Raw genomic sequence first — 93,321 nt, 5'->3', positions numbered from 1 at the left:
CGACTGGAGGCCGAAGGACTCCCGGCGGCGTTGCCAAGGCTAGCAACACCGCCAACGTGGCAGCCTCCGCCGAGGCACCTGGCGGCGCCAGTCGCGATGCGGAGCAGCGCTCCAACAAGGTAGGTGGCTCCTGCAGAACAGAACCACCAAAGACGCACCGCCCACGAAGCACTACCCTGCTTCGAAGACGAACAGCAAGGATCTTTCCATGAGTATCCTGAACACCCAGATCAATCCACGCAGCGATGTCTTCCAGGCCAACGAGGCGTCGATGCGCCACGAGGTCATGAAACTCCGCGAGCTGACCTCGGCGATCAGCCAGGGCGGCGGCGAGAAGGCCCGTACCCGCCACGAGTCACGCGGCAAGCTGTTCGTGCGCAACCGCATCGACCATCTGCTCGACGAAGGCTCGCCCTTTCTTGAGTTCTCGGCGCTGGCGGCCCACGAAACCTATGACAGTCCGATTCCCGCCGCCGGGGTGGTCACCGGCATCGGCCGCGTTTCCGGCGTGGAGTGCGTGATCGTCGCCAACGACGCCACGGTCAAGGGCGGCACTTATTTCCCGATGACGGTGAAGAAGCACATCCGCGCCCAGGAGATCGCCCGCAAGCACCGCCTGCCGTGCATCTACCTGGTCGACTCCGGCGGCGCCCACCTGCCCAGCCAGGACGAGGTGTTCCCCGACCGCGACCACTTCGGCCGCATCTTCTACAACCAGGCCACCCTCTCTGCCGAAGGCATCCCTCAGATCGCCGTGGTGATGGGCTCATGCACCGCCGGCGGCGCCTACGTGCCGGCCATGGCCGACGAGTCGATCATCGTCAAGGAGCAGGGCACCATCTTCCTGGGTGGGCCGCCGCTGGTGAAGGCCGCTACCGGCGAGAGCATCAGCGCCGAGGATCTGGGCGGCGCCGACGTGCACTGCAAGGTGAGTGGCGTGGCCGACCACTACGCCGAGAACGACGCCCACGCCCTACAGCTGGCGCGTGGCTGCATTTCACGACTCAACTGGCAGAAGCGCGGCCAGCTCGCCATGCAGGCGCCCAAGCCGCCGCGGCTCGACCCGGCAGAGCTCTACGGCATCGTCGGCACCGACCTCAAGAAGCCCTACGACGTGCGCGAGGTGATTGCCCGCATCGTCGACGATTCCGACTTCGACGAGTTCAAGCGCTACTACGGCGACACCCTGGTAACCGGCTTCGCCCACATCCATGGCTACCCGGTGGGCATCGTTGCCAACAACGGCGTGCTGTTCTCCGAATCCGCGGTCAAGGGCGCGCACTTCATCGAGCTATGCGCCCAGCGCAAGATCCCGCTGATTTTCCTGCAGAACATCACCGGCTTCATGGTTGGTTCGAAGTACGAGCACGAAGGCATCGCCAAGCACGGCGCCAAGCTTGTTACCGCCGTGGCCTGCGCCAAGGTACCCAAGTTCACCGTGCTGATCGGCGGCAGCTTCGGCGCCGGCAACTACGGCATGTGCGGCCGCGCCTACGACCCCAACCTGCTGTTCATGTGGCCCAATGCGCGCATCTCGGTGATGGGCGGCGAACAGGCCGCCGGTGTGCTGGCCCAGGTCAAGCGCGACCAGCACGAGCGCGAAGGTCGCGAGTGGTCGGCCGAGGACGAAGAAGCTTTCAAGGCACCCACCCGTGACCAGTACGAGCACCAGGGTCACCCCTACTACGCCAGTGCCCGGCTGTGGGACGACGGTGTGATCGATCCTGCCCAGACCCGCGACGTGCTGGGCCTGTCGCTGGCCGCGGCGATGAACGCGGAAGTACAAGAAACTCGCTTCGGCGTGTTCCGGATGTAGGTTTTCTGTAGGAGCCGCTTTTGCTCGCGACGGCGGCACCAGTGCGAATCGAATCAAATCGAAAGCAGGACAACCGCCGTCGCGCAGCAGAGCCGGAATACCGAACCGTCCCCTACAGAGACGAATCAAGGGTACTGACATGTCATCAAACGACACCTATTCCCAGTTGAAGATCGACGAACGCGGCGTCGCCCGGCTGACGCTGAACCGTCCCGAGGTGCATAACGCCTTCGACGACAACCTGATCGCCGAGCTCAATGCGCATCTCGACAGGCTCCACGACGACGCCCACCATGGCCACGTACGCGTGGTGGTGCTGGGCTCCGAGGGCAAGAACTTCTCCGCAGGCGCCGACCTGAACTGGATGAAGCGCATGGTCGAGTACGACTTCGAGGGCAACCTGGCCGATTCGCGCAAGCTCTCGCAACTGATGCACCGCCTCGACACCCTGCCCTGCCCCACCCTCTGCCGCGTGCAGGGTGCGGCCTTCGGCGGCGCCGTGGGCCTGGCCGCCTGCTGCGACATCGTCATCGCCTCCGACAAGGCCAAGTTCTGCCTCTCCGAGGTCAAGATCGGCCTGTCGCCCGCGGTGATCAGCCCCTACGTGCAGCGTGCCATCGGGCCGCGCCAGATGCGCCGCTTCGCGCTGTCCGCCGAAGTGGTCGATGCCGCCACCAGCCTATCGCTCGGCCTTAGCCACCAGGTGGTTGGTCTTGACGAGCTGGACGCGGCCGTCGAAGCCATGATCGATACCCTGCTCGGCGGCTCGCCCCAGGCCCAGCGCGCCACCAAGGCGCTGCTCTTCGAGGTAGCCCGCGAGCCCGACAGCAAGGCCACCCGCGAGCACACCTGTGGCGTGATCAGCGAGCTGCGCGTAAGCCGGGAGGGTCAGGAAGGACTCGCCAGTTTCTTCGAGAAGCGCCGCCCCGCCTGGGTCGACGACACCGCCGCTTCAACCAAGACGTCAGCCGACACGGAGCGACGCTCATGAGCCAGACACCGAACACCCGTACCCGTCAGTTTGATACCCTGCTGGTGGCCAACCGCGGCGAGATCGCCTGCCGCGTCATGCGCACCGCCCGCGCCATGGGCCTGCGCACCGTGGCCGTCTATTCCGACGCCGACGCCAGCGCCCGCCACGTGCGCGAGGCCGACGAGGCCGTGCGCCTGGGCCCGGCGGCGGCCCGCGACAGCTATCTCAAGGTCGAAGCCGTGGTAGAAGCCGCCAAGCGCACCGGCGCCGGCGCCATCCACCCCGGTTACGGCTTTCTCTCCGAGAACGGCGGCTTCGTCGAAGCGCTGGACAAGTCCGGCATCGTCTTCGTCGGCCCGCCCGCCTCGGCGATTGCCGCCATGGGCGACAAGTCCGCCGCCAAGGCGCGCATGTTTGATGCCGGCGTACCGCTGGTGCCGGGCTACCACGGCAACGACCAGGACGACGCCCTGCTCAAGACCGAGGCCGACAAGATCGGCTACCCGGTGCTGCTCAAGGCCAGCGCCGGCGGCGGCGGCAAGGGCATGCGCGTGGTCGAATCCGGCAGTGAATTCCAGGCCGCGCTGGACGGCTGCCGCCGTGAGTCCCAGGCCGCCTTCGGCGACACCCGCATGCTGATCGAGAAGTACCTGACCCAGCCGCGCCACGTCGAGGTCCAGGTGTTCTGCGACAGCCACGGCAACGGCGTCTACCTATTCGAGCGCGACTGCTCCGTACAGCGCCGCCACCAGAAAGTGCTCGAGGAAGCCCCCGCCCCCGGCATGACCGCAGAACTGCGCCGCGAGATGGGCGATGCCGCCGTGCGCGCCGCCAAGGAGATCGGCTACGTCGGCGCCGGCACTGTCGAGTTCCTGCTGGATGCGGATGGCTCCTTCTTCTTCATGGAGATGAATACCCGCCTGCAGGTGGAACACCCCGTCACCGAGATGATCACCGGCCAGGACCTGGTCGAGTGGCAGCTGCGCGTGGCCATGGGCGAAGCCCTGCCCTGCACCCAGGACGAGCTGACCATCACCGGCCACAGCTTCGAGGCACGGCTCTACGCCGAAGATCCCGACCAGGATTTCCTGCCCGCTACCGGCCTGCTGACCCAGTTCGCCATGGACCTGGAAGGCGCCGGCCTGGATCCCGAACGGGTACGTTTGGACAGCGGCGTGGAGACCGGCGATGCCGTTTCCATGCACTACGACCCGATGCTGGCAAAGCTGATCGTCCACGGCGACGACCGCGACCAGGCCCTGGCCACCCTCAACCGTGCGCTGGCAGCACTCGACGTGCAGGGCGTGGTGACCAACCGCGCCTTCCTGCAGCGCCTGGCGACCCACCCGGCATTCAAGGCCTGCGATCTCGACACACGCTTCATCGAGCGCAATGAAGCCACGCTGTTCGCGCCCAAGCAGTACAGCATCGAAGAGTACGCCGGCGCCGCCCTGGTGGGCCTCAACCAGCTCGCCCGGGAGTGCGAAAGCGACTCCCCCTGGGACCGCCACGACGGCTTCCGCCTCAACGCCCCGCACAGCATCCGCATCGCCCTTTGCGACCCTGTTCATGTGCAGGCCAGCGAAGATGCCGACAGCGTGGTGGTGGTCGACGGCACACGCCACAGCGGCGACGCCCTGTGGACCCTGACCATACGCGGCGAGACCCTCACCGCCAGCCTGCAACCGCTGGCCGGCGACGCCGTCGCCGTGACCCTCAACGGCCACCGTCGCCGCCTGCAGGCTCGGCGCGACGGCAACGTCGTCGTCATGGTCGACCCGCGCGGCGAAACCCGGCTGTTCTGGCGCCGTATCGACGCAATCGACCACGGCCACCACGAAGCCGAATCGACTCTCACCGCCCCCATGCACGGCACCGTAGTGGCACTGCTCGTCGAACCCGGCCAGCGCGTCGAGAAAGGCATGCCGCTGATGGTCATGGAAGCTATGAAGATGGAACACACCATGACCGCCCCCGCCGACGGCCACGTGGAAAACTTCCACTTCCAGGGCGGCGACACCGTTGGCCAAGGCGACGTACTGCTCGAATTCGCCGCCGACGAGTAAAAAAAGGGAGGCCGCAGGCCTCCCGAATCAACCGCAACAGAAGAAATGAAACTGTAGGAGCGCTGCTCTGCATCGCGACTGGAGGCCGAAGGCCTCCCGGCGGTGTTGTCCGGCGTCGGTGATAAGCGCCAACGCCGGCAGCCTCCGCCAAGGCGCCTAGCGGCGCCAGTCGCGAGCTAAAGCTGCTCCGACAAGGTAGCAATTGCCTGATATGGCAAGAAAAGGCAGCTGTAGGAGCGCTGGTCCCCATCGCGACTGGAGGCCGCAGGCCTCCCGAATCAACAGCCACTGCTGGAGACACCGCCATGACATTCCCCAAATCCGTGCGCCTGGTCGAGGTTGGCCCCCGCGACGGACTGCAAAACGAACCCAACCCGATCGACACGACCACCAAGCTGGAACTGATCGAACGCCTGGGCGCCGCCGGCATCGGCTATATCGAAGCCGCCAGCTTCGTCTCCCCCAAGTGGGTGCCGCAGATGGCCGACCACCGCGACGTGATGACCGGCCTCAAGCGCCGCGAAGGCGTGACCTACGCCGCCCTCACCCCCAACCTCAAGGGGCTGGAAGCGGCACTGGAATGCGGCGTAGAGGAAGTGGCAGTATTCGGTGCAGCCAGCGAGGCCTTCTCGCAGAAGAACATCAACTGCTCCGTCGCCGAATCTCTCGAGCGCTTCATCCCAGTGTTGGAGCGAGCCAAACAGGCCAACGTCCGCGTGCGCGGCTACGTCTCCTGCGTGCTCGGCTGCCCCTACGAAGGCGAGATCGCCCCGGCCAAGGTGGCCAAAGTCTCCAAAGCGCTCTATGACATGGGCTGCTACGAAGTCTCGCTGGGCGATACCATCGGCGTGGGCACCCCGTTCGCCGCCAAGTGCATGATCGAAGCCGTGAGCCGTGATATCCCCATGGACAAGCTCGCTGCCCACTTCCACGACACCTACGGCCAGGCACTCGCCAACCTCTACGCCGTGCTGGAAGAAGGCATCAGCGTGGTGGACAGCTCCGTCGCCGGCCTCGGTGGCTGCCCCTACGCCAAGGGCGCCTCCGGCAACGTCGCCAGCGAAGACGTCGTCTACCTGCTCAACGGCCTCGGCATCGAAACCGGCATCGACCTCGAGGCACTCGCCGACACCGGCACCTGGATCACCCAAACTGTCGGCCGGCCGAATCGCTCGAAGGTGGGCGTGGCATTGGCGGCGAAGTGATCACGGGGTAGAAACGGAAAGCCCCTGAGCCAGCCGCTGGCTCGGGGGCTTAGTGTCAGGTGCATACCGTTACTGTACACACTGTACAGTCACAACGATGTTTGTGTTGCACTTGTTTCGTTGACCGCTGGCTGATAAGCCTCGGAATACAAAACGGCTAGAACAATAGATATAAGAACATATACGAATATATCCAGCAGCGGAAAAACCAGAAAAAACGATATTGGATTTAAGCTTTCAGACTCTATCAAACCGGCAGCAAGCCCCCATAAATAATAAAACATAAAAAACAAAGCACTGTATATTGCAAGCGAAATGAATAGCGCCCACTGAGCTCTATGGGTCATGCCGTAGGAATCTCTCAACGAGATTTTTTTATCAATCGCCACGCCTACAAAAACCAACGACAACCTTAGTGTAAAAAATACACCCACCAGGAAAAACATTAATGGGATAAAAACCAACCAAATACTATGGAAAACAAGGGCCGATGACACACCAATAAACATGCTTGGCATGAGCCATACAATCAAGAACCCTATATAATAAAGAAAAAACCTGAGCTCTCGCTTGGAAAATCGAAACACTTCTGGCCTTTCATCCAATAGCACAGTTCGCATAGCACTTATGGAAATAATTGTCACAATTGCCATTTCGGCAAGGGAGAAAGGGATATGCAACAACAAGCCGAGATCGTTGTATAAAGGCCCTGCATTGGACAGACCATAAATAACAGCCTGAAGGGCCAGATAGATAAATGATGGCAAGGAAATGCCTTTCAATATTGCGTATCGATGCTGCCCCATAAGGTACAGTGAGCCAATAAAAAATCTTAAAATCACGCTCTCTCCTTAATGATTAAAAGCCCCCGCTGCGGGTCGTAGCAGCGGTGCCGGTTGTAGTAAAGCCCCGATTCCTCGTCGTGCCACTGACCTTGGAAGCGGATCGGTTGCACTGTACTGCCCTGCTCTTTCGTTACCGCTGCCCAGTCGTCGGGCTGGGCCCGACAGAGGGCGTCACCCCTGGGTGTGACGAGTTGCATCGGCGTGCCCAAGGCGTCGATAACGTAAGCGCTGATGCGTTATTCACCATCACTCTCGCTCTGAGTTTCATCGATCCGCAGCATGGGCACGAAGCTGCCCGGCTCGTAGGTGAGCTCGGGCAGCTCAACGTAGCGGCTGACCTGAGGCGCGCCGGTAGTGGTGTTGTCAGCACCGGAGCTATAAGTCCGTAAAGGGTGTGCTGGTGTTGCCACTGCCACAGGCGGCGACTTCTTAGATGCCCTCTCGGCTGGCGTAGTGATGTTGCTGCTCACCGATTGGCCTCCCGGTATAGGTGGTGGTGTAGCCTTGGCGGTCACGCTCATAGATCAGCTTGCTAGGGGGGGGGCTCTCAGGCGCTGTAGAGGTTGGCGAGCCCTGATGAGACGGTGTTTATAGCTCACTTTTATCATTCTCATAGTCGGCGTCATCTTGCGGCTTCTTACCAAACCAAAATTTTATGTTGCCGATGACGATGAAGGTTATCCCAGTTAAAATGCTGACTAGAACTACCAGCTTGCCAAACTTCTCAAAACCAGCCGCCGCTAGATTAAACCCCAGTATCATCGCTATAAAAGCCATGCCGGTTATGATGGTCTCTTTTTTTATGCTATTATTCACTTTCATTTGAACTCTCGCTGCATACGGTAGACATGCGGCAGAATTGAACCCCTGCAGCTCCACCTCCACCTACCCCCATAAAGCCTTTTGCCCCGCCAACACTGCCTTCACCGAAATTTAAAGAAGCACCCGCTGCAGTCCCTGTACCGCCTTGCAGAAAGAACCCCCAACTCTCCGAGACACCTGTTTCTACGGAATCATTGATAGATGCTCCCCCTGTGAATCCAGCGCCGGCATAAGCCCCAAGACCGAACTTCATACAGGTAGTTGTTACTGAGCATAAATTTCCGCTTGAATCAATTTGCCCCCCCGACGACAATGAAGTTCCAAATACCCCACCAAATACCTCTCCTCCTGCATCCAGCCCCGCAGCAACAGTTTTACTCTTTGGTTCTTGAGGGGCTGCCGCCCTTCTCACCATATTGGATTGGCTGTAAGGCCCACCCCCCAGACCATAAACCCCTCTGAGCCCGAGAGGGTCTACCTCCACATTAGGGGCTGCGGCATATTGGTAAAGGTTACTCCCCCCAGCCAACCCAATCGGATCCTGGTTGATGTACCGCCCCTGCTGCGGGTCGTAGTAGCGGTGGCGGTTGTAGTAGAGGCCACTCTCTTCGTCCTGCCACTGGCCTTGGAAGCGGATCGGTTGTGGCGTGTTGCCGCGCTCATTTCTGACGGCGGCCCAGTCGTCGGGCTGGGCCTGCCATAGGGTCTCGCCCTTGGGTGTGACGAGTTGCATCGGCGTGCCCAAGGCGTCGGTGACATAGGCGCTGACCATGCGGCCCTGCGAGTTCTGGTCGATGCGCAGCATCGGCACGAAGCTGCCGGGTTCGTAGACCACGGTGGTGCGCTGGTGATCTGTTGCTTCGTGCACGAGCCGGTCGCCGTCCCAGCCGTAGTGGGTGGTAGCGGTAGTGCCGTTTTCGTGGCGTACCGTCTTGGCGAAGCGTCGGCCCAGGGCGTCGTAGCGGTAGCTGGCTTCGCGGGTGGTGCCTGCGGCGCTGGTGCGTGTCAGCTGCACCAGACGGTTGGCGCCGTCGTAGCCGAGGCTGAGGCGTTCGCCATTGGGCTGTTCGCGTTCGATCAGGTTGCCGGCACCATCGAAGCGATAGAGTCTGCCGTCGAGCTCGCTGAGCTGGTTGGCGGCGTTCGGGCGTGCGGGTTCACCTGGCTGCGCGTTCAACCGGTTGCCGGCGGCGTCCACCGGGTAGCGGTGGGCTCGGTCGCCGTGCTGGCTGGCGATCAGCCGCCCGGCCGGGTCGTAGGTATAGGCAATGATCGGGCTGGTACTGCCCTGCCCGGAGCTGCGGAAGCTGAGCCGGCCGAGGGCGTCGTAGAGGTAGTGCTGCTCGTTCTGGGCGCTGCCGGGGCCGCGCAGGCTGAGGCGGTCCAGTTGACCGAGTTCGGTATAGCCGCGTTCGAGGATCAGCGGCTGGGGCTGACCGGCACTGCTCAGGCGACGCTGGATCTCGCGGTGCAGGGCGTCGGGCTCGAGGGCGAGTTCGAGGCCAAGCCCGGGCGCGCTGAGGCCGTGCAGGTGGCCGCTGCCATAGGTGTGCCAGGCAAGTTCCGGCAGCTCGCCGTAGTGGCTGGCCTGAGGCGCGCCGGTGGCAGTGAGCCGCTGCTGGTGCTGCCACTGCCAGGCGGCGTCATCGCCAATGGAATGGTGGCGCTGGTGTTCGCCGATGGGACGCCCCGCGCCGTCGTAGGCGAAGGTCACCTCGCCCTGGGCATTGCCGACACTGCCAAGCTGGCCGTCGGCACGCCATTGGTAGCGCTCGGTGCTGGCCGGGGCGTGCTCGGTGGCCGGCAGATGGCGAGCGGTCAGGCGGCCACTGGCGTCGTAGTCATAACGAATGGCGAGCGATTGCCCGTCGAGGCCGTGCCGGCTGACTTCGGTACGCTCGATCAGCTGGTCGGCGGCATCATAGGCGTAGCGCTGCTCGCGGCCGTCCGGGGCAGTCTCACTGACGAGGCGGTCCATCTCGTCGTAGGCGAAGCGGTAACTGGGACCGTTGGCCAGGATGAGTTCGCTGAGCCGTCCGGCTTCGTCGTAGGCGTAGTGCTCACGGCCACCGTCGGCGTCGATACGCAGCACGGGGCGGCCGTGGGCATCGAAGTGGAACTGCTGGCGATAGCCTTGGGGGCCCTCCTGCTCGACGAACCTGCCCTGAAGGTCGTGGTGATGGTTCCAGCGGCTGCCGTCGGGCAGTTGGGTAGCGATACGCCGTCCCATCTCGTCGTGAGTGGTGCGGGTGGTCTCACCCAGAGCGTTGATCACGGCAAGCAGATGACCGCGGCTGTCGTACTCGTAGCGGGTGCACTGCTCGGAGCAGTCGGTCTCGACGGCGAGCTGGCCAAGCGCGCTCCACTCGAGTCGGCGGGTACTGCCGCCGGCATCGGTGACGGCGGTGGGTCGATCCGGCAGGTCTGCGTTCTCGAAGGCGAAAGCGGTGGTGCCCTCGGGGCCGGTAGCGCGAATAAGGTTGCCGCGCACATCGCGCTCGAACTGCCAGCGAAGATTGTCCGGGCCGGCCACGGCGATGGGCTGGCCCAGGGCGTCGCGGGTAATGGCCCAGCGGCTGCCGTCAGGGCCCACCTGGGCGGTGACCTGCCCTGCTTCGTCGCGCTCAAGCACGGTCTCGCGGCCCAGCGGGTCGACGGTGGCGATACGCTGTCCGGCGTGATCGTAGCGGTATTGGATGACCGAGCCGTCGGCACGAGTATGGGCCGTCCAGCGTTGGCCGGGGCCCGTGCCGCTAAAGTGATAGCGCTCCTCCCGACCGAGGCTGTCGCTCACCAGGGTGTGGTCCGGATGATAGGCGTAGCTGCGCGCCAGCCCGCCGCTCTCCTCCTGGGCGATGACACGGCCTTCCGGCGCATACCGATCCCAGGTGTAGCGAGCTTCCATGCCGCCGGACACGCGGTGGGCCGTCAGCATGTGATCCTGCCATTCGAACTCGCGCACGACCTCGCCATGGCGGTGGCGCACGCTGGCCAGGTCGCCTTCGGGGCCATAGGCATAGCGCACCAGCCAGTCGTCCTGGGCGCTGCCGTCGGCCTCACGCACCAGGCGAACGCCACTGAGGCGCTGTCCGCTGTCTTGTTCGCTGGCAGGCAGCAACGCCTCGTACTCGAAGCGGTAGTGGCGGCCGGCGCTGTCCTCGACCTGGACCAACAGGTCGCTCTCCCAGCGATAGGTGGTGGCGTAGCCGTTGCGGTCCAGCTCCTGGCTGAGGTGCCAGGTGGTGGACGCGGCCTCCGGGGTTGGCGCGAAGACGTAATAGAGGCCACCGGCGTCGCTCAGCACGATCGCCTGGGGGTCGTGGCGTAGAGTGTCGGGCAGGGCCTGCCAGCGAACGCTCTCGTCATCCCGGCCCTCCTCAATCGGGTCGCCGCCACGCCGCAGCCAGAGCTGCTCGGTGGGCGAGTAGCGCGACTGTCCCGGCGCCAGAGGGCCGAAGGTGATGTCGCGGCCCTGGGCGTCGTGGATCACGCAAGCGTCATCTCGCAGGGTGAGGGAGAGGCCATCGCCAGGTATCGACCAGCCCTGGCCGAGCACGCCGATGCGGGCGTTGACGGAGAGGTAACCGCGGCTGAAGACGAAGGGCCGCGGTGCGGGCAGAGAAAAATCGGTTTCGGCAGGCAGCAGCTTTGCCCCAAGAAGCGGGTTGACCGGGCTGCCCACGGCGGGCTCACAGGCACCGCAGCGGTTGGCCAGGCCATCGAGTATGGCGAGGTTATTGAGATCCAGCAGATTCCCTAGCTGAGAAAACAGGCCGGCACCGACCGATTTGAGCGTGACGTCCTCGCTCGCCTCCGGTGTCGCGGCCCCCGGCAACAAGGCAGCCGCGGCCCCCTGCCCACTCCCCGAACCCGGGCTGCCGCCGGAGTTGATCTTGACCTGGGCGCCGACGATGGTAATGCCGCTGGGGTCGAGCTTGATGAAGTTGCCGCCGGCCTTGAGGGTGATCTCGGCACCGGCGTCGACGACCGTCTTGCTGCCGGCCTTGTGGTGGATCTCTTGCCCGGCTTCGGTGAGCTGGGCACGGGCGATCTTTTCGTGGCGGGTGGCGCCGACGATCAGGTGGTCGTCGCCGTCGACCTGGATGTGGCGCTGACCGTGCACGGTCAGGTGGTCGTCGGCGTGGATCTCGCTGATCCGGTTGCGGTGCACCGTGAGGTGGCTGTCGTTGCCGATCTCTTCGGTGCGATTGTGATTCGTCAGCAGCTCCAGATCCTTCTGGGCGTGCAGCCAGATCTGCTCGCCCTCGGCTTCGTCCTCGAAGCGCAGTTCATTGAAGCCTTCGCCCTGGTGGCTCTGGGTGCGGATCACGGTGCGGGTCTTGTGAGCCGGCAGTTCATAGGGTGGCGTGTTGACGGCGTGATAGGTGCGCCCGGTGATCAGCGGCTGGTCCGGATCGCCCTCCAGGTAGCTGACGATCACCTCGTGCCCGATCCGCGGGATGGCGATGCTACCGTAGCCGCCGCCGGCCCAGTCCTGGCTGACACGAATCCAGGCGCTGGCGGTTTCGTTGGGTTCCGCATAGCGATCCCAGGGGAACTGCACCTTGACCCGGCCATGCTCGTCGCAGTGGATCTCCTCGCCCTCGGGGCCGACGACGAAGGCGACCTGCGGGCCGTCGACCCGGGGCCTGGCATTGGGCGTGGGGCGCCAGGTCAGGTCGGCGGGCATGAGCACCAGTTCGTTGTGGTACTTGGTCATGGCTTCCGAGCCTGCCCGCCCCTGCAGGCCACCACTCCCCTCGTTCTAGCTATCTCCCTGAACGATACCGTCCTCTTCCAGGGCCTGGGGCTGCGTGCCGTGGTGGACGACCTGGATGACCTGCCAGTCATGGTTGAGCTCGTCGAGGTCGTGGTCGGTCAGGGTGAAGCGGGTGCCCGGGGCGAGTTCGGGAAGGTCGCTCTCGGCGTCGGCGGTGCTGGCGTTCTGGCGCAGCGCTTCCAGGCGAATGCGGGTGAAGGCCTCGCCGGAGGCGTCGGCCTTGTAGCGGCCGGGGTAGTCGTAGTGTTCGTACCCTTTATCAACGACAGCTCTTTGTCCGTGCGCCTCAAGCCCATCGGCCATATGGGCGTGTAACTGCGCCTCATGCATTTGGGAATAGGCGGGGTTCTTGAAGGAGTAGTCCTTGAGCGTGGCCGAGGCCGGGGCGACCCGGGAGAGCTGCTGCAGCTTGCGCACATGGCGCTGGGGCGGCGTGCCGCCGGCACGACCGTGGTAGCTGCGCTCGCCCAGGTGAGACAGCACCGGGGGCGCGTCGGCGAAGACCAGGCGGTGGGCGGCGCTTGGTGTCTCACCGCCAGTCTCAAAGAACTCGTGGAAATAGAACAACCCCTCTTCGGCGGCGAGGCGCTGGACGAAGGCGAGATCCGTCTCGCGATACTGGGTCAGGTACTCCCGGGACTCGGGTTCGCGGGTGGCGGCGAAGGCCACGTCGCTCAGGCCGTGCTCATCGCACAGGGTGTTGAGCACGGTAAGCGGCGAGACGTTCTGGAAGATACGCGAGTTCTGGCGCAGCGACAGGCGCCACAGCGCGGGGCAAATCACCACATGGTAGAAGGTACGGCGGTGGCCGCTATCGCCGCAGCCGAACTCGCTCACCACCCCGTGAATGCGGCGCAGCGCCTCGCCATCCTGCCAGATCGTCAGCGTGGCCTCGCGGTCGAGGATAGTCTCGGCACTCAGATCGGGATCGCGGCTGGCGAAGCGTACCGTCAGCTCGAAGGGCGCGGAGAGCTGCTCGCGGTGGGTGAACTCGATGACCGCCACGTCCTCGGCCCCGGGTAGGGTCAAGGTGAATTGCAATCCGCTTGCCTTGGCCATTACGCCTCCCTGCGTTTGGGAAACACTGCACAAATGCCTACACGAGCGAATCGCTGCGTTGCGCTTCATTTCGCTCGACGATTTGTTCAGCGATTCCTTTGGAGATACCACTGTTATTCGTTTATTAGTCAATCGTGCCGAACGCGGAGAGCATACCAGTGACAAAAGCCGTTATCTGTGGGGCTTCGCCGACAGCGGTGTAGGAAATGGCTTACAAAGGAGACTGACAACCTATGCCGCCCTCCCCCAATCTCAAGGGGCTGGAAGCGGTATTGGAGTGCAGCGGGGAGGAAGCGGCGGGGAGGGAGCGGCGGGAAATCGGCCGCTATACGGCCGATTGTCAAACGCTTTTCAGTACGGCATTATGTACAGGGACAAGATCTTGTACAGGAGCAGCCTTATGGATGCCATTAGCTACACAGCCGCAAGAACCAATCTAGCGAAAACCATGGAGCAGGTCTGCGAAGACCATTCTCCTGTGATCATCACCCGTAGCAAGTCGCAGTCCGTGGTGATGATCTCTCTTGAGGACTACGAGGCGCTGCAAGAGACCGCCTACCTCCTGCGCGCACCAAAGAATGCCCAGCGTCTGCTGGAGTCTGTCGCCGAACTGGAGCAAGGTGGGGGTCAGGAAAAGGGACTTCTTGAATGAAACTCATCTTCTCCGAGAACGCCTGGGAAGACTATCTGTACTGGCAGAAAACGGACAAAAAGACCCTTAGCCGAATCAATAAGCTGATCAAGGAAACCAAACGAGAACCGTTCGAAGGTGTCGGCAAACCGGAGCCCCTCAAACATAGCCTCGCAGGTTACTGGTCCCGTCGAATTAACGAAGAGCACCGCATCGTTTATAAAGTCACGGATGACGCTTTGCTCATTGCCCAGCTGCGATACCACTACTGATCCTGAAAAGGCGGCGAGCGAAGGCCAGACAAGGCAAAAATCAGCGACAAATCGTCAGGATAGACGATTTGGGCAGCTCCGCTGCTCGAAGAGCGAGCGACAGGGATGTCGCGAGTCCAAAACGGAGTTTACGGGGTGTAAATGAGTACTTTGAGCCGGTTTTTAACGCCGTAGGCCGAGCGCAGCCAGTTTTTGGGCAGAGCCTAAGCCGTCTACTGCAGCTTTTTACCTACCGTACACAACCGTTACACTGAGGGCAACGCCAACGAAAGAATGAGGTTGAAATAAATGGTTCTACGCAGACTGGCGTGAAGAGGCCGCAGGCCTCCCGGCGGGGTTGCCAGTGCCAGCGACCATCGCCAACGCCGTGGCCTCCGCCAAGGCGCCTGACGGCGCCAGTCGCGATGGAAACCAGCGCTCCAACAAGGGCAGCAGTAACCGCGCTGTAGGAGTATCTTTAGATCACGACTGGAGGCCGCAGGCCTCCCGGCGGTGTTGGAAACGTTACGGTTATCGCCGTGGCGGCGGGCCCCTCCAAGGCGCCTCTCGGCGCCAGTCGCGATGCAGAGTCGGGGCGCCGAACCGAGCGCTCCAACAAGGAGCGCCTGCGTCGCTATCGCCGAGGCGTCCTTCCACAATGCAGTCTGTGCAGAGCAGGTTCACGCCAAAGTGTGAAGAACCAAATAAATACCCCGAAGCCTGGATACCCAGCTTTCGGGGTCGGTTTTGAAGGAGGCCCGCGTTACAACCGCGGACCTGTCATCAGCGGTGCAGGTCGAAGCGGTCGTTCTCCATGACCTTGACCCAGCCTTTCACGAAGCGGTCGAGCATGCGCTCCTCACCGCCGTTGGCGGCGTACTCCTCGGCGATGGCGCGTAGCTGGGAGTTGGAGCCGTAGACGAGATCGACGCGGGTGGCCGTCCACTTTTTCTCGCCGGTGGCGCGGTTGCGGCCTTCGAAGCGTTCCTCTTCCTCGTCGAGGGGCTCCCACACGGTGCCCATGTCGACGAGGTTGACGAAGAAGTCGTTGGTCAGCTGGCCGGGGCGGTCGGTGAGGATGCCGTCGTTGCTGTCACCCACGTTGACGCCGATGGCGCGCATGCCGCCGAGCAGTGCGGTCATCTGCGGTACGCTGAGGTTGAGCATGAAGGCGCGGTCGATCATCAGGTGCTCGGCCGGGATGGAGGTCACCTGGGGCTGCATGTAGTTGCGGAAGGCGTCGTGCCTCGGCTCCAGGTAGGCGTGGGTATCCACCTCAGTCATCTCCTGGGTGGCGTCGGTGCGGCCCGGGGTGAAGGGCACGGTGACGTTGTGCCCGGCCGCCTTGGCCGCCATCTCCACGCCGACGCTGCCACCCAGCACGATCATGTCCGCCAGCGAGATGTTGGCGTCCGAATCGCCCCTGATCTTGTCGAGCCGGTCGATCACATCAAACACGCCGGAGCGCAGGCTGATGTCCCAGCCGGTTTGCGGCTCGAGACGGATGCGCGCGCCGTTGGCGCCGCCGCGGTGGTCGGTCTGGCGGTAGGTGCAGGCCGCAGCCCAGGCGGTGCCCACCAGCTGCTTGGCGCTGAGGCCGGCGTCGGCGATCTGCTGCTTGAGGGTGGCGATCTGCTGCTCGTTGACCAGCGGCCCCTGGTGCTCGGGCACCGGGTCCTGCCAGACGAGCACCTCGTCGGGCACCTGCGGGCCGAGATAGCGGGCGCGTGGGCCCAAGTCGCGATGCAGCAGCTTGTACCAGGCACGGGCGAACTCGTCGGCGAGCTGCTCGGGGTTCTGGTGGAATTCCTTGGCGATCTCGAGATAGGCGGGATCGGTGATCATCGCCATGTCGGCGGTGTTCATCACCGGCGGGTTCTTCTTGCCTTCGACGTGGGCATCGGGCACCCAGAACCCCTCCTTCACCTCGACCGGCTCCCACTGGTTCGCACCCGCGGGCGACTTCTTGACCTCCCACTGGTGGGCGAAGATGGTGTTGAGGTAGGCGTTGCCCCATTGGGTCGGCGTCGGGGTCCAGGCGCCTTCGAGGCCTGAGGTCACGGTGTACTCACCAAGGCCGGTCTCGTTCTTGTTGGCCCAGCCGATGCCCTGCTGGTGGATCTTTGCGGCCTCGGGCGCGTCGCCGACGGCATCGGGCGAGCCGTTGCCGTGCATCTTGCCGAAGGTGTGGCCGCCAACTGTCAAGGCGACGGTCTCGCGGTCGTTCATACCCATGCGGGCGAAGGTCTCGCGTACGTCCTGGGCGGACTTCATCGCGTCGGGAACGCCGTTCGGGCCCTCCGGGTTGACGTAGATCAGCCCCATCTGCACCGCGGCGAGCGGGTTATCGAGGGTGCGGCTGCCGTCTTCCCAGGTGCCGGTATAACGCTCGTCGTTGGTCGAGAGCCACTCGGTCTCGGGGCCCCAGTAGATGTCGTCCTCCGGCGCCCAGATATCGGCGCGGCCGTAGCCGAAACCGAAGGTGCGAAAGCCCATCGTCTCCAGCGCCCGGTTGCCGGCGAGAACCAACAGGTCGGCCCAGGAGATCTTCTCGCCGTACTTCTGCTTGATCGGCCAGAGCAGTCGGCGCGCCTTGTCCAGGTTGCCGTTGTCGGGCCGGCTGTTGAGCGGTGCGAAGCGCTGGGCGCCGGTGCCGCCACCACCGCGGCCGTCGACCGCGCGGTAGGTGCCGGCCGCGTGCCACGACATGCGTATGAAGAACGGCCCGTAGTGTCCCCAGTCGGCGGGCCACCACTCCTGGGAGTCGGTCATCAAGGCATCGAGGTCGGCGCACAGTTCGTCGACGTCGAGCTGCGAGAACGCCTCGGCATAGCTGAAGTCGGCACCGAACAGACTGGCGTCGGGGGGTTTCTGGTGAAGAATATTGAGCCTGAGCTGGTCGGGCCACCAGTGCTCGTTCCCCTGCAGACAGGACGTGGTGCGTGCCCCCCACTCCTGGCGCGTAGGCTTCTGATCAGACACGGTATTCTCCTCGACTAGATGGTGGCCTACAGGCAATTTGAGCCGACACAGCCGTATCGCCTCATTTTTTGTAAACACCTACCGGCCCTATGCCGAAGGCATTGAGGGTTCCTATAAGCCATCAGTATTAGTGAAGGATTCAGGACCGAAGCCGTCAAGGCGAAGGGAGGCTTTCGCCTCGATAGGGGCAGGCTATGAGGGCAACCACCAGAAGGCTAATGTCCGAAGCAGTAGAAAAATTGTCCGTAAAAAGCGGTTAGGCATCAATCGTAATGACTCCAGAGCCGGAGAACTTTAATGACTCGTTCGCCTTCAAGCACCTGGTACACCAGACGATGCTGAATATTGATGCGGCGTGAGTAGGCTCCCGCAAGATCACCGATAAGCTTCTCAAACGGAGGCGGCTTCCGATACGGGTCTTCTGCAATCAGTGCCAGCAATTCCTGAGCTTTTGGTTTCAGTCCGCTGGAGGCCAGCTTCTTGGCATCTTTCTGGGCTTGCTTGGTATAGACCAACTTCCATGTCACCAGTCGAGCTCCTCGTCGCACTCATCGACAGGGGCATCCATCCCCTCGCGAATAGACTCCCGCATGCCGGGCACAGAAAGCAGGTATAGCGTTTCCTGAATGGCCGACCAGTCTTCTTCGGACACCAGGACGGCTTTATTCCGCTTACCCAGGATAACGATCGGCTGGTGAGATTCAGCCGTTTCATCGATCAACCGATACAGGTTGCTGCGTGCCTCAGTTGCGGTTATTCCGGTCATGGTCCACCTCTGGTGTGTTCACCCTTTCATCAATTGTACGTCTTCAGGTACGTACGTCAATACGAACGCCATGGGTGACGACCGAAGCCTGTTCGGATGAGCGCGTTTTCACCCACCTCACGGTAAAACAGGCAGCCTAGGCGCAGGCCACCGAACGGCTTAAACGGCAAGCGCCCGACTCAGCCGGGTGCGATGTTGCGATTGACGCGCAAGCGGTTGTCCGGGTCCCAGCGACACTTGATCTCGGCGAGCCGCTGGAGCGCCGGACCAAGGGCCGCTTCAATGCGCTCCGGGCCTTCGTCCTCGGTCAAGAAATTGATGTAGGTACCGCCGGTGGAGAAGGCCTTCAGGTCGTCCCACGCCTCGCGGGCCCAGGCGATGTTCGCCGCGTCGTCCTCCGCCGATTCCCAGGCGCCACCCGCGTTGAAGACATAGCGTGCATCGCGGTTGCCCACGGCCGAATGGTCGTCGTCATGCCGGTTCAGGGCGCCGCCCAGCTGGAACAGGATCACCGCCGAGTGCGGCGAGCGGATGCGTCCGGCATGCTCGATCGCCTTGTCGCACAGCGCGGGCTCGATACCCGGTAGGTACTCGCTCTTCCAGTAGTAGCGCCGCCCCTTGGGCTGGGTGGCATCGAGCAACTTCTGCATCTGCGCATAGGGCCGCCGCACCAGCACGTCGCCGATGGGCTGGCCAAATGCCTTGATCGGCGCGGCCACCAACTCGCCCTCCTTCGGGTCACCGCTATAGCAGGCAAGCAGCGCCACGATCGGCTGGCCGTGGTACTCCTTGGGCAGCCAGAGGGCCGGCGGCGCGGGACGCATCAGGGCGACCAGGGTCAACTCGGGCGGAGCCTGCTCGGACCGACGGGGTACAACTGGTAGTCGAAGCCGGTTACCACGCCGAAGTTGCCGCCGCCGCGCAGGCCCCAGAACAGGTCGGCATGCTCATCGGCACTGGCATGCACCAGGCTGCCGTCGGGAGTCACCACGTCCATGCCCAGCACATTATCGGTGGTATAGCCCCAGCGCCGGCTCAGGTAGCCGAAGCCGCCTTCCAGGGTGAGCCCGGCGATGCCGGTGGTGGAGATGAAGCCGAGCACGGTGGCCAGGCCATACACCTGGGTCTCGCGGTCCACGTCACCGAGCACACACCCCGCCTGGGCATGGGCCACCCGGCGTTCGCGGTCGACCCAGACCCCGCGCATCAGCGAAAGGTCGAGCATCAGCGCGCCATCGGCCACCGCCAGGCCTGCGATGTTGTGGCCGCCCCCCCCTTGATGCAGAGCAGCAGGTCGTGCTCACGGGCGAAGCGCACGCACGCCATCACGTCGGCGACCCCAAGGCAGCGCACCACCATAGCCGGCCGCCGGTCGATCATGGCGTTCCACAGGCGACGCGAGGCTTCGTAGTCCGGGCCCTCCGGCGTCAACAGCGGGCCCTGAAGCTGGAGCTTCAAGCCGGCCAGCATGTCCGGGCTCAATTCGATCTCGGTACCCTCGAGTGTTGTGGCTTTCATGGTCAGGGCTCCTGTCGTCACCAATGTTTCAGGTCTTGTTGTTCCAGGTCTTGGTCGCCAAAACTCGCCATACGAAGCCAAGAGAAAGACGTACGACTAAACTTAGTTGAAGCGCCGGCGCGACAGGAATTCACGATCTGTACCACATGGACAGCGCCGTCGATACGCCGCCCCGAGGAGGCAATTCGATGACTGACTGGGGATACAAGCAGTTCTGCCCCGGGGCCATGGCCTCGGAGGTATTGGGCACCCGCTGGACCATCCTGGTCATCCGTAAGCTCTTGTGCGGCAGCCACCGCTTCAATGACCTTCGCCGTGGCCTGCCGCATATCTCGCCGGCCCTGCTGTCGAAGCGGCTACGCGAACTGGAGGCGCTCGGCGTGGTGAGCCGTCAACACGACCCCGCAAGCGGCAACCCGCTCTACCAACTGACCGAGGCCGGCGAGGAACTGCGCCCGGTGATCATGGCGATGGGCTGCTGGGGACAGCGCTGGCTGGAAACGCAGCTCTCCATGAAGAACCTCGATCCCTCGCTGCTGATGTGGGACATGCGCCGCAACCTCAATCCCGAGCCTCTGCCGGCCCGGCGTATCACGATTCAGATTCTGTACCACGACGTGACGCCCAGGCGGGCGAAGTGGTGGCTGATCATCGACAAGTCGAGCGCGGATGGCGTCGTCGACCTCTGCAAGAAGGACCCCGGCCACGATGTCGACCTCTACGTGGTCAGCGACCTGCGCACCATGACCGCCATCTGGATGGGCCTGATGAGCGTGGTGGAGGCACAAGACAGCGGCAAGCTTCAACTGACCGGGGAGCGCCAGCTGCAGGCCGACATGCATCGCTGGCTGGGCCTGAGCGTCTTCGCCGGTGAGTCCAAGCGGGTCGGCCCCTGAGCAGAGCCGGGCTCGGCGCACAGAAGTATGCCACGCGGGGCTCCGCTCCTGCCCTGCCTCGCCCAGCATGCTCTCCAGCTCGCTCTCGTTGACACCGAGCATCTGCAGGATGTTGCGCTGGGCGGCGTTGAGGATGTGCTGGCGCTCCTGCTCGCCGGGCAGGCTCTTGGCGATGGCCACGGAGCCCACCAGGGAGGCGAGAATGGCGCGGGACTTGTCGGCGATGACCTCGCGGTCGGGTTCGAAGGGCAGTTTCTTCAGGCGGCTCAGGGCGATGAGCCGGGTTTCCAGCATCTTCTTCACGCTCAGGTAGGAGGCTTCGAAGAGCGTGCGGATCTCGGCGTTCTCGTTGCCGATCTCGTTGAACAGCACCGACTCGGGGCCCGGCTTGCGCTTGCGTTCCAGCTCCTGGAGGTTCCAGCAGTTGGCGACCAGGTCCATCAGGTGCTTTACCGAGAGCGGCCCCTTGACCAGCCTGGCCGCGCGGCTGCCCTCCAGGGTTTCCCGCACCGAGGCATGGTAGAGCGCTTCCTTCGAGGAGAAGTGCGCGTAGAAGGCGCCATGGGTCATCTTGGCCAGCTTCATGATCTGGCCGATGGAGACCTTCTCGAAGCCTTTGCGGCTGAACAGCTCGATAGCGGATTTGAGGATGCGTTCCCGCGATTTGGCCTTGTGGTTCGTCGAGTAGGGCATGGCAACCTCACACTCCGCTGAATATTACCTTGATCATATCAAGCCCAGTGTTAGCGTGGCACAACCCCCAGCTGTTCAGGACATAACCATGCAATCACCGCTCGTCATCACCGGCATGGGCAAGATCAGCCCACTCGGTTCCGGCGTCAAGGCAGGCTGGGAGCGCCTTCTTGCCGGCCGCTCCGGTATCTCTCCGATCAATCGCTTCGATACCGGCGAGCTGCCGATCAAGGTCGCGGGCTCGGTGCCCGACATCGCCGACGACCCGGAAGCCGGCTTCGATCCGGACCGCGTGGCCGACGCCAAGGAGCGTCGCAAGATCGAGCTATTCAGCCTCTACGCCATGGCCGCCGCCGAAGAGGCGCTGACCCAGGCCAACTGGTTCCCGTCGAGCGAGGCGGACCAACTGGCCACGGCCACCATCGTGGGCTCCGGCATCGGCGGCTTCCCCACCATCACCCAGGCGCAGAACACCCTGTCGACGCGCGGCCACCGCCGGCTCTCCCCGTTCACCGTGCCGGCCTTCCTGGCCAACCTGGCGGCGGGCAATGTGTCGATTCGCTATGGCTTCCGCGGGCCGCTGGGCTGCCCGGTGACGGCCTGCGCGGCCGGCGTACAGGCCATCGGCGACGGCATGCGCATGATCCGCAGCGGCGAGGCCGACGTGGCCCTGGTGGGCGGTGCCGAGGCCTGTATCGACCCGCTGTCGCTGGCCAGCTTCCACGCCATGAAGGCGCTCTCCACCGAGCAGGACGACCCCGCCAAGGCGTCGCGACCCTTCGACCAGGCCCGCAACGGCTTCGTCATGGGCGAAGGCGCAGGGCTGCTGGTGATCGAAACCCTGGCCCACGCCGAGGCGCGCGGGGCGACGCCCCTGGCCATCCTCAGCGGCTATGGCACCAGTGCCGACGCCCACCACATCACCGCCGGCCCGGAAGACGGCTCGGGCGCCGCGGCGGCCATCCGGTCAGCACTGCGGATGGCGGGGCTGTCTCCCGAATCGATCGACCACATCAATGCTCACGCCACCTCGACGCCGGTCGGCGACCGGGCCGAGATCGCATCGCTGCGCAACGCCTTCGGCGACGCCCTCGCCGGCATCACGATCTCCGCCACCAAGTCGGCCACCGGCCACCTGCTCGGTGCCGCCGGCGGCGTGGAAAGCATCTTCTCCGCCCTGTCTGTCATGCACGACCGCCTGCCCCCTACCCTGAACCTGGAGAACGCCGACGAGGACCTGCAGGACCTGGACATCGTCACGGGCTCGGCACGTGAACATCACACGCAGCACGTGCTATGCAACGGCTTCGGCTTTGGCGGGGTGAATGCGGCGCTGATCGTGAGCAAGGTGTAGGGGCTAGCCCGTTGCACTAGGTGCTTATAAACGACAACATCCCGAGTCATTAACGGGCTCGGGGTGCCCTCTTTGTCACTCCCCAACGATACGATCCCGCCCGTTCTGCTTGGCACGATAGAGTCGCCGATCCGCCTGCTCGACCAGGCTGGCCGGTGTGCCGCCGTCCGCCGGCTTGGCGGTTGCCACCCCCATACTGGCGGTGACGAGGTGAGAGACATCGGAAGCTCGGTGCGCTATGGCCGCATCGCTGATGGCTGCTCGGCAGCGCTCCGCCACCTGCCGTGCGGCTTCAAGGTCCGTCTCTGGCAAGACGAGCGCGAACTCCTCACCGCCGAAGCGTGCCAGCAAATCGCGTGGCCGCAACAGAGAGGAACCGAGAATATGCGCCACGCGTCGCAGGCAATCGTCGCCGACGAGATGGCCATAGTGATCGTTGTACTGCTTGAAGCAGTCGATATCGAGCATGATGAACGAGAGAGGCAGACCGGCGCGCCGGGCACTCGCCCATTCGGACTCCAGCACGGAATCGAGCAGGCGGCGATTCGCCACTCCCGTGAGACCATCCTGATAAGAGAGCTCCTCGAGCTCCCGCTGTAGCCGCAGCAGCTTCTCTTCGTTCTGCTTGCGCTCGCTGATGTCGAACATGAAGCCGATCAACGCTTCCGCATCGCCGACGCTATTGCGCACCACGTGCACGACATCACGAATCCACATGTAGGTGCCATCGGCTTTCAGGGCGCGGCAGTCCGCCTCGTGATCGATGCCCGCCTTGGACTGTTCCACGCAGAAGTTGACGACCCGATCACGGTCATCCGGGTGCATGCGCTCGGCCCAGTCGTCGATACCGACCCAACTGCCCTGGGACCACCCCAGCAAGCGCTAGATCTGAGGACCGATATAGGCGAACCGCAACGTTTCCCAATCGATTTTCCAGGGGATGGCCTGGGTAGACTCCAGCAGCGTTTTATAAACGGCGGTGTCTAACCCCATCTCAGTGTCATCGTCACTCATGGCTTCATGGTTCCCCCAGTTCTGATATGGCTTACAGCGCCACCCCCGCCCTGGCGGCGCGGTGAGCGTGCAGCTTCTTGTAGCTTTCGATCAGGCGCTGGTGCTTCTCCAGGCCTTCCAGCGCCATGCTGGTGGGTGTGAGGCCGTGGAAACGAACCTCACCCATCACCGAGCCGACCACGGCCGCCATGGTTTCTTCGCCGAACATGCGCTGAAGGTTGTGGAGGAAGTCGCCCAGCTCCAGCTCGTCGTCGAGAAGGATTTCCAGCACCGCACTCACCGCACGGTAGAAGAGCCCGCGCTCCACGGTGTTGTCGTTGTACTGCAGGAACATCTCGACCCGCTCGAGCGCCTCTTCATGCTGCTGCAGGGCCAGGTTGATCAGCAGTTTCAGCTCGAGAACGGTGAGCTGCCCCCAGTCGGTGTTCTCGTCGAACTCGATGCCGATCAGGGTGATGATGTCCATGTGGTCGTCGAGCTGGCTCTCTTCCAGCCGTTCCAGCAGGTCGGCCAGCTGCTCGTCCTTCAAGGCGTGGAGGTTGAGGATGTCCTCGCGGTAGTCCAGGGCCATGTTGGTGTTGTCCCAGATCAGGTCGTCCACCGGGTACACCTCGGAGTAGCCCGGCACCAGGATGCGACACACCGGGGCGCCCAGGTCCTCGTGCACGGCCATGTAGGTCTCCAGGCCCAACTCCTCGAGAATGCCGAACAACGTTGCCGCCTCCTCCTCGTTCGTACCGGAGAAGCCCCAGTCGCAGAACTCGTACTCCGACCTGGCACTGAAGAAGCGCCAGGAAAGCAGCCCCGAGGAGTCGATGAAGTGCTCGACGAAGTTGTTTGGCTCGGTCACGGCCATGGTATTGAAAGTCGGCGGCATGAAGTCGTTCAGGCCCTCGAAGCTGCGGCCCTGCAGCAGCTCGGTGAGGCTGCGCTCCAGCGCTACCTCGAAGCTGGGGTGCGCACCGAAGGAGGCGAAGACGCCGCCGGTACGCGGGTTCATCAAGGTCACGCACATGACAGGGAACTGGCCGCCCAGGGAGGCGTCCTTGACCAGCACCGGGAAGCCCTGCACCTCCAGCGCCTGGATGCCTTCGAGTATGGCGGGATACCTTGCCAGCACCTGCTGGGGGACGTCGGGCAGGGCGATCTCCTCCTCGATGATCTGCTTCTTCACCGCCCGCTCGAAGATCTCCGAGAGGCACTGCACCTGCGCCTCCTGCAGCGTGTTGCCGGCACTCATGCCGTTGCTGAGGTAGAGGTTCTCGATCAGGTTCGAGGGGAAGTAGACCGTCTCGCCATCCGAGCGGCGCACGAAGGGCAAGGCGACGATGCCGCGCTCTACCTTGCCGGAGTTGGTGTCGATCAGGTTCGAGCCGCCCAGCTCGCCCTCCGGATTGTAGATCGCGAGGCAATGGTCATCGAGGATGCCTTCGGGCAGCTCGTCGTTCGGCCCGGGCTGGAACCACTTCTCGTTCGGGTAGTGGACGAACTCGCTGTTCGCGATCTCTTCACCGAAGAATTGGTCGTTGTAGAAGAAGTTGCAGCTCAGGCGTTCGATGAACTCGCCAAGCGCCGAACAGAGTGCGCTCTCCTTGGTGGCGCCCTTGCCGTTGGTGAAGCACATCGGCGAGGCGGCGTCGCGAATGTGCAGCGACCACACGTGGGGCACGATGTTGCGCCAGGAGGCGATCTCGATCTTCATGCCCAGGTCCGCCAGCATGGCCGACATGTTGGCGATGGTCTGCTCCAGCGGCAGGTCCTTGCCCTCGATCCAGGTGTAGGCAGCCTCGTCGGGCTTGGCCATCAACAGGGCCTGGGCGTCCTCGTCCAGGTTCTCCACCGTCTCGATCTGGAACTCGGGGCCGGTCTGCACCACTTTCTTGACGGTGCAGCGGTCGATCGAGCGCAGGATGCCTTCGCGGTCCTTCTCGGAGATGTCTTCCGGCAGCTCGACCTGGATCTTGAAGATCTGGTTGTAGCGGTTTTGCGGATCGACGATGTTGTTCTGGGAAAGTCGAATATTCTCGGTAGGGATGTTACGCGCCAGGCAGTAGACGCGAACGAAGTAGGCTGCACACAGCGCGGAAGACGCCAGGAAGTAATCAAAGGGGCTTGGCGCCGAACCCTCACCTTTATAGCGAATGGGCTGATCAGTGATGACGGTGAAATCGTCAAACTTGGCTTCAAGTCTGAGATTCTCGAGAAAATTGACTTTGATTTCCATTAACTGGGCACCGGGCGTAAAAGCTTGGGAAGGGCGAGGGGCGCGTGGCTGCTACCGTATGGGGCGTGATGGTATCACCTGACAATCGGCCGCTGAAAGCGAACTGATCAGTCTGGCCCGGCAACGGTACGCTATCGCCGTCATGCTAAGGGGAGCAGAAACGCAACCAGGACCGGTTCACGGGTGAGCTTTCGCTGCCCGGCACCCGCAGCGGCGTGCTCAACCGGCTGATGTGTCAACTATTTGCGAGCCGTGAACGCACGGCACGTCTCTATCCGCTGCTCAGGGCGTATCGGAACGGCTTGTTGAGGGTATTGGGGATGTTGAGGGTGTTGGGGAAGTCGCGCATTGACAACGTGAAGCGCTGAGACCTCACCAGATGCGCGGTAATGGGGTGTGATGGAATTTATCCAGCTCTTTCCTTTCTGTAAGACACTCATGCGAACCCACTTCGAACTCGCGACAAATCCAGGGACGATGTTCGTAAATCGTGCACATGAAGGTTTCACGATCCAACGCCGAGCACCAACCATCCTGCAAACGCCGCATGCTTTCTCCGCCCCACTCATCGTAAGCAACATGCTTTTCGGGAACACCCGTATCTGAAATGATCATTACTTCTAATCGACAGCAGCAAGCCTGACAACTTGAACAAGAAACCTCAGGCTCGGCTGTTTTTTTAAAAAATACAGACATTTATCGGCACTGCCAGCTAAATTTCACAACAGTACTTCAATTCAGCCAGCAATTCAATTTATAGGAAATCACTCGTTACTCATAAAATGGCTTTACGAAGTAACAAGCTGGGTGTCAAGAGCATCCAGGAGAATTCACATTTTTGAATCTCCCTCTCGCTGGCAAACACAAGTATGCCTTGCCTGGACAGACACGCTACGCTCAAGACAAACCACGTCCATGCACACAGCTACCGCGGGCATCAATACAGGAGAAATTCATGAGCCAACGTATTCTGATGGTACTTACCTCTCACGACCGCCTCGGCGATACCGGCGAGCCGACCGGGTTCTGGCTGGAGGAACTGGCGGCACCCTACTACGCCTGCCTGGATGCCGGCGCCGAGGTGGTACTGGCTTCGCCCAAGGGCGGCAAGCCGCCTCTGGACCCCAAAAGCGACGCCAAGGATAGTCAGACCGAGGCAACCCGTCGCTTCAAAGAGGATGGCCAGGCTCAGCAAGCACTGACCAATACTCGCCGCCTGAGCGAGGTAAGTGCCGACGACTTCGACGGCGTCTTCTACGCCGGCGGCCATGGCCCGCTGTGGGACCTGGTGGACGATGCAGACTCCATCCGTTTGATCGAAAACTTCTGGGCGCAGCAGAAGCCGGTAGCTGCCGTTTGCCATGCTCCCATCGTGCTGATCCATGCCCGCGACACCGAGGGACAGCTGATTATTCGCGGCCGCCAGGTCACTGGCTTCACCAACGAAGAAGAAGATGCTGTAGGCCTCACCGATGTCGTACCGCATCTGGTGGAGAATGCCATGATCGAAGGCGGAGCCCACTATTCCAAGGGGGACGTCTTCACCCCCTACACCCGTCGTGATGGCCAACTGATCACGGGGCAGAACCCACCCTCCTCCGAGCCTACTGCCAAGCTACTGCTGGAGGCGCTTGCATGAGCCAAACCGAGAATCCGCTCGACCCGCAAACCCTGACGCTGGATGACTTTCCTGTCCACGATTTCGACAAGCTGCGCTATGCCGATACCGACCGCCAGGGGCACGTCAATAATGCGATCTTTTCCACATTCCTGGAGAGCGGGCGGGTCAATGTCATCTACAATCCGGATGCACCGCTGGTAGAGGAAGGCACAGCCTTCGTCATCGCCCGCCTGGAGTTGAACTTCCACCGGGAGGTGAACTGGCCCGGGCAGGTGGAAATTGGCACGCGAGTCACACGTGTCGGTCGCAGTTCGCTTACCTTGCAACAAGGCGTGTTCCAGGACCTACGCTGTGTGGCTACGGCCAATACAGTCATCGTTCAGGTGGACGAGAGCACACGCCGCTCACATCCGTTTGGCGACCGCGCCCAGGCTACGCTTGAGAAGCTGGTGGCCCCGGCTCGACTGGCCTGAACCAGACCCCGCCTTTGCATGCGCGATGCAGGGAAGCGCCACCAGCTCGGCAAAACCTGCCAGTATCAAAGCATTTATCAGTGTATCGCCGCCCTGGGCGGGAAACCCGCCATCAGCGCCAGGCCCATGACCCAGGCTTTGGGGTTGGCGAACAGGAAGGCTGTCGCCTGCCAGAAGCTCAGCGGCCGCCCTTCGCCGCGACGGCACAGGTCGGGCGGCGGCGCCGGGCGCTGCATGAGGCCTTGCCTCAATGCCGTCCCTTGCATGTCACGCATTCCTTATCCGCTCACTCCGGCGCGCTCAACGGCTCGACATGTTCCAGTGTCAGCCGGCGTCCTTCCGTCGTTGAATACTCGAAATGGCCGACGACACGCACGCGTTCGCCCAGATGCGGCGCGATCTCCTCATGGGGGAAGATTTCGACGCGGTTGAGGTCCTGATCCTCGACCCAATAGTGCAGGGGCTTTTCAAAGTGACGCACGACGCCCTCGGTGGCAACCGTGGCGCCATCATGGGACGCCGGGTTTGCCGCCAGCACGGATAGCGTCACTTCCACCGCGCCATCATTGCCACCACAGGCCGCCAGGAACAGCAGGCAAGTGCCGACCACAAGCCCGGCGCGCCCCTGCGCCGGGGTTGGCTTTCGCAGACCATTCATGTCCCTCCTCCCTCGGCCGTCGGCCATACCGACAGCTGAACCGTGCTCTTGATGACTGCCTTTGTGCTCAGCGGGGCAATACGAGCGTCAGGCCAGGCCAGACCAGATCCGGATTGCGCAGCACATGGGCGTTGGCTTGATGAATCTCCTCCCAGCGGTTGCTGTTGCCATAATAGCGCCCAGCGATGCCGGCCAGGGTATCCCCACGCCGAACCTCGTATAGCGTATCGCCGCGACCCCGTGCGACCAAGGCCTGGTCTCGCTCCAGCTCCTCGATGAGCTGGTCGATGTTCTCTTCCAGTCCCGCGTCGCTACCGCCGGCCCGGAGTAGCTCACTGCGCGCCGAGCGTATGGCCTCGGCCGTCAGGCGCGCCGAATTGATGGCCGAGTCGAGGTCGAGATCACCACCCTCTTCCTGAGGCAGACGCGCACGCAGTGCGCTCAGCTCGCGCTGGGCCTGGCGCAACTGGGCCTCGCGCTCTTGCAACTGGGCCGACAGATCATCGGCTTCTTGCCCGTCCATGGCCGGCTCGTCCGTCGCCCGGTCGTCCGAGGCTTCGGCGTCAGCGTTCGCATCAGAGACCCTGCCTGCGGTCGCGTCGGCCACCTCGTCGGCCTGCTGAGCCGCTTCAGCATCTGTCGCCTCCTCCTCCTGCTGAGCGATAGCCAAGCCGGAGAGAGCAAACACCAGCAGGCCCGCCGCCAACAAGTGACTGGCTTGGCCGTATCGTCTCGGTCCAGTGGGAGTAACAAAAGGATCGTGCATGGCAAATACCTCTCTGCAACGTTTATGGTTGCAATGTCTTGTTATAAATCGTCAAACGCCTTTCAGCAAAGGCCAGGGAGCGTGCCTGCGCAAGCGCGACCCACGCATCCCAGTATGGACAGCCATGGACGAAATTGCCCGCCGCTACTTCAACGTATATCAGGCCAGCCTGTTTCAGCAGCACTGCATTTGCGCATGGCGAACCGATGCGACGCTGACTGAAACATTTTTTTACGCAAAAATATTGCTCATTAGTAAAATTTAGGCAAATATATTTGCAGGATGCTGTAAATGGCATTTCTGCACCGCACAACCATGACATTGCACAACAATGACAAGAGGAATACATCATGAAGCAATTAATTACCTGGTCCGCCCTCGGCCTCTCCCTGGCCGTCGCTTCTGCCGCCACAGCGGACAAATTGATCGTTGCCACCGATACCGCCTTCGTACCCTTCGAATTCATGCAGGATGGGGAATACGTTGGCTTCGACATCGATATGTGGGACGCCATCGCCCAGGACAATGGCTGGGACTACGAGCTGCGCCCCATGGATTTCTCGGGAATCATCCCGGCCCTGCAGACCAATCAGGTCGATGTCGCCCTAGCCGGCATCACCATCCGTGAGGACCGTGCCGAGGTCATCGACTTCTCCGACGGCTACTACGATAGCGGTTTCACTCTGATGGTCCCGATAGACAGTGAGATAGAGACCACCGCGGACCTGGCCGGCAAGAGAATTGCCCTACGCATGGGTACTTCCGCCGCCGACTATGCCCAGGAGCACTTCAGCGAAACCGAACTGCGCCTGCTGCCCAATATCGACAACGCCTATCTGGAACTACGTTCGGACCGTGTCGACGCCGCCATGCACGATACCCCCAACGTGCTCTATTACATCGCTACCGCCGGCGATGGCCAGGTCAAGGCTGTTGGCGAGCAGATGATGGCCCACGAGTACGGCATCGGCTTTCCCAAGGGCAGCGAACTGGTCGAGGACGTTAACGCATCGCTTGCGGCCATGCGTGACGATGGCCGTTATGACGAGATCTATGAGAAGTGGTTCGGTACACGCCCGGGCGAGTGAGACAGGCCACTGCCCTTCCTCACGACACCCTGACGAAAACCGAGGTACACGATGAATACAGATTGGTCGGTCATCGCCACCTTCATGCCGCAGTTGCTGAATGGTGCCAAGATGACGCTTTTCATCACCCTGGTCGGGCTGGTCGGTGGCATGGTGGTCGGCGGTATCGCCGGCCTCATGCGAACCTACGGCAACTGGCTACTCAACTACACGGCAATGATCTACATCGAGGTGATTCGCGGAACGCCCATCGTGGTGCAGGTGATGTTCCTCTACTTCGCCTTGCCCGTACTGGCCAGTATTCGCATCGACCCCCTGACGGCGGCAATGATCGCCATCATCATCAATGCCGGCGCCTATATTGCCGAGATTGTCCGAGGCTCACTGCAATCGATCAGCCGTGGGCTTGCCGAAGCCGGCCTGGCGCTGGGCCTGCCGCGCTGGAAGGTATTGGTGCATATCGTCGGGCCGCTGGCATTCCGCCGGCTGATCCCCCCACTGGGCAACCAGTTCATCATCAGCCTGAAGGACACGTCGCTGTTCATCGTGATCGGCGTCAGTGAGCTGACCCGGACCGGCCAGGAGATCATGGCGGCCAATTTCCGTGCCGTGGAGATATGGAGTGCCATCGCGGTCATGTACCTGATCATGACCGGCACCCTCACCCTGATGCTGCGTTACATCGAGAGAAGGATGAAGATCCTATGAGCATCATCGAGTTCAAGAACGTCTCCAAGCATTTCGGTGCGCTCAAGGTACTCGACGAGGTCGACCTCAATATCGACCAGGGCGAAGTGGTCGTATTGATCGGGCCTTCCGGTTCAGGAAAATCGACTCTGCTGCGTTGCATCAATGGCCTGGAGATGATCACCGGCGGCGACTTGCTGGTAGACGAGATCAGCGTACTGGCTGGCTATGCCAAGCTGCGCGAGATTCGTCAGGAGGCTGGCATGGTATTCCAGCAGTTCAACCTCTTTCCTCAGCTGACGGCGCTGGATAACGTCGCCTTCGGACCCAAGCATGTACGCGGGCAGTCCACACGCGAGGCCAGGGCTCAGGCGTTGGCTCTGCTCGACAAGGTCGGGCTCAAGGATCGTGCCGACCATTTTCCCAACGAGCTCTCCGGCGGGCAGCAGCAGCGTGTCGCTATCGCCCGGGCGCTGGCCGTCAAACCCAAGGTGATGCTGTTCGACGAACCCACCTCAGCGCTCGACCCGGAGCTCAAGCAGGAGGTGTTGAATGTCATGCGTGACCTGGCTGAGGAAGGCATGACCATGGTGGTAGTAACCCATGAAATGTCGTTTGCCAAGCAGGTCGGCTCACGGCTGATCTTCATGGAGAACGGTAAGATCGCGGTGGATGGTCACCCCCAAGAAATCCTCTCAAGTGACAGTAACCCTCGGCTGAAGGACTTCCTGCGCCATGTCCATTGACTTCTCCAGGGCCATGGATACCGAGGGTCTGCAGCGGGTGTCGGTCAGTGGCGATCCTTTCCGGACCGGCCAGGCTCTGGGTCGACACGGCCACCGCGCGGTACACGACAAGCTGGTTGAAAGCGGTATCTGGCGTGAGGTCACCAGTGAGCGACATCATGGACGGGTAGCCCGCCTGCTCGAACATAGCTGCCGCCATCATCCCGCCGTGGTCGAGGAAATCCGTGGGCTCGCCCAGGGCCTGGAGCTGCCCTTTCAGGCGGTATTTGCCTGGAACTGCCGGGGTGACCTGCTCGCCAACAGCCCGGATGGCTGCACTACCGTAATGATTCCAGGCCCCGAACCCTGCATTGCCCACAACGAGGATGGCCTGCCCTTCTTCGATGGCGACAGCTTTCTTGCCAGCGTCAAGCCCGATGAGGCCCCCGCTTTTCTGGCCTTCTGCTATCCCGGCTCCATCCCGGGGCATACCTTCGCACTGACGGCGGCAGGCATCGTTCAAACGGTGAACAACCTGCGATTGAAACGGGTCCCGCCCGGTGTGCCGCGAATGGTGCTGGGCCGGGCAATGCTCTCGCTGACCTCGCTGGACGAGATCCACGATCTTCTGCGGCAAGCTCCGGCCAGCGGTGGCTTTCACTTCACCCTGGCTCAGCGCGGTGATCCGCGGCTGCGCTCGATCGAGGTGGGTGCCGGCCAAGTATCGCATCGCCACGTGGACTCGGTTGCGATCCATGCCAACCATGCGCTCCATCACGATTGGCGCCACACGCACCAGATTGTCACGCGCTCCTCCCACGACCGCCAATCGCGAGGGAGCGAGCTGATCGCCGCCGGCGAGCGCGACCCCCTCGCCATCCTGATGGACACGGGCGGCAAGGGCCTACCGATCTACCGGCGCGAAGCGGACGACCCGGATCACGAGAACACCCTTGCGACGGGTATCTTTCGCCTGCTTAATGATGGCATTCAATGGGAAGTTCACACCCCGGGGAGATGCAGACCACTTCATGGCACCGACAGCTCACTCTTCGAACAATGAAGGTCAGGCGCCTCGTACCCTCGAGGAGCTGCGTGCCCTGTCCATCGCAATCTCTCGCGGCGAAACCGGCCTCCGCCTTGGCCCCCGCGCCCGTGAGGTGCTGTCACAGCTGATAGAACTGCGAGGCGACCAGTCACTGCTGTCGATTTCCTCCCTGGCCCGCCGCCTGAACGTCAATCCGTCGACCATCTCGCGGCTGGCCCGGGCATTGGGCTACGAGCGCTTCGGCGAATTGCAGAGCCTGCTGTTGAGCTCCAGCCTGACCCCCGCCCGATCCTTCTATCGCCAACACGCCACCGCGGCGCTGGCAGCCGACAAGCAGGATCTGCAGACACAGGCCAGGCAGCTATGCGGGGAGCATCAGCTCAATATCGAACGCTTCATGGACGGGTTGACCAACGAGGATCTTGGGGCATTCGCGACCACGGTGATGGGTGCCCGACGGGTACGCCTCCATGGCATGCGCCAGTTTCACGCCTTCGCCAGCTTTCTGGCCTATGGGCTGGGCATGATCCGCTCGGACGTGGGCCTGCTCAGCAATGACAGTGTTGGAGTGGCCGAGGGTCTCGCCTCGATGGCGGCGGGCGATGTGTTGATCACCGCCAGCTGCAAGCCCTATACGCGCCATGTGATCGACGTATGTCGAGCGGCACACGACATCGGGATTCGCACCATCGTTGTGACCGACTATTCGAGCTCCCCCCTCGTTCGCCACTCGGAGATCGCCATCCTGGCGCCCCATGAGTCGAGCTTCATTTCCAACAGCATGGTCACGTTCCTCGGTGCAGCGGAGTGCCTGGTCAATGCATGCGCCACGGTGGGCGGCGACGGCGCAGCCGAAGCGCTCTCTCGGCGCGACAAGCTCATCGACCAGCTTGACATCGAAATCGGCTGACCATGGCATCCCGGCGCATAGAACGGCATCATGGGCAGCCCGAACACATTCATTCACGACCGAGACCACCCCTACACCCCATGAAAATCTTGATTCGCTACTTCTTTCGCGGCGTGCGCCTGGTGCTATCGCCGATCCTGCTGGCCTCCGAGAAACTGAGCACGCCGACTGCGATATCGCGTTCCCCCGAAGCACAGGCCGAGGTGGACGCCGCTTGCGCTCGATTGGCGCTTTACCAGTTCCAAAGCTGCCCCTTCTGCATCAAGGTGCGCAAGGAGATCGCCCGGCTGGGTCTTAATATCGAGCTTCGCGACGCACGCAACGACCCGGAACATCGCCAGGCATTGGAAGCCGGCGGCGGACGGGTCAAGGTACCTTGCCTGCGCATCGCCACGGAAGATGGCCCTGACGAGTGGCTCTACGAGTCCGATGCCATCAATGCCTGGCTGCATCGCCATTTCGGCGACGCACAGCATCAGGCGGCCTGACTGTCCTCCACGCTGGCCAATAGGCGATTGGCCAGCGTCAACTAGAGAAACATCAGGAGCAGTCCAAGCAGCGTGCTCATACGCAGGATATGGTTTCGCTTCATGGCCAGCCTCCTGTCCGCCCATCGCCATTCCGCACAAGCCAGCCCGAGATTGATATCCAACGAATCGAGGCCGGGTCTTCTTCATGGTATACGCTGTCGTCGTATCTCACTGGTTCGTGCAAGGAAAACGTACATGGCAGACACGATGGCCTCAGCACCGCCGAGCATCCTCATCACCGGCTGTTCCAGCGGCATCGGCCACGCCGCCGCCCAGGCCCTGACCCAGAAAGGTTGGCGGGTCTTCGCCACCGTAAGACGGGATCAAGACGTTACTCGACTGCTTGAAGAGGGTTTCGAGGCGCTGCTGTTGGACCTGGCCTCAAGCAACTCGATTGCAGCAGCTGTCGATGAGGTCCTGCGACGAACCAACGGGCGTCTCGATGCGCTGTTCAACAATGGTGCCTATGGCCAGCCGGGGGCGGTAGAGGATCTTTCACGCTCGGTACTTCGTGAACAGTTGGAAACCAACCTGCTCGGCACCCATGAGCTTACCACCCGCATCATCCCGGTGATGAGGGAGCAGGGCGCCGGACGTATCGTGCAGAACAGCTCGGTACTAGGCTTTACCGCCCTGCCCTATCGCGGCGCCTACGTATGCTCGAAATTCGCCCTCGAAGGCTTGACCGACACCCTACGCCAGGAGCTCTACGGAACCGGCATCCACGTCAGCCTGCTCGAACCAGGCCCCATCGCCAGCCGCTTTCGCGAGAATGCCTACCGCGCCTTTCGTGACAACATCGATGCCGCGACGAGCTATCATGCCGTCACCTACTGCGCCCTGGAGGCTCACCTGGCCGGTGAAGGGCCGTCGGCGCCGTTCACCCTCGAAGCTGATGCGGTGATTCGCAAGTTGATCCATGCCCTGGAGAGCCGACGCCCCCGAGCCCGTTATGGCATCACGGTGCCGACTCACCTGTTCGCAGCTCTGAAACGTATCCTGACGACACGGGCCATGGATCGCGTGCTATTACGGGCGACCCGCCAGGAACGGGAAACGTGAGCCCACCGACATGCCGCCCCCACGCCTGCGGCAGCGAGGTTGGAGGAGCGGCTAGTATCGGCAGCTCAGCCAGTGTCGCCAGCTCTGAAACCGCCATCCAAGCGGCCAGCGGGACAACAGCTTGGTGAGACGGGCAAGGCGATGATTATCAGAAAGCGCTTAATACTCGATTCGGGCGGCGGTAACATCGAACGCCACGTCGATATCGATGCCCTCTTCCAGGTTCGGCTCCTCGCCCAGGGCATCCTGCAAAGCCAGTGTGCCCTTCACGCTGCCAGCTACCCGCGCGACACTACCCTCTACCGAGAAGGTGTCCAGGGTCAGCCGAACGTCGGCTCCTTCCGAAGTATAGACTGGCGGCATGACCGAGGTGCCGATCAGGTTGAGTACGTCGTAATGGATCACTTCACCGCCCTCGAGCGCCATGCTGATGGAGAGTGAGTCCCGGCTCCTCCTCCCATCCGGGTCGATGAAACCAACGATGTCGATACGGAAATCACCCCCGCCGATATCGGTGAAGGTGGCGCTGAAATCCTCTTGCTGACTCTGGACGAACCATTCACGCTCCGTACCATCTAGCTCACCTTCCAGGCGCTCCGCCATGGCCGGTACCGACCAGAGCCCGGCGGCCAGAATGGTACTCAGTGTGATCGCCCCCCATTGCCCCATGCTCCCTCCTTGCCGGTGTCCGGCTGCCCCGCTTTGCACAGCGGGCTTCGGGCGTACACGCCATTGTGTGTGTCTTTCCTCAGGGTAACCGGAAAAGCCTTCGCCATGCGCTTTGTTGTCCAACAGCGATCAGGTCAGCAGATACGGCAGTAGCCATTGAGGGAGTTGTGGCCCTTGCAACTAGCCTGGTTGCCGCGCCACTTCCTGTCCGCCACGGAATACGTTCAGGGTGGGAATGCTGCGGATGCCAAAACGTCCTGCCAGCGCCTGCTGGCGCTTCGGTATCAAGTCTGACACAGAGTGCGCGCCCATCAAGCTTTGGTGAGCCATGCGAATACCATCATCCGGTACGGGTGATAAGGTTGACGAGTTAGCCAGCATGGCGAAATCAGTCCAGAGGGAGTCGAGAAATGAGCAGAGCCTATGTCGTGGGCAGCATCACCATCAAGGATGCCGAAAAGTGGGCACAGTATGTCGCCGGGGTGCCAGCCACCATCACGCCCTGGGGCGGCGAACTTATGCTGCGTGGCAGACAGGCCGCCGTGCTGGCGGGCCAGCTGCAGCATGATAACCTTGTCGTACTCTCTTTCCCCGACCTGGAATCGATCCACGGCTGGTACGCCTCCCCCGCCTATCAGGTGCTGATCCCACTGCGCGATGCCGCCGCTATTGTCGACCTGACCGCCTACCAGGCCTAGTCGTGTCCTACGCTTGCGGTCTTTTTCGGACAGCAGATCGACAACCGCGGTCTCACTGCAATGGAGGTGGAACGCATCCAATATGACCCGCTGGCGCCGGTCACCTCGGACGCCAGGATTTCGGCCACCGTGAATTACCGCGGAGCCGATGCCATGCTGAACATACGGGTCATCGGCTACCCGATTTTTTTCGGACGAGATACGGGGCGAACTCGACGGGCTTCAGGCACTTCGGCTGAGGTTCGGAATCGGGGAGTGAAGCCGCTGGAAAAACCGCTACACCGTTAGCGCCTGCTGGCTTGTCGACATGGTAGGATTGACCCTCCTTTCATCGGCAACATGCCAATTTTGGAGAGAGCGACATGGCCAGAGCAACCGCGCGTCATATACTGGTAAGCAGCGAAGATAAGTGTGAGGCTCTCAAGGCCGAGATCGAAGCTGGCCGCGATTTTGCCGAGGTGGCGAAAGAGAACTCCTCTTGCCCCTCCGGCGCCCAGGGCGGCGATCTAGGTAGCTTTGGGCCAGGCCAGATGGTTCGTGAGTTCGACGAAGTCGTCTTCTCCGGCGAACTGAACAAGGTTCACGGCCCGGTGAAGACCCAGTTCGGCTACCATCTGCTGGAAATCACCAGCCGCAGCTGAACCCGCACTGGGACAGGGAGAAGCCGCACGTGCCCGTCACGGCGGCTTTTCTCGTCACTCACCCTGTGCCGAGTGGTATCTGGCGTTCCAGCACCGCGCAACACAGCGATTCGCTCGCGCAGGATTTGTGCAGTTTCCCTAGGAGCCTGTCGGATTTGACCGATCGTCACGAGAGATTTGGATTTCGAGACAAGTTTATCGATCTGATGAGGCGAATAGCCCGCTATTTAACGAATCAGATCGAATGAAATTGGCCGCAAGACCGGTTCTCGCAGTAGATCAGCGTTAAGTCCGACAGGCTCCTAGGCTTCGTCTGATAAGTCGGCAAGTGAAAGCCAGGGCTAGGCCCGCTCTCTACGGGCCAATGCCCTTCCCACATCCTTGTGGGTCGCAAGGCAGCTCCGCTGCTCGAAGAGCGAGCGACAGGGCTGTCGCGAATACAAAGACGGAGTGTAAATCAGTATTTTGAGCTGATTTTTAACGCAGTATGGGCAAGCGCAGACAGTTTTCGGTCAAAGCCTAACGGAAACAGGGACGACCCATGACATTAACGTTCACTCACCCGCCCACAGCCACACCGGAAGATTCCGCGGCCCATGAACGAACTGACCCCGGCTGTTCCCCGATGATCCAGGTGGAGCAGCTCGACAAGGTCTTCGAGGGCGGTTTCCAGGCGTTGAAGAACGTCAGCCTGGAGATCCAGCGCGGCGAGATCTTCGCCTTGCTCGGTCCCAATGGCGCAGGCAAGACCACCTTGATCAGCGTGATCTGCGGGCTTGCGCGGGCCAGCAGCGGCCGTGTCAAGGTCGATGGCCATGACACCGTGGCCGACTACCGCCAGGCACGAGCCATGATCGGCCTGGTGCCGCAGGAGCTGACCAACGAGGCTTTCACCACGGTATGGGATACGGTGAGTTTTAGTCGCGGCCTGTTCGGCAAGCCCAAGAACCCTGCACACATCGAAAACGTTCTTCGCGCCCTGACCCTGTGGGAAAAACGCAACAACCGCCTGCTGACACTCTCCGGCGGCATGAAGCGCCGGGTGCTGATCGCCAAGGCACTGGCCCATGAGCCCAAGGTGCTGTTTCTCGACGAGCCAACCGCCGGTGTCGACGTGGAGCTGCGCCGTGAGATGTGGGAGGTGGTACGCCAGTTGCGCGACCAGGGGGTGACCATCATCCTGACCACCCACTATATCGAGGAAGCCGAGGAGATGGCCGACCGCATCGGGGTGATCCTGCGCGGGGAGCTGGTGTTGGTGAAAGAGAAAGCGGCGCTGATGCGCCAGTTGGGCCGCAAGGAGCTGACACTACACCTGGACCATGCACTGGAGCAGGTTCCCGCGGCCCTGGCCGGCCACGACCTGGCACTAACGGAAGAGGGCCATGCACTGGTCTACACCTATGACGTGACACGGCAGGAGCAAGGTACTGGTATCGCCGGCCTGCTCGCCGACCTGGAGGCGACCGGTATTCGGGTGAAGGATCTCCATACCCGGCAGAGTTCCCTCGAGGAAATCTTCGTCAACCTGGTCAGGGAGAAAACATGAACCTGCAGTCCGTCAAGACCATCTACCTGGCCGAGATGGCACGAAGCTTGCGCACCGTGCTGCAGAGCATCGTCTCGCCGGTGGTGTCCACCTCGCTCTACTTCGTGGTCTTTGGTGCCGCCATTGGTTCGCGCATCAGTGAAGTGGATGGCGTGAGTTACGGCGCCTTCATCGTGCCCGGGCTGATCATGCTGATGCTGTTGACCCAGAGCGTCTCGACCGCCTCGTTCGGCATCTTCTTTCCACGTTTCTCGGGCTCGATCTACGAAATCCTCTCTGCCCCCATCTCCTATCTGGAGATCGTGCTGGGCTTCGTCGGTGCGGCGGCCACCAAGTCGATGATACTGGGCCTGATCGTCCTCGGTACTGCGCGCCTGTTCGTCCCCTTCACGATTCAGTACCCGCTGGTCATGCTACTGTTCCTGGTACTCACCGCCCTCACCTTCAGCCTGCTCGGATTCATCATAGGCATTTGGGCCGATGGCTTCGAGAAGCTTCAGCTCGTGCCGCTGCTGGTCGTCACGCCGCTGACCTTCCTCGGTGGTACCTTTTACTCCATCGACATGCTGCCCCCCTTCTGGCAGACCGTAACGCTGCTCAACCCGGTGGTCTACCTGGTCAGCGGCTTTCGCTGGAGTTTCTATGGCACTGGTGATGTCAGCATCTGGGCCAGCGTATTCATGATCATGGCCTTCCTGGGCGTCTCACTGGCCGTGGTCAACTGGATATTCAAGACCGGCTATCGACTCAAGCCCTGATCCGCCTCGCCAACCGCCGCCACCAGCGCCGAGCGGCTTCGCAAAAAGTGTCCGGACTGTCCCTGCAGAACCAGTCGCCGGGTTGAACTCAGCCCCGTGGCGGGTATCATCGCTTACCGCCCTTTCTGCCCGGACACGCCATGCCGATACTGCACAGCATCATCCACCGCATCGCCAAGGCATCCGGCGATCAGCCGGTCACTTTACAGCTGGCGCCTGCCGAACCTGCGACATCGGACTTCCTGGAAGATCTTCTGCCCGGCTTCAACGATGCCTACCATGCCAAGCCCAAGGCCTGGGGGCATTTCGTGGCCCATCAAGATGCTGTGGAAACGCAGGACCTGCAATTCCCACGAGAATTGGCGAATTACCTGGATGGCCATAGCGACTTCACTGCCTTCACCCGTGGCGTGGCACAGCGCATCGCCGAACTGCTCGATGCACATCTTTCGATCTCCGGACACCTGCTGTTCGTCGATTATCAGCATGGCGACACCCGCTACCTGAGCCTGGCCCTGCTTCATCACCGCGAGGGCTACGCTATCGATAACGGCCACAGCGTGGTACCGGCAGCACAGCTCAATCTGGCCCAGATGAGCCTGGCGGCGCGAATCAACCTCAGCCAGTGGCGCAGCGACGCCCCCTCGCGGCAGTATCTCTCGTGGACACGGGACCGCGGTGGCAAGAAGCTGGCCGAAGGCTTTGCAAAACTGCTCGGTGTCACGGAGGGCCTCGACACCACCGGCGAGACACGCACCCTGCTCAAGGCGTTCAGCGACTATGTGGAGCAGGAGGACTTAGCCGAAGAGCAGAGCCGGCAGAAGACCGGCGTGCTTCTCGACTACGCCAACGAGCAGGTGCGTAGCGGCGAGCCCATGACCCTGGAAGTGCTCTCGGAACTGCTCGATGAGCAGCAGCCAAAAGCCTTCTTCGACCATATCCGCAACGCCGACTACGGACTATCGCCCGAGATCCCCCCCGACAAGCGCACCCTAAGCCAGTTTCGCCGCTTCACCGGCCGTTCCAACGGCGTCTCGATCAGCTTCGACTCGCATTTGCTCGGTTCCAGCATCGAATATGACGAAACCCAGGACCGGTTGATCATCAAGAAAGTCCCCAACGGGCTACGGGAACAGCTCAAGGAGCGGCAGGGATGAACTGACTCGACGCTTCCTCTGCCATCAACCACTCCCTGAAAATCTGCGGCAAGCTGCGCCTGATCGCCTTAGGAATCGCTGGCCTTCAGGTCGGGGAGCTCGACGAGATGCGAGAGGCCGCTCGCGACGCCAATGCCCTCACCTTTGTGGAGGATTTGCCCCTAGCCTTCGACATCGAACTCGGGCCCGGCGGCGTGCAGCTCTCCGGCGGCCAGCGACAGCGCCCGGGGACGACTGGTGGCCGCCGGACGACGCACCGAATTGCTCGAGCAGAGCCCGCACTACCGCCACCTGGCAGAACTGCAGTTTGGCCGGCAGCGGTTGAAAGCTTGAGGGAGCCATGATCGACCAAGGTCTCATTACCTTGCCGCATGCTGGCATGGAATGTGTCAGTTCGATGACAATAAATATTCAATGCGAAAAAATGTTCAATGAAAAAAAAGGTTCTTCACACTTTGGCGTGAACCTGCTCTGCACAGACTGCATTGTGGAAGGACGCCTCGGCGATAGCGACGCAGGCGCTCCTTGTTGGAGCGCTCGGTTCGGCGCCCCGACTCTGCAGCGCGACTGGCGCCGAGAGGCGCCTTGGAGGAGGCCGCCGCCACGGCGAGAACCGTAACGTTTCCAACGCCGCCGGGAGGCCTGCGGCCTCCAGTCGTGAGCTGAAGCTTCCTCCTACAGCGGTGCGGTTCGCGTTGGTGGAGAGAATCATTGTTGGAGCGCTGCTCCGCATCGCGACTGGCGCCGAGAGGCGCCGAGAGGCGCCGAGAGGCGCCGAGAGGCGCCTTGGAGGAGGCCGCCGCCACGGCGATAACCGTAACGTTTCCAACACCGCCGGGAGGCCTGCGGCCTCCAGTCGTGAGCTGAAGCTTCCTCCTACAGCGGTGCGGTTCGCGTTGGTGGAGAGAATCATTGTTGGAGCGCTGCTCCGCATCGCGACTGGCGCCGTCAGGCGCCTTGGCGGAGGCCACGGCGTTGGCGATGGTCGCTGGCACTGGCAACCCCGCCGGGAGGCCTGCGGCCTCTTCACGCCAGTCTGCGTAGAACCATAAAAAAGCCCCCGAAGGGGCCAAGTGGAGCACGCCAGCTCACTCTGTATATCGCCTTCCCGGTGGCGACGTTGAAATCGGTTACGGCTATCAACCCGCACTGCCTAGCCACCTGTTACTATACAAAATAAATGCCAATCTGTTGTTATTTGTTGTTATATCAACATGATATAATATGGAGACAGTAACCTATCACGCCGCATGTTTCCTTATAGCAACCCTGCTGCACCAACTGGGCACACACTCACTTTCTCCTGCTCCATCATTGCACAGCACTTTTCCTTTACCCGACGACGCACCTGCAGGGCGTACTCCAGGCACTGACGCACGTCCTCCTTTGCGTGCTCGCCGTGCGGGTAGAGTAGCTTGAGCAGTCCGGACACGGTCTTGCGTACAGCGATGACGTCACGCTGGTTGAGGTTGTCGCCCAGGCAGAAGTACTTGTCGATGGCATCGGCGAAGCTGCGCTTGCGGATCTCGAGGAAGAACTCGGCCAGGTAGTCGACGATGAAGCCGTAGCGCTGGGTGAAGAACGACGGCCGCATCTTGGGGATCTCCCAGCCCGGGATGTAGGCGTGGAAGCGATCGAAGAAGGCGGCGTCGATCATGGCGTCGGGGAACGGGGCCAGCGGGTGCCACTACACCTCGGCGTCGAGCTCGCGGACCAGCGACTTCACCTTCTCGGCTTCGTCGGGGCGCACATAGTTGTCGGCAGTATCGTCTTGACGTTCTTCAGGCCCTCATCGATCACATCTTGGTCGTCGGTGGCGCAGTACATGCCGTGCAGGTATTTCAGCACGTAGACCGGCACGTTGGCGCCTTCCTTGACCCGCTGGGTCAGGTCCTAGCGCACCACCCGGCCGGCGAAGTGGGTGTTGAGCAGGAAATCAAGATCTCGTTCATCTTCAAGAGAGCTACCAGGAGTTGCACTTAGACTATGCCACTACACAGGCCACTCCTAGACGCTCTCTCGCTGTCAGGAGAAGATATAACTCCTATGGCTCATTTGATCATCCGGAACCCTACAACTAGGAAAGGTAGGCTATGCAGGCTTATGCTGAAAATTATGCAGACTATATGTGAATCTATGCAGACTTATGCTGCAAACGACAGGGGCAAAGCCTCCCTGCCCCGCTCACTGGAGAGAACGACATGACGCAGCTCCGCCTAGGCTTCATCGGTATTGGCCTGATGGGCGACCCCATGACCCGCCGCCTGCTGGACGCGGGTTTTGCCGTCACGGTATGGAACCGCACCCAGGGGAAGGCCGATGCCCTGCGCGATGCCGGCGCCAGGGTAGCAGACTCCATCGGCGAGCTGGTGGAAGGCGTTGACGTGGTGATGCTGTGCCTGGCAAACACCGCCGTGGTAGAGGAAGTGGTATTCGGCGAAGGTGGCGTGGCGGCCCATGGTCATGCCTCCCAGCGACTGGTAGATCTCTCCAGTAGCGACCCGGCCGCGACGCAAGACTATGCCAAGCGGCTTGACGATAGGTGCGGCATACGCTGGATTGATGCGCCTGTCTCCGGCGGGGTGGCGGGCGCCAAGGCGGGCAGCCTGGCGATCATGTGCGGCGGCTCGGAAGAAGACGTCGAAGCCGTGCGTTCCCTGCTCGCCCCGCTCTCGGCGCAGGTCACTCACATGGGACCGGTGGGCGCAGGCCAGGTCACCAAGGTATGCAACCAGATGATCGTCGGCTGTCAAGCTGCGGTGATTGCCGAAATGGTGGCACTGGCCGAATCCAGCGGCGTGGACGCCAATCGTCTGTCACAAGCACTGGCCGGCGGCTTCGCCGATTCCAGGCCGTTCCAGATTCTCACCCCGCGCATGGCGGCCAGCAATTTCGATAATCCGGCCTGGCACCTGCGCACCCTGCTCAAGGATCTGGACATGGCCGTGGCCCAGAGCCAGCGTGCCGGCAGCGCCACGCCCATGAGCGGCCTCGCCGCACAATTGATGCGCATCCACGCAAGCCACGGTCATGCCGAACACGACCCGGCAACGCTGGTAGAGGCCTATCGCCACAAGTCGTGATACGTCTGCCTCTTCTTCACTCGGCATTTGTCCCCCACCCCACCCTTCCGTACACTTGTTTGATTGCTTCCATCGACGACTTCCCAGATAAACCAGCCGAGGCACGACCCCATGGCGTTTGATTCTACTTCCACCTATGTGGCCACCGATGCCCTCAAGCAGGCGGTGAACGCCGCCGTGACCCTTCAGCGTCCGCTGCTGATCAAGGGCGAGCCGGGCACCGGCAAGACCCTGCTGGCCGAGGAGCTGGCGGCATCACTGGGTACACGGCTGATCACCTGGCACATCAAGTCCAGCACCAAGGCGGCCCAAGGCCTGTATGAGTACGACGCGGTAAGCCGTCTGCGCGATTCGCAGCTCGGCGTCGAGGGCGTGGAGAACGTCGCCAACTACATCAAGCCCGGCAAGCTGTGGGAGGCCTTCACCGCCGACGAACGGGTAGTCTTGCTGATCGACGAGATCGACAAGGCCGATATTGAATTCCCCAACGACCTGCTCCAGGAGTTGGATCGCATGGAATTCCATGTCTATGAGACCGGAGAGACCATCGCCGCCCACCACCGACCGATCATCGTCATCACCTCTAACAACGAGAAGGAGCTGCCCGACGCTTTCCTGCGCCGCTGCTTTTTCCACTACATCGAGTTTCCCGACCGCGAGACCATGCAGCAGATCGTCAACGTGCACTTCCCCGATGTCGCGCCGAAGCTGGTGGGCGAGGCCCTGGAGGTGTTCTTCGACCTGCGCCAGGCCCCGGGGCTGAAGAAGAAACCCTCCACCTCGGAGCTGGTCGACTGGTTGAAGTTGCTGATGGCCGATGATCTGGCCCTCGAGGCACTCTACAACCGCGACCCGGTGAAGGCGATCCCACCGCTGGCCGGCGCGCTGATCAAGAATGAGCAGGACACCCAACTGCTGGAGCGGCTGGCGTTCATGCTGCGCCGCCAAGGCAACCAGAGGCGCTGACGCATGTTTATCGGCCTGTTCGAGAGCCTGAAGCGTGCCGGCGTGCCGGTATCGATGCGCGAACTGCTCGACCTGCATGCAGTGGTCGAGCACGGCGTTGTATTCGCCGACATGGAGGCCTTCTACCAGGTGGCGCGTACCGTGATGGTCAAGGACGAGCGACACTTCGATCGCTTCGATCGTGCCTTTGCCGCCTGGTTCGACGGCCTGGAGAACCTCGACGCCGCCATTGAAGCGCTGATTCCAGAGGACTGGCTGCGTCGCGAATTCGAGAAGCAGCTGAGCGAGCAAGAAAAGGCCCAGATCGAGTCGCTGGGCGGGTTGGAAAAGCTGATCGAGACCTTCAAGAAGCGCCTCGATGAGCAGAAGGGGCGCCACGCCGGGGGCAACAAGTGGATCGGCACCGGCGGCACCAGTCCCTTCGGGGCCTACGGCTACAACCCCGAGGGCATTCGCATCGGCCAGGAGGGCTCACGCCATCGCCGGGCGATCAAGGTGTGGGATGAACGCCGCTTTCGCGACTACGACGACTCCCTCGAGCTGGGTACGCGCAATATCAAGATGGCGCTGCGCCGGCTGCGCAAGTTCGCCCGCCAGGGGGCTGCGGAAGAGTTCGATGTCGATGCCACCATTCGCGAGACCGCTCGCGATGCCGGCCTGCTCAATGTGCGCATGCGCCCGGAGCGCCACAATGCGGTAAAGGTGCTGCTGTTCCTCGACGTAGGTGGCTCCATGGACGATCACATCCGTGTCTGCGAAGAGCTGTTCTCCGCCGCCCGTTCAGAGTTCAAGCACCTGGAGCACTACTACTTCCACAACTGCTTGTATGAAGGTATTTGGCGCAACAACCATCGCCGCACCAGCGAGCGTATCCCCACCATGGACGTGCTGCACACCTACGGTAGTGACTATCAGGTGGTGATCGTCGGTGATGCTGCCATGTCGCCCTACGAAGTGACCCACCCGGGCGGCAGCGTCGAACACTTCAACGACGAGGCCGGCGGTGTATGGCTCCAACGCCTGGCCGCCAAGTTTCCGCGCCTGGCCTGGCTCAACCCCATGCCGATCCGGGCCTGGGAGTACACCCACTCCACGCAGTTGATCCGCCAGCTTATCGATGACCGCATGCACCCGATGACGCTAGAGGGGCTGGAAAATGCCATGCGCGAGTTGGCTCGCTGAGCTGTAATAGCCCAAAAGTTCAATAATGCATTCCTATAGCCATTAAGGGCTATTAAATTGCAAAATAACCTTTTCCGGCTGTCACGTAAGTGACGCTTTCATGCTTGACGCTGATTAGACACAAGACGGTCCGTTACATGGTCGCCAGGCGCTCGCTGTCATCGATACCCGCCATGCGTACCAGTGCCAGGGCCTCATCGAGAGAGTCGACTTCCTCGACAATGAGAAGCACGTCGTCGAGACTGATCGTTTTGCCACTTTTTTCGGAAAGCAGCTCTTCCAGTGCGGCGACATCCATGTTCGCATCGAGCGGCATCGTATCCACACCGGTGGTCTGGGTCCCGGGCAGATAAATGGTGCCGTTGGAGAAATCCACGGCGTAGGCAATCACCCCAGGCAAGATAAAGAACAACAGGCCCACGCCATTGGCCACGGCCACCACGGGGTCGATGCGCCCGTCCATCTGGCCCTTGCGTTCGGGGTGAAAAAGTGTGCCGCAGCCTGCCAGCGCCGCGATGGTGATACCGACAACCAGACCGTTCAGGGTATGACGAAGCCTGGGCTTCATGGCTGGGCTCATGGCAGGATCTCCGGATAGGGATGTCATCGATACCGTGGCATTGCCGGACGGGGCACCGAGAGGCAGAATCGGAGCGAGTCTACCATAGCCGTTCTTCATACAAGCGTTTAGCATTTTCACGGAGACACCCATGGCCGAGATCGCCACCACCTTCCACTGGAAGGACGTCGGCGAGCCCGAGGAGACCGACAAGCCGATGGTGTTCTGGCTGAAGTCGCTCAGATAACGGCGAGCATGGCGACATGCGAACGACGGGCGCCGGGAGCAGGCCGAAGAGGAGGTCATTTGCCAGGGGTGAGGAGCACTGCTCCGAACGGGCTGGCCATGGATGGCCAGCCCCGGTCCTGCAAGCGAAGCAGGATGCGAGAGCGAAGCAGGGCAAATGTAGCGCCCAGGGATGGGTTCACAGCGCCTCCTCGTAGGCCTGTCGACGGATCAGCCCCGAGTGACCAAGCATGGCAAGATGGCTTCCATAAAGATCATGCGCTTTTGCCGCCATTCCCCGTTGCCCGTACAATGCCCCGAACGCCGCTCGTCGCGGCACGCCGACTCATGCCAAGACCATGCTGGAAGGAAACGCCGGACCCATGCGCGCCACCCAACTGTTGATCGCCACCCTGAAGGAAACACCCGCCGACGCCGAAGTGATCAGCCACCAGCTGATGCTGCGTGCCGGCATGATCCGCCGTCTCACTTCCGGCCTGTATACCTGGCTGCCGGTCGGGCTGCGCACGCTGCGCAAGGTGGAGCGTATCGTGCGTGAGGAGATGGACCGCGCCGGTGCCCAGGAGGTGCTGATGCCTGCGGTGCAGCCCGCCGAGCTGTGGCAGGAGTCCGGCCGCTGGGAACAGTACGGCCCCGAGCTGCTGCGCCTGAAGGACCGCCATGAGCGCGACTACTGCGTCGGCCCCACCCATGAAGAGGTGATCACCGATCTGATGCGCCGCGAGCTGGCGAGCTACAAGCAGTTGCCGGCCAACTTCTACCAGATCCAGACCAAGTTTCGCGACGAGATCCGCCCGCGTTTCGGGGTGATGCGCTCTCGTGAGTTCATCATGAAGGATGCCTACTCCTTCCATATCGACCAGGCCTCCCTGAAGGAGACCTACCAGGCGATGTACGATGCCTATGTGCGCATCTTCACCCGCCTGGGTCTGGACTTCCGCCCGGTTCTGGCCGACACCGGCGCCATCGGCGGCACCGATTCCCACGAGTTCCATGTACTGGCCGATTCCGGCGAGGATGCCATCGTCTTCTCCAACGAGTCCGACTACGCCGCCAATATCGAGAAGGCCGAAGCCCTGCCGGCGCCGCTGGGCTCCAATCCCGAGCGCGCCGCGCCGAGTGAAGCGCTGCGACTGGTCGACACGCCCAACGCCAAGACCATCGCCGCCCTGGTGGAGCAGCACGGCCTGCCCATCGAGAAGACCATCAAGACGCTGATGGTGCGTGCCGCGGAGGGCGGGCTGATTGCCCTGCTGGTGCGTGGCGACCACGAGCTCAACGAGATCAAGGCGGTCAACCTGCCCGAGGTGGCCGAGCCGCTGACCATGGCCACGGAAGAAGAGATCCGCACCGCGGTGGGTGCCGGCCCGGGCTCGCTGGGCCCGGTGAAGCTCGACATGCCGATCATCATCGACCGCAGCGTGGCACTGATGAGTGACTTCGGCGCCGGCGCCAACGTCGATGGCAAGCACTACTTCGGCATCAACTGGGAGCGTGATGCGCCCCTGCCCCACGTGGCCGACCTGCGCAACGTGGTCGAGGGCGACCCTTCGCCGGATGGCCGCGGCACGCTCGCCATCAAGCGCGGCATCGAAGTGGGCCACGTCTTCCAGCTGGGCAAGAAGTACTCCGAAGCCATGAACGCCACGGTGCTCGACGACTCTGGCCGCGCCGCCCACCCCTGGATGGGCTGCTACGGCATCGGCGTGACCCGCGTAGTGGCCGCCGCCATCGAACAGAATCACGACGAGAACGGCATCATCTGGCCCGACGCCATCGCCCCCTTCCACATCACCCTGGTGCCGATGAACGCCCACAAGTCGCAGCGGGTTCGCGAGGAGTCCGAGCGTCTCTATGCCGAACTCACCGCCGCCGGCTTCGACGTGCTGCTGGACGATCGCGACCTTCGCCCGGGCGTGAAATTCGCCGACCAGGAGCTGACCGGCATCCCCCACCGCCTGGTGGTGGGCGACCGGGGCCTGGACAACGGCGAGCTGGAGTACAAGGGGCGGCGCGACAGCGAAGCGACCATGGTACCGGCGGACCGGATCCTCGCTTTCTTGCGCAATCGGATCGAAGGCTAGGCCGATGCCACCGCTCGCCACCTGGCTGATGGCCGGGTTGATCGGCCTGCCTTTGCCGAACGGCGACGTTCTTGCGAATGACGGGCTGGACGCCGAGGAAGCAGGCTTTCTCGGCGCTCTGTCGACAAACACGTTTTCGGCGAACGATCTGCCGGAGAGCACCCGGATGACAGAGCCCCGCGTTCAGGTGCTGCCGAGCCCCCCCCCTTCGCTGCGGGCAACCCTCGGCGCGGTCACTACGGCACAACTGCCGGCCGAGTCGGTTTGGGCGGCGCGCCAATGGATGAACGAGATGGAGCCACGCTTGGCCCGCTACATCTCTGACGCAGGGCAGCGGAGGGAGATGCTGGGGCGCATCTATCACGAGTCCCGCCTGGCGGGCCTATCGCCGGAAATCTTACTCGCGGTGATCCAGGTGGAGAGCGCCTTTCGTGCCGATGCCGTCTCATCGGCAGGTGCCGTGGGTCTGATGCAAATCATGCCCTTCTGGATTCGCGAACTCGGCCGACCGGCAGATGAGCTCAAGGACCCCTGGCTCAATCTGCGCTACGGCAGCACCATCCTCGCCCATTACCTTGCCGTGGAGCGCGGCGACCTGACCAGGGCCCTGGCCCGCTATAATGGCAGTCTTGGCAAGACCTGGTATCCAGAACGGGTGATGACCGCCTGGCGCGATCACTGGTGGATTGCTCGTTGATCATTACTACAAGCTGGCCGGGACTGGCCACGACAACGGTGGTCGACAGCAGCATACCGAGTATCAATCCTGCCGCCAGAGAGATGAAGGGGATGACATGGGCTGCTTCCGTCCTGCGGTGTTGAACACTGGTTTCTTTTTATTACGCCATTCTGCCAGCGTTTATCACAGTCGGGTAGGGGCCGGGGTTGCCCCCGGCGCCCTCCCACATCACCGGGCATACGGTTCCGTACCACGGCGGTTCACGAAGAACGACTAAGTCCTCATAGCGTATTTAGTACCGAGACCAGCCCACGCTGAGCGAACCAGCGGTTAGGCAGTGCGTGGCGCATATGCAAGGCGCCTGCATTCCACCAGGGGCCCCGTCCGTTTCCCGCTGACTTCCAAGCATGCTGGGCGTCCAGACCCAACGCCATGAGCTTGCAACGCCGGGTTCGTGGGCGTTTCCACTGCCGCCAGATCAAATCGCGAAACCGGCGACGTACCCATTGATCCAGGGCTTCCAGTGGGCGCTTCACGTCGACGAGGCTGAATTAGCTGACCCAGCCCCGCAGGACGGGAGCCAGCTCTCTGGTGACATACACCTACCTGTCGTCGGCGTAGCGGCAGAAGCGGTGGCCACGGCGTTGGCGATGGTCGCTGGCACTGGCAACCCCGCCGGGAGGCCTGAGGCCTCTTCACGCCAGTCTGCGTAGAACCAAAAAAATGCCGACCCTAACGGGCCGGCTACCGGGGGGATAAAATCCCCCCTCCCCTGACGACTTGCTGTGCAGCTTGACTCAGTGCTTCTTCTTGCGACGATGGTCGCGAATCACGAAGCCGACCCAACCTGCCATGAATGCGATCATCATTGCGACGGTGACCAGCCCGAAAATTACTGCGTCATCCCAGTACATGGTGTTGTCTCCCCGTCTCCGATGCGTTGAATGCACTGTAGCGCGACGCCGCCGGGAGAAAACTGACCTGTATCAATTTTGTAATCACCCGGCCTCCGACGTGATCCCGAATTTGATGCAAGTCAGATTTTATGACCTTTAGGACTCAGGGAACTTTGCGATCCTCGACCTGGGAGGCGGCGACATCCGCAGACAGGGGATGCCCCTTGACCAGTTCGGCGCGATTCGCCTCGCGTACCGAGAGAACCTCAAGCCGGTAATGCAGGGTGCGTCCGGCCAACGGATGGTTGGTATCGATTCTCACCGTCTCGCCATGAACGTCCAGAATGGTCACGATCTGGGGTCCGTCATCACCCGGCGTCTGAAACCGCATGCCTGGGGTCAGGTCGGCCATGGGAAAGGCGGCACGGCTCACCTCCTGCACCAGCGCCTCATTACGCAACCCATAGGCGTCGCCGGGCGCCAGGGTCACTGTCAGCTCAGCGCCCTCCTGCCGCCCTTCCAGGGCGCGCTCCAACCCGGCCATGATGTTGTCATGACCATGCAGGTACTCGAGCGGTGCCGAGCGGGCACGGGAGTCATCGAGTACGGCGCCCTGCTCGTCATTCAGCACATAGTGCAGCGTCACGACCCGTTGCGGGGCGATTGTCATGGCTTTCTCCTTCAGGTATCAGATTAGGCTCTCCGGGCTTGTCGATCGGCTACCCGCAGGCTCTGCACATTCAGCCCTGGGGGCGCAACTGGGCCACGGGCAATACCAGCCGTTGCTGACGGTTCAGCAGGTTGAGCAGTACGATGGCACGCTCTTCACCCTTGTGGCTGGCGAAGACCGCTTGCAGATCCTTGAAGGGGCCTTCGGTGATCTCGACGGTCTCCCCGGCACGAAAATAGACATTGGCGGTGGTGTTCTGGTCCTCGACTCCCTTCTCGCGAAGCGTCTCGATCAAGGCATCGTCCACCGGCAGCGGCTTGTCACCGAAGGTGACGATCCTCAGCACCCCTCGGGTGGAACGAATCGGGCGCCAGTTGCTGGCAACGCGATCCAGGCGAATGAAGATGTAGTGAGGAAACAGCGGTTCGTTCAACCATACCAGCTTGCCGCCACGCTTCTTCTGCACCTCCAGCACCGGGTGAAAAAGGTCGTAGTCCTGGTTGCCCAGATGTTCGGCAGCACGAAAAGACTCCCCCCCCTTGCACTGGATGACGTACCAGCGCGGCAGGTCATCGTCGACATCGACCGGTGGGCGTTCGGAATCGCTCATGAAGGGCTCCTGATCGGGATATCCTGCTGGTATCGCTGCCGGGGCTCTGCAACAATCGGACGGCCGTTGCATACCGCTCGCCCCGCCGAGCGGCGGCCATTCTATCATTATTGACCGTCATCGGGCGGCCCCAAAGCCACCGAGCCACAAGGAGCGGCATACCGATGTCCACCCCTATCGCCCGCCGCAGCTGGCGTTCCGCCCTGGCCATCTATCTTCGCGCACCCGTCATCACCATGCTGTTTCTGGGCTTCTCCGCAGGGCTGCCCTTCCTGCTGGTGTTCTCGACCCTTTCCGCCTGGTTGCGCAGTGATGGAGTGGAGGTCGCAGCCATCGGTTTCTTTTCCTGGATCGGGATCCTGTACTCCATCAAGTTCTTCTGGGCACCCATTGTCGACCGCCTGGCGCTGCCCGTGCTGACTCGCAGGTTCGGCCAACGCCGCGGCTGGATGCTGCTGGCTCAGGCCATGATAGCCGCTGGCCTCATCGGGCTGTCCAGCCTCGATCCCAATCAGAACCTGATGCTGGTGGCCGCGTTTGCCCTGCTGGTCGCCTTCGGCTCGGCCACTCAGGACATCGCCATCGATGCCTTCCGCATCGAGTCCGCCCCGGACGATATCCAGGCAGCCATGGCGTCGACCTACATCATCGGCTATCGCGGCGGCCTGTTGGCCGCCGGTGCCGGCGCTCTCTACGTGGCGTCATGGATCTCCTGGGAAGCCGCCTACCTGACCATGGCCGCCCTGGTGGGGATCGGCGTGATCACGGTGCTGGTGCGCCCCGAGCCGGAACGGCTGTCACTGACGACGCAGTTGATTCATGAACCCCGGGTACGCGCATTCATTCGCGCCAGCCGTGGCCAGCCCCGCCATCTGCGCCGCCTGGGTGCCTGGTTGATCGGTGCGGTAGTGTGTCCCTTCACCGACTTTATCTCCCGCCACCGGCTCAAGGCACTCTGGCTGCTGGTGTTCGTTGCGGTATTTCGAATCAGCGACCTGGCCATGGCCTCCATGGCCAACCCTCTCTACATCGACCTGGGATTCTCGCTGGCCACCATTGCCAATGTGACCAACGTCTTCGGTATCGCCATGAGCATCAGCGGCGGCATCCTGGGCGGGCTGCTGGTGGCACGCTATGGCATTGGGCCGATACTGGTACTTGGCGCGGCCGCCGCGACACTGACCAATCTACTGTTTGCCGCTCTGGCGCTGGCCGGCCAGAGCCTGCCGATGCTGGTCATGGCCATCGTCGGCGACAACCTGGCCAATGGCCTTGCCAGTGCGGTATTCATCGCCTTCCTGTCGAGCCTGACATCCAGGGCCTATACGGCGACCCAGTACGCACTGTTCTCGTCGCTGATGACCCTGCCGGGCAAGTTCCTGAGCGGTTTTGGCGGCCTGGTCGTGGCCGCGGAGGGTTATGCCACCTTCTTCGTGATCGCCACGGCACTGGGACTGCCGGCTATCGTCTTGGCGATCTGGATCAGCCGCGATCAGGAGCTGGTGCCGCGCCCCTCCGTACCGGCCGCCTGAGGCCCAAGGGTTGCATGGCACGCTCCGGACACTGGTCCCAGCCACACTACATGCATGGCCTGCCTGAGCAGGCAGTTCAGATCAACGGGAGAGATGGGCCTGTAACCAGGACAGGGCGCCTGGGGTGGTGCGCCACTGGTCGCGCATCAGGGTGCGGTACTGCCAGGCCTCGGCACGGGTACCCGGTTCGGCCACGCCATCCTGTGCGGTGGGTACGGGGCGGGGATTCTCGGCGCAGAGCATGGCCAGAGCATGGGTATTGTGACTGGCCACCTCCTGCAGCACATCTTCAGCCGCTACCTCCTGCGAGAGGCGATAGAGGGCCAGCGCTCGGCCCATAAGCATGCCTAGCACCGGCGCCTCTTCGCGCCGCATCTCGGTCATCTCCAGCGCTTCCCGGTCGCGCCCTTCGCGCAGGAGCTGATCAAGGACCAGCTCCTGCAGCCCCAGGCTGTCCTGGTCGTCCAGCGTCAGCAGACGCTCAGCCAGTCGGCGCGAGCGCTCCCGGGCGCCGCGCTCCATGCCAACCACCAGTGCCAGGCCGGTCCGCAGCAGCACCGCATTGTCGGCACTGTCCCACAGGAAGGGGCCGTCACCCTCGCCACGAATGCGTTCGAGCCAGCGTTCCAGCCGGTCGGCTAGTGGCTCGAACAGGCTCGGCGACATCCATGGCAGGCTGCCGAAGCGACTGGTCAGTGCCAGCGCCAGGGACTGAACGACACGGGGTGAGTCGAGCCATTCGGGGTTAGCGCAGAGCTGGTGCAACCAGGTACCGGCTTCGCCCCAGGGGTCGCCCTCGAAACCCAGCGCGCTCTCCTCATCTACGGCCACTTCGAAATGCACCTGCCAGGCGGCGAAGAGCGTGTCTTCCCGGGCGCTGCTGTGGTATTCCAGCTCGCCTTCGTCGCTGTGACGGATATCCAGCCCCGGTGCCGGCGACAATTCAGCCAACAGCGCCTGCAACGCCGCCAGGGGTTCCGCCAGGTCCTCCTCGGCGTTGAGCAACTGATCGGCCAGGGTGGCGCCGGGATTTTCGGCCAGGTCGGCCAGGAATTGAAGCTGGTCGGGTTCCAGGTCGCCCTGACGCTCCAGGCGGCGGAACCAGAAGCGTGCACGCTCCGCGGCCTCCTGCTCATGCCCTTCGTGAAGCAGCAGCATGGCTTCGATATAGGCCAGGGTGGGCGAGTCGGGAAGCGCTTGCTGGGCGCGCACGAATGCCTCTCGTGCGCTGTCCAGGTCGTCGCTGTCCAGGTGCATCAGGCAGAGACGTTCCAGTGCCACACCACGAAGGAAAAGCGGGCCTCGATCGAGCACCTCGTCGAGCAGGTCGGCGCGCTTGCGATTGAAGCCACGCTCCTGATAGAGGTCGATCAGCAGTTCGAAGGCCGGCTCGGCCTGTACCGGCAGCCGCGACCAGTCCCCGCGATGAAACAGCGACTCAAGGATCTGCTGGGCACGTCCACGCTGACCAGTCTCAGCGGCGATCAGGCCGGCCTCCAGCAGGGCCTGGGCAGGCGCACGCCCGCTATCCAAGGCGGCCTTGAGAGTCGCCCCCTTCCAGTCGCGCAGCGACAGCATCCACATCAGATGATCCGGAACCTCGGCAGGCATCGCCACCGCCCCGCAGCAGTGCTTGGTCTTGCGACCGGAATCGCACCAGCAGGGCTCATTGCGCCCCGGTCGCGCCAAGGGCTCACAGGCAAAGTCGGCACGTTCGAGCGGGGTCTGACACCACAGCTCGGGAGCCAATGCCTGGGCCATGGGCAGGTCACCGCCCATCAGGACGGCACCCTCTTCACGTGCCCAGGCCATAAAGGCCGGATACTGCTCGTCCTCACGAATCGCCGTCAGCGCCCCCGAGGCAAAGCCCAGAAGCTGTTCCACCCATACTGCCAGCATCGCAGTCTCCGCCAATCCCGAAAGCCGCATATTCTAACAGGGAAGCGCCGTTGCATGTGGTTTGCTAATGCATGTCCTCGACACCGGGGTACTGGCCATTTCCCTCAGCCCTTCGCCCACTCGCACAGCGGCTGGATGCGGGCATGCATGTCGAGCCTGGCCCCGAGGCGCACCAGGTTCCAGTAGTGGCCATTGAGGGTGCGTGACAGCAGCAGAATGTCGGCCGGCGGCTGCAGGCGGTCCATGGCGGCCCATACCTTGGGGCTGAGCTCGCGCAGCCGGCGATGCATCCGCACGTCGGCAAAGTCCTGCACGCCCGGCTGAAACAGCGGGGCCACCGCCTCGGCGGCCTCTCGGTACAGCGCCAGCGGCGCTCCCTGCCCCTGGCGTCCACCGAGTTGTCGCAGGGCGTCGTCCATGGCCATGGGGTCATTCACCAGCGCGGCATCGAGCAGTGCCATCATCGCCTTCAGGTGAGCATCCGCCACCGGTATCACCGCCCCAAGGTCATAGATCACCAACCGCCCCTGGTCGTCGGCGGCAAAGTTGCCGGCATGGGGATCAGCATGCAGCTCACCGTGGGTGAACAGCTCTTCGGTGAGCCAATCGGCCAGCGTCGTGGCGATGCGCTGGCGCGTGGCGTCGTCTCCGGCCTCCAGCTCACGCAGGGGCGTGCCGGTCACATGGCGCATGGCCAACACCCGGGGACCGGACAGGTTGGGCAACGGTTCAGGAATCACCAGGCCGTCGAGATGCGCATAGCGCTGCCGGTAGCGCGCCAGAGCACGAGCCTCGGCCTGGTAGTCCAGCTCACTGCGCAGGCTGGCGGCGAGTTCCTCGAACAGCGCATCGAGCCGAGCCTGGGGCACCTTGAGCCAGCGTCCAAGACGCATGATTCGCCGCACCTGTGCAAGATCGCCCTCGAGGATCTCGGGCAGCCCAGGGTACTGGACCTTGAGCACCAGCGACTCACCGTCGTGGGTGACTGCCCGGTGCACCTGCCCCATGGAGGCGCTGGCGAAGGGGCGCGGCTCGATCTCGCGGAAGTGGGCGTCCAACTCACCGTACTGCTCGACCAGAGTACGCCGTATACCCTCCCACGGCATGGGCTCGGCCTGACGCTGAAGGCGCGCCAGTTCGTCGACGAGATCCGGCGGCAGCAGGTCGTCCCACTGCGCCATGATTTGAGCCAGCTTCATCGCTGGCCCCTTCAGCTCGGAGAGCCCCTCGAACAGCGCTTCACCCAGCGCACGCCAGTCGGCCTGGCCGCCGAGGCGCGTGCGAATCACGGCGCCACCTGTGCGGGCACCAAGTCCCAGCAGGCGCCGCGTTCTTCCACGTTCACGCATATTGCCGCTCCCCCTTCAGGTAACCGTGAAACAGCCAATCAATGATACAGGAATTGTACAACGAGAATGCAGGGTGACATCTGGCGAACGGCACTTTTTACTGTAAGAATGTCCATATCTTGAATTCCTGTGGCGCCGACATGCGACTGATCATTGCTGAAAAACCCAGCCTCGCCCGGGCCATCGCCGACGCCCTGCCGGGAAGCGCACGACGTGAAGACGGCGCCCTGCATGTTGGCGATACCGTGGTCACCTGGTGCCTGGGGCACCTGCTGGAGCAGGCGCCGCCCGACGCCTACGATCCCGCCTACAAGCAGTGGCGGCTGGACCACCTGCCGATCCTGCCCCAGCGCTGGAAGCTCACGCCACGGCCCAAGGCACGGGGCCAGCTGGCGGTGATCCGTCGTCTGCTCAAGGGCGCGCGCGAGGTGGTGCATGCGGGAGATCCCGACCGGGAGGGGCAACTGCTGGTGCAGGAAGTCATCGAGCACCTGGGTTGGAAGGGCCCGGTATCGCGGCTGCTGGTCAGCGACCTCAACCGCCCGGCGGTAGAGCGTTCTCTGGCCCGGATGGAGGATAACAGCCGCTATCATGCGCTTTATCGCGCCGCCGAGTCCCGGGCCAGGGCCGACTGGCTGTACGGTATCAACCTCACTCGCGCCTGGACTCTGAACGGACGACAGGCTGGACATGACGGGGTGCTCTCCGTCGGTCGTGTGCAGACGCCGGTGCTCGGGCTCGTGGTCCGACGCGACGCCGAAATCCGCGACTTCGTCCCCTACCCTTTCCATGTGCTGTGGGCCGACCTCGCCATCTCAGGCGGCCAGCTACGCGCCTGGTGGCAGCCTGGCGAGACCCACCGGCTTGATGATCAGGGACGACTGCTCGAGCGCGCCCCCGCCCAGGATCTGGCCGCTCGCCTGCCCGGCGCCGAGGGTCGCCTGGCCTCCCTCGACACTCGCCAGAAGCAACAGGCTGCCCCGCTGCCCTATTCGCTCTCGGCGCTGCAGGTGGACGCCGCCCGTCGCTTCGGACTCTCGGCCAAGGCGGTGCTCGACATCTGCCAGCGACTCTACGAGCGCCACAAGCTGATCACCTACCCGCGCTCCGACTGTCGCTATCTGCCCGAGGATCATCTTGCCCAGGCACGCCGCACCCTGGAGAGCGCCTGTCACAGTGACGCCACGCTGCAGCAGTGGTTTGCCGGGGCGGACTTCACGCTGCGCTCCAAAGCCTGGAACGACAAGAAGGTGGGCGCCCACCACGCCCTGGCGCCCACCGGAAAGCCGGCGGACCTGGCACGCCTGGAGAAGGCCGAGGCCGATGTCTTCCGGCTGATTGCCCGCAATGTTCTGGCACAGTTCTACCCCGCCCTGGAAACCCGCGAGGTAAAGGCCGAGTTCGTGATTCTCGACGAGCGCTTCAGGGCCAGCGGGCAGGTACTGCTGCAGCCCGGCTGGAAGCCGCTGTTCACCACCCGCGATGAAGCGCCGCCTCTGCCACCGCTCAGCGAAGGCGAAGCCTGCCGGGTAACGGGCTGCGAGGTCGAGGATCGTGAAACCCGCCCTCCGGATCCCTTTACCGATGCCAGCCTGATCAAGGCGATGACGAACATCGCCCGCTACGTGGACGACCCGGCCGTTCGGCGCACGCTGCGCGAACACGACGGTCTGGGCACCGAAGCGACCCGTGCCGGCATCATCGAGACGCTGCTGGAACGAGGCTATCTGGTACGTCGCAACAAGGCGCTGCGCGCCACGCGGCTGGGCAGCGGCCTGATCGCCTCGCTACCCGAAGCGGCCTCCCGCCCCGAGCGCACCGCACTGTGGGAACAGCGGCTGGGCGCCATCGCCGAGCAGGACGCCGACCCCGCCCCCTTCATGGCCTCGCTGGTCGCTGACCTGCAAGCGCTACTGGCCAGCGCCGATACCGGACGGCTGCGCAGCGCCATGGCGGATGCTCAGGGTGAGACGGGGCCGGCAGCCTCTCCGCGCCGAGGCAAGGGCAGCGGCAAGACCCGCCGCAGCAGGAGCCGAGCCGCACCCACTCGCAGACGACACACCCGCTGAAAACCGGCCGTGAAGACATTTACTTTGCCAGGGCCATGGTAGTCTCCTAAAACCAACTCCTGAAGGAAGGGGCAAGGTATGTCGACCGCTTCACACCTGATCGTGGGACCCGGAGCTATGGGCCGGCTGCTGGCACTCCACCTGGCCGGCACTCAGCCGGTGGTGCTTGCCGGCCGCCGGTCGATCCCCGATGAGCAAACCTTGACCACCCCGGAAGGCGAGCGGCTAACCTGCCGCCTGACCATGGCCGATAGCCGCCGACTACCGTCACTCGCGCCCGCCTTTCTGCACCTGATGACCAAGGCTTATGCTACCGAAGCCGCCTATGCCAGCGTGGCCGCCCAACTGCCACCGACAACCCCAATGGTGCTGTGGCAGAACGGCTACCAGGTCCAACCGACACTGAGCCTGCGCCACACCGGGCCGGTACTCTGTGCTTGCACCACCGAGGGAGCGTGGCTGGCCGGCGATACGAGCGTGGTGCATGCGGGCCATGGCCAGACCTATGTCGGTGACCTCGACAACCGTTACCCCGAGCTTTGCCGGACACTAGCCACCGTCCTCACCAACACCGGTCTACAAACCAGGGCAGTTGACGATATCCGCATTCGGCTTTGGCACAAGCTGGCGATCAATGCCGCCATCAACCCGCTGACGGCCCGGTACCGCATACGAAACGGCCAACTGCGTGACCGCCCTTTCCGGCCGATGGTGAATCAGGTCATCGAAGAGGTCTCCGCCATCATGGCAGCCGAGGAGATCCCCGCCCCGGAAGCGGGCTGGCAGGCGCTGGTCTGGCAGGTGGTGACGGGTACCGCCAATAACCGCGCCTCCATGCTCCAGGACGTCCTGGCCGGGCGTCCCACCGAGCGAGAGGCGATTCTCGGGCCATTACTGGCCGCGGCCATACACCACCGCATCGCCTCTCCCGTTCTTGTGGCGCTCGATGCCGCCCTCGCCGGGCCATGAGTTCCCTTCGCTGCCCCCCTTTGGCAGAACCACGCAGAGCCTGCTAACCTGTGAGTGCTAACTCTATCGTTGGGCAGGGTCCGAGCAGCAGAGCAAAGACCACCTGCCAAAGGTCAGGGATCATGAAATCGGGTTTACCGATAGCTGCCGCGCTTGTAGCCAAGCTGTTTTTCCTTGTATCTCCGTTCGTGGCGGCTGATGGGGCGCCGTCCTATGCCGGAAAATCCAGCGACCTGATGTATCTTGACAACGGTTTGGTGGTGGAGGGACGTGGCCTCGAGACACCGGATGGCTATACTTCCGGGTTTCGCCTGACGGCTGGCTTCTCACCGGTGAACATGCCGCGTCTCGATCTGGGTGCCGAACTCAGCTACCGTGAGAGCGATGAAGTGCCAACCCACCTGGGCGACCGGCCCATGATCCTCAACACGACCACCCTGGGCGGCAGCCTGGTGGCCGGTGTCCGCTTCGGACAACTGGGGCTCTATGCCAAATCCGGCTTCACCGAGTGGGAAGGCGACCCGGTAACGCGCAGCGACGAATGGCTGTTCGCCACCGCCGGCACCACCCGGGTACAGGGATTCGGCGCCCGCTTACGGCATAACCGCCTGGTCAGCCGTCTGGAATTCGAAGAGTTCGATGCCCCAAGCATGGCCCATTTGAACCTGATTACGGCCTCGATCCACTACCCCTTCTAGGCTTCGTACGAAAAAGTGCCTGCGCTCAGCCATACTGCGTTAAAAACCGGCTCAAAGTACTCATTTACACCCCCGTAAACTCCGTCTTTTCGTCGATTTTTGCCTTGTCTGGCTATCGCTCGTCAACTTTTCGCAGGAAGCCTGCCTGCGCTCAGGCACGCTATCGAACCCTATCGCCCGGCCTATTGGCCGGGCGAAGTCGTTTCTGGCGTGGCCGATGAAGAATCAGCCGGTGTTACGCAGGCCCGCGGCGATACCCGCCATGGTCACCATCAGGGCCCGGGTGAGTTCGCCACTGATGGCACCATCGGCATCGCGGTTTCGCTGCAGCAGCTCTGCCTGCAGGCCATGCAGCGGGTCGATATAGGGATTGCGCACGGCAATGGCTTGGCGAATCAATGGTGTCTGCTCCAGCAACTGCCCCTGATCGAGGATCGTCAAGAGCACGTCATGTAGACGAGTGAAGCGTCCTCGCAGATCCTCGCCCAGTGCCTTCAGCGTCGGCTCGTCCACCAGGCGTCTCTCGTAATAGCTGGCGATAGACACATCGGCCTTGGCCAGCAGCATCTCGAGCATGTCCAGGTAGGTACCGAAGAAGGGCCACTGGTCGCGCATTTCGCGCAACGTCTCGAGGCCGCCCTGCTCCTCGAGGCGGGTGCAGAACGCCTCGCCGCTCCCCAGCCATGCAGGCAGCATCAGGCGAATCTGGGTCCAGGCGAAGATCCAGGGGATCGCGCGCAAGGTTTCCACGCCGCCGTCCTGCCGCCTCTTGGTGGGGCGCGAGCCCAGCGGCAGTCGACCCAGCGCGCCTTCCGGTGTCACCGCACGGAAGTAGGGGACGAAATCAGGGTTTTCGCGCACCACGCTGACATAGCCTCGGTGGGCGATTCCAGCCAGACGATCCATCTCTTCACGCCAGTGTGGTTCCGGCGAAGGCGGCGGCAACAGGGTCGCTTCGAGTACTGCGCAGGCATAGATCTCCATGGAACGCAGGGCGATGTCTGGCTGGCCGAACTTGAAACGAATCATCTCTCCTTGCTCGGTCACGCGAAGGCTGCCGTTTACCGACCCCGGGGGCTGGGAGAGGATGGCGGCATGCGCCGGTCCGCCACCACGACCTACGGCCCCGCCACGGCCATGGAACAGGGTGAGGGAGACAGCGTGGCTCCGGCACACCTCGACCAGCCGCTCCTGTGCCCGGTACTGGGCCCAGGCAGCCGCCAGCTGGCCGGCATCCTTGGCCGAATCCGAGTAACCGATCATGACTTCTTGGGTTTTGCCGGCAAGTGCCCGATAGCCCGGCAGCGCCAGCAGGCGATCGATGACATCGCCAGCGCGGTTGAGGTCGTCAAGCGTCTCGAACAACGGCGCGATTGGCAGCGAAACCTCACCACCCACCTCCTTCATCAACAACGCCACGGTGAGCACATCGGAGGGCTGCGCCGCCATGGAGATGATGTAGGTACCCAGCGCCTCGGATTGCTCGTTGGCGATGACCCGGAAAGTGTCGAGCACCTCACGTGTCTCTGCCGAACACTCCCAGCGTCGTGGAATCAGTGGCCGCCGCGACTCCAGTTCCGCCAGCAGGAAGGCCTGGCGCTGCTCCTCGCTCCAGTCTTGGTAACGGCCCAGTTCCAGCGTCTCGGTGAGCTCTTCCATTACCATGCAGTGGCGGCTCGCCTCCTGACGGATATCCAACTTGGTCAGGGTGACACCGAAGATGGCGACACGCCGTAGCGTATCCAGCAGCGCTCCGTTGGCGATGGTATCCAGGCCCACATCGCAAAGCGAGCGATAGCAGGTGAGCAGCGGTGCATAGAGCTGATCGCTGTTCTCGATGATGGGGCCGCCCTCGAAGCTGCGCCCATCGAGCTCTGACTTGGCCCACTCGCGAGTCGCCTCCACCCGGGTCAACAGGCGCTTGATCAGCTCGCGATAGGGCTCTGCCACGCCGCCCACCTCCGCTCGCAGCGCACTGTTAGACTTCCACATGGAGAGCTCGGCCTTGAGCTGATCCAGGTCGCGCCAATAGAGATCCGCCGCCATCCAGCGACCCAGAAGGAGTACCTCGCGGGTGACTCGTGAGGTGACGTTGGGGTTGCCGTCACGATCCCCGCCCATCCAGGAGGCGAAAACGATGGGCGCCGCATCCAAGGGCAATCGCTCGCCGGCGGTCTCCAGCAGCAGTGTATCCAGGTCACGATGGAAGGCCGGCACCGCATGCCACAGCGAGTTCTCGATGACCGCAAAGCCCCACTTGGCTTCGTCTACCGGGGTCGGTCGCTCATGGCGAATCTCATCGGTGTGCCAGGCTTGGCTGATCAGTTCCTCCAACCGCCCCCGGGCGCGGCTGGCCCGCTCAGGGTAATCACTGGAGGATTCGATGACCGAGAGACACTCATCGATGGCGTCGTACTTCTGGATCAGCGTACGCCGTATGACTTCGGTGGGGTGAGCAGTGAGCACCAGTTCGACGCGCATGGTAGCGAGGCTCTCGACCAGCTTTCGCGGGGCATGGCCGGCTTCCCTCGCCCGCGTCAGCAGCTCTCCCAACATCGGTTGGCTACCTGGCCGATAATCTTCCACACGACGATAACGCGCGCGATAGTGCTGCTCGGCGATATTGGCCAGATTGAGGAACTGGTTGAAGGCCCGGGTCACCGGAAGCAGGTCGCGGTCGGGTAACTTGCGCAGGTACTCGATGAGATCCCGGCTGCTCTGGACATCGCCCTGACGACCGCTCTTGGCATAGCCACGAATGGCCTCGATACGATCGACGAAACCCTCGCCGAGGTCATTGGCGATTGTCCGGCCCAGGCTGTCGCCCAGTATGCGTACGTTGTCACGCAGTGATTCGTGCAGATCGTCGCTCATCGCCGGCGTTCTCCTGAAGGCAGTTCGGAAATGGGAGCATCGTGTTGTTTGGCCTGCTGCCAGTAATGTTCCATGGTATCCAAGTCGACATCCCATGTGGTTACGCCCCGCGCGCTCAGCGCCGCTTCTACGTAGCGGAAGCGGCGTTCGAACTTGGCATTGGTCTTACGCAGGCAGCGCTCGGGGTCGGCTTTGAGGGTGCGCGCCAGGTTGGTCACGGCGAACAGCAGGTCGCCCACCTCTTCGACCGCATGGACGGTGTCATTCTCGGCCAACGCCTCCTCGACCTCCTCGAGCTCCTCGTGAATCTTGGCGATCACGCCACGAGCATCGGGCCAGTCGAAACCCACCCGGGCGGCACGCTTCGACAGCTTGGCGGCCCGTGACAGCGCCGGCAGCGTCCGTGGAATATCATCTAATAACGAAGCCACGGCGTTATCTCGTACCGAGGCGGCCGCCCGGGCGGTAGCGCGCTCGGCACGCTCCTCGGCCTTGAGACTTTCCCAGCGGCTGCTTACGTTTTCAAGTTCAGTCTGGCGCGCCTCGACCTGGTCGCCGCTGACACCTGGCGGGCGACGGGAAGCCAGGGTGCCGTCGGGAAAGACATGGGGATGACGGCGAAGCATCTTGTCGGTGAGGGTGTGCACCACGTCATGAAAGTCGAAGCGCTCTTCCTCCGCTCCGAACCGACTGTAGTAGACCACCTGGAACAGCAGGTCGCCGAGTTCACCGGGAAGCTCGTCGAAAGCACGCCGCTCAATGGCGTCTGCGACCTCATAGGCCTCCTCCAGGGTATGGGGCACGATGGAGTCCCAGTCCTGCTTGATGTCCCAGGGGCAGCCTTCGACAGGGTCGCGCAGCACGGACATCAGCTTGAGCAGGTCGTCGATGCCGTAACGCCTCTGGCTCATGAGTTCTTTCCCCTCTTCTTCGCTCCCTTGGCTCCGCTGCGCAGGCGCTGGACTTCGATGACGTTGGAAAGCTGCTGGATGCGGGAAAAGAGCCGACCCAAGGTTTCCAGGCCATCGACTTCCACGGTAATTCGCATCCTGGCAATGCCGTCACGGGTGTCGGTAAGCGTATTGACCGAGAGGACATTGACCTTGTCGTGGCTGAGGATGCCGGTTACATCGCGCAGCAGGCCGGAGCGATCCCAGGCCTGTATCTCGACATTCACCGGGTACTGGGTACGAGCCCGCTCACCCCACTCCACTTCGATAACTCTCTGGGGTTCGTCGACGCGCAGTTGCAGGATATTGGGGCAGTCCTGGCGATGCACAGTGACGCCGCGCCCCTGGGTGATAAAGCCGACGATGGGCTCCCCGGGTACCGGGTGGCAGCAATTGGCCATGCTGGTCTTGAGATTGCCCACCCCCAACACCGTGATATCGCTGCTGCCACCCTTTCCGGCATCACGCCTCGGCTTGGCCAGCAGACGATCAAGCTGCTCCTGGTCGTCGGTCTCGCCGAACAGTTGCTGGGCCTGGTGCAACACCTGGCCGACTCGCAGGTCGCCGGCACCGAGTGCGGCATACATGTCGTCGGTGCTGGTGTAGTTGACCTTGCGGGCCAGGGTATCGAGATCCATGTCCTCCACGTCCAGGCGCTTCATTTCCCGCTCGAACAGCGCCTTGCCCTCATCAAGGTTCTGGTCGCGGGCCTGATGTTTGAACCAGGCCTGGATCTTGGCCCGGGCACGGGACGTTCGCACATACCCCAGGCTGGGGTTGAGCCAGTCGCGACTCGGACCGCCCTTGCTGGCAGTGAGGATTTCCACCTGCTGTCCGGTCTTGAGCTTGTAGGTCAGCGGCACGATGCGACCGTCGACCTTGGCGCCACGGCAGCGGTGGCCCACTTCGGTATGCACCCGGTAGGCGAAATCGATGGGGGTGGCAATGCGAGGCAGATCGATAACGTGGCCGTCGGGCGTGAAGACGTAGATGCGGTCCGGTGCCACGTCGCTGGAGAGGCCTTCGCGCAGGTCGCTGAAGTCGCCGACTTCCTCCTGCCATTCGAGTACCTGCCGCAACCAGGCGATCTTCTCCTCGTAACTGGAGCTCTTGCCACCGGTATCGTGCCCCTTGTAGCGCCAGTGAGCGCAGACCCCCAGCTCGGCTTCGTCGTGCATGGCGAAGGTACGGATCTGTATTTCGAGCACCTTGCTTTCGGGGCCGAACACCGCGGTATGCAGCGACTGGTAGCCGTTCTTCTTGGGATTGGCGATATAGTCGTCGAACTCGTTGGGCACATGCCGCCAGCGGGAGTGTACAAGCCCCAGCACGGTGTAGCAGTCGGCAACCTCCGGCACCAGGAGACGCACCGCACGCACGTCATTGACCTGGGAGAAGTCGATTCGCTTGCGTTTCATCTTCCGCCAGATCGAATAGATATGCTTGGCGCGGCCGTCCACCTCACAGGGGGAGATTCCCTGGGACTCGAGCAGGCCCTGCAGTGTCTCGACCACCTCATGGATATAGCGGTCTCGATCCAGGCGCTTTTCAGCTAGCTGCCGTGCAATGGCCTTGTAGTCATCCTCATGCAGGTAGCGGAAGGAGAGGTCCTCCAGCTCCCACTTGACCTGGCCGATACCCAGACGATGCGCCAGCGGGGCGTAGATGTCGAACACCTCGCGTGCCACCTGCAGGCGCTTCTCCCGAGGGGCATCCTTGACCTGGCGCAGGGCACAGGTACGTTCGGCGATCTTGATCAACGCCACGCGCACATCGTCAATCATGTTGACCAGCATCTTGCGCAGGTTGTCTTGCTGGTCGTGCTGCACCATGCCATGGCTTGGAGTCTGGGCATGGCTGATTGCGGCCATCTGCAGCACCCCTTCGATCAGCCCCGCCACCTCACTGCCGAAGCGCTTGGTGACCCCCTCGACGGCGAGCAGCCCCTCTCGTACGGCGCGATAGAGCACGGCGGCTTCCAGTGCCGGCTGGTCCAGCTTGAGCTGGCCGAGGATATCGGCCATCTCGAGACCCATGCGGAAACTGGATGCCTCAGGCAACCATGCCTTGTAGGGTCGGTCCGCCTGGTGGGCCAGGCGCTGGGCAAGCTCGCAGGCCTGCTGCATTTCCGCCGGGTCACGCAGCTTGGTATCTTCCTGCAGCCGTGCAAGCCAGTGACCGATATCGACTTCGCCTGCATCGGTCAAGAGCTGGTCGTCGCGCACTTTCACCATCTCTCTAGACTCCTTGCGATGGTGGCTGCCGTTCGCAGTGCTCGAACAGCAGAATAGATTCAAGATGCGAGGTATGCACGAACATGTCGGCTACCGCCGCCCGGGTAAGGCGATAACCGCCATGCACGAGTCGTGCCGCATCCCGAGCCAGAGTAGCAGGATCACAGGCTACATAGACCAGCCGGGCCACCGGACGTTCCACCAAGGCTCGACAGACAGACGATGCACCATCGCGGGGCGGGTCGAGCACGACGGCGTCGGGCTCGATGCTCTCCAGCAGTCCGGCAACCATGTCCTCCTGGCCCAGGTCGACCCGCCGGGATTCAACCGACAGTGCGTTGATCCTGGCGTTGTCGATCAGCCGCTCGACCATGGCCGAGCTGCCTTCCACCGCGGTGACATGCGCCCCATCGGTTGCCAATGGCAGGCTGAAGTTGCCGACCCCGGCGAAGAGATCGAGCACCCGTTCACCATTCATTGGCGCCAGCCACTCCCGCGTCGTGGCTACCAGTTGGGCATTGACGGCCTCGTTGATCTGAAGGAAGTCGCCGGGACCGAAGCGCAGCTCAAGATCACCGCCGACGCCGGGGAGCCGATAGAGGAGGTCCGGGGTATCTCCCAACCACTCGAACGCTGGTGTGTCTCGCCCGGTGAGGCGTCCCACCGACACTCCCTGCTCACAGGAAAACGCCTGCCAGCGCAGGCGGTCGGCACGATTGTCTCGCAGCTGACGCACCACCACCACGGTCACATCATCGGCGGAGAGGAGCTCAAGATGGCCAACCTGACGCGGCGCTTCCAGTTGGGCCAGCAACTCGCGCAGCGGTGCCAGCAACGCCTCTAGAGAGGGCACCAGAACCACGCAGCGCTCCACATCCACCAGGCGACTGGCATGGTGAACACGAAAACCCAGGTGAACCCGCCCCTCGGCATCTACTTTCACACCCAACCGGGCACGGCGTCGATAGCCGGTCGCTGTGCCTGCCAGCAGAGTCGGTGGTGTCTGCAGGGTGATGCCTTCCCGGGCCAGCAGGTCGACCAGAACCGCCTGCTTATGTTCCCGCTGGGACGTCACGGCCAGATGCTGGAGATCACAGCCGCCACACTGAGCATAGTGGGGACAGGGAGGCTCGACACGCTGGGGAGAGGCCTCGAGGAGCTCGCGAACATGAGCCTCGTCGAAGCGCTTGCGCGAACGATGCACCGCCACCTCGAGACGTTCCCCGGGCAGCGCGCCCTCGATGAACAGGGTCTTGCCGCTGGCCGAGCGCGCCACGCCACGGCCATCGTGTGCCAGGCGCTGGACCGTGATCCCCGACACGCTGGAGTCGATCGCCGGTGCGGGGGAATCGCTGTGACCTCCCTGCAGCCCGGATACACCTGAGCGTCGACGCGCCGGCCGACGCTTGCCAAGCATCGCCACGTCAAGCCTCCGGAGCAAACAGGCCGGTCGAGAGATAGCGATCGCCGCGGTCACAGACGACGAAGGCGATCACCGCATCCTCAACCTCCGCGGCGATACGCAGCGCCCCCGCCAGGGCGCCGCCGGACGAAACACCGGCCAGGATGCCCTCCTCCCTGGCCAGCCGGCGCATATGCTCCTCGGCCTCATATTGGCCGATATCAAGCACTCGATCCACGCGTGAAGCATCGAAAATGCTCGGCAAGTACTCCTTGGGCCAGCGCCGGATACCGGCAATACTGGCACCATCTTCCGGTTGTAGGCCTATGATCTGAATATTGGGGTTGCGCTCCTTGAGGTAGCGCGACACCCCCATGATGGTTCCCGTCGTCCCCATGGAGCTGACGAAATGGGTAATTGTACCCCCGGTCTGCTCCCAGAGTTCAGGACCGGTGCCCAGATAATGTGCCAGCGGGTTGTCGGCATTGGCGAACTGATTGAGCGGCTTGCCCTCGCCCCGGGCGATCATCGCTTCGGCGAGGTCACGCGCCTCTTCCATACCACCCTCCTTGCTGACGGTAATCAGCTTGGCGCCGAAGGCCGCCATGGCATGCTTTCGCTCGCTGGAGGCACTTTCCGGCATGATGAGTAACATCCTGTAGCCCTTGATGGCCGCCGCCATGGCCAGTGCAATCCCGGTGTTGCCCGACGTGGCCTCGATGAAGGTGTCCCCCGGCTCGATTTCACCACGAGCCTCGGCGTGCTCGAGCATCGACAAGGCTGGGCGATCCTTCACGGAGCCGGCGGGGTTGTTACCCTCCAGCTTGGCCAGCAGCGTGTTGTTGCGGCCCGCTGTGATACGCTTGAGCCGCACCAGCGGCGTATTGCCGACGACGTCCTCGATGGTAGGAAAATGCATGTAACCGTCCTTATGGAAACGTCTTTTCAGCATTATATCCGTGCCGTCTCTCACTGGACAGGCATCCTGGTCAGCTGTGGCATACTGCACCATGATTCACCGTGATAAGGATCACCGATGTCGCTCGGAAACCGCTTGACGCTCTGGCTGCTGGGACTGCCGCTACTGGTATTGTTGTTCGCGGCGACGCTCGACCTGCATCAGGAATCCGAATGGCGCAAGTCGGCACTGCGCGACCGCCTGGTTACCGCGGCAGAGCTCCAGGCACCGATGTTCGCCCAGGCGCTGGTAGCCCGCGACCAATCACAGTTGGATAGCCTGGCCCGTCGCCTGCTCGATATCGACGAAGCCCGGGGGGTCGGTGTCTATACCGAAACCGGTATGACGATGCTGGAGTTGGGACGCAGCCGTGCCAAGGTTGCCATGGCACCGCCCCAGGAGACGCAGCTCGATACCCAGGGCGATCTTTGGCGACTGATGGTCCCCCTCGACCTGACCGAGAACAATGGCATCATCCAGGGCCTCGCCTGGCTCGAGATCGACATCGATTCACGAGCGCTGACCCTGGATCATTACCGCCGCCTGGCTATCGCCGGCCTGGTACTACTGATTCTCGAACTGCTACTGTTCGTGATGGCGTCCTCTCTGGGACGACGCCTGGATAGTAACTTGAACGGCGCTAGCGAGGCGCTGCGCCGTCTACGCGGCGGCGACCTGCACACTCGGCTTGCCGAGGATGGCCCCCCCGAACTGAATCGACTCGCCCAGCAGGTCAATGCACTGGGCGACGAACTCGAGCACTCTCGGGACAATATACAGCGCCAGATCGAACAGACGACCGCCGATTTGCAGGAGTCGATGGAAACCATCGAGATCAAGAACATCGAGCTCGACCTGGCTCACCGTCGCGCCCTTGAGGCAAACCGGGTCAAGTCGGAGTTTCTGGCCAGCATGAGTCACGAGATTCGCACTCCACTCAACGGCATCGTGGGCTTCTGCCGTTTGCTGGGGCGCTCACGCCTCGACCCCCGACAGCGCGAATGGCTCGACCAGGTCCAGGTGGCTTGCGACAACCTGCTGGCCCTGGTCAACGACGTGCTGGATTTCTCGCGCATTGAGGCCGGGCGTCTGAAACTCGACCGTGCTGATGTGGACATGGTGTCGCTGGTGGATGAGGTGCTGGGGCTTCAGGCACCGCTGGCCCATCAGAAGGGCCTTCACCTACTGGGCCTGGTCTACGATGACGTTCCCTCACCGCTTCGCGGCGATCCGCTGCGCATCCGTCAGGTGTTGATCAACCTGGTCCACAATGCCCTGAAGTTTACCGAAGAGGGTGAAGTCATCGTACGGGTCATGGTCGAGGATCACTCCCACACGGATCAGGTCCTGCTGCGCATCAGCATCAGCGACACCGGCATCGGTTTGACGCCCAAGGAGCAGCACGACCTTTTCCAGGCCTTTCACCAGGCAACGGCCGGGCATTCACGCCAATATGGCGGATCAGGTCTCGGCCTGGCCATCAGCCGGCAGCTTGTCGAACAGATGGGAGGCCGCATCAGCGTCGAAAGCGCGCCGACCAAGGGTTCGACTTTCGCCGTCAGCCTGCCGCTGGAGGTCATTGGTGGCATGGATACGTTGCCGGAGCGAATTCTTGACGGACAGCGCATCGCCCTCTACGAGCCACATGCGCCCACCCGCCATGCGCTCAGCCACCTTCTCTGCGGCTGGGGCGCTCAGGTAGTGGAGATACCCCACCCCACAGTGCAGTCGCCACCACCCGCCCTGATGGTGGCCGGACTTCCTACCCTGCTTTCAGACACGGTCCTCGAGGAGTGGCAGACTTGGCTGAACGCTTGCCCCTGCCCGGTTCTGCTGCTGGTCAACGCCACACCACTCGAGCTGCCGAAACTCACCTTTTCATCCGGCGGCGAACTCCTGTGCAAGCCCATTTCTCGCCAGGCTCTGGCCGAGGGGCTGCGACGCTGTAGCTCGCTGCGCAGCAAAGTAGTGGTGGCGCCAAGCCTGAGTCGGCTACTGGTGGTGGATGACAACGCCAGCAACCGCCGGCTGCTGAAGGACATCCTGCAGCGGCCAGGCCTGTGGATCGAAGAGGCGGGAAGCGGGGAAGCAGCACTGGCTATCGCCGAGAACGAACCATTCGACCTGGTGCTGATGGATATCCGCATGCCGGGAATGGACGGCGTCGAGACGACCCGGGCGCTGCGCAAACTGGGCGGATCATGGTCGCATTGCCCGGTAATCGCCGTGACGGCCCACGCGCTGGAGGGTGACCGCCAGCAACTGCTGGCAAGCGGTCTTCAGGAAGTGCTGATCAAGCCGGTGGATAGCAATGCGCTGGAGGCGATTCTCCAGCGACATCTGCGCGTCACGCCGCCGGTCAGGCAGATGGAGTCGGATGCAACGGAGCGACAGGAGCAAAGCGCGGAGCTGGCCGTCATCGATCTGTTGCTCGGCACCCGCCTGGCCAATGGCAGCCAATCCCTTGCCCTCGAGCTACTCGAGGAGCTAGCCACATCACTCCCCTCCAGTGCCAGGGAACTACAAGCGGCCCTGTCGACCGAAGACCCGGAGGCGCTGCTGGACACCGTGCATGCCCTGAACGGTGCCTGTCGCTACTGCGGGGCGCCGGAGCTGGCTCTGGTGGCAGAGACCCTGGAGACCCGGTTGCGCTCCGAGGGTATGACCGGTGTCGAACCGTTGATCGATGACCTCTTCCGGGCGATGGAGCGGCTGCGGGCATGGCATGCCCAGCAACAGAATCAGCCCTCCAGCACGACCATCGCCAACGCCAGTTCGGCCTCGTCGCTCAGGGACAAGTGAATGGTTGTCACGCCCGCCGCGCTGGCCCACTCAAGGGCCTTCCCCGAAAGCACTAGCGAAGGCCTGCCCAATCCATCATTGACCACCTGGATCTCTGTCCAGCGCATGCCCCGGCGAAGGCCCATGCCCAGCGCCTTGACGAAGGCCTCCTTGGCAGCAAAGCGCTTGGCCAGGTAAGCAGCCTTCCCTGGCCGTTCAGCCAGTCGTTCGCGTTCGGCCACGCCCAGCAAGCGCTCGGCGAAGCGTGACCCGTGTCGCGTCAGGGCCGCCTCGAAGCGCGCCACCCGCGCAATGTCCGTTCCGATTCCGACGATCATCCGGCTTCGCTGTCGTTCAGATCATCGTGGTGGTGATCGTGCTCTTCCAACGAAGCGACAAATCCCGCCTCCTGACCGGCGATGATCAATCGCTTCATGTCGGCCACTGCTTGCTTGAGGCCCACGAAGAGGGCTCGCGCAATAATGGCATGACCGATATTGAGCTCATGCAAGCCGGGTATCGCGGCGACGGCCTCAACATTGTGATAGTTCAGCCCATGACCGGCATTGACCACCAACCCAAGCTCCAGTGCCATTTCCACCGCCGCGGCCAGCCGGACATGCTCACTGCGAGCCGCGTCATTGGCCAGCTCGGCATAGGCCCCCGTGTGCAGTTCGATGACCGGTGCTCCCGCCTTCATCGCGGCCTCGATCTGGCGGGGCTCAGGATCGATGAACAGCGAGGCCTCGCAGCCGACGGCAGCCAGTCGGCGGCAGGCCTCGGCGATGGCCGAGAAGCCACCGACCACGTCAAGCCCGCCCTCGGTGGTAAGCTCTTCACGCTTCTCCGGCACCAGGCACACATGGGCGGGGCGGATTTCCTCGGCCAGGGCGAGCATCTCCTCGGTGACCGCCATCTCGAGATTCATGCGCGTATTGAGCACCTCGGCAAGCAGGCGTACATCGCGCGGCTGGATATGCCGCCGATCTTCTCGCAGATGCACGGTGATACCGTCGGCGCCGGCTTCCTCGGCCAGCAGTGCCGCTTGAACCGGATCGGGATAGCGGGTACCGCGAGCCTGACGCAAGGTTGCTATATGGTCGATATTGACGCCGAGCAGGATGCGCGGGGGATGCATGGCCTTCTCCAAAGCAGGTAAGACGGGGGTCAGTGTGGGCCGGCACGACGCCGCTGGGCAAGCTTGTGCATCAACTCGCGGGAACGCAGTGGCCGAGTCCCAAGCAGGGGCGCCAACGCGGCCCGGGTGATGGCCTTGGCGGGGCCGGCAAGGCCGGGCTCAGTCCAGTCGCCGCTGGCAAGCAGTCGAAGTGTGCGGCCATCGATACCGGGCTCGCCAGGCACGAAGGCGCGCGATGTATTATCGAAGCAATAGTGACGGTGGGGGTCGAGTTCGCTCCCATTGGGTTCTGTGAAACACGGTGCCGCATCGAGTGCCTCAAGCAGCGCAACTTCCAACCGGCGCAGTGAACCAGCTCGACCCTCGGGACGCGGCAAGGCCTCGAGCAGCGCACCATAGAAGGCGAATACCTCGGGTACCGAAAGCTCTACTGGCAGGGTACGAGTCAACAGTTCGTTGGCATAGAGCCCACAAAGCAACCCTTCCCCCACGAGCAATGCCGCCGAGCCACGGCTTTCCATCAGGCGCAACCGCTTGAGCTCACTCTCCCCTACCCAAGTTAAATGTAGCGGAGCGAAGGGCTGCAGGCGCCCACGTGAGCGTGAGCCCGGGCGCTGCACGCCCTGGGCCACCGCCCGCACGCGGCCGTGTTCGAGGGTCAGCAACTCAACCAGGGCGCTGGTTTCACGATAGGGGCGCTTGTGCAGGAGGAAAGCCGGCTGCGGCTGCATGACAGTCACCCGGCAAGACGCCCGAGCCTCGTCGAGCGAAGGCCGTGGGTCGCCATCAGTCGAGGTTGTAGCCGAGGCTCTTCAAGGCCCGCTCATCGTCAGACCAGCCTCGCTTCACTTTGACCCAGAGATTGAGCATCACCTTGGCATCGAGGGCACGCTCCATGTCCAGGCGTGCCTCGCGACCGATGCTCTTGATGCGCTCACCGTTCTCGCCGATCAGGATCTTCTTCTGACCCGAACGTTCCACCAGGATCAGGGCGCTGATATGCACCACACGTCCTTCGTCGCGAAACTCCTCGATCTCCACCGTCACCTGATAGGGCAGCTCGTCGCCCAACTGGCGCATGATCTTTTCCCGCACCAGTTCCGCCGCAAGGAAGCGCTGGCTCTTGTTGGTGACCTGGTCATCGGGAAAGTGGTGAACGCCCTCCGACAGGTGCTTGGCCACCTCGACCTCGAGTTCCGTCACGTTGGTTCCGTGCTTGGCGGATATGGGGATGATGGCCGCGAATTCACGCCGTGCCCCCACCTCGCCGAGCCATGGCAGCAGCGTGCTCTTGTCCTCCAGCCGGTCGACCTTGTTGACGGCCAGGATGACCGGCGCCTGAACATGCTCTAGGCGCTGGAGGACCACCTGGTCTTCGTCGCTCCATCGAGTGCGGTCGATAATGAAAACCACGCAGTCGACGTCACGCAGGGCCTGGGTAGCGGCCTGGTTCATGAAGCGGTTGATCGCCTTGTTGCGATCCTTCGCCATGATGTGGATGCCGGGAGTATCGACGTAGATGAATTGCGCCTCGCCCTCGGTCTTGATGCCCATGACCTGATGACGCGTGGTCTGTGGGCGGCGCGATGTGATCGAGATCTTCTGACCGAGGATCCGATTCATCAGAGTGGATTTGCCCACGTTGGGGCGCCCCACGATGGCGACAAAGCCGCATGTCTGGCTCATTTGCTACGCCCTCCTCGGGTCTCGAGCTGCGACAGGGCCATCTCTGCCGCCTGCTGCTCGGCATGACGACGGCTGGTCCCAATTCCCAGGGTGTGTTCCTCCAGCAGTTCGATGTGGCACTCCACAGTAAAGGTCTGGTCATGCGCCTCGCCTTCCACCGACACCACCTCATAGCGCGGCAGGGGAACCTGGCGCGACTGAAGAAACTCCTGGAGACGGGTCTTGGGGTCTTTCTGTGTATCCTGCAGGTCAATGGCTTCCAGGCGTTCGGCATACCAAGCCAACACCCGCGTCCGCGCCACATCCATACCGGCGTCGAGATAGATGGCGCCGAGTACCGCTTCGACGGCATCGGCGAGAATGGAATCACGTCGATGACCACCGCTCTTCATTTCACCGGAGCCGAGCCGCAGGCATTCGCCGAAGGACATCTCCCGGGCCAGTTCTGCCAGCGTCTGGCCGCGTACCAACCGAGCACGAAGCCGAGACAGCTGGCCTTCCCGCGCCTGGGGAAAGCGCTCGAAAAGCGCTTCGGCAATCACGAAGTTGACGATCGAGTCACCGAGAAATTCGAGTCGTTCGTTGTTCTGACCTCCAAAGCTACGATGGGTCATGGCCAGTTCCAGCAGGGCGTCATCCCCGAAGGTGTGGCCGATGCGTCGGCTGAAGGTGTTAAGGGAGTGGCTCACGAAGCTCCTGCTATCTACGAAAGAATATCTACGAAAGAATATCTACGAAAGAACGGTTGCCTGGGCATGAAACAGGTCACCGTCGAGAGACGTCGGAACGTCAATGAATACGCCGAACATTGGAAAAACTGGGCAGTCCGCCATCCCACTGCATCCACACTGCAAAGGCACGCCCGACGATTTTCTCTTCGGGAACGAAGCCCCAGTAGCGACTATCATTGGAATGGTCACGATTGTCACCCATGGTGAAATAGTGGCCCTCCGGCACTACCAATTCACGCACTCTCGGCCCCGGATCTCGAGGATTATTGTAGATTCGGTGATTGATTTCGCCCAATGCTTCCTCTAGCAGCCACTCTTGCGGTGCTTCGGCCGGCCCCTCTTCAAGCAGACGCTTTGGCACCGCCTGGCCGTTGATGTAAAGCTGCTTGTTCTCGTAGCGCAGGGTGTCGCCCGGCAGGCCCACCACACGCTTGATGAAGTTTACCGAGGGCTCGTTGGGAAAGCGAAAAACCATGACGTCGCCGCGCTGTGGATCGTCCATTTCGACGAAGCGGGTGTGGGTCACCGGCAGGCGCAGACCATAGGCGTACTTGTTCACCAGGATGAAGTCGCCGACTTCCAGGGTGGGCCGCATCGAACCGGAAGGAATCTGGAAGGGTTCGACCAGGAAGCTACGCAGCAGCAGCACCACCAGCAATACCGGGAAGAAGGAGCGCGCATAATCGACCGGCCAGGGCTCCTTGAGCACCTTGGTACGCGTCGCCTCGTCAAGCCCTTCGGTCGTAGCGGCTTCAGCGTTGGCCAGGTGCCGGCGGCGCGCAGGACGCAACAGGAACAGGTCGAGCAGCCATACCAGGCCGGTGACCGCAACAGCAATCACCAGCAGAAGTGAGAAATCCATAGTTATCGTCGGTCCCTAGTCATTCACCTTGAGTACGGCCAGGAAAGCATCCTGGGGAATTTCCACCCGACCGACCTGTTTCATGCGCTTCTTTCCCGCCTTCTGCTTCTCCAGCAGCTTCTTCTTGCGCGAGACATCGCCACCGTAGCACTTGGCGGTGACGTTCTTGCGCAGCGCCTTGACGGTAGAGCGCGCCACTACCTGGCCACCGATGGCGGCCTGGATCGCCACGTCGAACATCTGACGAGGGATCAGCTCCTTCATCTTTTCCACCAGCAGCCGCCCGCGACCATGGGCATGGTCGCGGTGGATGATGACAGCCAGCGCATCGACCTTGTCGCCATTTATCAGCACGTCCAGGCGCACCAGCTTGGCTGCCTGAAAGCGTTCGAAGCTGTAGTCCAGCGAGGCATAACCCTTGGAGATGGATTTCAATCGATCGAAGAAATCCATTACCACCTCACTCATGGGCAGTTCATAGACCAGTTGGATCTGACTTCCCAGGAACTGCATGTCACGCTGGGTACCGCGGCGATTCTCGCACTCCATGATCACGTTGCCGACGAATTCCTGTGGCACCAGGATGCTGGCTCGCACGATAGGCTCGCGCATCTCCTCGACATCGGCCATGTCCGGCAGCTTGGAGGGGTTGGAAACGTACTTGAGGTCACCACTCTTCATCGCCAGCTCATAGACCACGGTGGGCGCCGTGGTGAGCAAATCCAGGTTATATTCACGCTCGAGGCGCTCCTGGACGATCTCCATGTGCAGGGTGCCGAGGAAACCGACGCGGAAACCGAAGCCCAGGGCATCGGAGTTCTCGGGCTCGTACTCCAGCGAGGCATCGTTGAGCGCCAGCTTCTCCAGCGCGTCACGGAAGTCCTCGTAGTCGTCGGCCCCGACCGGGAACATGCCGGCGTAGACCTGCGGCTTGACCTTCTGGAAGCCCGGCAGGCGTTCCACATCAGGAGTCTTGGCATGGGTGATGGTGTCTCCCACCGGCGCGCCCTGGATCTCCTTGATCCCGGCCACCACGAAGCCTACCTCGCCAGCGCGCAGGATGCCGGTCTCCTTGCGCAACGGGGTGAAGATTCCCACCTCGTTGGCCTGCCAGTCACGACCGGTGGACTTGATGCGAATCTTCTGGCCCTTCTTGAGGGTGCCGTCGAAGACCCGAACCAATGAGACGACGCCCAGGTAATTGTCGAACCAGGAATCAATGATCAGCGCCTGAAGCGGTGCCTCCCGGTCACCCTTGGGCGGGGGAATGTCCCGCACCAGGCGCTCAAGCAGCCCGTCGATACCCAGGCCGCTCTTGGCCGAGACCTGGCAGGCATCGGTGGCATCGAGGCCGATGATCTCCTCGATCTCATGGGCCACCTTGTCGGGGTCCGCCTGGGGCAGGTCCATCTTGTTGAGGACCGGCAGTACCTCGAGACCCTGTTCGATGGCGGTATAGCAGTTCGCCACCGATTGAGCCTCTACGCCCTGGGCCGCATCGACCACCAGCAGCGCACCCTCGCAGGCGTAGAGAGAGCGCGAGACCTCATAGGAAAAATCCACGTGACCCGGGGTGTCAATGAAGTTCAGCTGATAGGTGTTGCCGTCATCGGACTGATAGTCCAGCGTCACCGACTGTGCCTTGATGGTGATACCACGCTCTCGCTCGAGGTCCATCGAGTCAAGCACCTGCTCCTTGAGTTCGCGCTCGCTGAGCCCACCGCAGCTCTGGATGAGGCGATCTGCCAGGGTCGACTTGCCATGGTCGATGTGGGCGATGATCGAGAAATTCCGAATATACTTCAGCTTTTCGTTGCTTGCGTCGTTGCTCATCTAGCCCAGCCCGGTGTTCGTCACGTGCGCGGAGGCGGCCGATTCGTCCGCGACCCGTTCACGTCAAATGAATTCAATGGCGGGTATTGTACCGGCATGGCGGGGGGTTGGACAGCGCAGCCGTGGGCCTCTGCCCGGAGTGAAGACGCCTCTCACCAGAAGATGAGAGGCGCCACGAGGATACAGAGGGGCTCAGAAGCTCCGCCGAGGATCAATCCTGACCCAGTCTCAAAGCGACGAACAGCGAGCGCCCTTCGCGATAGAGCCGTACCGGGACGGCACGATCCATCGGCAGTTCCTCTACCAGCTCCAGCAGCTGCGTGCCGCTCTCCACGCTGTGATGGTCGATACTGACGATGACGTCTCCCCGACGAATACCTGCCTGGGCAGCAGCACCCTGTGGCTCGACTTCACGCACCATCACGCCGGCCTCGACTCCCAGGCGCTCGCGTTCGGTATCATCGAGCTCGCTTACCGCAATACCCAGGCGAGCCTGAGCGCTCTGTTCGTCACTGGCACCTACCCGCTGTTCATCACTGTCCGGCCAATCACCAATGGTCACGGTGACTTGCTCTCGCTGGCCGTCACGCATGAGGGTCAGCTGCGCCTGGTTGCCCGGCGAGACACGTCCGATCAGGCGCGGCAAGTTGCGCGAGCGCTCGACCTCCTCACCGTCGACCTCGAGGATGATGTCACCGACCCGCACGCCACCCTCGGCCGCCGGCCCAACCGGGTCGAGATCGGCGATCAGGGCACCACTGGAACTCTCCATGCCAAATGATTCAGCCAGATCCCGCGAGACTGGCTGGATCATTACCCCGAGCCAGCCACGACGTACGCGACCATCATCACGCAGCTGGCTGGCCACATTCATGGCCACGTTGATAGGGACAGCGAAGGAGAGGCCCATGAAGCCACCGCTACGGGTGAAAATCTGGGCATTGATGCCCACCACTTCACCATCGAGGTTGAACAGCGGCCCGCCCGAGTTGCCCGGGTTGATGGCCACGTCGGTCTGAATGAAGGGTACGTAGGCATCCCGCGGCAAGGTGCGGTTGATCGCACTGATGATGCCGGCGGTCACCGAGTGATCGAAGCCGAACGGCGAGCCGATGGCAGCCACCCATTCGCCGACGCGGAGCTGATCGGAGTCGCCGGTCGGCAGGGTCGGGAGTCCCTCGGCATCTACCTTGAGCACGGCAACGTCGGTCTCGGTATCCGCGCCGACCAGCGTGGCCGCCATTTCACGGCGATCTGCCAGCCGGACCAATATCTCATCGGCACCCTCGACCACGTGGGCACTGGTCAGAATGTAGCCGTCATCACTGATAATGAAGCCGGAGCCCAGCGACTGGCGCTCCTGCCCCTGACCAGGACCGGGGCCTGGTGCAAGGCCAGGAGCGCCCGGGAAGCGGTCGCCGAAGAAGTGGCGAAAGATGTCGGGAATATCCTGCCCACCAAAACCCTCGAACGCCTGGCCACGCTCTACCGTTCGCGTCGTGGAGATATTGACCACTCCGGGGGCGGCTTGCTCGACCAGGTTGGCGAAGTCAGGAAGATCCCGGGCAAGAGCCACTTGCCAGGGGAGCAACATGGCCAGCAGTAGCGTCCACAGCGGGAAGAAACGGATTGTTGGTCTCATGAAAAACTCCTGCGTCATTGCGTATGTTTCACATGTCTGCGGTCACGCCATTATTCGGCTGTTAGCCGGTCACTCGTCACCGGAGGCTTCCTTCCAGGCCAGGCTGTCCGCGACCTGGGCCAATACTCGGGGCGGCAGCTCCCCCATCACCACCACCTGCATTGGTCCCTCCTCCACAGTCAGATGGCGCACAATGGCCAACGAGATACCCAATCGATGCAGGCCGGGTATCAGTCGCTCCCGCCCTTCTTCGATCGACTCGACGAACAAGGAGAGCGTAGAAAGGCCATCGCTATAGATACGATGCCCCACGGCCTCGCCATGTCGCTCGCTTCGGGTATCCACGGGCTGGGCGGTGAAACCCTCCGGCAGCCATTCGGGACGCCAGGGGTGCTGAGGCGGTGATCGGAGATCATCGAAAAAGACACTACCGTCATGCAACCGCGGCGCCTGGAGTTCGGTAATCTGGAAGGTTTCGACCACTCGGCCGCGATCGTCAAGCAGTTCTCGCTTCAACGGCAGCGCCGTGCTGGAATCGAGCCAGAGGCGTTGCCCGTAGCGAAGTCCATCGAGAGGCTCGATGTCCAGGCGAATTGCAGAACGGTTGGCGATACGCTCACCGCGTCCCAGGCCAAGCCGATAGAACTGGTCGAGGTGCCTGGCCGCCCCGGCCGGCGAGGCGGGTGCATCGTCTTCACTGCTGGACCAGCTCAGTCGACCAATGCGCCCAAGGCGCTCGAAAACGACCTCAGGGCCATCAAGAAAGCGTGCCACTTCGCGCTCGATGCCATCCTGAATATCGTGGGAAAGCGCCAGGGTCCTGACGCCATCGATGCCGATACGCACCGCTCGAGCCTGGAAGATATAGCAGTGATTGGCCCAAAGGCTTCGCTCGTACCAGTCGGTCGCCGACTCCGGTGACTTCCAGTCGGCTAACTGGCTACAGTCGAATTCTTCGTTCGGCGTCTCGGCGACGCGCGGCGTGTCGGCGGCCAGCGGCAGCGTCACGGCAAGGCCGCCGATGCCGCAGAGTACTGCCAGGCGACGCAGGGTCCGCCAGGGCCTCATCAGCGCTGCCCCAGTGTCTCGCTACCGGAAGCGCGCAATAGCGGCATCCAGACATCGCCACTTCGGTATGCGGCACCTTCTGAGTGACGATCGAGATAGGTCTGCAATAGTCTCGCCTGCTCCTGATCGGAACTCGGCGCCTGTCGCGCCTGAGGTGACAGGAACAGAGGATTATCGAAGCTGGCCCCCACGGGCATGATACCAAACTGCCCACCGGGAGCCGCCGGTGAAAACAGGGGCGCACCCTGTCCGCCTGCCGGGGTGGCAAAGCTTCGCTGGGGTTGCTCCGAAACGGAGCGGGTCTCTGTCGTCCCGGCGACCGGAGAGCTGTCGGTGCTGGCAAAGTCACTACCGTTGTAGAACTGTACCCCGGTGATCACCATCAGCGAAACGGCAGCCGCAATGCCGGCACCACGAGCCAGGGAGGGAGAGCGCCGCAGTGCCGCGGGTGCCAATTCCAGAGCCGGTACCGGTTCGTCCGCAAGGCGCGCCATGATGCCGGCGGAAAGATCCTTGCTGACATCGATGTCATGATCCCGTCGCATCAGGCTACGCATCAAGTGATAGCGCCGCCAAGCATCCGCCGCATCGGGGTCATCCTCCAGGGACTTGAGCACCCGACGCAGCTCGAGATCATCACCTTCGTTGTCCATCAGGGCAGAAAGCGACTCCCGTGCGTTCTGACTCATTCTCATACCCCCACACTGGCAAGGCACCCTGCCTTGCGTCCAATGAAATCCGGCATCTCCCGTCGCACTTTGCTGTCAAACAATACCGGAAATACCGACCCGCCCACGTACCCATGCAAGCGTTGTAACGTAACAATCAATGAATCTGACGCTTCTGGCGCCAGACAGTTCAGCGCCAGAGCGAAATCCTTCGATTTTCCTCACTCAGCCTTTCACTCGATCATCGATTCCCGGGTCCGTGCCGTCGTGACGAGCGGCTGGATATGCTGGTCGACTGCCTCGCGGGCACGAAAGATACGCGAACGCACCGTCCCGACCGGGCACTGCATGATATTGGCAATATCCTCATAGGAGAGCCCGTCAAGCTCACGCAGGGTAATCGCCGTGCGCAGGTCATCGGGAAGGTTCTCGATGGCTTCGAATACCGCGGCCTCGAGCTGATCACGCGCCAGGGAGGCCTCCGGCGACTCGATATCGGCGAGCCGCCCACTATGATCGAGGATCTCGGCGTCGACGATATCGAGGTCACTGCCCGGTGGGCGCCGCCCCTTTGACACAAGGTGATTCTTGGCGGTATTGATGGCAATACGATACATCCAGGTATAGAAGGCGCTCTCTGCGCGAAACTTACCCAGCGCCCGGTACGCCTTGATGAAGGCTTCCTGTGCCACATCCTGCACTTCGCTGTGATCCTGTACATAGCGCCCGATCAGCCCGATGATCTTGTGCTGGTATTTCCTTACCAGCAGATCGAACGCACGAGTATCGCCCTGCTGGGCGCGTTCAACGAGTTGCTGGTCGGTTTCTCGGCTGCCCATTCACACCCCTCCCGACCGGGAGAGAGCCTGCTGACTGGCGGTAAAACGAAGCATCGTGATGGATTCTGCATACATGGTGTAAACCTGGTGCCTTTTGGCAGCTGAGTGTCCCTGAAATCTTGCCCCATCGAAACGGCAAGTGTTCCTGTTTATTGGCCCCGCATCAACCCGGCTGCCATGCGCCGGCCTTCAGACAGGTGCTGTAGCCTAGGGTTCCTGTCACAATTGATATTTTCTCTCTCCGCGGGTGTATAGTAGATCATCCCCCCAGCCTTCAACGCATCACGATACAGGTAGCGAAATGTCAGATCAGCAGGTCAGCAACCTCAACGTTCTATCTCAGGACGTTCTGATCACCCCCGAAGCCCTCAAGAACGAAATACCGCTCGGTGATGCCGCCGAAAAGACGGTCATCGAGGGTCGCCGGACCATCCAGAATATTCTCGATGGCACCGACCCCAGGCTGCTGCTGGTGATCGGGCCCTGCTCGATCCACGACGTCGATGCCGCCCTGGATTATGCACGCCGCTTGCGCCGCCTGGCCGATGAAGTGAAGGATAGTCTCTATGTGGTAATGCGCGTCTACTTCGAGAAGCCCCGCACCACCGTCGGCTGGAAGGGCTTGATCAACGACCCGCACCTCAATGGTTCTTTCGAGATCGAGGAAGGGCTGCATATCGCACGCCGGCTGCTGGTCGAACTCTCCGAGCTCGGTCTGCCACTGGCCACCGAGGCGCTCGATCCCATTTCACCTCAGTATCTGCAGGACTGCATCAGCTGGTCGGCGATCGGGGCACGCACCACTGAATCCCAGACTCACCGGGAGATGTCCTCTGGCCTATCAAGCCCGGTCGGATTCAAGAACGGCACCGACGGCAGCCTTGACGTGGCGGTCAATGCACTGCAATCGGTGGCGCACCCGCATAATTTCCTGGGCATCAACCAAAGCGGCCAGGTGTCGATCATCCGCACCCGCGGCAATGCCTATGCCCACGTGGTGCTGCGCGGCGGCAACGGCAAGCCCAACTATGACAGCGTCAGCGTCGCGCTGGCCGAGCAGGAGCTGCGCAAGGCTGGCATCAAGCCCAACATCATGATCGATTGCTCACACGCCAACTCCAACAAGGACGCTGCGCTGCAGCCCCTGGTCATGGAGAACGTCACCAACCAGATCCTCGAGGGCAACCGTTCGATCATGGGCCTGATGGTGGAATCCCATATCGGCTGGGGCAGCCAGAAGATTCTCGACGATCTCAGCCAGATGCAGTACGGCGTCTCGGTGACCGACGCCTGTATCGACTGGGAGACCACCGAGGAAGCCATGACCCGCATGGCCACAAAACTCAAGCCGGCACTCGGTTCCCGTGGCGACATCTGACCCCACGGCGTGACTGCCGATGACAACAGGCTCGCCTAATACGGCGGGCCCTGATGCATGAGTGCCTCATTCACCCTCTATCACACCGTCGATTTCACGCACGAAGGGCGGCAGTGCATCGAGGAGTGCCCGGCCGTAGCGACGTGTCAACACCCGGCGGTCGAGCAGCGTGATGCGCCCCTGGTCTTCCTCCTTGCGAATCAGTCGTCCACAGGCCTGTACCAATTTGATCGATGCATCGGGAACGCTGATGCGCATGAACGGGTTGCCACCCTGGCTTTCGATCCACTCCGCCAGGGTCGCGCCGACCGGATCATCAGGTACGGCGAACGGCAGCCGGGTGATCACCACGTGGGTGAGATAGTCGCCGGGCAGGTCGATGCCTTCGGCAAAGCTCGCCAGGCCAAAGATGATACTGCCCTTGCCGGCATCTATCCGGGCCCGGTGTCGCTCGATCAATTCACGCTTGGGCAGCCTGTCCTGCGCCAGCACCCGCTCTCGCAGCGCCGAGGGCAATGCCTTCTCGACGGCGCGTAGCTGCGCCCGCGACGAGAACAGCATCAACACCGCTTCATCGGCGCCGAGGCCACCGACGAAATCGATGATAGCTCGCTCGTGCCCCTCGCGGTCGGCCGGATCGACCGCTTCCCGCGGCACGCTGAGCACCGCCCGGGAATAGTCGAACGGGCTCGGTAGTCGCTGGTAGCGATAGCGATTGGCCAGGCCTGCGCGCTCCTGCAACCGTTCGAAACGACCCAGCGCGGTAAGGGTGGCTGAGGTTACCACGGCACCGTAGCAGCTTCCCCACAGCGTCCTGGCCAGGGTGGGCGCCGCCGAAACGGGGCTTGCCGAGAAGGTAAGCTCGGGGTCGCCACCGAAGTGCTCCAGGGTCATCCAGCGGGCCCGCGGGGGCTCGCCGCCGGCATCGACTTCGGCGTAGGCCTGCCACAGCCCGTGCGCCTCCAACGCACGACCGTGCAACAGAGCCATCAGCGGTAGCCAGGCTTCGGCCTGTTCCCTGGCAAGCCCTGTGTGCTTATCCGGGTCGAGGCTCTCTCGAAGGATGTCGCTGAGCGTCTCCAAGGTGCGTGTCAACTCGGCGAAGGCGGTCACCAGCGTGGCGGCGTGTTCACGCAGCGCATCGGGCGCTCGTCCCATTTCGAAGCGGTACTGATGACTCTCTTCGCCGTCAGCCAACCCCTGGGGGCGTCCGGCAAGCTGGTGGCCCAGGGAGAAGGCCTCGCCAAGACGTGGTTCCAGCGCCGCAACGGCTTCCGGAAGTGTGCCCAGCAGCCTGGCCACGGTAGGCTGAATAGCCAGTGCCTGGTTCAGCTCGGTGAGCGACTTCTTCAGGCTGCCGAGCCAGCGCAACGAACCGCTCACACCCACACGATGGGCAAAATGGTTAAGCGCCTTGTCGGGCAGGTGGTGACCCTCGTCGAAGACATAAATGCAGTCGCCAGGCGGCGGTAGCACGACACCGCCACCCAGGGACAGATCGGCCAGTACCAGGTCGTGATTGGCCACGACGACATCGGCCGTCTCCAGATCACGGCGCGCGCGGAAGAAGGCGCAGGCGGCGAAGTGGCCACAGCGCCGGTTGGTGCACTGCCGGTGGTCAATGGTCAGGCGACGCCAGTCGGCGTCATCAATCGATTCGGGCCAGCTTTCGCGATCCCCTTCCCAACTGCCACTGCCGTAGGTCTCGGCCATGTCGCGAACCAGGGCCTGAAAATTGTCGCCGGACTCCTGAACGAGACTCTGCTCGAACAGCGACAGAGTGGGATTGCCGGTCACGCCGTCAAGCTCCTGTTCAAGGCGTGCCACGCACAGGTAGCGACCACGACCCTTGGCCAGGGCGTAGTGGAAATCGAGGCCGCTGTGGGCCTTGAGGGCGGGAAGATCCTGATGCAGCACCTGCTCCTGCAGGGCCACGGTGGCGGTGGCGATGACCAGCCGCTTGCCACGGGCCTTGGCCACCGGCAATGCCGCCAGCAGGTAAGCCAGTGTCTTGCCGGTGCCGGTGCCGGCCTCGAGCACGCAGACATGTTCATCGGAGATGCGCTTGCCCGAATCGTCGGCCACGATGCCGCTCAGCGTACGAGCGATCTCGGCAATCATCAGCCGCTGGCCGTAGCGTGGCGTCAGCCCCTGGGCCTCCAGCACGCGACGGTAGGCGGCCTGTATCTCGCCCTTGAGGGCCTCGTCCAGCATGGCCTCACTCTCTAGAGAACTTTGAGGGGAATGGCTTGGAAACACTGCCCCAATGCCTGCGCGAGCGAATCGCTGCGTTGCGGAATTCCAAAAGCGCATCGGCACTTGGCCACCACGCGGGAGCCGGGGACAGGTTGAAGAGGAGGTCTTTTGCCAGGGATGGCAAAAGTAGCGCCCAGGGAAGGGTTCACAGCGCCTCCTCGTAAACCTGTCGGCGGCTCCAAAGCCACCACCACCGCAGGCGTTCCCCAGACAGCAGTCGCTGGGGAACAAAGCGTTACAGCAGCCCCTCAGGCGGATGCTCGCAGGGCAGCTTGCCGTTGATGTAGCGCTCGATCTCGGGCAGCGAGAAGGCATCCTCTTCGCCGACGAAACTGATCGACACCCCGTTGGCACCAGCGCGACCGGTACGGCCGATACGGTGCACATAGTCTTCCGGGTCTTCCGGCAGGGTGTAGTTGATCACGTGGCTGACATCCTCGATATGGATGCCGCGGCCGGCCACGTCGGTGGCTACCAGCACCTGGATCTCGCCTTCACGGAAGCTCTCCAGCGTCTTGATGCGCTGATTCTGGGGCACGTCACCGGAGAGCATCGCCGCATTGATACCCGCTTTTCTGAGCAACTCATCGAGCTTGCGCACCAGGTCACGACGATTGCCGAACACCATCACCCGATCGAAGCTCTCCTGGCGCAGCAGATTGACCAGCAGTCGCTGTTTGTCATCGTCGCTGACCATATAGACCCGCTGATCGATGTTGGCGGCATTCTCCACAGTCACCTCGATCTCGACGTGCGCGGGCTCATGGGTCCACTGGCTGGCGAGATTGAGAATGTCATGGGAGAAGGTGGCCGAGAACAGGAAGGTCTGGCGCTCCTCCTTCTTCGGCGTATGCCGGATGATGCGCTTGACGTCGGGAATGAAGCCCATTGAGAGCATACGGTCCGCTTCATCAAGCACCAGCACTTCGACCTGGGTCAGGTCGACGTCGCGTTTCTCGTGGAAGTCCAGCAGCCGACCAGGCGTTGCCACCAGGATATCGACTTTGCGCCCCAGGGCATCGCGCTGCTTCTGGTAGTCCATGCCGCCGACCACGCTTGCCACGTTGAGCGACGTGAAGCGTGCCAGAGCCTTGGCGTCCTTCTCGATCTGCAGCGCCAGCTCGCGGGTCGGCGCCACGATCAAGGCGCGAGGCGCACCGGCCTTCTGGGCGTTGGGCTCTTCTTCTTCGAGGAAGTAGGCCATGATCGAGATCAGGAAGGCCGCGGTCTTGCCGGTACCCGTCTGCGCCTTGCCGACCACGTCGCCACCCAACAGGGTCTGGTTCAACGCCTCCGCCTGGATCGGGGTGCAGTATTCAAACCCCAGGGCGTGGATGGCGCGCATCAACGGCAGCGGCAGATCGAAGTCGTGAAAGCGCCACTTGCCCGCCTCGACAGGCACCTGGAACTGGCGAAGATCCCAGTTCGATTGGCGGCGGCGCGGCTTGCGACGACGACGCTTGGGCTTGCGGTTCTCGGCCGGTGCTGTGGTCTGTTCCGACTCGCTCATAGGCTGTATGTCTTGTCCGTAGCAATGGATGAAGGAAACACTGCACGAATGCCTGCGCGAGCGAATCACAGCGTGCGCTGCAACTCGCTCGTCGATTCGTTCAGCGTTTCCTGAACGTCGTACAGCCGCATATTGTACCAGCCTATCGCGATGAGGGCGCGCCTGGTGCAATGGACTGGTAGAATAACGGTCTGCCACCCCTCGACACCCAATGGAGTCCGGCCCGATGACACGCCGCAAGAAGACCCGCTCGCTGGCCGACAAGGTGACAATCCGCACCGGCAAGCGCAAGGATTTCAAACAGTGGCGCCACGATAATCCCGACCAGGTGACCTCGTCGCGCCGCTTTACCCAGAAGAAGCGCCAGCAGCGCAAGCTGCAGGCTGCACGCAAGCAGGCCCGCCAGGAAACGGGGCAAGCCATTGCCATCCATCCCGAAAGCCGCGGGGAGGCGCCGGAGTGATGCGGCTGGTATCCTTAAACATCGCATGGGAACTTACCGACCGCTACCGGCTGCAGTACTCTGAAGTAAACGATCGCTTCAACTGGTTCGACTACCGCTCGCGGGGGTTCGAGCGTCAGGTGAGCCAGCCCGTGATTATCTGAGCTGAAATTCAAGCCGCTGCCGCGCACTACGCAATCGCCCATCGGCATCGAATCGCCAACTGGCGACTGCCTGCTCGGCGGCACGCTCGAATGCGTTGTGTGGGCGGGCATCTACGACGCGAATGGATTCGGTATCCACCCTGCCGTCCGGACGAATCAGAAATTCAAGCTCCACGAACCCTTCGATCCCCCGCCGCTGAGCGCGACGTGGATAGTCTGGAGGCACCCGTGTGACCGGGACCGCCTGGCCAACGTTTACCGGCTGGTCCGCCGCGGCGTCGTTTGCCTCCCCCACTTCATCCAACAAGCCTGTGTCGCCAGTCGCCCCCTCTATGGATTGCGATGCTGCGGCAGGCTCCGCATTCGCAGCATGCTCGAGAAGGCGTGGTTCGCTGTCCGGCTCGGGAGCAGGTTCGGGCTCGGGAGCAGGCTTGGGAGCAGGTCCGGGCTCGGGCTCGGGCTCGGGCTCTGGCTCTGGCTCGGGCTCGGGCTCGGGCTCTGGCTCTGGTAGACGTAAGTCTGCTTCCTTGGATACCGATTCCAGCAACGGCGCGACCGCTTCCGGCGTTACCAGTGCCGAGGCTTGCGATGCTGGCTCGGCGCTCTCCATTTCAGGCCCAGGCAGCACCTCGACAAGGTTGATTGGCATCGCCATTTCGCGCACCTCGACATCCGCCTCCGGGGGCACAACCAGCAGTGCCAGCAGCCAGAAGAGCAGCAGCGCCAGGACTACCCCGCCCAGCAAGGAGATTGGCATGCGCGTCACGGCCGGCTCCGGCTGGCGGCCACTGCCACCTGCTCCACGCCGGCCTCGCGAATGCGGTCCATCACCTCGATCAGAAGGCCAGTGGTGGACTCGCGATCAGCCTGGATAACCACCGAGCCATCCTCGCTTATCAGGCCGGCAACCGCGCCGCCGACGCGGTGCAGGTCCACCGCGCGGCCATCGACCCATACCGCCCCTTCGGGCGTGATGGCGACCATCACCTGAGCACCGGGCCGTGGGGTGGCGGCGCTGGATTCGGGTCGCTCGATCTCCACGCCGCTCTCCTTGATGAAGCTGGTAGTGACGATGAAGAAGATCAGCATGATGAAGACGACATCCAGCATCGGCGTCAGGTTGACCTCGCTGGCTTCGCCGTCGTCGGCGCCAAGGTGGCGTCTACGCATCGTTATCCTCCACGGCGCGGGCCAGGCGGTCGTGTAGTCGCTGGTCCTCGTGCCGAATAATCTGCTCGAGACGGCTGGTGAAGAGCAACCCCACCACCGCTACCGCCATGCCGGCCAAGGTCGGCAGGGTGGCACGAGCCACGCCGTCGGCCATAGACCGGGCCTGGCTGGTATCGGTCATCGCCAGGCTGTCGAAGACGGCGATCATACCGGTCACGGTCCCAAGCAGACCAAGCAGCGGGCACACCGCCACCAGCAGCTTGAGCCACGGCAGCGGACGGCGCAGCCGCCAAATCAGCTCACGAGTCCATACCTCGCGCAGGGTTAGCGCACTCCAGCTCAGGTGGTCATGACGCGCAGCCCAGTGCGAGATCAGGCTTCGTCTCGCCCGGCGGTAGGTGATTCGGAAATACCACACCCGCTCCAGCGCCAGGCTGAACAACAGCATCGCCACCAGGGCGATGACGACCAACACCGACCCGCCAGCCTCGACCAGCCGCTCCAGCGGTTCAAGCCAGGGCGGCATCGCAACGCGCGCTCCCGGTGACACCATCGGTCCCACGCAGGCGCTGTTCGAGTTGCTCGGCCAAGGCGGCACTGGCCCGGCCCTCGACCAACCCGGCCAGGTGGCGGCTGCGACCGGCAAGCGCCGTATGCGCAAACAGCAGCGGCACGGCGGTGATAAGCCCCAATACCGTGGTCACCAGCGCCTGGCTGATGCCTCCCGCCATCATCTTCGGATCACCGGTACCAAACACGGTGATCGCCTGAAAGGTCACGATCATGCCAGTCACGGTCCCCAGCAACCCCAGCAGCGGTGCCACCGCGGCCAGCAGCTTGACCAGCGGCTGGCCACGCTCCAGCTTCGGCAGCTCTGCCAGCACCGCCTCGTCGAGTCGTGCTTCCAGCGCTTCGGGTACGGGATCGTCGTGCAGCGCTCGGAATCGTAGCAGTACACGCCCCAGCGGGTTGTCCTTGCGCAGCGTGGCCAGATCGCGCAGTTGGCGACGCATGGCCAGGCTGACGCGTAGCAGATAGCCGTACTGCATCAAGGCGACCAACAGGCCCATCGCCCCCAGACCCACCACCACATAGCCGACCACCCCGCCCTGGTGGAAACGCTCGGTCAGGTTCGGGCGCCGGGCCAGTGCCGAAATAACCTGGCCGCGGGTGGGGTCGAGCGCCAGCGAGCGCGACTCACCGGCATGGAAGGCCGTCAGACTAGGGGCTACTTCGCGCGGCGTACGCTCGACCGCCGACAGGGTCTGGTCGCCGGCACCGCGCCGCAGCAGGCTGTTCTCGGTGAAGGCGGCAAAATCGCCGAGTCGCACAACCTCACGCGGGACAAGCTCGCCACTGGCCGACGCCACCGGCACCTGGAAGCGAACCACTCTTCCCGTATCGACGGTCAGTGCCACCAGGCGGTCGGAAAATGTCTCGAGATGCTCGAGTACGAGTACTTTCTCATCATCCAGACGTGGGGGCAGCTCCGCGCCACCCACCGTCACCCAACTATCAGCCAGGCTGTCTCGCAGCTCGCTGCTGTGGCGGGTGAGCAAAGCCAGCACGGCTTCAAGCTCGTCACCCTGCTCCTGCTGGCGAGCTTCGAGTTCGGCCTGGCGCTCGTTCAGCGCCTGCGCCTCGGCCTGCAGTTCGGCGTGGCGTGTTTCGGTTTGTGCATGGGTGGCGCGGATCTCTTCAAGGGCGGCCTCCAGCGCATCGCGATCCTCAAGCAGTTCAGCTAGACGCGCATGATCACGGGCCTCGGTGGCTTCACGTTCGGCACGCAGGCTACTGAGCAGTTCAGGCCGGGACTGAGACTGGGCCATGACCGGAACCGCCGAGAGAACGGCGATCAGCAGACCGGCAATCACTGAGCCAATAGCATAACGTGGCGCTGTCATGTGTTGCCCTCCCCGGCCCCTTCAAGTGGCTGTGAAACAGGCAGCGTGAGCAGTTCGGGCGCACGACGATCACGGGCAATGCGGAGGCCGTTGCGCACCTCGCGTCGCTCGGATTCGTCGAGGGGTGCCCAATTGCCCGCGTCAACCTGCCAGACACGCCCAGTGCGACCGTCCGGAGTGAGATAGTAGAAGCCGACGCGCCCCAGGCGCAGGTAGTCCACCTCGCGGCGCGAATCACCTTCGCCGACATAGCCGCGCCAGGTATCGACTTCGCGCCCGTACTCCAGCTCAGTGCGCCAGGCCTCTACGAGACGCTCCCAGCGCCCGGCGGTGGAGGGCTCGACGGCATGGGAGCGCAGGCTGGCGACTCGGGCCTGGCGCTCCTCGCGCAGAAATGGCATGTCGTTGTCGACCCATTGCGCCAGCCGCTCGATCAGGCGTTCCTGCAATACCGGCAGGGCCTCACGGGTCTCCTCCAGGGTGTCCAGGGCCACCTCGCGCTTGTCAAGCGTCTCTGCCTGGCGCTCAAGCCGCGGGGCGAGCTCGGTGTTCTCACGTGTCAGACGAAGCTCGGCTCGTTCCAGCTCGCGCAGCTCTTGGAGCATGGCGCGCGTCTCGTCATCAGCAGCATCAATGCGCGCTTGCAGTTCGGCCTGACTGCGCTGCGCCTTTCGCGCCTCCTGCTGCAATACAGAGTCGGCAGAAACCGGCGGCGCCAGCAGCATCGCGCAGAACAGTAGGGGATACCAAGGTCTGAAACGGTTTGGAGCGTCACACACGCTGTTTCTCCAGGAACGTTCTTGGAAAGAGCAACTGTTTAATGCGTTTGATTCTCAACCGCAGCAGTGACTGCCCGCATAGGGTACCATCTCGCGCCCTTGTCGGAGCCGACAAGATTCGAACAGCAGATAGTCTGTCATGCAACACCTACCATTCAGACTATTAGGCGGCAGAAGCCAATAGCAATCACTTGCTTCCAGATAGTTGCAGAGGACAAAAAAAAGGTTCTACGCAGACTGGCGTGAAGAGGGCGCAGGCCTCCCGACAGGGTTGCCCGTGCCGGCGACCATCGCCAACGCCGTAGCCCCCGCCAAGGCGCCTGACGGCGCCAGTCTCGATGCGGAGTCGGAGCGCCGATCCGAGCGCTCCTTCAGCGGCTTTTTCCTGCCATATCAGAAAACTACCACCCTGCAGGAGTAGCTTCAGCTCACGACTGGAGGCCGCAGGCCTCCCGGCGGGGTTGCCCGTGCCGGCGACCATCGCCAACGCCGTGGCCTCCGCCGAGGCGCCTGACGGCGCCAGTCGCGATGCAGAGTCGGGGCGCCGAACCGAGCGCTCCAACAAGGAGCGCCTGCGTCGCTGTCGTCGAGCCCCCTTCCGCAATGCAGTCTGTGCAGAGCAGGTTCAAGCCAAAATGCGATGAACCAAAAAAAGCCGTGGCTCGAGGCCGCGGCGAAGCAAGCGGTAAATGAGGCTGCCTATGGACTCACGACAAGGCGTCCTGGTAGTGGCGTTCCACATCTTCCCAGTTGACCACGTTGAAGAAGGCCGCGACGTAATCGGGCCGCTTGTTCTGATACTTCAGATAGTAGGCGTGCTCCCACACATCCAGGCCCAACACGGGCGTGTTGCCATGCATGAGCGGGCTGTCCTGATTCAGGGTGTTCTCCACCACCAGCTTCTTCTCCGGGGTCACGCTGAGCCAGGCCCAGCCGCTACCGAAGCGCCCCAGTGCCGCCTTGGTAAAGGCCTCCTTGAAGCTGTCGAAGCCACCCAGTTCACCGTCGATTGCCTGGGCTACCTTGCCCCGGGGTTGACCACCACCGTTGGGCGACATCATTTCCCAGAACTTGGAGTGATTGGAATGGCCACCACCATTGTTGATGACCTCCTGCCGCTTCTCTTCGGGCACCCGGTCGATATTGGCCAACAGCTCGTCCACCGGCATATCTTCAAGTCCGCTGCCTTCCAGGGCGGCATTGAGCTTGTCCACGTAGGTCTTGTGGTGACGAGAGTGGTGTATCTCCATGGTCATGGCGTCGATATGGGGTTCCAGCGCATCATAACCGTAGGGAAGTTCGGGTAGTGTGTGCGGCATAGGTAAGCTCCTCCATGAAGCGAACGAAATAGGGGCCGAAGCCCTTGACTCATCCATCCAGCATGGCAAAGGGTAGCCATTCACGCTAATAGCGAATGCGCAGGGCTGTTATAGCCAAGACAAATGACCGCCCAGAAACTAGAGAGCCGGCCCATGGGCCGGCTTCCATCACGCTGAGTAGTACGGTTACAGCTTGCTTTCCAGCTCCGGCAGGATTTCGAACAGGTCGCCGACGAGGCCGTAATCCGCGACCTGGAAGATCGGCGCTTCCTCGTCCTTGTTGATCGCGACGATCACCTTGGAGTCC

General features: G+C 62.6%; 86 protein-coding genes and 5 pseudogenes. 36 read left to right on the top strand and 55 right to left on the bottom strand.

What is annotated here, in order from left to right; translation table 11 throughout:
* Positions 1 to 208: 208 nt before the first annotated feature.
* The 4 genes from DU490_RS09015 to DU490_RS09000 all read left to right on the top strand — a co-directional run bounded on the left by DU490_RS09015 (position 209) and on the right by DU490_RS09000 (position 6,060).
* On the top strand, positions 209 to 1,816 hold the full coding sequence (locus tag DU490_RS09015) for a carboxyl transferase domain-containing protein (protein ID WP_114573968.1): 1,608 nt from the start codon (positions 209 to 211) through the stop codon (positions 1,814 to 1,816).
* Positions 1,817 to 1,955: 139 nt separating this feature from the next.
* Positions 1,956 to 2,807 carry an enoyl-CoA hydratase/isomerase family protein gene (locus DU490_RS09010; RefSeq protein ID WP_114573967.1) on the top strand — a complete coding sequence of 284 codons (852 nt, stop codon included), beginning with the start codon at positions 1,956 to 1,958 and terminating at the stop codon, positions 2,805 to 2,807.
* The gene (locus tag DU490_RS09005) at positions 2,804 to 4,855 is read left to right on the top strand and encodes an acetyl/propionyl/methylcrotonyl-CoA carboxylase subunit alpha (protein WP_114573966.1); all 2,052 of its coding nucleotides are present in this window, start codon (positions 2,804 to 2,806) and stop codon (positions 4,853 to 4,855) included. The genes DU490_RS09010 and DU490_RS09005 overlap by 4 nt, the downstream gene beginning before the upstream one ends.
* A 305-nt stretch (positions 4,856 to 5,160) precedes the next feature.
* Positions 5,161 to 6,060 carry a hydroxymethylglutaryl-CoA lyase gene (locus tag DU490_RS09000; RefSeq protein WP_114573965.1) on the top strand — a complete coding sequence of 300 codons (900 nt, stop codon included), beginning with the start codon at positions 5,161 to 5,163 and terminating at the stop codon, positions 6,058 to 6,060.
* Positions 6,061 to 6,149: 89 nt separating this feature from the next.
* Here DU490_RS09000 and DU490_RS08995 read toward each other — a convergent pair whose 3' ends face one another.
* From DU490_RS08995 to DU490_RS08960, 6 genes and pseudogenes are all read right to left on the bottom strand, one after another.
* Entirely contained in the window at positions 6,150 to 6,902 is a 753-nt protein-coding gene (locus DU490_RS08995) for a hypothetical protein (protein WP_114573964.1), read from the bottom strand.
* Positions 6,899 to 7,102 carry an RHS repeat-associated core domain-containing protein gene (locus tag DU490_RS08990; protein ID WP_114573963.1) on the bottom strand — a complete coding sequence of 68 codons (204 nt, stop codon included), beginning with the start codon at positions 7,100 to 7,102 and terminating at the stop codon, positions 6,899 to 6,901. Before DU490_RS08990 ends, DU490_RS08995 begins: the two co-directional genes overlap by 4 nt.
* Before the next feature lie 39 nt (positions 7,103 to 7,141).
* Positions 7,142 to 7,375 carry a hypothetical protein gene (locus DU490_RS16995; protein WP_147270453.1) on the bottom strand — a complete coding sequence of 78 codons (234 nt, stop codon included), beginning with the start codon at positions 7,373 to 7,375 and terminating at the stop codon, positions 7,142 to 7,144.
* Positions 7,376 to 7,493: 118 nt separating this feature from the next.
* The gene (locus DU490_RS08985; RefSeq protein WP_114573962.1) at positions 7,494 to 7,727 is read right to left on the bottom strand and encodes a hypothetical protein; all 234 of its coding nucleotides are present in this window, start codon (positions 7,725 to 7,727) and stop codon (positions 7,494 to 7,496) included.
* Positions 7,714 to 11,409, bottom strand: a complete 3,696-nt coding sequence (locus DU490_RS17445; RefSeq protein WP_258801546.1) for an RHS repeat-associated core domain-containing protein — start codon at positions 11,407 to 11,409, stop codon at positions 7,714 to 7,716. The genes DU490_RS08985 and DU490_RS17445 overlap by 14 nt, the downstream gene beginning before the upstream one ends.
* A 114-nt stretch (positions 11,410 to 11,523) precedes the next feature.
* Positions 11,524 to 13,566, bottom strand: a pseudogene (locus DU490_RS08960) (type VI secretion system Vgr family protein); the annotation flags it as partial.
* Between the two features lie 400 nt (positions 13,567 to 13,966).
* Here DU490_RS08960 and DU490_RS08955 point away from each other — a divergent pair.
* Positions 13,967 to 14,218 (top strand): type II toxin-antitoxin system Phd/YefM family antitoxin, encoded by a 252-nt coding sequence (locus DU490_RS08955; protein ID WP_114573973.1) that lies wholly within the window; start codon positions 13,967 to 13,969, stop codon positions 14,216 to 14,218.
* The gene (locus tag DU490_RS08950; protein WP_114573961.1) at positions 14,215 to 14,469 is read left to right on the top strand and encodes a Txe/YoeB family addiction module toxin; all 255 of its coding nucleotides are present in this window, start codon (positions 14,215 to 14,217) and stop codon (positions 14,467 to 14,469) included. The genes DU490_RS08955 and DU490_RS08950 overlap by 4 nt, the downstream gene beginning before the upstream one ends.
* A gap of 762 nt (positions 14,470 to 15,231) precedes the next feature.
* Here the strand turns inward: DU490_RS08950 and katG are convergent.
* The 6 genes from katG to DU490_RS17310 all read right to left on the bottom strand — a co-directional run bounded on the left by katG (position 15,232) and on the right by DU490_RS17310 (position 19,714).
* Positions 15,232 to 17,430, bottom strand: a complete 2,199-nt coding sequence (gene katG / locus DU490_RS08945) for a catalase/peroxidase HPI (protein ID WP_114573960.1) — start codon at positions 17,428 to 17,430, stop codon at positions 15,232 to 15,234.
* Positions 17,431 to 17,693: 263 nt separating this feature from the next.
* Entirely contained in the window at positions 17,694 to 17,957 is a 264-nt protein-coding gene (locus DU490_RS08940; protein ID WP_114573959.1) for a Txe/YoeB family addiction module toxin, read from the bottom strand.
* Positions 17,954 to 18,196, bottom strand: a complete 243-nt coding sequence (locus DU490_RS08935; RefSeq protein WP_114573958.1) for a type II toxin-antitoxin system Phd/YefM family antitoxin — start codon at positions 18,194 to 18,196, stop codon at positions 17,954 to 17,956. Before DU490_RS08935 ends, DU490_RS08940 begins: the two co-directional genes overlap by 4 nt.
* Before the next feature lie 179 nt (positions 18,197 to 18,375).
* Entirely contained in the window at positions 18,376 to 19,038 is a 663-nt protein-coding gene (locus tag DU490_RS17320) for a BBE domain-containing protein (protein WP_220270473.1), read from the bottom strand.
* The gene (locus tag DU490_RS17315) at positions 19,035 to 19,421 is read right to left on the bottom strand and encodes an FAD-binding oxidoreductase (protein ID WP_258801541.1); all 387 of its coding nucleotides are present in this window, start codon (positions 19,419 to 19,421) and stop codon (positions 19,035 to 19,037) included. The genes DU490_RS17320 and DU490_RS17315 overlap by 4 nt, the downstream gene beginning before the upstream one ends.
* Positions 19,421 to 19,714 carry a hypothetical protein gene (locus tag DU490_RS17310; protein WP_220270471.1) on the bottom strand — a complete coding sequence of 98 codons (294 nt, stop codon included), beginning with the start codon at positions 19,712 to 19,714 and terminating at the stop codon, positions 19,421 to 19,423. The genes DU490_RS17315 and DU490_RS17310 overlap by 1 nt, the downstream gene beginning before the upstream one ends.
* A 188-nt stretch (positions 19,715 to 19,902) precedes the next feature.
* On the opposite strand from DU490_RS17310, the gene DU490_RS08925 reads away from it, so the two are divergent.
* On the top strand, positions 19,903 to 20,610 hold the full coding sequence (locus DU490_RS08925; RefSeq protein ID WP_114573957.1) for a helix-turn-helix domain-containing protein: 708 nt from the start codon (positions 19,903 to 19,905) through the stop codon (positions 20,608 to 20,610).
* Between the two features lie 573 nt (positions 20,611 to 21,183).
* On the opposite strand, the pseudogene DU490_RS17440 reads toward DU490_RS08925, so the two are convergent.
* A pseudogene (locus tag DU490_RS17440) lies at positions 21,184 to 21,303 on the bottom strand (TetR/AcrR family transcriptional regulator); the annotation flags it as partial.
* 88 nt (positions 21,304 to 21,391) lie between these two features.
* Between DU490_RS17440 and fabF the strand changes: the two are divergent.
* Positions 21,392 to 22,657 (top strand): beta-ketoacyl-ACP synthase II, encoded by a 1,266-nt coding sequence (gene fabF, locus DU490_RS08915; protein ID WP_114573956.1) that lies wholly within the window; start codon positions 21,392 to 21,394, stop codon positions 22,655 to 22,657.
* A gap of 75 nt (positions 22,658 to 22,732) precedes the next feature.
* Here fabF and DU490_RS08910 read toward each other — a convergent pair whose 3' ends face one another.
* The 4 genes from DU490_RS08910 to DU490_RS08895 form a co-directional block, all read right to left on the bottom strand.
* Positions 22,733 to 23,536 carry a sensor domain-containing diguanylate cyclase gene (locus DU490_RS08910; RefSeq protein ID WP_258801537.1) on the bottom strand — a complete coding sequence of 268 codons (804 nt, stop codon included), beginning with the start codon at positions 23,534 to 23,536 and terminating at the stop codon, positions 22,733 to 22,735.
* A gap of 3 nt (positions 23,537 to 23,539) precedes the next feature.
* Complete coding sequence (locus tag DU490_RS17435) at positions 23,540 to 23,671, bottom strand: hypothetical protein (protein ID WP_255774874.1); 132 nt, start codon at positions 23,669 to 23,671, stop codon at positions 23,540 to 23,542.
* A 31-nt stretch (positions 23,672 to 23,702) separates the two neighbouring features.
* The gene (locus DU490_RS08905; protein WP_114573955.1) at positions 23,703 to 25,895 is read right to left on the bottom strand and encodes an OsmC domain/YcaO domain-containing protein; all 2,193 of its coding nucleotides are present in this window, start codon (positions 25,893 to 25,895) and stop codon (positions 23,703 to 23,705) included.
* A 372-nt stretch (positions 25,896 to 26,267) separates the two neighbouring features.
* On the bottom strand, positions 26,268 to 26,591 hold the full coding sequence (locus tag DU490_RS08895; protein WP_114573954.1) for a YkgJ family cysteine cluster protein: 324 nt from the start codon (positions 26,589 to 26,591) through the stop codon (positions 26,268 to 26,270).
* A gap of 259 nt (positions 26,592 to 26,850) precedes the next feature.
* Here DU490_RS08895 and DU490_RS08890 point away from each other — a divergent pair, with 259 nt between their 5' ends.
* Both DU490_RS08890 and DU490_RS08885 read left to right on the top strand, forming a co-directional pair.
* Positions 26,851 to 27,534 (top strand): type 1 glutamine amidotransferase domain-containing protein, encoded by a 684-nt coding sequence (locus DU490_RS08890; RefSeq protein ID WP_114573953.1) that lies wholly within the window; start codon positions 26,851 to 26,853, stop codon positions 27,532 to 27,534.
* Positions 27,531 to 27,989, top strand: a complete 459-nt coding sequence (locus DU490_RS08885) for a thioesterase family protein (protein WP_114573952.1) — start codon at positions 27,531 to 27,533, stop codon at positions 27,987 to 27,989. Before DU490_RS08890 ends, DU490_RS08885 begins: the two co-directional genes overlap by 4 nt.
* Here the strand turns inward: DU490_RS08885 and DU490_RS08880 are convergent.
* From DU490_RS08880 to DU490_RS08870, 3 genes and pseudogenes are all read right to left on the bottom strand, one after another.
* Positions 27,921 to 28,213 (bottom strand): annotated as a pseudogene (locus tag DU490_RS08880) (LysE family translocator); the annotation flags it as partial. The gene DU490_RS08885 and the pseudogene DU490_RS08880 overlap by 69 nt on opposite strands.
* Before the next feature lie 62 nt (positions 28,214 to 28,275).
* Positions 28,276 to 28,647: a hypothetical protein gene (locus tag DU490_RS08875; protein WP_114573951.1), complete on the bottom strand. Its 372-nt coding sequence runs from the start codon at positions 28,645 to 28,647 to the stop codon at positions 28,276 to 28,278.
* A gap of 67 nt (positions 28,648 to 28,714) precedes the next feature.
* Positions 28,715 to 29,413 (bottom strand): LysM peptidoglycan-binding domain-containing protein, encoded by a 699-nt coding sequence (locus DU490_RS08870; RefSeq protein ID WP_114573950.1) that lies wholly within the window; start codon positions 29,411 to 29,413, stop codon positions 28,715 to 28,717.
* Between DU490_RS08870 and DU490_RS16985 the strand changes: the two genes are divergently transcribed.
* The 8 genes from DU490_RS16985 (at position 29,412) to DU490_RS08835 (ending at position 35,463) form a co-directional block, all read left to right on the top strand.
* On the top strand, positions 29,412 to 29,678 hold the full coding sequence (locus DU490_RS16985) for a hypothetical protein (RefSeq protein ID WP_147270452.1): 267 nt from the start codon (positions 29,412 to 29,414) through the stop codon (positions 29,676 to 29,678). The genes DU490_RS08870 and DU490_RS16985 overlap by 2 nt on opposite strands.
* Before the next feature lie 85 nt (positions 29,679 to 29,763).
* Complete coding sequence (gene glnH / locus DU490_RS08865; RefSeq protein ID WP_114573949.1) at positions 29,764 to 30,501, top strand: glutamine ABC transporter substrate-binding protein GlnH; 738 nt, start codon at positions 29,764 to 29,766, stop codon at positions 30,499 to 30,501.
* A 51-nt stretch (positions 30,502 to 30,552) separates the two neighbouring features.
* Positions 30,553 to 31,209 carry a glutamine ABC transporter permease GlnP gene (gene glnP, locus DU490_RS08860; protein ID WP_114573948.1) on the top strand — a complete coding sequence of 219 codons (657 nt, stop codon included), beginning with the start codon at positions 30,553 to 30,555 and terminating at the stop codon, positions 31,207 to 31,209.
* Between the two features lie 2 nt (positions 31,210 to 31,211).
* Positions 31,212 to 31,934, top strand: a complete 723-nt coding sequence (gene glnQ, locus DU490_RS08855; protein ID WP_408941346.1) for a glutamine ABC transporter ATP-binding protein GlnQ — start codon at positions 31,212 to 31,214, stop codon at positions 31,932 to 31,934.
* A complete protein-coding gene (locus DU490_RS08850) occupies positions 31,924 to 32,976 on the top strand; it encodes a C45 family peptidase (RefSeq protein WP_258801535.1) in 1,053 nt (350 codons plus the stop codon). Before glnQ ends, DU490_RS08850 begins: the two co-directional genes overlap by 11 nt.
* Positions 32,945 to 33,871: a MurR/RpiR family transcriptional regulator gene (locus DU490_RS08845; RefSeq protein WP_258801533.1), complete on the top strand. Its 927-nt coding sequence runs from the start codon at positions 32,945 to 32,947 to the stop codon at positions 33,869 to 33,871. The genes DU490_RS08850 and DU490_RS08845 overlap by 32 nt, the downstream gene beginning before the upstream one ends.
* 80 nt (positions 33,872 to 33,951) lie before the next feature.
* The gene (locus tag DU490_RS08840; protein ID WP_114573946.1) at positions 33,952 to 34,359 is read left to right on the top strand and encodes a glutaredoxin; all 408 of its coding nucleotides are present in this window, start codon (positions 33,952 to 33,954) and stop codon (positions 34,357 to 34,359) included.
* 237 nt (positions 34,360 to 34,596) lie between these two features.
* Positions 34,597 to 35,463 carry an SDR family oxidoreductase gene (locus DU490_RS08835; RefSeq protein WP_114573945.1) on the top strand — a complete coding sequence of 289 codons (867 nt, stop codon included), beginning with the start codon at positions 34,597 to 34,599 and terminating at the stop codon, positions 35,461 to 35,463.
* 159 nt (positions 35,464 to 35,622) lie between these two features.
* Here DU490_RS08835 and DU490_RS08830 read toward each other — a convergent pair whose 3' ends face one another.
* Positions 35,623 to 36,132, bottom strand: a complete 510-nt coding sequence (locus DU490_RS08830) for a hypothetical protein (protein ID WP_114573944.1) — start codon at positions 36,130 to 36,132, stop codon at positions 35,623 to 35,625.
* A 410-nt stretch (positions 36,133 to 36,542) separates the two neighbouring features.
* Between DU490_RS08830 and DU490_RS08820 the strand changes: the two genes are divergently transcribed.
* The 5 genes from DU490_RS08820 (at position 36,543) to yejK (ending at position 40,935) form a co-directional block, all read left to right on the top strand.
* A complete protein-coding gene (locus tag DU490_RS08820; RefSeq protein ID WP_114573943.1) occupies positions 36,543 to 36,830 on the top strand; it encodes a DUF1330 domain-containing protein in 288 nt (95 codons plus the stop codon).
* Between the two features lie 362 nt (positions 36,831 to 37,192).
* Complete coding sequence (locus DU490_RS08815) at positions 37,193 to 37,471, top strand: peptidylprolyl isomerase (RefSeq protein WP_114573942.1); 279 nt, start codon at positions 37,193 to 37,195, stop codon at positions 37,469 to 37,471.
* 625 nt (positions 37,472 to 38,096) lie between these two features.
* Positions 38,097 to 39,020 carry an ABC transporter ATP-binding protein gene (locus DU490_RS08810; protein WP_114573941.1) on the top strand — a complete coding sequence of 308 codons (924 nt, stop codon included), beginning with the start codon at positions 38,097 to 38,099 and terminating at the stop codon, positions 39,018 to 39,020.
* Positions 39,017 to 39,778, top strand: a complete 762-nt coding sequence (locus DU490_RS08805; RefSeq protein WP_114573940.1) for an ABC transporter permease — start codon at positions 39,017 to 39,019, stop codon at positions 39,776 to 39,778. The genes DU490_RS08810 and DU490_RS08805 overlap by 4 nt, the downstream gene beginning before the upstream one ends.
* Before the next feature lie 140 nt (positions 39,779 to 39,918).
* A complete protein-coding gene (yejK, locus tag DU490_RS08800) occupies positions 39,919 to 40,935 on the top strand; it encodes a nucleoid-associated protein YejK (protein WP_114573939.1) in 1,017 nt (338 codons plus the stop codon).
* Between the two features lie 1,258 nt (positions 40,936 to 42,193).
* On the opposite strand, the gene DU490_RS17575 is transcribed toward yejK, so the two are convergent.
* Positions 42,194 to 42,592 carry a BREX system Lon protease-like protein BrxL gene (locus DU490_RS17575; protein ID WP_309485734.1) on the bottom strand — a complete coding sequence of 133 codons (399 nt, stop codon included), beginning with the start codon at positions 42,590 to 42,592 and terminating at the stop codon, positions 42,194 to 42,196.
* A gap of 65 nt (positions 42,593 to 42,657) precedes the next feature.
* Positions 42,658 to 42,783 carry a hypothetical protein gene (locus DU490_RS17570; protein ID WP_309485735.1) on the bottom strand — a complete coding sequence of 42 codons (126 nt, stop codon included), beginning with the start codon at positions 42,781 to 42,783 and terminating at the stop codon, positions 42,658 to 42,660.
* A gap of 353 nt (positions 42,784 to 43,136) precedes the next feature.
* Here DU490_RS17570 and DU490_RS08780 point away from each other — a divergent pair, with 353 nt between their 5' ends.
* From DU490_RS08780 to DU490_RS08770, 3 genes are all read left to right on the top strand, one after another.
* Entirely contained in the window at positions 43,137 to 44,018 is an 882-nt protein-coding gene (locus tag DU490_RS08780) for an NAD(P)-dependent oxidoreductase (protein WP_114573938.1), read from the top strand.
* A 111-nt stretch (positions 44,019 to 44,129) separates the two neighbouring features.
* Positions 44,130 to 44,984 carry a MoxR family ATPase gene (locus DU490_RS08775; RefSeq protein WP_114573937.1) on the top strand — a complete coding sequence of 285 codons (855 nt, stop codon included), beginning with the start codon at positions 44,130 to 44,132 and terminating at the stop codon, positions 44,982 to 44,984.
* Between the two features lie 3 nt (positions 44,985 to 44,987).
* Positions 44,988 to 46,166 carry a VWA domain-containing protein gene (locus DU490_RS08770; protein WP_114573936.1) on the top strand — a complete coding sequence of 393 codons (1,179 nt, stop codon included), beginning with the start codon at positions 44,988 to 44,990 and terminating at the stop codon, positions 46,164 to 46,166.
* A gap of 133 nt (positions 46,167 to 46,299) precedes the next feature.
* On the opposite strand, the gene DU490_RS08765 is transcribed toward DU490_RS08770, so the two are convergent.
* Positions 46,300 to 46,734 carry a hypothetical protein gene (locus DU490_RS08765; RefSeq protein WP_114573970.1) on the bottom strand — a complete coding sequence of 145 codons (435 nt, stop codon included), beginning with the start codon at positions 46,732 to 46,734 and terminating at the stop codon, positions 46,300 to 46,302.
* A gap of 599 nt (positions 46,735 to 47,333) precedes the next feature.
* On the opposite strand from DU490_RS08765, the gene DU490_RS08755 reads away from it, so the two are divergent.
* Both DU490_RS08755 and DU490_RS08750 read left to right on the top strand, forming a co-directional pair.
* Positions 47,334 to 49,055, top strand: coding sequence for a proline--tRNA ligase (locus DU490_RS08755; RefSeq protein WP_114573935.1), 1,722 nt, complete (start codon positions 47,334 to 47,336; stop codon positions 49,053 to 49,055).
* Positions 49,056 to 49,059: 4 nt separating this feature from the next.
* The gene (locus DU490_RS08750) at positions 49,060 to 49,752 is read left to right on the top strand and encodes a lytic transglycosylase domain-containing protein (protein WP_404872841.1); all 693 of its coding nucleotides are present in this window, start codon (positions 49,060 to 49,062) and stop codon (positions 49,750 to 49,752) included.
* Between the two features lie 263 nt (positions 49,753 to 50,015).
* Here DU490_RS08750 and DU490_RS08745 read toward each other — a convergent pair.
* The 4 genes and pseudogenes from DU490_RS08745 to rfaH form a co-directional block, all read right to left on the bottom strand.
* A pseudogene (locus tag DU490_RS08745) lies at positions 50,016 to 50,273 on the bottom strand (maturase); the annotation flags it as partial.
* A gap of 258 nt (positions 50,274 to 50,531) precedes the next feature.
* The gene (ccoM, locus tag DU490_RS17565) at positions 50,532 to 50,648 is read right to left on the bottom strand and encodes a cytochrome c oxidase subunit CcoM (RefSeq protein ID WP_305038517.1); all 117 of its coding nucleotides are present in this window, start codon (positions 50,646 to 50,648) and stop codon (positions 50,532 to 50,534) included.
* A gap of 145 nt (positions 50,649 to 50,793) precedes the next feature.
* Complete coding sequence (locus DU490_RS08740; RefSeq protein WP_114573934.1) at positions 50,794 to 51,300, bottom strand: peptidylprolyl isomerase; 507 nt, start codon at positions 51,298 to 51,300, stop codon at positions 50,794 to 50,796.
* A 70-nt stretch (positions 51,301 to 51,370) separates the two neighbouring features.
* The gene (rfaH, locus tag DU490_RS08735) at positions 51,371 to 51,910 is read right to left on the bottom strand and encodes a transcription/translation regulatory transformer protein RfaH (protein WP_114573933.1); all 540 of its coding nucleotides are present in this window, start codon (positions 51,908 to 51,910) and stop codon (positions 51,371 to 51,373) included.
* Between the two features lie 164 nt (positions 51,911 to 52,074).
* Here rfaH and DU490_RS08730 point away from each other — a divergent pair, with 164 nt between their 5' ends.
* Entirely contained in the window at positions 52,075 to 53,442 is a 1,368-nt protein-coding gene (locus DU490_RS08730; RefSeq protein ID WP_114573932.1) for an AmpG family muropeptide MFS transporter, read from the top strand.
* 81 nt (positions 53,443 to 53,523) lie between these two features.
* On the opposite strand, the gene DU490_RS08725 is transcribed toward DU490_RS08730, so the two are convergent.
* Together DU490_RS08725 and DU490_RS08720 are read right to left on the bottom strand one after the other, a co-directional pair.
* On the bottom strand, positions 53,524 to 55,341 hold the full coding sequence (locus DU490_RS08725; RefSeq protein ID WP_114573931.1) for an SEC-C domain-containing protein: 1,818 nt from the start codon (positions 55,339 to 55,341) through the stop codon (positions 53,524 to 53,526).
* Between the two features lie 104 nt (positions 55,342 to 55,445).
* A complete protein-coding gene (locus tag DU490_RS08720; RefSeq protein ID WP_114573930.1) occupies positions 55,446 to 56,690 on the bottom strand; it encodes an AarF/ABC1/UbiB kinase family protein in 1,245 nt (414 codons plus the stop codon).
* 140 nt (positions 56,691 to 56,830) lie between these two features.
* Between DU490_RS08720 and DU490_RS08715 the strand changes: the two genes are divergently transcribed.
* The 3 genes from DU490_RS08715 (at position 56,831) to DU490_RS08705 (ending at position 60,426) form a co-directional block, all read left to right on the top strand.
* On the top strand, positions 56,831 to 58,759 hold the full coding sequence (locus DU490_RS08715; protein ID WP_114573929.1) for a DNA topoisomerase III: 1,929 nt from the start codon (positions 56,831 to 56,833) through the stop codon (positions 58,757 to 58,759).
* A 78-nt stretch (positions 58,760 to 58,837) separates the two neighbouring features.
* Positions 58,838 to 59,728: a ketopantoate reductase family protein gene (locus tag DU490_RS08710; protein ID WP_114573928.1), complete on the top strand. Its 891-nt coding sequence runs from the start codon at positions 58,838 to 58,840 to the stop codon at positions 59,726 to 59,728.
* Between the two features lie 122 nt (positions 59,729 to 59,850).
* On the top strand, positions 59,851 to 60,426 hold the full coding sequence (locus DU490_RS08705) for a hypothetical protein (RefSeq protein WP_114573927.1): 576 nt from the start codon (positions 59,851 to 59,853) through the stop codon (positions 60,424 to 60,426).
* Positions 60,427 to 60,651: 225 nt separating this feature from the next.
* Here DU490_RS08705 and ppc read toward each other — a convergent pair whose 3' ends face one another.
* Genes ppc through cysM form a run of 5 tightly spaced genes read right to left on the bottom strand, consistent with a single transcriptional unit; the run spans position 60,652 to position 68,805 of the window.
* Positions 60,652 to 63,300 (bottom strand): phosphoenolpyruvate carboxylase, encoded by a 2,649-nt coding sequence (gene ppc, locus DU490_RS08700; protein WP_114573926.1) that lies wholly within the window; start codon positions 63,298 to 63,300, stop codon positions 60,652 to 60,654.
* Entirely contained in the window at positions 63,297 to 64,211 is a 915-nt protein-coding gene (mazG, locus tag DU490_RS08695) for a nucleoside triphosphate pyrophosphohydrolase (RefSeq protein WP_114573925.1), read from the bottom strand. The genes ppc and mazG overlap by 4 nt, the downstream gene beginning before the upstream one ends.
* Positions 64,208 to 66,484, bottom strand: a complete 2,277-nt coding sequence (gene relA / locus DU490_RS08690; RefSeq protein ID WP_114573924.1) for a GTP diphosphokinase — start codon at positions 66,482 to 66,484, stop codon at positions 64,208 to 64,210. The genes mazG and relA overlap by 4 nt, the downstream gene beginning before the upstream one ends.
* Before the next feature lie 4 nt (positions 66,485 to 66,488).
* Positions 66,489 to 67,907, bottom strand: coding sequence for a TRAM domain-containing protein (locus tag DU490_RS08685; RefSeq protein ID WP_114573923.1), 1,419 nt, complete (start codon positions 67,905 to 67,907; stop codon positions 66,489 to 66,491).
* Position 67,908: 1 nt separating this feature from the next.
* Positions 67,909 to 68,805: a cysteine synthase CysM gene (gene cysM, locus DU490_RS08680; RefSeq protein WP_114573922.1), complete on the bottom strand. Its 897-nt coding sequence runs from the start codon at positions 68,803 to 68,805 to the stop codon at positions 67,909 to 67,911.
* A 117-nt stretch (positions 68,806 to 68,922) separates the two neighbouring features.
* Between cysM and DU490_RS08675 the strand changes: the two genes are divergently transcribed.
* The gene (locus tag DU490_RS08675; protein ID WP_114573921.1) at positions 68,923 to 71,646 is read left to right on the top strand and encodes an ATP-binding protein; all 2,724 of its coding nucleotides are present in this window, start codon (positions 68,923 to 68,925) and stop codon (positions 71,644 to 71,646) included.
* Here DU490_RS08675 and DU490_RS08670 read toward each other — a convergent pair.
* The 11 genes from DU490_RS08670 to rpoE form a co-directional block, all read right to left on the bottom strand.
* Complete coding sequence (locus DU490_RS08670) at positions 71,586 to 71,963, bottom strand: holo-ACP synthase (protein WP_114573920.1); 378 nt, start codon at positions 71,961 to 71,963, stop codon at positions 71,586 to 71,588. The two genes, DU490_RS08675 and DU490_RS08670, sit on opposite strands and share 61 nt — an antisense overlap.
* Complete coding sequence (gene pdxJ, locus DU490_RS08665) at positions 71,960 to 72,763, bottom strand: pyridoxine 5'-phosphate synthase (RefSeq protein WP_114573919.1); 804 nt, start codon at positions 72,761 to 72,763, stop codon at positions 71,960 to 71,962. Before pdxJ ends, DU490_RS08670 begins: the two co-directional genes overlap by 4 nt.
* Positions 72,764 to 72,792: 29 nt before the next feature.
* Entirely contained in the window at positions 72,793 to 73,494 is a 702-nt protein-coding gene (gene recO, locus DU490_RS08660; RefSeq protein ID WP_114573918.1) for a DNA repair protein RecO, read from the bottom strand.
* Positions 73,495 to 73,549: 55 nt separating this feature from the next.
* Positions 73,550 to 74,449, bottom strand: coding sequence for a GTPase Era (gene era / locus DU490_RS08655; RefSeq protein WP_114573917.1), 900 nt, complete (start codon positions 74,447 to 74,449; stop codon positions 73,550 to 73,552).
* On the bottom strand, positions 74,446 to 75,138 hold the full coding sequence (gene rnc, locus DU490_RS08650; protein WP_114573916.1) for a ribonuclease III: 693 nt from the start codon (positions 75,136 to 75,138) through the stop codon (positions 74,446 to 74,448). The genes era and rnc overlap by 4 nt, the downstream gene beginning before the upstream one ends.
* A 100-nt stretch (positions 75,139 to 75,238) precedes the next feature.
* Positions 75,239 to 76,042, bottom strand: a complete 804-nt coding sequence (lepB, locus tag DU490_RS08645; RefSeq protein WP_114573915.1) for a signal peptidase I — start codon at positions 76,040 to 76,042, stop codon at positions 75,239 to 75,241.
* Between the two features lie 15 nt (positions 76,043 to 76,057).
* Complete coding sequence (lepA, locus tag DU490_RS08640) at positions 76,058 to 77,875, bottom strand: translation elongation factor 4 (protein WP_114573914.1); 1,818 nt, start codon at positions 77,873 to 77,875, stop codon at positions 76,058 to 76,060.
* 211 nt (positions 77,876 to 78,086) lie between these two features.
* Positions 78,087 to 79,517: a DegQ family serine endoprotease gene (locus tag DU490_RS08635; RefSeq protein WP_114573913.1), complete on the bottom strand. Its 1,431-nt coding sequence runs from the start codon at positions 79,515 to 79,517 to the stop codon at positions 78,087 to 78,089.
* 69 nt (positions 79,518 to 79,586) lie between these two features.
* Positions 79,587 to 80,585 carry a MucB/RseB C-terminal domain-containing protein gene (locus DU490_RS08630; RefSeq protein WP_114573912.1) on the bottom strand — a complete coding sequence of 333 codons (999 nt, stop codon included), beginning with the start codon at positions 80,583 to 80,585 and terminating at the stop codon, positions 79,587 to 79,589.
* The gene (locus tag DU490_RS08625) at positions 80,585 to 81,274 is read right to left on the bottom strand and encodes a sigma-E factor negative regulatory protein (RefSeq protein ID WP_114573911.1); all 690 of its coding nucleotides are present in this window, start codon (positions 81,272 to 81,274) and stop codon (positions 80,585 to 80,587) included. Before DU490_RS08625 ends, DU490_RS08630 begins: the two co-directional genes overlap by 1 nt.
* A 212-nt stretch (positions 81,275 to 81,486) precedes the next feature.
* Positions 81,487 to 82,092: an RNA polymerase sigma factor RpoE gene (gene rpoE / locus DU490_RS08620; RefSeq protein ID WP_114573910.1), complete on the bottom strand. Its 606-nt coding sequence runs from the start codon at positions 82,090 to 82,092 to the stop codon at positions 81,487 to 81,489.
* A 301-nt stretch (positions 82,093 to 82,393) separates the two neighbouring features.
* Here rpoE and DU490_RS08615 point away from each other — a divergent pair, with 301 nt between their 5' ends.
* Entirely contained in the window at positions 82,394 to 83,470 is a 1,077-nt protein-coding gene (locus DU490_RS08615; RefSeq protein WP_114573909.1) for a 3-deoxy-7-phosphoheptulonate synthase, read from the top strand.
* 66 nt (positions 83,471 to 83,536) lie between these two features.
* Here DU490_RS08615 and dinG read toward each other — a convergent pair whose 3' ends face one another.
* Both dinG and rhlB read right to left on the bottom strand, forming a co-directional pair.
* Positions 83,537 to 85,684, bottom strand: coding sequence for an ATP-dependent DNA helicase DinG (dinG, locus tag DU490_RS08610; RefSeq protein WP_114573908.1), 2,148 nt, complete (start codon positions 85,682 to 85,684; stop codon positions 83,537 to 83,539).
* Between the two features lie 277 nt (positions 85,685 to 85,961).
* The gene (gene rhlB, locus DU490_RS08605) at positions 85,962 to 87,236 is read right to left on the bottom strand and encodes an ATP-dependent RNA helicase RhlB (protein WP_114573907.1); all 1,275 of its coding nucleotides are present in this window, start codon (positions 87,234 to 87,236) and stop codon (positions 85,962 to 85,964) included.
* Between the two features lie 226 nt (positions 87,237 to 87,462).
* Between rhlB and DU490_RS08600 the strand changes: the two genes are divergently transcribed.
* The gene (locus DU490_RS08600) at positions 87,463 to 87,699 is read left to right on the top strand and encodes a hypothetical protein (protein WP_114573906.1); all 237 of its coding nucleotides are present in this window, start codon (positions 87,463 to 87,465) and stop codon (positions 87,697 to 87,699) included.
* Positions 87,696 to 87,842 carry a hypothetical protein gene (locus DU490_RS17430; protein ID WP_258801521.1) on the top strand — a complete coding sequence of 49 codons (147 nt, stop codon included), beginning with the start codon at positions 87,696 to 87,698 and terminating at the stop codon, positions 87,840 to 87,842. The genes DU490_RS08600 and DU490_RS17430 overlap by 4 nt, the downstream gene beginning before the upstream one ends.
* Here DU490_RS17430 and DU490_RS08590 read toward each other — a convergent pair.
* From DU490_RS08590 to DU490_RS08560, 7 genes and pseudogenes are all read right to left on the bottom strand, one after another.
* On the bottom strand, positions 87,835 to 88,599 hold the full coding sequence (locus DU490_RS08590; RefSeq protein ID WP_258801545.1) for an energy transducer TonB: 765 nt from the start codon (positions 88,597 to 88,599) through the stop codon (positions 87,835 to 87,837). The two genes, DU490_RS17430 and DU490_RS08590, sit on opposite strands and share 8 nt — an antisense overlap.
* Positions 88,600 to 88,604: 5 nt before the next feature.
* Entirely contained in the window at positions 88,605 to 89,012 is a 408-nt protein-coding gene (locus DU490_RS08585; RefSeq protein WP_114573904.1) for a biopolymer transporter ExbD, read from the bottom strand.
* The gene (locus tag DU490_RS08580) at positions 89,005 to 89,538 is read right to left on the bottom strand and encodes a MotA/TolQ/ExbB proton channel family protein (protein ID WP_114573903.1); all 534 of its coding nucleotides are present in this window, start codon (positions 89,536 to 89,538) and stop codon (positions 89,005 to 89,007) included. Before DU490_RS08580 ends, DU490_RS08585 begins: the two co-directional genes overlap by 8 nt.
* Positions 89,522 to 90,916, bottom strand: a complete 1,395-nt coding sequence (locus DU490_RS08575; RefSeq protein WP_114573902.1) for a MotA/TolQ/ExbB proton channel family protein — start codon at positions 90,914 to 90,916, stop codon at positions 89,522 to 89,524. The genes DU490_RS08580 and DU490_RS08575 overlap by 17 nt, the downstream gene beginning before the upstream one ends.
* Complete coding sequence (locus DU490_RS08570; protein WP_258801519.1) at positions 90,913 to 91,695, bottom strand: DUF3450 domain-containing protein; 783 nt, start codon at positions 91,693 to 91,695, stop codon at positions 90,913 to 90,915. The genes DU490_RS08575 and DU490_RS08570 overlap by 4 nt, the downstream gene beginning before the upstream one ends.
* Before the next feature lie 707 nt (positions 91,696 to 92,402).
* On the bottom strand, positions 92,403 to 93,014 hold the full coding sequence (locus tag DU490_RS08565; RefSeq protein WP_114573900.1) for a superoxide dismutase: 612 nt from the start codon (positions 93,012 to 93,014) through the stop codon (positions 92,403 to 92,405).
* A gap of 186 nt (positions 93,015 to 93,200) precedes the next feature.
* Positions 93,201 to 93,321: pseudogene (locus tag DU490_RS08560) on the bottom strand (electron transfer flavoprotein subunit alpha/FixB family protein); the annotation flags it as partial.

Source organism: Halomonas sp. DQ26W (genome assembly GCF_003339685.1).
Lineage (GTDB): Bacteria > Pseudomonadota > Gammaproteobacteria > Pseudomonadales > Halomonadaceae > Halomonas.
Note: the sequence above shows the minus strand (reverse complement) of the source record. Positions and strands in the feature narration are given on the sequence as shown.

Bases quoted from the DNA above. Each gene is read 5' to 3' on its own strand.
- DU490_RS09015 (WP_114573968.1), top strand. From the start codon at position 209: ATGAGTATCCTGAACACCCAGATCAATCCACGCAGCGATGTCTTCCAG.
- DU490_RS09010 (WP_114573967.1), top strand. From the start codon at position 1,956: ATGTCATCAAACGACACCTATTCCCAGTTGAAGATCGACGAACGCGGC.
- DU490_RS09005 (WP_114573966.1), top strand. From the start codon at position 2,804: ATGAGCCAGACACCGAACACCCGTACCCGTCAGTTTGATACCCTGCTG.
- DU490_RS09000 (WP_114573965.1), top strand. From the start codon at position 5,161: ATGACATTCCCCAAATCCGTGCGCCTGGTCGAGGTTGGCCCCCGCGAC.
- DU490_RS08990 (WP_114573963.1), bottom strand. From the start codon at position 7,102: ATGCAACTCGTCACACCCAGGGGTGACGCCCTCTGTCGGGCCCAGCCC.
- DU490_RS08985 (WP_114573962.1), bottom strand. From the start codon at position 7,727: ATGAAAGTGAATAATAGCATAAAAAAAGAGACCATCATAACCGGCATG.
- DU490_RS08955 (WP_114573973.1), top strand. From the start codon at position 13,967: ATGGATGCCATTAGCTACACAGCCGCAAGAACCAATCTAGCGAAAACC.
- DU490_RS08950 (WP_114573961.1), top strand. From the start codon at position 14,215: ATGAAACTCATCTTCTCCGAGAACGCCTGGGAAGACTATCTGTACTGG.
- DU490_RS08935 (WP_114573958.1), bottom strand. From the start codon at position 18,196: ATGACCGGAATAACCGCAACTGAGGCACGCAGCAACCTGTATCGGTTG.
- DU490_RS17315 (WP_258801541.1), bottom strand. From the start codon at position 19,421: ATGCTCGACCTTTCGCTGATGCGCGGGGTCTGGGTCGACCGCGAACGC.
- DU490_RS17310 (WP_220270471.1), bottom strand. From the start codon at position 19,714: ATGAAAGCCACAACACTCGAGGGTACCGAGATCGAATTGAGCCCGGAC.
- DU490_RS08925 (WP_114573957.1), top strand. From the start codon at position 19,903: ATGACTGACTGGGGATACAAGCAGTTCTGCCCCGGGGCCATGGCCTCG.
- fabF (WP_114573956.1), top strand. From the start codon at position 21,392: ATGCAATCACCGCTCGTCATCACCGGCATGGGCAAGATCAGCCCACTC.
- DU490_RS17435 (WP_255774874.1), bottom strand. From the start codon at position 23,671: ATGAGTGACGATGACACTGAGATGGGGTTAGACACCGCCGTTTATAAA.
- DU490_RS08905 (WP_114573955.1), bottom strand. From the start codon at position 25,895: ATGGAAATCAAAGTCAATTTTCTCGAGAATCTCAGACTTGAAGCCAAG.
- DU490_RS08895 (WP_114573954.1), bottom strand. From the start codon at position 26,591: ATGTCTGTATTTTTTAAAAAAACAGCCGAGCCTGAGGTTTCTTGTTCA.
- DU490_RS08890 (WP_114573953.1), top strand. From the start codon at position 26,851: ATGAGCCAACGTATTCTGATGGTACTTACCTCTCACGACCGCCTCGGC.
- DU490_RS08885 (WP_114573952.1), top strand. From the start codon at position 27,531: ATGAGCCAAACCGAGAATCCGCTCGACCCGCAAACCCTGACGCTGGAT.
- DU490_RS08875 (WP_114573951.1), bottom strand. From the start codon at position 28,647: ATGAATGGTCTGCGAAAGCCAACCCCGGCGCAGGGGCGCGCCGGGCTT.
- DU490_RS16985 (WP_147270452.1), top strand. From the start codon at position 29,412: ATGGCAAATACCTCTCTGCAACGTTTATGGTTGCAATGTCTTGTTATA.
- DU490_RS08870 (WP_114573950.1), bottom strand. From the start codon at position 29,413: ATGCACGATCCTTTTGTTACTCCCACTGGACCGAGACGATACGGCCAA.
- glnH (WP_114573949.1), top strand. From the start codon at position 29,764: ATGAAGCAATTAATTACCTGGTCCGCCCTCGGCCTCTCCCTGGCCGTC.
- glnP (WP_114573948.1), top strand. From the start codon at position 30,553: ATGAATACAGATTGGTCGGTCATCGCCACCTTCATGCCGCAGTTGCTG.
- DU490_RS08850 (WP_258801535.1), top strand. From the start codon at position 31,924: ATGTCCATTGACTTCTCCAGGGCCATGGATACCGAGGGTCTGCAGCGG.
- DU490_RS08845 (WP_258801533.1), top strand. From the start codon at position 32,945: ATGGCACCGACAGCTCACTCTTCGAACAATGAAGGTCAGGCGCCTCGT.
- DU490_RS08840 (WP_114573946.1), top strand. From the start codon at position 33,952: ATGAAAATCTTGATTCGCTACTTCTTTCGCGGCGTGCGCCTGGTGCTA.
- DU490_RS08835 (WP_114573945.1), top strand. From the start codon at position 34,597: ATGGCAGACACGATGGCCTCAGCACCGCCGAGCATCCTCATCACCGGC.
- DU490_RS08830 (WP_114573944.1), bottom strand. From the start codon at position 36,132: ATGGGGCAATGGGGGGCGATCACACTGAGTACCATTCTGGCCGCCGGG.
- DU490_RS08820 (WP_114573943.1), top strand. From the start codon at position 36,543: ATGAGCAGAGCCTATGTCGTGGGCAGCATCACCATCAAGGATGCCGAA.
- DU490_RS08815 (WP_114573942.1), top strand. From the start codon at position 37,193: ATGGCCAGAGCAACCGCGCGTCATATACTGGTAAGCAGCGAAGATAAG.
- DU490_RS08810 (WP_114573941.1), top strand. From the start codon at position 38,097: ATGATCCAGGTGGAGCAGCTCGACAAGGTCTTCGAGGGCGGTTTCCAG.
- DU490_RS08805 (WP_114573940.1), top strand. From the start codon at position 39,017: ATGAACCTGCAGTCCGTCAAGACCATCTACCTGGCCGAGATGGCACGA.
- yejK (WP_114573939.1), top strand. From the start codon at position 39,919: ATGCCGATACTGCACAGCATCATCCACCGCATCGCCAAGGCATCCGGC.
- DU490_RS17575 (WP_309485734.1), bottom strand. From the start codon at position 42,592: ATGATCGACGCCGCCTTCTTCGATCGCTTCCACGCCTACATCCCGGGC.
- DU490_RS08780 (WP_114573938.1), top strand. From the start codon at position 43,137: ATGACGCAGCTCCGCCTAGGCTTCATCGGTATTGGCCTGATGGGCGAC.
- DU490_RS08775 (WP_114573937.1), top strand. From the start codon at position 44,130: ATGGCGTTTGATTCTACTTCCACCTATGTGGCCACCGATGCCCTCAAG.
- DU490_RS08770 (WP_114573936.1), top strand. From the start codon at position 44,988: ATGTTTATCGGCCTGTTCGAGAGCCTGAAGCGTGCCGGCGTGCCGGTA.
- DU490_RS08765 (WP_114573970.1), bottom strand. From the start codon at position 46,734: ATGAAGCCCAGGCTTCGTCATACCCTGAACGGTCTGGTTGTCGGTATC.
- DU490_RS08755 (WP_114573935.1), top strand. From the start codon at position 47,334: ATGCGCGCCACCCAACTGTTGATCGCCACCCTGAAGGAAACACCCGCC.
- DU490_RS08750 (WP_404872841.1), top strand. From the start codon at position 49,060: ATGCCACCGCTCGCCACCTGGCTGATGGCCGGGTTGATCGGCCTGCCT.
- ccoM (WP_305038517.1), bottom strand. From the start codon at position 50,648: ATGTACTGGGATGACGCAGTAATTTTCGGGCTGGTCACCGTCGCAATG.
- DU490_RS08740 (WP_114573934.1), bottom strand. From the start codon at position 51,300: ATGACAATCGCCCCGCAACGGGTCGTGACGCTGCACTATGTGCTGAAT.
- rfaH (WP_114573933.1), bottom strand. From the start codon at position 51,910: ATGAGCGATTCCGAACGCCCACCGGTCGATGTCGACGATGACCTGCCG.
- DU490_RS08730 (WP_114573932.1), top strand. From the start codon at position 52,075: ATGTCCACCCCTATCGCCCGCCGCAGCTGGCGTTCCGCCCTGGCCATC.
- DU490_RS08725 (WP_114573931.1), bottom strand. From the start codon at position 55,341: ATGCTGGCAGTATGGGTGGAACAGCTTCTGGGCTTTGCCTCGGGGGCG.
- DU490_RS08720 (WP_114573930.1), bottom strand. From the start codon at position 56,690: ATGCGTGAACGTGGAAGAACGCGGCGCCTGCTGGGACTTGGTGCCCGC.
- DU490_RS08715 (WP_114573929.1), top strand. From the start codon at position 56,831: ATGCGACTGATCATTGCTGAAAAACCCAGCCTCGCCCGGGCCATCGCC.
- DU490_RS08710 (WP_114573928.1), top strand. From the start codon at position 58,838: ATGTCGACCGCTTCACACCTGATCGTGGGACCCGGAGCTATGGGCCGG.
- DU490_RS08705 (WP_114573927.1), top strand. From the start codon at position 59,851: ATGAAATCGGGTTTACCGATAGCTGCCGCGCTTGTAGCCAAGCTGTTT.
- ppc (WP_114573926.1), bottom strand. From the start codon at position 63,300: ATGAGCGACGATCTGCACGAATCACTGCGTGACAACGTACGCATACTG.
- mazG (WP_114573925.1), bottom strand. From the start codon at position 64,211: ATGAGCCAGAGGCGTTACGGCATCGACGACCTGCTCAAGCTGATGTCC.
- relA (WP_114573924.1), bottom strand. From the start codon at position 66,484: ATGGTGAAAGTGCGCGACGACCAGCTCTTGACCGATGCAGGCGAAGTC.
- cysM (WP_114573922.1), bottom strand. From the start codon at position 68,805: ATGCATTTTCCTACCATCGAGGACGTCGTCGGCAATACGCCGCTGGTG.
- DU490_RS08675 (WP_114573921.1), top strand. From the start codon at position 68,923: ATGTCGCTCGGAAACCGCTTGACGCTCTGGCTGCTGGGACTGCCGCTA.
- DU490_RS08670 (WP_114573920.1), bottom strand. From the start codon at position 71,963: ATGATCGTCGGAATCGGAACGGACATTGCGCGGGTGGCGCGCTTCGAG.
- pdxJ (WP_114573919.1), bottom strand. From the start codon at position 72,763: ATGCATCCCCCGCGCATCCTGCTCGGCGTCAATATCGACCATATAGCA.
- recO (WP_114573918.1), bottom strand. From the start codon at position 73,494: ATGCAGCCGCAGCCGGCTTTCCTCCTGCACAAGCGCCCCTATCGTGAA.
- era (WP_114573917.1), bottom strand. From the start codon at position 74,449: ATGAGCCAGACATGCGGCTTTGTCGCCATCGTGGGGCGCCCCAACGTG.
- lepB (WP_114573915.1), bottom strand. From the start codon at position 76,042: ATGGATTTCTCACTTCTGCTGGTGATTGCTGTTGCGGTCACCGGCCTG.
- lepA (WP_114573914.1), bottom strand. From the start codon at position 77,875: ATGAGCAACGACGCAAGCAACGAAAAGCTGAAGTATATTCGGAATTTC.
- DU490_RS08635 (WP_114573913.1), bottom strand. From the start codon at position 79,517: ATGAGACCAACAATCCGTTTCTTCCCGCTGTGGACGCTACTGCTGGCC.
- DU490_RS08630 (WP_114573912.1), bottom strand. From the start codon at position 80,585: ATGAGGCCCTGGCGGACCCTGCGTCGCCTGGCAGTACTCTGCGGCATC.
- DU490_RS08625 (WP_114573911.1), bottom strand. From the start codon at position 81,274: ATGAGTCAGAACGCACGGGAGTCGCTTTCTGCCCTGATGGACAACGAA.
- rpoE (WP_114573910.1), bottom strand. From the start codon at position 82,092: ATGGGCAGCCGAGAAACCGACCAGCAACTCGTTGAACGCGCCCAGCAG.
- DU490_RS08615 (WP_114573909.1), top strand. From the start codon at position 82,394: ATGTCAGATCAGCAGGTCAGCAACCTCAACGTTCTATCTCAGGACGTT.
- dinG (WP_114573908.1), bottom strand. From the start codon at position 85,684: ATGCTGGACGAGGCCCTCAAGGGCGAGATACAGGCCGCCTACCGTCGC.
- rhlB (WP_114573907.1), bottom strand. From the start codon at position 87,236: ATGAGCGAGTCGGAACAGACCACAGCACCGGCCGAGAACCGCAAGCCC.
- DU490_RS08600 (WP_114573906.1), top strand. From the start codon at position 87,463: ATGACACGCCGCAAGAAGACCCGCTCGCTGGCCGACAAGGTGACAATC.
- DU490_RS08590 (WP_258801545.1), bottom strand. From the start codon at position 88,599: ATGCCAATCTCCTTGCTGGGCGGGGTAGTCCTGGCGCTGCTGCTCTTC.
- DU490_RS08585 (WP_114573904.1), bottom strand. From the start codon at position 89,012: ATGCGTAGACGCCACCTTGGCGCCGACGACGGCGAAGCCAGCGAGGTC.
- DU490_RS08580 (WP_114573903.1), bottom strand. From the start codon at position 89,538: ATGCCGCCCTGGCTTGAACCGCTGGAGCGGCTGGTCGAGGCTGGCGGG.
- DU490_RS08575 (WP_114573902.1), bottom strand. From the start codon at position 90,916: ATGACAGCGCCACGTTATGCTATTGGCTCAGTGATTGCCGGTCTGCTG.
- DU490_RS08565 (WP_114573900.1), bottom strand. From the start codon at position 93,014: ATGCCGCACACACTACCCGAACTTCCCTACGGTTATGATGCGCTGGAA.